General features: G+C 53.3%; 97 protein-coding genes and 18 pseudogenes (1 of these 115 running past the window's edge). 30 read left to right on the top strand and 85 right to left on the bottom strand.

What is annotated here, in order from left to right:
• Window positions 1–477: 477 nt before the first annotated feature.
• From ACVBEG_RS14150 to ACVBEG_RS14160, 3 genes are all read left to right on the top strand, one after another.
• Window positions 478–738, top strand: coding sequence for a helix-turn-helix domain-containing protein (locus ACVBEG_RS14150; RefSeq protein WP_323568299.1), 261 nt, complete (start codon window positions 478–480; stop codon window positions 736–738).
• Between the two features lie 122 nt (window positions 739–860).
• Window positions 861–983 carry a hypothetical protein gene (locus ACVBEG_RS14155; protein WP_322178780.1) on the top strand — a complete coding sequence of 41 codons (123 nt, stop codon included), beginning with the start codon at window positions 861–863 and terminating at the stop codon, window positions 981–983.
• Between the two features lie 246 nt (window positions 984–1,229).
• On the top strand, window positions 1,230–1,391 hold the full coding sequence (locus tag ACVBEG_RS14160; protein WP_322178779.1) for a hypothetical protein: 162 nt from the start codon (window positions 1,230–1,232) through the stop codon (window positions 1,389–1,391).
• Window positions 1,392–1,526: 135 nt separating this feature from the next.
• Here the strand turns inward: ACVBEG_RS14160 and ACVBEG_RS14165 are convergent.
• From ACVBEG_RS14165 to ACVBEG_RS14195, 7 genes and pseudogenes are all read right to left on the bottom strand, one after another.
• Window positions 1,527–3,087, bottom strand: a pseudogene (locus tag ACVBEG_RS14165) (IS3 family transposase).
• A gap of 446 nt (window positions 3,088–3,533) precedes the next feature.
• Entirely contained in the window at window positions 3,534–3,902 is a 369-nt protein-coding gene (locus ACVBEG_RS14170; RefSeq protein WP_322178778.1) for a histone-like nucleoid-structuring protein, MvaT/MvaU family, read from the bottom strand.
• Between the two features lie 1,446 nt (window positions 3,903–5,348).
• Window positions 5,349–5,885, bottom strand: a complete 537-nt coding sequence (gene rfaH, locus ACVBEG_RS14175) for a transcription/translation regulatory transformer protein RfaH (protein ID WP_322178777.1) — start codon at window positions 5,883–5,885, stop codon at window positions 5,349–5,351.
• 2 nt (window positions 5,886–5,887) lie between these two features.
• The gene (locus ACVBEG_RS14180; RefSeq protein WP_322178776.1) at window positions 5,888–6,280 is read right to left on the bottom strand and encodes a hypothetical protein; all 393 of its coding nucleotides are present in this window, start codon (window positions 6,278–6,280) and stop codon (window positions 5,888–5,890) included.
• A 56-nt stretch (window positions 6,281–6,336) separates the two neighbouring features.
• A pseudogene (locus ACVBEG_RS14185) lies at window positions 6,337–6,957 on the bottom strand (sugar phosphate nucleotidyltransferase); the annotation flags it as partial.
• A 133-nt stretch (window positions 6,958–7,090) separates the two neighbouring features.
• Complete coding sequence (locus ACVBEG_RS14190; RefSeq protein WP_322178775.1) at window positions 7,091–8,083, bottom strand: IS5 family transposase; 993 nt, start codon at window positions 8,081–8,083, stop codon at window positions 7,091–7,093.
• Between the two features lie 71 nt (window positions 8,084–8,154).
• Window positions 8,155–8,358: pseudogene (locus ACVBEG_RS14195) on the bottom strand (NTP transferase domain-containing protein); the annotation flags it as partial.
• Window positions 8,359–9,176: 818 nt separating this feature from the next.
• Between ACVBEG_RS14195 and ACVBEG_RS14200 the strand changes: the two are divergent.
• The 3 genes from ACVBEG_RS14200 (at window position 9,177) to ACVBEG_RS14210 (ending at window position 11,632) form a co-directional block, all read left to right on the top strand.
• On the top strand, window positions 9,177–9,803 hold the full coding sequence (locus ACVBEG_RS14200; RefSeq protein WP_322178774.1) for a response regulator transcription factor: 627 nt from the start codon (window positions 9,177–9,179) through the stop codon (window positions 9,801–9,803).
• Between the two features lie 233 nt (window positions 9,804–10,036).
• Complete coding sequence (gene tnpB, locus ACVBEG_RS14205; RefSeq protein WP_322178773.1) at window positions 10,037–10,381, top strand: IS66 family insertion sequence element accessory protein TnpB; 345 nt, start codon at window positions 10,037–10,039, stop codon at window positions 10,379–10,381.
• Between the two features lie 288 nt (window positions 10,382–10,669).
• On the top strand, window positions 10,670–11,632 hold the full coding sequence (locus ACVBEG_RS14210; RefSeq protein WP_322178783.1) for an IS30 family transposase: 963 nt from the start codon (window positions 10,670–10,672) through the stop codon (window positions 11,630–11,632).
• Between the two features lie 326 nt (window positions 11,633–11,958).
• Here ACVBEG_RS14210 and rfbC read toward each other — a convergent pair whose 3' ends face one another.
• From rfbC to ACVBEG_RS14350, 28 genes and pseudogenes are all read right to left on the bottom strand, one after another.
• Window positions 11,959–12,501, bottom strand: a complete 543-nt coding sequence (gene rfbC / locus ACVBEG_RS14215; protein WP_322178771.1) for a dTDP-4-dehydrorhamnose 3,5-epimerase — start codon at window positions 12,499–12,501, stop codon at window positions 11,959–11,961.
• The gene (gene rfbA, locus ACVBEG_RS14220) at window positions 12,501–13,409 is read right to left on the bottom strand and encodes a glucose-1-phosphate thymidylyltransferase RfbA (RefSeq protein WP_323569434.1); all 909 of its coding nucleotides are present in this window, start codon (window positions 13,407–13,409) and stop codon (window positions 12,501–12,503) included. The genes rfbC and rfbA overlap by 1 nt, the downstream gene beginning before the upstream one ends.
• Before the next feature lie 429 nt (window positions 13,410–13,838).
• Window positions 13,839–14,909 (bottom strand): dTDP-glucose 4,6-dehydratase, encoded by a 1,071-nt coding sequence (gene rfbB, locus ACVBEG_RS14225; RefSeq protein WP_322178769.1) that lies wholly within the window; start codon window positions 14,907–14,909, stop codon window positions 13,839–13,841.
• Between the two features lie 41 nt (window positions 14,910–14,950).
• Window positions 14,951–15,970 (bottom strand): acyltransferase family protein, encoded by a 1,020-nt coding sequence (locus ACVBEG_RS14230; RefSeq protein WP_322178768.1) that lies wholly within the window; start codon window positions 15,968–15,970, stop codon window positions 14,951–14,953.
• Window positions 15,971–16,138: 168 nt separating this feature from the next.
• Window positions 16,139–17,053, bottom strand: a complete 915-nt coding sequence (locus ACVBEG_RS14235) for a glycosyltransferase (RefSeq protein WP_323569433.1) — start codon at window positions 17,051–17,053, stop codon at window positions 16,139–16,141.
• A 17-nt stretch (window positions 17,054–17,070) separates the two neighbouring features.
• Window positions 17,071–18,549, bottom strand: a complete 1,479-nt coding sequence (locus tag ACVBEG_RS14240) for a lipopolysaccharide biosynthesis protein (protein WP_322178766.1) — start codon at window positions 18,547–18,549, stop codon at window positions 17,071–17,073.
• A 55-nt stretch (window positions 18,550–18,604) separates the two neighbouring features.
• Complete coding sequence (locus ACVBEG_RS14245; protein WP_322178765.1) at window positions 18,605–19,153, bottom strand: acyltransferase; 549 nt, start codon at window positions 19,151–19,153, stop codon at window positions 18,605–18,607.
• A 32-nt stretch (window positions 19,154–19,185) separates the two neighbouring features.
• Window positions 19,186–20,295: a DegT/DnrJ/EryC1/StrS family aminotransferase gene (locus ACVBEG_RS14250; RefSeq protein ID WP_322178764.1), complete on the bottom strand. Its 1,110-nt coding sequence runs from the start codon at window positions 20,293–20,295 to the stop codon at window positions 19,186–19,188.
• Window positions 20,296–20,396: 101 nt separating this feature from the next.
• A complete protein-coding gene (locus tag ACVBEG_RS14255; protein WP_369125022.1) occupies window positions 20,397–20,879 on the bottom strand; it encodes a glycosyltransferase in 483 nt (160 codons plus the stop codon).
• Window positions 20,876–22,192 (bottom strand): glycosyltransferase, encoded by a 1,317-nt coding sequence (locus ACVBEG_RS14260; RefSeq protein ID WP_447107937.1) that lies wholly within the window; start codon window positions 22,190–22,192, stop codon window positions 20,876–20,878. Before ACVBEG_RS14260 ends, ACVBEG_RS14255 begins: the two co-directional genes overlap by 4 nt.
• A complete protein-coding gene (locus tag ACVBEG_RS14265; protein WP_322178762.1) occupies window positions 22,192–23,118 on the bottom strand; it encodes a glycosyltransferase family 2 protein in 927 nt (308 codons plus the stop codon). Before ACVBEG_RS14265 ends, ACVBEG_RS14260 begins: the two co-directional genes overlap by 1 nt.
• Before the next feature lie 70 nt (window positions 23,119–23,188).
• Complete coding sequence (locus ACVBEG_RS14270) at window positions 23,189–24,253, bottom strand: acyltransferase family protein (protein WP_322178761.1); 1,065 nt, start codon at window positions 24,251–24,253, stop codon at window positions 23,189–23,191.
• 311 nt (window positions 24,254–24,564) lie between these two features.
• A complete protein-coding gene (locus tag ACVBEG_RS14275; protein WP_322178760.1) occupies window positions 24,565–25,434 on the bottom strand; it encodes an endonuclease/exonuclease/phosphatase family protein in 870 nt (289 codons plus the stop codon).
• Window positions 25,431–26,654 (bottom strand): O-antigen ligase family protein, encoded by a 1,224-nt coding sequence (locus ACVBEG_RS14280; RefSeq protein ID WP_322178759.1) that lies wholly within the window; start codon window positions 26,652–26,654, stop codon window positions 25,431–25,433. Before ACVBEG_RS14280 ends, ACVBEG_RS14275 begins: the two co-directional genes overlap by 4 nt.
• The gene (locus ACVBEG_RS14285; RefSeq protein WP_322178758.1) at window positions 26,654–27,103 is read right to left on the bottom strand and encodes an acyltransferase; all 450 of its coding nucleotides are present in this window, start codon (window positions 27,101–27,103) and stop codon (window positions 26,654–26,656) included. Before ACVBEG_RS14285 ends, ACVBEG_RS14280 begins: the two co-directional genes overlap by 1 nt.
• Before the next feature lie 97 nt (window positions 27,104–27,200).
• The gene (locus tag ACVBEG_RS14290) at window positions 27,201–28,532 is read right to left on the bottom strand and encodes a UDP-glucose dehydrogenase family protein (protein ID WP_322178757.1); all 1,332 of its coding nucleotides are present in this window, start codon (window positions 28,530–28,532) and stop codon (window positions 27,201–27,203) included.
• 1,002 nt (window positions 28,533–29,534) lie between these two features.
• Window positions 29,535–30,260, bottom strand: a complete 726-nt coding sequence (locus ACVBEG_RS14295) for a tyrosine-protein phosphatase (protein ID WP_322178756.1) — start codon at window positions 30,258–30,260, stop codon at window positions 29,535–29,537.
• Window positions 30,261–30,396: 136 nt separating this feature from the next.
• Window positions 30,397–32,640, bottom strand: coding sequence for a GumC family protein (locus ACVBEG_RS14300; protein ID WP_322178755.1), 2,244 nt, complete (start codon window positions 32,638–32,640; stop codon window positions 30,397–30,399).
• 122 nt (window positions 32,641–32,762) lie between these two features.
• Complete coding sequence (locus tag ACVBEG_RS14305; protein ID WP_322178754.1) at window positions 32,763–33,302, bottom strand: polysaccharide biosynthesis/export family protein; 540 nt, start codon at window positions 33,300–33,302, stop codon at window positions 32,763–32,765.
• Between the two features lie 35 nt (window positions 33,303–33,337).
• Entirely contained in the window at window positions 33,338–34,528 is a 1,191-nt protein-coding gene (locus ACVBEG_RS14310; protein WP_322178753.1) for an outer membrane beta-barrel protein, read from the bottom strand.
• A 1,368-nt stretch (window positions 34,529–35,896) separates the two neighbouring features.
• Window positions 35,897–36,758 (bottom strand): annotated as a pseudogene (locus ACVBEG_RS14315) (IS630 family transposase); the annotation flags it as partial.
• A gap of 40 nt (window positions 36,759–36,798) precedes the next feature.
• A pseudogene (locus tag ACVBEG_RS14320) lies at window positions 36,799–38,357 on the bottom strand (IS3 family transposase).
• A gap of 205 nt (window positions 38,358–38,562) precedes the next feature.
• Window positions 38,563–39,396 (bottom strand): MinD/ParA family protein, encoded by an 834-nt coding sequence (locus tag ACVBEG_RS14325; protein ID WP_322178752.1) that lies wholly within the window; start codon window positions 39,394–39,396, stop codon window positions 38,563–38,565.
• A gap of 74 nt (window positions 39,397–39,470) precedes the next feature.
• A complete protein-coding gene (locus ACVBEG_RS14330) occupies window positions 39,471–40,862 on the bottom strand; it encodes an undecaprenyl-phosphate glucose phosphotransferase (protein ID WP_322178751.1) in 1,392 nt (463 codons plus the stop codon).
• Window positions 40,863–41,342: 480 nt separating this feature from the next.
• On the bottom strand, window positions 41,343–41,498 hold the full coding sequence (locus tag ACVBEG_RS14335; protein ID WP_443698679.1) for a hypothetical protein: 156 nt from the start codon (window positions 41,496–41,498) through the stop codon (window positions 41,343–41,345).
• A gap of 28 nt (window positions 41,499–41,526) precedes the next feature.
• Window positions 41,527–41,949, bottom strand: a pseudogene (locus ACVBEG_RS14340) (IS630 family transposase); the annotation flags it as partial.
• A 236-nt stretch (window positions 41,950–42,185) separates the two neighbouring features.
• Window positions 42,186–42,407 (bottom strand): annotated as a pseudogene (locus ACVBEG_RS14345) (transposase domain-containing protein); the annotation flags it as partial.
• A 104-nt stretch (window positions 42,408–42,511) separates the two neighbouring features.
• Window positions 42,512–43,207 (bottom strand): group II intron maturase-specific domain-containing protein, encoded by a 696-nt coding sequence (locus ACVBEG_RS14350; RefSeq protein WP_447107938.1) that lies wholly within the window; start codon window positions 43,205–43,207, stop codon window positions 42,512–42,514.
• 38 nt (window positions 43,208–43,245) lie between these two features.
• Between ACVBEG_RS14350 and ACVBEG_RS14355 the strand changes: the two genes are divergently transcribed.
• Window positions 43,246–44,408 (top strand): IS3 family transposase gene (locus tag ACVBEG_RS14355; protein WP_447107390.1). Its coding sequence is split into 2 segments (ribosomal slippage): window positions 43,246–43,501 and window positions 43,501–44,408, totalling 1,164 coding nucleotides; the frame shifts between segments, so codons are not numbered across the junction.
• Window positions 44,409–44,412: 4 nt separating this feature from the next.
• On the opposite strand, the pseudogene ACVBEG_RS14360 reads toward ACVBEG_RS14355, so the two are convergent.
• From ACVBEG_RS14360 to ACVBEG_RS14390, 7 genes and pseudogenes are all read right to left on the bottom strand, one after another.
• Window positions 44,413–44,715 (bottom strand): annotated as a pseudogene (locus tag ACVBEG_RS14360) (reverse transcriptase domain-containing protein); the annotation flags it as partial.
• 260 nt (window positions 44,716–44,975) lie between these two features.
• Window positions 44,976–45,479 (bottom strand): GNAT family N-acetyltransferase, encoded by a 504-nt coding sequence (locus ACVBEG_RS14365; protein WP_322178748.1) that lies wholly within the window; start codon window positions 45,477–45,479, stop codon window positions 44,976–44,978.
• A 17-nt stretch (window positions 45,480–45,496) separates the two neighbouring features.
• Window positions 45,497–46,459, bottom strand: coding sequence for an NAD-dependent epimerase/dehydratase family protein (locus ACVBEG_RS14370; protein ID WP_322178747.1), 963 nt, complete (start codon window positions 46,457–46,459; stop codon window positions 45,497–45,499).
• 103 nt (window positions 46,460–46,562) lie between these two features.
• Window positions 46,563–47,927 (bottom strand): DUF1329 domain-containing protein, encoded by a 1,365-nt coding sequence (locus ACVBEG_RS14375; RefSeq protein WP_322178746.1) that lies wholly within the window; start codon window positions 47,925–47,927, stop codon window positions 46,563–46,565.
• Window positions 47,928–47,954: 27 nt separating this feature from the next.
• Complete coding sequence (locus ACVBEG_RS14380; protein ID WP_322178745.1) at window positions 47,955–49,823, bottom strand: DUF1302 domain-containing protein; 1,869 nt, start codon at window positions 49,821–49,823, stop codon at window positions 47,955–47,957.
• Window positions 49,824–49,943: 120 nt separating this feature from the next.
• On the bottom strand, window positions 49,944–50,483 hold the full coding sequence (locus ACVBEG_RS14385) for an NADPH-dependent F420 reductase (protein WP_323569459.1): 540 nt from the start codon (window positions 50,481–50,483) through the stop codon (window positions 49,944–49,946).
• A gap of 47 nt (window positions 50,484–50,530) precedes the next feature.
• Window positions 50,531–51,005 (bottom strand): annotated as a pseudogene (locus ACVBEG_RS14390) (DUF6392 family protein).
• A gap of 341 nt (window positions 51,006–51,346) precedes the next feature.
• Between ACVBEG_RS14390 and ACVBEG_RS14395 the strand changes: the two are divergent.
• Window positions 51,347–52,870, top strand: a complete 1,524-nt coding sequence (locus ACVBEG_RS14395) for an IS3 family transposase (protein WP_323569457.1) — start codon at window positions 51,347–51,349, stop codon at window positions 52,868–52,870.
• Here ACVBEG_RS14395 and ACVBEG_RS14400 read toward each other — a convergent pair.
• The 27 genes from ACVBEG_RS14400 to ACVBEG_RS14530 all read right to left on the bottom strand — a co-directional run bounded on the left by ACVBEG_RS14400 (window position 52,762) and on the right by ACVBEG_RS14530 (window position 74,394).
• Entirely contained in the window at window positions 52,762–53,745 is a 984-nt protein-coding gene (locus tag ACVBEG_RS14400; RefSeq protein WP_416151995.1) for a reverse transcriptase N-terminal domain-containing protein, read from the bottom strand. The two genes, ACVBEG_RS14395 and ACVBEG_RS14400, sit on opposite strands and share 109 nt — an antisense overlap.
• Window positions 53,746–54,342: 597 nt before the next feature.
• Window positions 54,343–54,750: a group II truncated hemoglobin gene (locus ACVBEG_RS14405; protein ID WP_322178741.1), complete on the bottom strand. Its 408-nt coding sequence runs from the start codon at window positions 54,748–54,750 to the stop codon at window positions 54,343–54,345.
• Window positions 54,720–55,070: an iron-sulfur cluster insertion protein ErpA gene (gene erpA, locus ACVBEG_RS14410; RefSeq protein WP_322178740.1), complete on the bottom strand. Its 351-nt coding sequence runs from the start codon at window positions 55,068–55,070 to the stop codon at window positions 54,720–54,722. The genes ACVBEG_RS14405 and erpA overlap by 31 nt, the downstream gene beginning before the upstream one ends.
• Before the next feature lie 57 nt (window positions 55,071–55,127).
• Window positions 55,128–56,132: a lipoyl synthase gene (gene lipA / locus ACVBEG_RS14415; protein WP_322178739.1), complete on the bottom strand. Its 1,005-nt coding sequence runs from the start codon at window positions 56,130–56,132 to the stop codon at window positions 55,128–55,130.
• 28 nt (window positions 56,133–56,160) lie between these two features.
• Window positions 56,161–56,481, bottom strand: a complete 321-nt coding sequence (locus ACVBEG_RS14420; protein WP_322178738.1) for a Rieske (2Fe-2S) protein — start codon at window positions 56,479–56,481, stop codon at window positions 56,161–56,163.
• A gap of 142 nt (window positions 56,482–56,623) precedes the next feature.
• Window positions 56,624–57,652, bottom strand: a complete 1,029-nt coding sequence (gene moaA, locus ACVBEG_RS14425) for a GTP 3',8-cyclase MoaA (protein ID WP_322178737.1) — start codon at window positions 57,650–57,652, stop codon at window positions 56,624–56,626.
• 54 nt (window positions 57,653–57,706) lie between these two features.
• Complete coding sequence (locus tag ACVBEG_RS14430) at window positions 57,707–57,973, bottom strand: hypothetical protein (protein ID WP_322178736.1); 267 nt, start codon at window positions 57,971–57,973, stop codon at window positions 57,707–57,709.
• 11 nt (window positions 57,974–57,984) lie between these two features.
• Window positions 57,985–58,323 carry a tetratricopeptide repeat protein gene (locus ACVBEG_RS14435; RefSeq protein WP_322178735.1) on the bottom strand — a complete coding sequence of 113 codons (339 nt, stop codon included), beginning with the start codon at window positions 58,321–58,323 and terminating at the stop codon, window positions 57,985–57,987.
• Complete coding sequence (locus ACVBEG_RS14440) at window positions 58,320–60,272, bottom strand: aconitate hydratase (protein WP_322178734.1); 1,953 nt, start codon at window positions 60,270–60,272, stop codon at window positions 58,320–58,322. The genes ACVBEG_RS14435 and ACVBEG_RS14440 overlap by 4 nt, the downstream gene beginning before the upstream one ends.
• A gap of 125 nt (window positions 60,273–60,397) precedes the next feature.
• Complete coding sequence (locus ACVBEG_RS14445; RefSeq protein ID WP_323568260.1) at window positions 60,398–60,622, bottom strand: CDGSH iron-sulfur domain-containing protein; 225 nt, start codon at window positions 60,620–60,622, stop codon at window positions 60,398–60,400.
• A gap of 81 nt (window positions 60,623–60,703) precedes the next feature.
• Window positions 60,704–60,964 (bottom strand): BolA family protein, encoded by a 261-nt coding sequence (locus ACVBEG_RS14450; protein WP_322178733.1) that lies wholly within the window; start codon window positions 60,962–60,964, stop codon window positions 60,704–60,706.
• A gap of 71 nt (window positions 60,965–61,035) precedes the next feature.
• Window positions 61,036–61,371 (bottom strand): Grx4 family monothiol glutaredoxin, encoded by a 336-nt coding sequence (gene grxD / locus ACVBEG_RS14455; RefSeq protein ID WP_322178732.1) that lies wholly within the window; start codon window positions 61,369–61,371, stop codon window positions 61,036–61,038.
• 61 nt (window positions 61,372–61,432) lie between these two features.
• Complete coding sequence (locus ACVBEG_RS14460; RefSeq protein ID WP_447107939.1) at window positions 61,433–63,184, bottom strand: SagB/ThcOx family dehydrogenase; 1,752 nt, start codon at window positions 63,182–63,184, stop codon at window positions 61,433–61,435.
• Complete coding sequence (locus ACVBEG_RS14465; protein ID WP_322178730.1) at window positions 63,181–63,315, bottom strand: hypothetical protein; 135 nt, start codon at window positions 63,313–63,315, stop codon at window positions 63,181–63,183. Before ACVBEG_RS14465 ends, ACVBEG_RS14460 begins: the two co-directional genes overlap by 4 nt.
• Window positions 63,312–65,051, bottom strand: coding sequence for a protein adenylyltransferase SelO (locus tag ACVBEG_RS14470; RefSeq protein WP_447107940.1), 1,740 nt, complete (start codon window positions 65,049–65,051; stop codon window positions 63,312–63,314). The genes ACVBEG_RS14465 and ACVBEG_RS14470 overlap by 4 nt, the downstream gene beginning before the upstream one ends.
• A gap of 4 nt (window positions 65,052–65,055) precedes the next feature.
• The gene (locus ACVBEG_RS14475) at window positions 65,056–65,712 is read right to left on the bottom strand and encodes a NifU family protein (RefSeq protein ID WP_322178728.1); all 657 of its coding nucleotides are present in this window, start codon (window positions 65,710–65,712) and stop codon (window positions 65,056–65,058) included.
• Window positions 65,705–66,958: a P-loop NTPase gene (locus tag ACVBEG_RS14480; protein ID WP_322178727.1), complete on the bottom strand. Its 1,254-nt coding sequence runs from the start codon at window positions 66,956–66,958 to the stop codon at window positions 65,705–65,707. Before ACVBEG_RS14480 ends, ACVBEG_RS14475 begins: the two co-directional genes overlap by 8 nt.
• 98 nt (window positions 66,959–67,056) lie before the next feature.
• A complete protein-coding gene (locus ACVBEG_RS14485; protein WP_322178726.1) occupies window positions 67,057–67,386 on the bottom strand; it encodes a rhodanese-like domain-containing protein in 330 nt (109 codons plus the stop codon).
• Between the two features lie 13 nt (window positions 67,387–67,399).
• Window positions 67,400–67,960, bottom strand: coding sequence for a NifU family protein (locus ACVBEG_RS14490; RefSeq protein WP_322178725.1), 561 nt, complete (start codon window positions 67,958–67,960; stop codon window positions 67,400–67,402).
• Between the two features lie 16 nt (window positions 67,961–67,976).
• Window positions 67,977–68,294, bottom strand: a complete 318-nt coding sequence (grxD, locus tag ACVBEG_RS14495) for a Grx4 family monothiol glutaredoxin (RefSeq protein WP_322183104.1) — start codon at window positions 68,292–68,294, stop codon at window positions 67,977–67,979.
• A gap of 22 nt (window positions 68,295–68,316) precedes the next feature.
• Window positions 68,317–68,562 (bottom strand): BolA family protein, encoded by a 246-nt coding sequence (locus tag ACVBEG_RS14500; protein WP_322178724.1) that lies wholly within the window; start codon window positions 68,560–68,562, stop codon window positions 68,317–68,319.
• A gap of 102 nt (window positions 68,563–68,664) precedes the next feature.
• Window positions 68,665–69,150 (bottom strand): Fe-S cluster assembly sulfur transfer protein SufU, encoded by a 486-nt coding sequence (gene sufU, locus ACVBEG_RS14505; RefSeq protein WP_322178723.1) that lies wholly within the window; start codon window positions 69,148–69,150, stop codon window positions 68,665–68,667.
• Window positions 69,150–70,415 carry a cysteine desulfurase gene (locus ACVBEG_RS14510; RefSeq protein WP_322178722.1) on the bottom strand — a complete coding sequence of 422 codons (1,266 nt, stop codon included), beginning with the start codon at window positions 70,413–70,415 and terminating at the stop codon, window positions 69,150–69,152. The genes sufU and ACVBEG_RS14510 overlap by 1 nt, the downstream gene beginning before the upstream one ends.
• Complete coding sequence (sufD, locus tag ACVBEG_RS14515) at window positions 70,412–71,749, bottom strand: Fe-S cluster assembly protein SufD (RefSeq protein ID WP_323569515.1); 1,338 nt, start codon at window positions 71,747–71,749, stop codon at window positions 70,412–70,414. The genes ACVBEG_RS14510 and sufD overlap by 4 nt, the downstream gene beginning before the upstream one ends.
• Window positions 71,746–72,516: a Fe-S cluster assembly ATPase SufC gene (sufC, locus tag ACVBEG_RS14520; RefSeq protein WP_322183102.1), complete on the bottom strand. Its 771-nt coding sequence runs from the start codon at window positions 72,514–72,516 to the stop codon at window positions 71,746–71,748. Before sufC ends, sufD begins: the two co-directional genes overlap by 4 nt.
• 20 nt (window positions 72,517–72,536) lie before the next feature.
• A complete protein-coding gene (gene sufB / locus ACVBEG_RS14525; protein WP_322178720.1) occupies window positions 72,537–73,973 on the bottom strand; it encodes a Fe-S cluster assembly protein SufB in 1,437 nt (478 codons plus the stop codon).
• A gap of 88 nt (window positions 73,974–74,061) precedes the next feature.
• The gene (locus tag ACVBEG_RS14530; RefSeq protein ID WP_322178719.1) at window positions 74,062–74,394 is read right to left on the bottom strand and encodes a HesB/IscA family protein; all 333 of its coding nucleotides are present in this window, start codon (window positions 74,392–74,394) and stop codon (window positions 74,062–74,064) included.
• 243 nt (window positions 74,395–74,637) lie between these two features.
• Between ACVBEG_RS14530 and ACVBEG_RS14535 the strand changes: the two genes are divergently transcribed.
• The gene (locus ACVBEG_RS14535; protein WP_322178718.1) at window positions 74,638–75,324 is read left to right on the top strand and encodes a helix-turn-helix transcriptional regulator; all 687 of its coding nucleotides are present in this window, start codon (window positions 74,638–74,640) and stop codon (window positions 75,322–75,324) included.
• A 151-nt stretch (window positions 75,325–75,475) separates the two neighbouring features.
• On the opposite strand, the pseudogene ACVBEG_RS14540 reads toward ACVBEG_RS14535, so the two are convergent.
• Both ACVBEG_RS14540 and ACVBEG_RS14545 read right to left on the bottom strand, forming a co-directional pair.
• A pseudogene (locus tag ACVBEG_RS14540) lies at window positions 75,476–77,027 on the bottom strand (IS3 family transposase).
• A 165-nt stretch (window positions 77,028–77,192) separates the two neighbouring features.
• On the bottom strand, window positions 77,193–77,417 hold the full coding sequence (locus tag ACVBEG_RS14545) for a hypothetical protein (protein ID WP_323569514.1): 225 nt from the start codon (window positions 77,415–77,417) through the stop codon (window positions 77,193–77,195).
• Between the two features lie 156 nt (window positions 77,418–77,573).
• Between ACVBEG_RS14545 and ACVBEG_RS14550 the strand changes: the two genes are divergently transcribed.
• Window positions 77,574–77,810: a transposase gene (locus tag ACVBEG_RS14550; RefSeq protein WP_369125024.1), complete on the top strand. Its 237-nt coding sequence runs from the start codon at window positions 77,574–77,576 to the stop codon at window positions 77,808–77,810.
• Between the two features lie 267 nt (window positions 77,811–78,077).
• Here ACVBEG_RS14550 and ACVBEG_RS14555 read toward each other — a convergent pair whose 3' ends face one another.
• Window positions 78,078–78,809: a DNA-binding protein gene (locus ACVBEG_RS14555; protein WP_322178716.1), complete on the bottom strand. Its 732-nt coding sequence runs from the start codon at window positions 78,807–78,809 to the stop codon at window positions 78,078–78,080.
• A 186-nt stretch (window positions 78,810–78,995) separates the two neighbouring features.
• Here ACVBEG_RS14555 and ACVBEG_RS14560 point away from each other — a divergent pair, with 186 nt between their 5' ends.
• Complete coding sequence (locus tag ACVBEG_RS14560) at window positions 78,996–80,012, top strand: site-specific integrase (protein WP_322178715.1); 1,017 nt, start codon at window positions 78,996–78,998, stop codon at window positions 80,010–80,012.
• Between the two features lie 31 nt (window positions 80,013–80,043).
• Here ACVBEG_RS14560 and ACVBEG_RS14565 read toward each other — a convergent pair.
• Window positions 80,044–81,057, bottom strand: a pseudogene (locus tag ACVBEG_RS14565) (IS630 family transposase).
• A 498-nt stretch (window positions 81,058–81,555) separates the two neighbouring features.
• Window positions 81,556–82,158 carry a TetR/AcrR family transcriptional regulator gene (locus ACVBEG_RS14570; RefSeq protein WP_322178714.1) on the bottom strand — a complete coding sequence of 201 codons (603 nt, stop codon included), beginning with the start codon at window positions 82,156–82,158 and terminating at the stop codon, window positions 81,556–81,558.
• Between the two features lie 343 nt (window positions 82,159–82,501).
• Here ACVBEG_RS14570 and ACVBEG_RS14575 point away from each other — a divergent pair, with 343 nt between their 5' ends.
• From ACVBEG_RS14575 to ACVBEG_RS14595, 5 genes and pseudogenes are all read left to right on the top strand, one after another.
• A complete protein-coding gene (locus ACVBEG_RS14575; RefSeq protein WP_322178713.1) occupies window positions 82,502–82,873 on the top strand; it encodes a DsbA family oxidoreductase in 372 nt (123 codons plus the stop codon).
• A gap of 98 nt (window positions 82,874–82,971) precedes the next feature.
• Window positions 82,972–83,847 carry a glutathione-dependent disulfide-bond oxidoreductase gene (gene yghU, locus ACVBEG_RS14580; RefSeq protein WP_322178712.1) on the top strand — a complete coding sequence of 292 codons (876 nt, stop codon included), beginning with the start codon at window positions 82,972–82,974 and terminating at the stop codon, window positions 83,845–83,847.
• A gap of 26 nt (window positions 83,848–83,873) precedes the next feature.
• A complete protein-coding gene (locus ACVBEG_RS14585) occupies window positions 83,874–84,575 on the top strand; it encodes a glutathione S-transferase family protein (RefSeq protein ID WP_322178711.1) in 702 nt (233 codons plus the stop codon).
• Between the two features lie 192 nt (window positions 84,576–84,767).
• Window positions 84,768–85,481, top strand: a complete 714-nt coding sequence (locus ACVBEG_RS14590; RefSeq protein WP_322178710.1) for a haloacid dehalogenase type II — start codon at window positions 84,768–84,770, stop codon at window positions 85,479–85,481.
• A 47-nt stretch (window positions 85,482–85,528) separates the two neighbouring features.
• Window positions 85,529–85,719 (top strand): annotated as a pseudogene (locus ACVBEG_RS14595) (IS5/IS1182 family transposase); the annotation flags it as partial.
• Between the two features lie 206 nt (window positions 85,720–85,925).
• Here the strand turns inward: ACVBEG_RS14595 and ACVBEG_RS14600 are convergent.
• Entirely contained in the window at window positions 85,926–87,362 is a 1,437-nt protein-coding gene (locus ACVBEG_RS14600) for an IS1182 family transposase (protein WP_322178709.1), read from the bottom strand.
• 291 nt (window positions 87,363–87,653) lie between these two features.
• Window positions 87,654–88,123: pseudogene (locus ACVBEG_RS14605) on the bottom strand (helix-turn-helix domain-containing protein); the annotation flags it as partial.
• Window positions 88,124–88,196: 73 nt separating this feature from the next.
• Here ACVBEG_RS14605 and tnpB (ACVBEG_RS14610) point away from each other — a divergent pair.
• The 6 genes and pseudogenes from tnpB (ACVBEG_RS14610) to ACVBEG_RS14635 all read left to right on the top strand — a co-directional run bounded on the left by tnpB (ACVBEG_RS14610) (window position 88,197) and on the right by ACVBEG_RS14635 (window position 93,624).
• Complete coding sequence (gene tnpB / locus ACVBEG_RS14610; protein WP_322178708.1) at window positions 88,197–88,556, top strand: IS66 family insertion sequence element accessory protein TnpB; 360 nt, start codon at window positions 88,197–88,199, stop codon at window positions 88,554–88,556.
• 759 nt (window positions 88,557–89,315) lie between these two features.
• Window positions 89,316–91,061, top strand: a complete 1,746-nt coding sequence (ltrA, locus tag ACVBEG_RS14615; protein WP_322178707.1) for a group II intron reverse transcriptase/maturase — start codon at window positions 89,316–89,318, stop codon at window positions 91,059–91,061.
• A 113-nt stretch (window positions 91,062–91,174) separates the two neighbouring features.
• A pseudogene (locus ACVBEG_RS14620) lies at window positions 91,175–91,348 on the top strand (transposase domain-containing protein); the annotation flags it as partial.
• Window positions 91,349–91,881: 533 nt separating this feature from the next.
• Window positions 91,882–92,091, top strand: a complete 210-nt coding sequence (locus ACVBEG_RS14625) for a hypothetical protein (RefSeq protein ID WP_322178706.1) — start codon at window positions 91,882–91,884, stop codon at window positions 92,089–92,091.
• A gap of 151 nt (window positions 92,092–92,242) precedes the next feature.
• Window positions 92,243–93,211 (top strand): DUF932 domain-containing protein, encoded by a 969-nt coding sequence (locus ACVBEG_RS14630; RefSeq protein ID WP_447107941.1) that lies wholly within the window; start codon window positions 92,243–92,245, stop codon window positions 93,209–93,211.
• An 83-nt stretch (window positions 93,212–93,294) separates the two neighbouring features.
• Window positions 93,295–93,624, top strand: a complete 330-nt coding sequence (locus ACVBEG_RS14635; protein ID WP_322178704.1) for a hypothetical protein — start codon at window positions 93,295–93,297, stop codon at window positions 93,622–93,624.
• A gap of 16 nt (window positions 93,625–93,640) precedes the next feature.
• On the opposite strand, the gene ACVBEG_RS14640 is transcribed toward ACVBEG_RS14635, so the two are convergent.
• A complete protein-coding gene (locus tag ACVBEG_RS14640; RefSeq protein ID WP_322178703.1) occupies window positions 93,641–93,988 on the bottom strand; it encodes a helix-turn-helix domain-containing protein in 348 nt (115 codons plus the stop codon).
• A gap of 295 nt (window positions 93,989–94,283) precedes the next feature.
• On the opposite strand from ACVBEG_RS14640, the gene ACVBEG_RS14645 reads away from it, so the two are divergent.
• The 4 genes from ACVBEG_RS14645 (at window position 94,284) to ACVBEG_RS14660 (ending at window position 97,525) form a co-directional block, all read left to right on the top strand.
• Window positions 94,284–94,688, top strand: a complete 405-nt coding sequence (locus ACVBEG_RS14645; RefSeq protein WP_322178702.1) for a DUF4339 domain-containing protein — start codon at window positions 94,284–94,286, stop codon at window positions 94,686–94,688.
• 554 nt (window positions 94,689–95,242) lie between these two features.
• Window positions 95,243–96,361, top strand: coding sequence for a GTPase (locus ACVBEG_RS14650; protein WP_322178701.1), 1,119 nt, complete (start codon window positions 95,243–95,245; stop codon window positions 96,359–96,361).
• Window positions 96,362–96,473: 112 nt separating this feature from the next.
• The gene (locus ACVBEG_RS14655) at window positions 96,474–96,935 is read left to right on the top strand and encodes a hypothetical protein (protein ID WP_322178700.1); all 462 of its coding nucleotides are present in this window, start codon (window positions 96,474–96,476) and stop codon (window positions 96,933–96,935) included.
• A gap of 443 nt (window positions 96,936–97,378) precedes the next feature.
• Window positions 97,379–97,525: a hypothetical protein gene (locus ACVBEG_RS14660; protein WP_322218159.1), complete on the top strand. Its 147-nt coding sequence runs from the start codon at window positions 97,379–97,381 to the stop codon at window positions 97,523–97,525.
• A 207-nt stretch (window positions 97,526–97,732) separates the two neighbouring features.
• On the opposite strand, the pseudogene ACVBEG_RS14665 reads toward ACVBEG_RS14660, so the two are convergent.
• The 5 genes and pseudogenes from ACVBEG_RS14665 to ACVBEG_RS14685 all read right to left on the bottom strand — a co-directional run.
• Window positions 97,733–97,867 (bottom strand): annotated as a pseudogene (locus ACVBEG_RS14665) (pYEATS domain-containing protein); the annotation flags it as partial.
• Window positions 97,868–99,255: 1,388 nt separating this feature from the next.
• Window positions 99,256–100,428 carry a sensor histidine kinase gene (locus ACVBEG_RS14670; protein WP_322178698.1) on the bottom strand — a complete coding sequence of 391 codons (1,173 nt, stop codon included), beginning with the start codon at window positions 100,426–100,428 and terminating at the stop codon, window positions 99,256–99,258.
• 127 nt (window positions 100,429–100,555) lie between these two features.
• Window positions 100,556–100,894: a hypothetical protein gene (locus ACVBEG_RS14675; protein WP_322178697.1), complete on the bottom strand. Its 339-nt coding sequence runs from the start codon at window positions 100,892–100,894 to the stop codon at window positions 100,556–100,558.
• Window positions 100,895–100,955: 61 nt separating this feature from the next.
• Window positions 100,956–101,368 (bottom strand): annotated as a pseudogene (locus ACVBEG_RS14680) (lipid-binding SYLF domain-containing protein); the annotation flags it as partial.
• 419 nt (window positions 101,369–101,787) lie between these two features.
• Window positions 101,788–101,958, bottom strand: a pseudogene (locus tag ACVBEG_RS14685) (transposase); the annotation flags it as partial.
• A gap of 156 nt (window positions 101,959–102,114) precedes the next feature.
• On the opposite strand from ACVBEG_RS14685, the gene ACVBEG_RS14690 reads away from it, so the two are divergent.
• Window positions 102,115–110,793: a GH36-type glycosyl hydrolase domain-containing protein gene (locus ACVBEG_RS14690; RefSeq protein ID WP_323569250.1), complete on the top strand. Its 8,679-nt coding sequence runs from the start codon at window positions 102,115–102,117 to the stop codon at window positions 110,791–110,793.
• A 253-nt stretch (window positions 110,794–111,046) separates the two neighbouring features.
• On the opposite strand, the gene ACVBEG_RS14695 is transcribed toward ACVBEG_RS14690, so the two are convergent.
• A complete protein-coding gene (locus ACVBEG_RS14695) occupies window positions 111,047–111,202 on the bottom strand; it encodes a hypothetical protein (protein ID WP_322178695.1) in 156 nt (51 codons plus the stop codon).
• Between the two features lie 73 nt (window positions 111,203–111,275).
• On the opposite strand from ACVBEG_RS14695, the gene ACVBEG_RS14700 reads away from it, so the two are divergent.
• The 3 genes and pseudogenes from ACVBEG_RS14700 to ACVBEG_RS14710 all read left to right on the top strand — a co-directional run.
• Window positions 111,276–112,415 (top strand): glutathione-independent formaldehyde dehydrogenase, encoded by a 1,140-nt coding sequence (locus tag ACVBEG_RS14700; RefSeq protein WP_322178694.1) that lies wholly within the window; start codon window positions 111,276–111,278, stop codon window positions 112,413–112,415.
• Window positions 112,416–112,548: 133 nt separating this feature from the next.
• On the top strand, window positions 112,549–113,646 hold the full coding sequence (locus tag ACVBEG_RS14705; RefSeq protein WP_322178693.1) for an alpha/beta hydrolase: 1,098 nt from the start codon (window positions 112,549–112,551) through the stop codon (window positions 113,644–113,646).
• 140 nt (window positions 113,647–113,786) lie between these two features.
• Window positions 113,787–114,316: pseudogene (locus ACVBEG_RS14710) on the top strand (transposase); the annotation flags it as partial.
• A gap of 400 nt (window positions 114,317–114,716) precedes the next feature.
• On the opposite strand, the gene ACVBEG_RS14715 reads toward ACVBEG_RS14710, so the two are convergent.
• Together ACVBEG_RS14715 and ACVBEG_RS14720 are read right to left on the bottom strand one after the other, a co-directional pair.
• Window positions 114,717–115,145 carry a YagK/YfjJ domain-containing protein gene (locus ACVBEG_RS14715; protein ID WP_369125019.1) on the bottom strand — a complete coding sequence of 143 codons (429 nt, stop codon included), beginning with the start codon at window positions 115,143–115,145 and terminating at the stop codon, window positions 114,717–114,719.
• Between the two features lie 84 nt (window positions 115,146–115,229).
• On the bottom strand, window positions 115,230–115,343 hold the final stretch of the coding sequence (locus ACVBEG_RS14720; RefSeq protein WP_322178692.1) for a YagK/YfjJ domain-containing protein. It continues 852 nt past the right edge of the window; 114 of the gene's 966 nt are visible here — the last part of the coding sequence; its start codon lies beyond the right edge, outside the window; its stop codon occupies window positions 115,230–115,232.

The following is a 115,343-nucleotide window of genomic DNA, read 5'->3' on the forward strand; positions in this document are numbered from 1 at the left end:
AAACATTCAAGTATGGACAACCTTACTATTGAAACACCTAGTGAATCGACCTTAAAACTGAACAGACTTTCATTTAATCACCTGGTGCACGGATGCATATCACAACCCGAAGTGAAATCAAAAAAATGTCATCACTGCCAAAGGCTCTCAACAACAATAGCCCGGTAGTTTGGGTGACAGCACGAGCACTATCCATCCAAATTTAAAGCAACACTGCAATTTACTGGATGGACAAAAAAACCATTATTCCTCTGCATTTCTCACAGAGAGGGTCCTAACTTGAAGATTTCGATTTTGTCCGAGTACGCTAAATCACTCACACAAAACCAGAGGATAACTGCGAGCTCTGTTATCCACGCACCGAGCATTTCATCGCAGAAATATGTCTTTGATTATGTTCACGCACCCCATATAGATCACGTTAAAATCCAGCACCCCGATCATGAGGCATGGTGGTTTAGCTGCGACCAACAAACCTTGGTCCACGACCGAAAAAAAATCCCGCTCACAAACATAGAGTCGTTGCTAATCAAACAGCTACTCCTTAGCGACCGACGAGTATGTAGCAAGGCAGAGCTCATACTTTGCATCCATCGAGACCCCGCTCACTACCGTGGCCTTGAAATGTGCCTGAGTAGGTTGCAAGAGAAATTCAGTACCTTTTCTAATGGAGAGCGCCTGCTACGATCCGTGAGGAATCGCGGTTATTGCCTAATCCAAAGAATCAAAGTGTCGTAATAATAAAGATCATGTCGCGCCAATAACAAAAAAGTCCGCGTCAATACATCACTTTCTTTACTGCCTTTTTTACAATCTCCAAACTGACTTCATTACTATTCCCTAGTCAGCCAAGGACATTATTGTCCAGCACTGATGTGCTGCGTTTCGACTCAGTGCGCAACACGTTACTGGCCCGCCTACCCGATGCATTGGGTGGTGCCGACCGGCTCGGCCTCGCGCCTCGCTCGAAGAACTGTCGCTGAAGTCTGGCGAATTCGCAGCGCAGATGCCCCCGGAAGCTCCGCACTATGTATTGATCTGTGATCTGTTGGCGTCTTCGTTGCCAACGACACCAAGGCCCTGAACCTTAGGGATTCATACCTTCAAGATACGTCCACTCAGCGAAACACCCAGCAGCAACACGGCGACAATCAGAAAGGCCAGACTCAGGCTGCTGGCGTGGGCGATGAAGCTAATGAAACGAGCCAATAATTTTTCAAGGGATCATGATGATCGAATCAGACAAGGAAGCGGAGTCTATTGCGCTAATGTCGCGCGACCCGGAAGCTGCACCGCGTGTTGTCAAGGGTCGCGGCCGCGTGAAAGCCGGCGGCTTACCGATCGACAACAACGTCTCCGAAGTGCGACACGAAGTCGATTACAGAAGTTGATCCCACTTGGAGGGAACCACCCGTGTCACCGGGTGAATCTAGAAGACTGAATCAAGACCGCCTTTGGACAATGTAACGATGCACCGCGAGGTGCAGGCGGCGTTTTGCAAGGTAGTTGTCGCGTCAGCTGTGTTTTTATGCGGCTATTTTCAGTGTCGGTAAGTCCCTTTCCGGATTGAGTGTGACAGCACCGATGGGCTGCCAATTGCGTGTCGCACCCGACCAGCGGTGTGGATGCTGATTGCGGGCTTGCTGATACAGCGCATGACGCTTGGCTAAGATCTCTTGATCCTCGCCTCGATGACGCTGTGCCGGGGTCACGAAGCGGATGCGGCTGTGGCGGTGTTGGTGGTTGTACCAGCGGATAAAGTCGCGCACCCAGCTGCGTGCCGCGTCCAAATCTGCAAATCCACCAGTAGGCCATTGCGGGCAATATTTCAGGGTTCTAAACAGCGATTCTGAGTAGGGATTATCGTTGCTCACCCGTGGTCGCCCTCGTGATGGGGCGATGCCGAGTTCGTAAAGTTTGCTCAGCAGCGTCACCGATTTCATCGGTGCGCCGTTGTCCGAGTGCAGCACTAAGGGCCGCCCGGCGCAGCGTTCGGTGAGCACGGTGCGCTGCATCAGTTCAGCCGCCAGCTCGCCAGCTCGCCACATTCTTGCTCGTAAACCTCCCAGCCCACAGCCTTTCGGCTGTAGATGTCCTCGATCAAATACAGGTAGTAGTACTTCCCACGCACTGGCGATGGCAAGTAGGTGATATCCCAAGACCAGACCTTATTGGCTGTGGTTGCGTGGTGAGTAGTCGGCGTAGCATGCTTGTGCGGTGCATGGCTGCGGCCACGTCGGTGCTGCTGATCAGCTTCCTTCAGGACGCGGTAAAAGGTGGCCTCTGAGGCCAGATAACGGCCTTGATCGGCCAGTATCGGGACGATCTGGCTGGGCGGCAGGCTGACGAATGGCGAGCTGTTGCACACCTCCAAAATAGCGAAACGTTCCTGTTCACTCAGGGCATTGGGCGGTCGCGGGCGTAATGTGGTGGTGCGCACATCGGCCTGCATAACTGGTGTCAGGGCCCAACGTTGCAGGATGCGCAGCGACAGCCCGATCTCCGCGCTGGCAATAGATTTGCGCGCACCAGAAGCAACGGCTTGGTTAAAACGTTCAACGAGTTGTTGCCGTTCTGGCAGCGAGGTCAGACGTCCTCGCTGTCGTTTCCCCAGAAGGCATTCATCTTTTTTCGCAACACCAGAATCGCGGCGGTTTCAGCGAGCGCCTTGTCCTTGCGCCGCAGTTCGCGCTCCAACTCGGCGATGCGTTTTTTGTCGGCGCGCGCCTGTTCTCGCTCGGCCTGGCGCTGTGCCTGGGCTGTCAGCTGGCCACTGATGCAGGCTTGACGCCAAGCGCTAACTTGCTCTGGGTACAAACCCTTGCTGCGACAGTATTCGCTCAGCTCGATCTCGCTCAACGTGGCCGTGTGCAACACAGCTGCGAACTTGGCTTCAGCCGACCAGTTATCGGCACTGCTTTTATCTCCGGGCACCACTGCGTCTCCTGCTTTGAGCTTGGTTCGCCAAGCATACAGGGTGGCTTGAGAGATGCCTTCTTGACGCGACAACGCGGCCACGGACATGTTTTGAGGCGGCAGTAATTTATTGATAAGGGCCGCTTTACGCTCAGGTGAATAGCTCGACATTACAGCTCTCTTTTATGCCCCCGATCTATCGTTTTGATAAATCAGCTCAGGCGACAACTAGCCTGACACCGGGGGCAGGTTATCAATCGCGAGAGCCCCCCCTTCTGGCAGCCATAGCCGAATGAGTACTAAATAGTCGGTACGGTGAACACATGCGAACCCGCATAGAGATAATTACATTGAACGACCGAAAATGGGCTGGATAGAAGTTGAAACATTACTTCACGCGAAGCAAGGATCCCAGCGTAGAACGGCCGGGCTAAAAATATCAACTGAACTTAACCTGACAGTCACTACCGGAAACCCATAACCGCCAGATCAAGTCTGAACTTCTACAACTGAGAGGAGGAAAGGTCTAATTTTCGATTAAGTCGATATTTTTTGCCACTCAAACGGAGACGCCGTTAAAATTAAAATTGTTGCTTACTTCTTCCCTAAGGGCCTACCTATTCCTGAGCCCAGCCCTCTACCGCCTCAGTACCGTACGTCTGCTGCCATTGTTTCAAAATTTTGTGGTTACCACCTTTTGTCTCAATCACTTCTCCCGACTCTGGGTTCTTGTAGCGTTTGAGAACTCTAGCCTTACGTTGCTTTTTCTCACTACCGCCATCTGCGGACGCACGAAGTGACACATTTGGATCAAGAATTACGATAACACTACGAAGATCTTGATTGTACTGCGACATCAATTTTTTCAGTTTGCTTTCAAACTCGATCGATTTCTGAAGGACTGGGTCGTTTTTGAGTATTTCCAGATCTTGAATCTGGCGTGCAAGCTGTTGCTCTAGAGCACGAAATTCTGCGAGACGGGACATGTTTATTTCCTAATTGTAGTTATTCACTATTAAATCAATATAAGGGAACGCCATTATAATTACTCGGACCGTTTTATCAAAACAATCTCATCAAGGTATTGATTCGTAATGCGTAGATACTGGCACCGCGAGGTGCTCTCATAAAGCGCCTCTCCCATTGCGGGATCACTCGGTACAAACCAGCTTTTCAGCTGGTGAGTGCGCAGTGTTGCATCCAGCAAATGAAGCTTGTCGACCGACGCCAACTTTGGAATATTAGAGTTAATACCTAGCGAAAGTAGTCTCCCTAGGCATTACCGCTTCAATGTTGGCAAGAAACCGTTCACAGAGGACTAACTTACACATAATCGAAATCGAAATCGAAAAAGCTCGTCGGACTCATGATAAATTCGGCTAGGTCATCACAATATATTTGAGTACATATGAGCACTTTTTCAAAGCCCCTGAGCAATCATTATATAATGAACCCGCTCATCAATCGTCTGAGATCATATTATCAAGCGTCAACCGACAGCTTTAAATGTATGCGGCACTTCGCTTAATTTCAGATACAAGCGCTGGGTTTTCCGTTCGAAAAATCAAAGCACAACCTAGCTGTAATTTACGAAAAGTCCTACAACTTAACGTGGGCCATGTTATATTTCCACCGGGCACCACTGAATATTATACACAACGACTACATATCTAGTACTCGAAGAAATTCTGAGTCCTATTCAGGACGGGTAAAATTAAAAAAATTAACCAGTCACACTGACTAGGAAGTGCCACATCAACAATGTGAGGCTGTCTCATCTACTATAAGAGCAGGTAATAAAACGACTGACAAGTCTATGATATGAAGAGCCCCACCGTCCCAATTTACTCCAAACGAAGCGGTCGTTCGCCTACCCCAATGATTCACCACAATCAAAACAAACGTCAGCACTAATAACGCAAACGCACGTAAAAAAAACTTCAACATTTGTGACATTGCATTCTCTAATCAAGCTTACTATGGAGTTATATATACAGCAGTTTAAAATCAACCATATTGCTTTTTTGAAGGAGCCACTCTTCAGGTTTACTATAGCGTTAATCTCATACTTTTCGGCCTCAGCCTAAAAACAAGCATGTCGTAGTACCGATACAGCGCTGCAAAGCCTATAGCGCCCCCCAACGACAAAAATACAGGCCAGACACTTATATATTCCCATGCCATGAGACACCAGACGAACACCATCAAAGAGAGCGTTGAAAGTACACTGCATAATAAGAGAGAAAACCCACGGGACGCACAAAGAATATGCGCAAGCGTTACTTTGAGGATTCGCACTTTAAGCTCCTTTAAAACGCCCAGCCTCACGACAGGTATGTCCCGTGGCTACTACGTAATTAGTAACTGAGCACTAACCTATCAATAGAGTCCGGCTCAGGTACGCCTGTCAGCTCCGCTGTTCGGAGGTGTTCTCAACGTCTACTCACAACTGTCAACGGTAGACAGACTCTTTGCTCACGCTGCAGAACGTTCATCAGCAACACCACTCGTTCGTCCCCATCCATTGCCAAAAAGATTGCCTCCAGCTCGGCAAAGGGCCCATCACTAATACGCACCGTCTCACCGTAGGTAAAATCCGCCTGCACTGTGGCTTCGCTGTCGCGCTCATGAAGCCGGGCAATCAGCGCATCACGAACCGCTAGCGGCTTGCCACCAAAGCTGACAATCCGTGATACGCCGCGAGTAGATCGTAGTGGCCCCCAGTTATCATAAGAGCCTAGTTGGATAAACATATAACTCGGAAAGAGAGACTCACGGACATCCTTTCGCAGCCCTCGCGTAACGCGTTCACGACTGTGCTTGGGACGAAAACAGATATACCCTTGGCGGGTCAGATTTATTTCAGCGCGCTCATCCTGGCTCGCCTTGCACTGGATCAAATACCACGCTCTGGAGGTAAGGCTCTCGTCGCCAATCATCTCAACAGCTGTTCCGTTATGTGCCAACATCCTCAGTCCCTTCTCCCGTCTATCTGCTCAAGCAGTTCGGTGGTTTTCTCCTGCATCAACGCGACATCGCCGCGACTTTCCACACACACACAAATTTCGGGTTCGATGGGCGAGAGACGCAGTTTAAAACGCCAATCAGTTAACAGCAGACTTAGCCCTTCCGCCCCATCCATTTCCAACTCCAACGCCAACGCAGCGTGAAGATCCTTGATACGTGCCAACACCACAGACGGATCGTCAACCTTACGGCGTATTTCCCCTGGTGACGGAAACGCCCAAATGCGTTCAACCAACAAAGACCACCGTGCGTGGAAGCAGCCCTGTAAATCATTACCCATGGTGTGGTTGAGTTCGTCTTCGTTTGAAACCGTTGTGCTCATAGCTGCTTCGCTCATACGAATACAAAACCTGATGCCAATTCAACAAACGGCACCTTAGAAAACTGTGCGCATCAGATGCCTTTCGGATATATATGCTCAAAGCAAAAGTGAGTCGCTTCAACAAAACCCTCAGCGCCGCCACAATCAAAGCGTTGACCTTTAAACTTATAAGCCAACACGCAACCATTTTTTGCCTGCTTCATAAGAGCATCAGTGATCTGAATCTCACCGCCCTTCCCTGGTTCTGTATACGCGATCAAATCAAAGATGTCAGGGGTCAAAATATAACGACCAATGATCGCTAGATTGGACGGAGCGTCTTCCGGCTTTGGCTTCTCGACCATGCTGTCAATACGATAAATTCCTTCGCGGATCTCTTCGCCGGCAATAACACCATATTTATGAGTCTGATCGTGCGGTACTTCCTGGATCGCCACGATCGAGCAACGGAAATGCTTGTACAGCTTGAGCATCTGGGCCAAGACACCATCGCCCCCCAAATTCAAACAAAGATCGTCAGCCAACACCACAGCAAAGGGCTCGTCGCCAATCAAAGGACGGCCGCAAAGAATTGCGTGGCCAAGCCCCTTCATCTCCACCTGGCGCGTGTATGAGAAAGTGCAAGTTTCGATCAACTCACGCGTACCAGCCAAGAATTTCTCCTTGTCAGTGCCTCGGATCTGATGCTCTAGGGAAGGTCTGAAATAAGGCCTCCTCTTTCCGGAAAATCGGGCGTCAGGCTCTCAAAAAGAGAGCACTTCGCTGATTTTTTTGAAATATCAATTTTTTTCGATCAATAAGCCTCTTTCAGGCACTTGTTAACCCTTAATTTCCATACTGCGGACGTACCTGTCCTACAGGCTCCATCAAATGTCGGCGCGCCATCCACAGATTCGACAGCGCAAACAGTGTCACCAACTGCGCGGTGTTTTTTACCAGTCCGCGAAACCGCACTTTGGTGTAACCAAACTGGCGTTTGATCACTCGAAACGGATGCTCAACCTTGGCTCGCGTCTGCGATTTTGCGTATTCAATCTTGCGCAGCGCGCGACCAATGACGCTTTGCTCCCCATGCTTGCGACGGCTGCTGGGCCGAGCAGAGATCGACCAGATCATTTCACGCCCTTCATGTTCAGGGCGCTTTTGCACCCCGGTGTAGCCCGCATCGCCACAGATATGGGTCTCTTCTCCATGCAGCAATTGATCGACTAGGGTCACGTCCGCGACATTGGCTGCCGTGCCCACCACGCTGTGCGTCAGGCCCGTATCAGCGTCGACTCCGATGTGCGCTTTCATCCCAAAAAAGTACTGATTGCCTTTTTTGGTCTGGTGCATTTCGGGGTCTCGTTTACCCTCTTTATTCTTGGTCGAGGTCGGTGCGTGAATGATCGTGGCGTCAACAATAGTGCCTTGACGAAGCATCAGCCCTCGGTCACCCAGATAGCCATTGATGACCTCAAGAATGCCCCCGGCGAGATGGTTTTTCTCCAGCAAGCGGCGGAAGTTGAGAGTCGTGGTTTCGTCGGGAATGCGTTCCAGGTTCAACCCCGCGAACTGGCGCAGAATCGTTGTTTCATACAGCGACTCTTCCATGGCCGGGTCGCTGTAACCGAACCAGTTCTGCATCAGATGTACCCGCAACATGGCCATCAACGGATACGCCGGCCGGCCCCCTTCGCCTTTTGGATAATGCGGCTCGATCAAGGCGATCAACCCCTTCCAGGGGACGACCTTGTCCATCTCGCTCAGGAAAATCTCACGGCGGGTTCGCTTACGTTTACCTGCGTACTCAGCATCGGCGAAAGAAATCTGCTTCATGGGGCTTAACCGTTCAGCTCATGTGATGGAGGACATTTCACCAGATTTGGAAACCTTTTTCAGAGTTTCCCTAGCTCGTAGCTGATATCAAAATGATCCTCAAGGGCCCGCTTGCCACGACCGGTCACAATCGCCATGTGCTGCAAACACGCATCACGAGCTTCCTCGACTGCGTACTGGATAAGCGGCTTGTTAACGATTGGCAACATCGCCTTAGTAGCAGGCAAAAAACGCGTGCCGTAACCGGCAGCAGGAAAAAGACATTTACGAATCATGGATCGTCCTTTTTAACGCCAAGAGCATTTGATAACAACATCAGGAAAATTTACTTGCCGCAATAAGCCTTCTACTTACTGGCCCACAGGTGCAGCTTTTCAAACATATTCTTATACACATAACGACATAGAAAGCATCTAAAATGTTATTTTTTGTCCAATTAAATAATAATGTTATCTATTGTCGCGTTCTGCGATTGGATAAAACCAACGAATTATGGCATTAAGTAGTGGCTGCCATTGTGCGGAAAAACTATTCAATTGCATGGTAGAACACGTAAAGGCTACCCTGCGAAATGAATGATGATGATGAAAATGTTACGCAAGGACTCCACTCTGGGTTCACGAGATATCAATAGGCTCCCTGCATCTAAAACAGTTTAAAATATTATCAAATATCGACTTTAGCCGAGTAATAATATGACCCACACAAGAAACGAGATGGGTAAAACCACATCAAATATCGCTGCAGATGAAGGTATCTTAGACCTGGGCCGGTCTCGTTCTGTATTTCTTTCGAAACATATAGCCACGCATTCCAATTGTATTTATTCTCAACCCCAAGACTCGCTCCTTAAACACTATGATCGACTCAACAACACTGCTCAAATTCTGAAAAGCAGAGCAAAACCGATGATAATAAAAGCGAGACTTCACCTTACCCATTACCAACCCAAGAAAAACGTATAATAGAATGACTATAAAACATGCCAAACCTCCACACACCATATCATGTGCAGTTTTTACAAACGGCATAACTACCAAGCCCTTTAATAGCGCTCAGTGTTTTCAGCAACTGACACTCTTGGAGTAATCACATGAAAACGGCATTGATCGTTGACGATTATCCCTTAATACGCATGGCGGTCAGCATTCTGTTGGAGCGTGAGGGCTTCCAGAACATCATTGAAGTTGACAATGGTGTGGATGCGATTCAGCAGGTCCGCGAACAGTTACCTGATCTTGTAATTCTCGACATTAGCATTCCAAAATTTGATGGTTTGGAAGTCATCATGAGGCTAAGCGCCTTGAGTCTTCGATTAAAGATAGTAGTACTCAGTTCCCAGCCAGCAAGCCTCTATTCTACACGCTGCATGCAGGCAGGCGCAGCAGGTTATGTATGCAAGACCGGTGATTTGGGCGAGTTAGTCAATGCAATAAGAGCAGTGATGTCAGGCTACCACTATTTCCCTAATCTGGCATTCAACTCTGTGAGACGCAGCGATGCTCAGGCAAGCGAGTTAGACTTACTGAACAGGCTGTCTGATCGAGAAATGTCGGTACTCAGGCAACTGGCCTTGGGCAAGTCTAATAAAGAGGTGGGTGTCGATATGGCGCTAAGCAACAAGACCATCAGCACCTACAAAATACGAGTAATGAACAAACTCAATATTGGCACCCTAGTGGAGTTAGCCGACATCGCCAAGCGCAACGCACTTGCCTGACGTTCTATACCCACCTCCCAATAGTGGGTACACACTGAGACATCGCCAGTGCAGGAGAGGCTACAAATGGCTTGACACCTTATCTGACGTGTACATCCAAGGGATTGAGCAACATGCCATTCGAGGAACGACGTAACTAATCCATCATCCGCACATTGAAAGTCGCGAGTTGATCCGCGATGCTGTGCTCCAGTACTTTTTTCAGAAGCCAGCTTCCCATGATAGGACCCGATGTGAAGGTACAAAAAATGTACCTCTACGCCAAACCGGTCGACTTCAGAAAATCCATCGATGGCTTGGCCGTCCTGGTCGAGATGGATATCACAGTAGCGGTATTGGACTCTGTGCTTTTCGTTTTTCTGAATCGTCACCGGAACCGAGTGAAAATCTTTTACTGGGAGTGCAACGGTTTTTGTCTTTGCCTCAAGCGCATGGAGTCTGAACGTTTCAAAACCGCGCCCGACTTCACCGACGAGCCCATCGCGCTGACTGTCCAGGAACTGAACTGGCTGTTGGGCAGTTTTAACCTGTGGCGCAACCACCCGCATAACGTTTTAATCCCTCAATGTGTCGCGTGATCGCGATATAATCCTGGCCTCAACTTAATGACAGGCGGCCACCCTGATAATTCTGTTTAACTTAAGTAAATGTTGCTTTAGATGTTAGGCCAACGCCCGTTCGGCAATGTAAAGGCATACGCCCATGAGCTGGCTAACAACACGGCTCAACTAACTATTCTGATCGCGCTGCCGAACCTATAGATAACACCCCCTGAATTCATAGAATAACTGCAACGCTTGAAACGAGAGGCAGAGAGCCAGCCACCGGTAGAATCCAGGCTCTCACACCAAAGGATTCAAGCGCAGATGACCACGCCTTACCGGCAGCTGACTCATGGCCAACGTTACCAGATTGAAGCGGGTCTGAGGGCTAAAGAGAGCCAAGCAAACATTGCTAAACAGGTGGGCGTGCACCCTTCGACGATTAGTCGTGAGGTTCGCCGCAACCGTTCTGAAAATGTTTACGAGGCGGTTTCGGCGACCCATGAAAGTGATGTCCGGCGCGCTGGGGCTCGGAAGTTTTGCAAACCGGTTACCTGGTTGAGTCATCACCTTGCGATATGGCTCAACCATGGAATGAGCCCAGAGCAGATTTGTCATCGGCTCAAGCAAGAGCGACCAGATCAGGCGGTCAGTCATGAGTGGATTTATCGGTTTATTGCCACCGACAAACAGGGCGGCGGCGAGCTTTATACGCATCTGCGGCACCGTCGAAAGCGTTACCGTAAACGCTATGGAAGCCACGACCGGCGGGGACAGTTGCGAAATCGGGTGTCGATCACTGAACGTCCTGCTGAGGTCGAAACTCGAGAACGGCTGGGCGACTGGGAAGGTGACACAGTGCATGGGGTGGGCGGTAATTTGGTCACTCTGGTTGAGCGTAAAAGCGGCTATCTGAGCGCTTACCCGGTCAAGCGCTCAGATAGCCGCCAAGTCACTCGGGCGATCAATTTACAGTTCAATGGGCATGTGGTGCATACGTTGACGCTGGACAACGGCAAGGAGTTTGCCGGCCATGAGCGCATCGCGAACAAGAGCCGTTGCCAGGTCTATTTTGCCGACCCGTATTCGTCGTGCCAGCGCGGCACGAATGAAAATACCAACGGTTTGCTCCGCCAGTATTTTCCCAAAGGCAGTGACTTCAGCAAGCTGACGGTTGCTGCTGTAAACCGTGTGGTCGCGCAGATAAATTTACGCCCTCGCAAACGCCTGGGCTGGAAGACACCGTATGAAGTCTATGCGGGGGTGAGCGTTGCACTTATGTGTTGAATTCAGGCACGAAAATGTTTAACGGGTATGGGCTAAGTGCGTCTGATAAATATGAAGCAAGGCTGAAAGCCTGCTCACTCGTCACTTGGCATAAAATATACGAAAGAGAACGCAATAGCCCGAGCTTTAAATGACTAATTCCATGGCAGGCCGAAGTTACTTGGAGTTTCCGTAGAGAGCAGATCCCACAAGCTCAGTAGTGTCCGCCGAATCCAGTTCTGAACGGCGCTTTTGTCTATTCGGTGATCCCAAGCTATCGAGGACACTGCGTGATCCTCCATTTCCTAAGCCGCACCATGCCGGCAAATCCCCAAGTACTACCCGTTTTACCCAACTCCCATCAACAAGTCACGCAAGCGGGGGTAGTGCTGGTCCTTGGCTGACAATTGCAGCTCGCCCACCGGCCATGGAATCTTCAGGTCGGGATCGCACCATAGAAGCCCACCCTCATCATCAGGAAAATACAGATCAGTGCATTTGTACTGAAAATCTGCCACCTCGCTGAGCACACAGAAGCCATGGGCATAGCCCGGGGGAATCCACATCTGCCTATGATTCTCATCATTCAATTCAACGCCAACAAACTGTCCGCAGGTTGGAGAACCCGGCTGGATGTCCACCACCACGTCATACACCGCGCCGCGGCTAACACCCACCAGCTTACCCTGAGGCCGCGAACGCTGGAAATGTAAACCACGCAAAACACCTCGCGGCGAGCGTGAGTAATTGTCCTGCACGAACGGCAACTCGATACCAATCTCGCGATATCGCTCAGTCTGAAAAGTCTCGATGAAAAAACCACGATGATCGCCAAATACTCTGGGCTCAATGATCAAAACACCCGGTAACACCGTTTCGATCACTTTCATTACACAACGTCCTCAATGAGCAAGCGTTGCAGATACTGTCCATAGCCTGTCTTGCTCAAGGCTTGAGCCTGGATAGCTAGTTGTTCTGCGCTGAGCCAGCCTTGGTTAAAAGCGATCTCCTCCAAACAGGCCACCTTCAACCCCTGACGGGCCTCGATGGTATGCACGAACTGACTGGCCTCCATAAGCGAATCATGGGTCCCTGTATCCAGCCAAGCAAAACCGCGTCCCAGCAGACTCACCTGCAATTGACCGCGCAGCAGATAGGCATTATTCAAATCGGTAATTTCCAGTTCTCCACGTGCAGATGGTTTCACTTGTCGGGCCAGCTCCACCACGGCATTATCGTAAAAATACAACCCTGTAACCGCGTAGCTTGACTTAGGCTGAAGTGGTTTTTCCTCAATGGAAAGCGCCTTACCCTCAGCATCAAACTCGACCACGCCAAAACGCTCTGGATCGCTGACATGATAGCCGAACACTGTCGCGCCGCATTGACTATTAGCAGCTTTTAGCAGCATGGCGCTGAACCCGTAACCATAGAATATGTTATCGCCTAGAATCAAACACACATCACTATTACCTATAAAAGCCTCACCGATGAGAAAGGCTTGGGCCAAGCCATCCGGCGAGGGCTGCTCGGCATAGCTAAGCTCAATACCAAATTCGGAGCCATCACCCAGTAACTTTCGAAAGTTGGGTAAATCTTCCGGCGTAGAAATAATCAGCACTTCGCGAATACCCGCCAACATCAGCACCGACAAGGGATAATAGATCATGGGTTTATCATATACAGGCAGTAGTTGCTTGGAGACACCGCGAGTAATTGGATGAAGTCGGCTGCCCGAACCGCCTGCGAGGATGATACCCTTGCGAGGCGTGACAACACTGGAAATAAGGCAGGTCATAGCATGCTCCAATAATTATAAAAAAACCGACGTCAGCAGGGTGAGAGGAATACGAACCAGGCCTCTACTACTATAGAACTTAATACTATATCTTAGTAGAAACTCAAAAGACGTCCGACACAGAAACAAACTTATAAATTAAACTACCGAACATGAAAACCATTTAGACATCGAACCACTTGATCCTCATAGCCTCATTAGGCCACTACAAATACTGATCACGTTTAAAAACAAGACATGCACGGTAGACAAATATGATTTATCTATAATCGCAAAGCGATAACGGCCCAAATCCTAGTCATCGCGAACCATAGACAGCGCACAGCACGGCAGCGAGATATCGACAACAGTATCGGTGAGTAGCAATCAGCCTCCCGCAGCCAAGGAAATAATTAAACTCTTTTCAAAGTTCCCATGACTGCATGCACATTAATCGCCAATTCGGCCCAACTGGTATTCACCGTTGAGTACGCGATGCCACCACTGAGGGTTTTCCAGATACCACCGCACTGTCTTCCGAATACCGCTCTCAAAAGTTTCCAGCGGCATCCAACCCAGTTCGTGCTGGATTTTCGACGCATCTATCGCATAGCGCCTATCATGGCCGGGCCTATCCTTGACGAAACTTATCAGCTCTTTATAAGTGCGTGACGTGCCGCCATCGGCACTCAGAGGCACAAACTCATCCAGTAACGCGCAGATTGTCTCTACCACCTGAAGATTGGGCTTCTCGTTATGTCCACCTATATTGTAGGTCTCACCTACTCCTCCCTTGCTCAACACCAAAGCTAATGCCCGGGCATGGTCATCCACATACAACCAGTCGCGAATCTGCGAGCCATCACCGTAAACCGGTAGTGGCTTGCCCGCCAAAGCGTTGAGAATAATGTGGGGGATTAGCTTCTCTGGGAAGTGGTAGGGCCCATAGTTATTCGAGCAATTACTGATTAATACTGGCAAGCCATAGGTTCGATACCAGGCACGCACCAAATGATCGGAGCTGGCCTTGGACGCAGAATAAGGTGAACTGGGCGCGTATGGTGTGCTTTCCGTAAACAGATCATCAGCCCCCTGTAGGTCACCGAAAACCTCATCTGTGGAAATATGCTGAAAGCGAAAGGTGGGCTGCTCAGCTAACGGCAATGCGTTCCAGTAACGTCTGGTCGCTTCCAAAAGGCTATAGGTACCTACAATATTAGTCTGGATAAACGCCGCAGGACCATCGATAGAACGGTCGACATGACTCTCGGCAGCCAAGTGCATAACCGCATCGGGTTTAAAACTGGAAAATATCCAGTCAAGTGCCGCCTCATTGCAAATATCAACCTGATAAAAGAGGTAACGCGGGGAACCGGTCACCGCAGCCAAAGACTCAAGGTTTCCTGCGTAGGTCAGATTGTCAATATTAACAACTTGCCAATCAGTGGTCTGCAGAATATGCCGTATTAGGGCCGAGCCAATAAAGCCTGCTCCGCCAGTAATTAGGATTTTTTTGCTCATTTATTATCTACCGGTTGACTAAACTTTAGTATCGCTACTGTTTAGTTTTTAATAAGAGACCTAAAAAACCTATTAGCAGGTTTTTCAAAAAAAACATGCACAGATACAGAAACCAGCACCAACACCACCAAATAACATAAAAAACTCAACGTATCATTACCTATAAAAGGCAGCACTGTTCTCTTTAAAACCCCATGCACTGGAACTTGAAACAGGTACAATGCATAGCTCGCCTCGCCCAACAAGATCATCTTCCTGTTTTTAAGAAAACCCAATTCATCATTGTTAATTGCGACCACCAGTATCAACAATAGAAAAACAGGTGAAAGCAAACCATTTGCTGTATTTACATATGCATTGATAACCTGACAGTATTCCAACACAACAGCACAAAAAAGCAAGCATGCGACTACAAATCCAAGCCCCCTAAACCGTTTCAAAAAGGCCGGCTGTTCTATAAATAACTTACCCCCTACGATACCTAGAATAAATCCTGGCAAATGCATCGGCGGAAAATAACTTAAGAAATTATCACCGCGCCAGTCCCCATCCAGAATGACTGCGCCGATCACTTGAGTAGCCAACCAAACAGCGAAACTTTGTAGACACAATACAGAGACGGACCGCCCATTACTATTCACAAAATGGAATATAAAATGAAACGAGACATAAAAAAACATTTCCACCGAAAGCGACCAGCCCGGTGAATTTAATACAAGAGCGTAACCGGGCACCCATGATTGCAGAAAAAAAATACTCAGCAAAAAATCAGAAGTATAAAGTTTACCCTGTATATAGCTCGAAAAAACAACTAAAGACAAAGCCATAAAATAAGCAGGGGCAATACGAGTAATGCGGCTGAACATAAACTCTGTAGACGAAAAAATCCGACCCTTATAAGCGATAGACAATACGAACCCTGAGAGCACAAAAAAGAAGGTTACCATCTCCGGACCACGAATAAGAAAACCCGGTAAATAGTTCAATTCTCTACCAAAGTGAAAAATGACGACTATAATCGCTGCTGTAAATCGAAAGTGAGTCAACGCTAATATTTTCATGAGAGCCTAATAATCTAACGGGGGCAAATACATTTGTCATTGAAACTCTATGACAACCGGATCTAAATACCGCTCTAATGGAGCGTCGTATTTTATTTCAGAATATTTGCATGCCGTTCAATTCCAACACCATTATCAGAAGAAAATACATACCTTACCCATCGAAAATTAACCTTTAAATATGAGTCTCATTTTACTTCGCAACCAATAAATGGCTTCCCCTCCTGGGAGGTATCTAATCCACTCTCGAGTACAAACATCCAACAGTTTTTTCCTAAAAAAGCTCGCCAACTCACTATTCCCAACGCGCTTATAGTATGACATTAAAGCCGCATAAGTAGAGATTGACATATCTACCCTTGCGCTCCGACTCGATTTAGAATGTAAACCCGCACTGTGTACTCTATATCGACTAGGCCGCTCAGTAGGCAAGTATTTACCCTTGCCGTGATGACCTAAAAGAGACCATATAAATAAATCTCCGTACTTAGCCATCGCGGCCTCTGGAGGCACAGTGATTATATTTCTAAAGCAACTTGTCAATGTATAAATAGACGGTGATTCTTTCATCTGATCAGCAGACAAGTCTCTACGGACGCCCCGATAATCAAACGCTACATCCCCAAACTCATCAAACGGCTGACAGTCTGAATAAACAACGGAGTACGTTAGGTTATTCTCTAAAAAATCGACTTGTTCCTGGAGTTTGGTGGAATCAACCCAATAGTCATCGCCCTCACAAAAAGCAATATACTTACCATCGCAAGACGTCATGCCATGTGAAAGAACATTGCCCGCGCACGAGTAAATGTTAACGTCCTGAAATACCAGCTTTATTATTCGTGGGTATTTTTTCTTGTAACCTAAAATCAATTCCTGCGTCTTATCAGTAGACGCATCGTCATGAAAAACTATTTGAAAAGGATATTTAGTTGATTGTTTTAAAAAACCGCAAATTGCGTCTTCAATAAAGGAAGCGTGATTATATGTAAGACAAAGAACACTGACCAATGGCTTATTATTATCCCACCCATCCATTATCTTGCTTTCAGATCGTAGCACCTTGTTTTTTCCAGAATTCATTGAAGCACCATGTATTTTTAGTGATTATTAAATGCAGAGAATTTCCCATTCTTAAAAGCAATAACTGCAATCGGTATGGCTATGGAAAACGAAATAAGACCCAAAACCGAAAAATTTATAAAGCTGCTCATACGATCATTGCTATATGGCAGTATATAAGAGCCCAACCATAGCCCTATAGAAACCGGAACCAAAATAATTAGCACATCAAACGTAAGCCAGTTTTTGTGCAAGCCCGGTGCAAGTCTATGATGTACGTAGGCAGTCCAGATAAACAGATAAGCACAATTGAAACCAATCCAGACCCAACCTGCACCTATGGCACCATAATGTGATGCCACATAAAAAATTACTGGCACCAGCAGCAAGGCCATTCCTGCATTGCCTATCAAATGCAACCGCAAATTACCAATCGCATATTGCAGATAATAAGGGAATGCACCCACTACTAACAACCCATAGCCCAGCGCGTATAGCTTTAAAATAGGCGCTGATTTATTGGCCGTGACTATATCGCCACTCCAGGCATATAGTAACGATTCTGCGCCAAATGTCAGAGTCAGCGATGTCACACCGGCGGTCAAACAAACCATTTTCGTCGCTGCACAATATAGCTCTAGTAACTCTTTTCTCCGATTCTGTGCATGTAATCTTGCCATGCGCGGCATTATGATATTGCTGATCGGGCCGCTTACAAGTAGTATCCCGCCAGCAACCACCACAGCAAGAGAAAAATAACCATACTCATTCAAAGGTAGCACGCCGGATAAAACCATTTTGTCTGCTTGAGTAACCAATAACCAGACGAACGAGGTAAATGCTACACTTAAAGAAAACTTTAGGACCGGCATGATTGGTTTGAATGACCAACCAATTGATTCCGTTTTTTTTATTTTAGGCAATAACGTATAACACTTCCAAGTCAGAACAGAAAACTCTAACAACACGGCAATAAGTTGATGTAAGAAAAATACAACAGGAGTAAACCCAAAAAAATACATACTTATAAAAACAGTTACTGATCTCAGGGTTGCAAAAAAAGCATAGCATCCCCCAAGCCATACAAGCTGCTCAGCACCTGTTATAGCACCTTTATATAAACCACCCGCCCAGCGTAACGCAACGCTGAAGATCATGACTTGAATGGCTAATATTACTTCACTGATTGGAATGTCAGTCACATGGAGCCAGCGTGTTGCCAACAATTCAGAAAAAAACCATAGGCACCCGCCTCCCAATACTGCCACGCTCAAAAAAACGCTGCTCAGTGCACGGAAGAGCTTACGATAACTAAGTGCCGTAATAGCGCCGCCATAATATCGCGCTGTTTCACGGCTGATCGTTGGAGTCAACCCTAAATCGAGCAAAATAAACCAGGTTTGCAACATGGTGAAAAATGCTACCAAACCATAAGCTTCCGCTCCCATATGCTTAATATATAAAGGAAGAACCAGAATACCTACTAGTGCAACATAGATCTGGCTAGTGTAATTCACCATAATATTCAATTTTAGTGACAATGTAATAGCCGCTCGCTTTAGACAAATACTATTACTGACTAAGCTTCTCATTCACGTTGAAGAGAAACTGTCGCTCTAACTCCAGTACATCTCTTTTTCGCTCCTTGATGCGTTTAGCCGGCACGCCTGAGTACACCCCAAAAGCTTTGCAGCTTTTAGATACTAAACTCAATGCCCCGACGGCCACGCCTTCATCAAGGACTACACCAGGGAGAAGGACACTACTCGCACCAATAATCACATGTCGGCCAACGACAACATCCGCATCATGAACATTAGTGAACTCATTAGGAATCATCGGATTCGTCATGCTTAAACCACTGTAGTCATCACAACTGCTATAAATTGAAACTCTCGATGAAAGACCGCTAAAGTCATGCAAGCTGATTTTCCCGGCACCGATTAAAAAACTATATACGGCAATATGAATATGGCTACCGATCACTATTCCACCAGCGCCCGCCGAAAGCACACAAAAGTCATCAATCCGTACATTGTCACCTATGATAATATTGGCGCAGTTGTAATAAGATGCTTTGTCGGAAAGCTGTGGACTCGCACCAACACTTGCAAATCCCATGCTCTCTATTTCCTGTCTATTCAAGAGTCCCATTATGTTCTCTCTATTACATTAATAATCCGTGCGAGATCATCGTTGGTCATGGCGGGATATATTGGCAAACATAAAACCTTTCCGGAAATCTCGTTAGCAACAGGCAGATTGTTACGCTTTGCAGATGGCATGCCACGATACATAGGAAACTCGCTAATTAGCGGAAAAAAATAGCGACGTGTGAATATGTTCTTAACCTTCATTAGCTCATACAATTCGTCACGACTGAGCGGGTAGTCTGGCTCGACTAGAATCGGGAAATAGGAGTAATTAGCAGTTTTTTGTCCAATCGTTTCTACAACCCTAATACCTTTGATATTTTTCAAATGCTCTCGGTAAATCTGGTCAATTTCATGGCGCCGAACCATAATTCGATCAATATGCTGCAATTGCAGGAGACCAAAAGCCGCATTTATTTCACTCATCTTTCCGTTGATGCCAGGCGCTACCACTGTGACTTCATCAACGATGCCAAAGTTTTTTAAATTATTGATTCTTTGCTTAGTTTTTGCATCCGGGCAAACTATTGCCCCCCCTTCAAATGTGTTGAACACTTTAGTGGCATGAAAACTCAACGTACAGAGATCGCCATGGCGCAGAATACTTCCACCCTGATCACGCACTCCAAAAGCGTGAGCACCATCATAGATAACCCGCAAATTGTAGTTGTCCGCGATTTTTTGGATAGCCTCTACAGAGCAGGAGTTACCGTAACAATGTACCGGCATAATGGCCGTAGTCTGCGGAGTAATAGCAGCCTCAATTTTTGCCGGATCAAGATTGAGGGTGAGCGGATCGATATCCACGAACACGGGCTTAATACCGTTCCACAATAGAGAGTGGGCAGTAGCCACAAAAGAATATGGAGTAGTAATAACTTCCCCTGTGATCCTCAAGGCCTGCAGCGCCGTAAGCAGCGCAATAGTGCCATTATTGAACAGAGCAATATGTTCAACACCAAGATAGTCACATAACGCTTCTTCGAGCTGCTGATGCATTGGTCCGCAATTTGTTAGAATTTTATTATCCCATATCTGTTCAAGATAAGGAATGAATTCGGCAATCGGCGGCATGTAGGGCTGGGTTACATAAACTGGAGTTTCACTCATGTATAAATATCCATGTTTGACGGACAACTGGACACCCGTTAGCAACTGATATTTCAGACGGAGTTAATATTTCCGATAACTTTTTTTTATTCGGACAGTCTTTAAATCAGTAATTTCCGGATGTAATTAATTAGTGAGTCATCTGCTTGGGAGGCAAAAGACGTAGGCGAAGTCTTATAGGACGCGTGCCTGGCTGCTCCGATAACATCGGACAGTGAGGTATCACTGTCCGCAACATACAGGCCTGGTATATGCCTAAGCTTCGTCGCTGTGGCTATTTGGTGATCATTGCGATGTTCGCCGAAGCGAAACTCCCTAGGCATAATTACAATGGGCTTGCCCAGTGAAAGGCAGGAAATGATGCTGCCAATACCAGCATGCGCTACCACAAGCTCAGCGCGGTCAATAAGGCAATGCAATTCCTTGGGTGGAATAAATTCAGTAGCACGCCCTATCAAAGGGCGGTAACCGTTTAGGCCTACCTGAAATACAATATCACTGTGGCAAGTGCTTATGGCCCAACTCTCGACTCTCTTGATCAGCCGATCGAAGGGTAATTGTGTACCTACTGTTACCAGAATCAAAATACCCGACCCTCGAAATACGGGCCTTCAGGCCGCGCAAGTTCAGGCCACTGTGTCAGCCAGATATCAGCCCATTTGCCGACTTTTTTGCCTGCCAGGGAAAGTTCTTCGGCATTAGCAATGCTGTCGACCCAAACAGTTTTAGCGCCTATAAAATTGCCCCACAGAATTGCGAAGAAGCCTGGCGCCGCGCCCGTTGTAATCACTAGGTCAGGACGTATGCGCATCACTATCCAGAAAACCTGAATCCCCTGAATAATTAGCCGAGATCTGCTATCCATACTGGCGTCGATAACAGTAGAGAATTCATGTCCCGCAACCTGATGATGCAATTGCGGATCATTACAGACAAAAAATACATCCTGGTCCGCCCACACGCTCTGCAGACGCAACAGTTGCAACCAGTGTCCACCTTTGGACGATATGGCAAGTATTTTTTTCTTTTTTTCTTCGCCCTTGATTTTTGCGTTACCTCGGGAAGACTCATCCCTTTGCCATTTATAGGATGCTATTTTTTTGTAGTTTTTACGTGCCAAAATAAAGGCCGTGAAATTCACAGCCATGTATATCAATCGACTAACCAGTGCTATTTTTTTTTGAAATACCGGGCCGGTTGTATTTTTATTCTCAACAGCGTTATTTCTTTCTGATAACTGAATATTTCCTAGCTTACTGCGCGTCTTAACTTTGATTAATTCGCTAAAACTGCTCGGAGCTCGGACATAGGATTTGGCTTCGACCACACGAATTATATGACGGTTATCAATGATCCTCCGCACAAATCCATCGTCAGAAATAACAGCAGGAAACGTATGAAATAATAAGCGAGCGCTCTGATTCAGACCATACACGCCGCTGCCATAGCCATCAACTAGGCAATACTTACTATTCGACCATGCCTTATAATAATGCCTGACACTGAACGATGAGTCTACGGTCCTTGTCACGGCTAATGGCGCAACAAGTGCAGGCGCGGACTCAATAGCAAGGCGTTCTATAAGCGTCAATATAGATGCGTGGCTTATCAAAACATCCGCATCGACATAAATTCGCGGATAGCCGGACGCCTCTTGATCGGCAAGATTTAACGCGTTTATCTTGGAAGGTTCTCGGCTACTCAGACATAACACCCCTGCATACTGCTGAGCAATAGCTAGCGTACGATCAGTGCAGGCGTTACAACTGACAATAATTTGATAATCCTGTTCCCAGTTTGCTGCTGTCAAACCGTCAAGCAAGGTGCCTATATTTGCTTCTTCATTATAGGCAGGAATGATGACTGCCGGCCGACGATTAGCTGTTGATACCTTCATCAAAACTTCCAACCTTTCTGTATTTTTAAAAAATCAACCCAGAGCTGTTTCTTTGAAATGGTTGACGACTTAAATACGGCTAAAGCGGAGAATATAACAATCCGAAAATGAGTTGCCAGACGAACCAAGAGTTTGGCAACTTTGAATTTATGCTTCCCCCAATACTTTTGGGAGTACTTAAGTTTATGGTAATAGAGGTAATTCAATTTATTGATACTGTTCAGCGTCTGACTGCCATGGTGTATAATTTTCGCTGTTGTGGTCGATAATGGCTTGGCGCCCATTTCGCGTGCGCGGCGGCAAAGATCTATTTCTTCACTGTACATAAAAAAACGCGGATCAAATCCATTCAGTTTTTTCAATAGGCCAGTATCAATCAGAAAGAAACAGCCCGATATTGCATCGGCTTGAATATACTTATCTTTGGCTTTCAGTTTGTACCCGTCCGGTATCGACCACCCTAATTTCTTCAAAAGCACATCAATAAATAGAGCCCAGCAGGCAATTCCAAGCAACGTTGGTTCACGCCAGGCGCCTTTGCCATCATCAAGGCCTTGAGCATCAAGTGCTCGGCCCCCCCAGATCAGCGCATAGGAATGATGCACCGAAAATTCCAGTAAGTTTCGGATACTGTCAGGATAGAGGTTTACATCAGGGTTCAATAACAAGGTTTTAGGTGCTGATAGATACTCCATAGCTAGATTACAGCCAGCGCCAAAACCTAGATTATTACCGGACTCAATAATTTTCATGTCGATGCCTTCAATGGCCCTCAACCGTTCAACTGAGTCATCAGCAGAAGCATTATCAACCACAATAAAACGAATTTTATGTAATGGATAAGAACCTTTACGGATATCTTCAATAACCAGCGCGATATCAACACCACAGTTGTAACATACGCTGACAATATCAATTCGTTGCATATCGATCCCCTCACAGCATGGCTACACCTTATAGAGGGAATATCCCCCAGTGCAGTGGCCGAATATTTTCTTAAACTGTTTGAATACTGGGCTTGCGCTTAAGTTGTATGCATTTCTCCTCTATTAATCGCCATGAAACAAAAGCAAGAGGGGCCGTCAACGCCAACGAAACACTGAACATTATGCCCGGTGTAATATTTACGAACTTCAAAATCAATAGCTGCTGTATTGGAAATGAATAGATGTAAATCCCATAAGATATATCATCTTTCATTTTCAACCTGGATACCCAGCTCACCTGACAATATGCGATATAGATAATCAAATAAGGAAGTGATACATAGTACACGATCAAAAATAACGATTGAGAGTAGCACCCTGCGGCAACTAACAATGCGAACAACAACAACGCTACCTTGCTGGAGACCCTAATGAAACTCTTATATATTTGGAGTAACACGCCACAAAAAAATACTGCAGCCAAACGAACGTTATGATTGATTTGCTCACCCTGCGCATTGTAATACATCAGTGTCGCCATGCTCGTAATTACGATGATCCAGACCACCCACTTCAATTGATCAGTACTTTGCCTCTTAAGCAATCCGAGCGTAAACCAAAGCACCGCCAGCAATAAATACATGCGAATTTCAATAGGCAACGACCAAAGGGAGCCATTAACAGCAAATGAATACGGTATATTTTCAAAAACCCCCGGCAATGAATAACTGGCATTGAAAATTAAAATCGCATTTTTTATCAGATACTTCCACGTCCCCCATTCCGAAAAATAATAACGCCCAGGCAACGCACTTACCAGCGGACCAAAAACTAAAACTGTGAGTAACAACATGACCCACAGTCCAGGAAATACACGTAGCGCTCGAGCCCAAAGAAATTCCCGAATTGAGCTACGCCGAAACAAACTACCCGAGATTAGGAAACCACTGGCTATAAAGAAAACATCCACCGCTAGATGTCCAAGACTGATACCCAATACGTAAGTTAGCGGCTCTGACGCTGGGTCACCAGAAACCAATACATAACTATGACTAAAGACTACCGAGCAGGCCGCGAGCATGCGTATAAGATTGAAATTATTGTCGGTACCTGGTGCGATATTAATGCTGCCCATTATAATATCCTGGATATTGTCCGATAACAGGCACATCTCCTGACGTCTGCAAAAAAGCACAGTACGTAGAATTTAGTGTTTATCGGTATGAATTTGTGCCTTCATACAGCGGCTCAATGAATTATTTGGAAACATACAAGCACGGTTTGAACTAGTGCCTACTACGAAAACCGGATCACTTATAGTTATGCCGCGCAGCTCACATGCGGATCATTTTATATTATTGAATATACGGCATATACGGTCTGCATCTACCGGCTACAGACAAGGTCGATGTTCTACTACTCGACAGTCAAAGCCAGCATTACACATCAATCTAGTTTAGTGCGTAACATGGCATGCACGGGGTGATGATCGCTGCCATAGTACTTACCCAGAACGTCACCACTTATCAACTTCATGTTTTTCACATAAATATCATCGATAGACACAAAAGGAAAAAGAAATCCATAGCTCCTGTATTTTGTAGGGAACGTTGCTAGCCAACCACTCCCCGCGTCATGCAGAGCGCTACTAAAGTTGAGGCTAGGTAACTTACCGCGCCAATAGTTATTCTGAGTCGAGTTAAAATCACCAGCTATTACGATTTTCCCTTGTTGATTGTTTTCTATACTTTGAAAAACGCCAGCAAAAAATTTATTGTACAGAGCTAGATTACTTGAGTATTTGGGCGCATGTAGATTATAGACTTGAAGTGTATTATCAGGATCAATCTGCAATGTTACCCGCTGCACATTTTTTAGATGAATACTTTCAACTGCAGGAAATCGACTTAGGACGACTGTCGACTTTCCAGGCTGATAATAACAGAAATAACCCGGGTAATTTTTCAATACATCTAACATTAACTTCTGATCCTGCAATTCCTGCACAGCAACTATGTCGTAACCCCCTTTTAGCATCTCGGCCAACAGCATCCCAACCTGAGGATTACTGCTGCGCACGGAAACAGACACCACACTAATGTCTGTTATTGATCCCGCTTGGACAGGTTTTAATATCGGCGATAAAAATCCGCTCATATTGACTACATAAGCGCTCCCCATCCCTAACAACCAGACTGCTGTTTTTTTATACCTGCCACGGGCCAAACTAATGCCAGCGGCGAAAAAAAATATAATCGCCCATATCTGCTCCATCAGTAAATTTAGAAACGCCATCCATAACGAATTTTCCATCATATGTTCAACTTTCCTGTCTCCGTCGATTTTTTGGAGACAAATGAGTTGAAGAACCCCATGGTCAAGTACAGCATCAACTGTGCACGATCAAAATAATCGACAGTGAACGCACCCAATATGAAAGAACAGATAGCTATAAAAAAACAAAAATACAACCACTCACGTGTAACCTGAAACGCCTGCCAATAGGCTTTGAGTGAAAGTATAAAAAAAACCGACAACGCAATCAATGCCGGAATCCCACTTTTCAACATAACCGTTAACCAATAGCTATCAATACTGGCCGCCATCCAGTATGGCCGAGCCCACTCATTAAACCCTATTCCAAATATTGGGTTTCTTAACACCTCCATTGAGGCAAATTGCCATTGCATATAACGAGCAAATGCAGTGTCTGTGTTGAGCGACGTTAGTTGTATCAGTAATTGGATCGGCCCCTGATTTGAAGCAAAGGATAAAAATATAAAAATGAACCCGCTCAGAATGACTGCCAACTTAAAGACACTTGGAAAATACCGAGTACTCTTCTGCATCAAAAACAGCACCAACAACATCAACAACATCAACAAACCTGCCGAAGTCACGGACGTAATTATGGCAGTCAATATCGCAAAACAAAATAGAACTATCAAAGGCAGATTGTATAACCTGAACAACAGGCCAATGTACATCACGGATATGACAGAGTACAAAATAGGGTGAGCGAACACAGTGCCTGCTCGGTGTAATCCATGCCTGAAGTAAGATTCACCTAAGTACGCATCTACTTTTGTATCTGCTATCGTTGCAAATAATACATGAAGAGAACGATACCCACTCAGCGATTCTACTATCGCGAAAGGCACCAGCAATAAAAACATCGTCATAATCAGCGTAATGCATCCGCGGAGCTTATGGATATTCCCGCCAACTTGCAGCCCTATCCAATAGCTGACAAACACTTCCAATATTAGAATAAGTGCGGATTGCACACCCGCCGCATTATGGACATATATATAACTTATGGCAGACAAACCGCAAAAAATCACCAGCGCCAACTCTTTTCGGTCGTATTTATGATTCATCATTTTCGAAGCTAAAAGAAGCGCAGCTGCTATCAAAAACAACCTATAGGCTTCAATCCTGACCGGTCCTATTAACCAGTTAAGTTCAGCCGGTATAAATATAAGCAATATATAGACTAAACAGATTAGCGGTGCTTTCGCACGTATCCTTTTCATTAAAAAGCTTCTTCAGTTTTTTTTAGGATGCCTAGCTTACCTGTTTTGATATCCGTTTTTATAATCTTAGCCGGATTCCCTGCAACCACCACATTGCTACCCACCGAGCGAGTAACTACTGACCCTGAGCCAATAATGACCGAGTCACCAATTTCAACTCCGGGCATGATAATCGCATTACCACCGACAAAGCAGTTCTTGCCTATGCGTACTGACGCATTTTTGTTGCGGCACATGTCATGGGTCAAAATAACAGCACCAAAAGCAATGTAAGAGCCTGAGCCTATATAAATCCCTTTGGGATTGGTCAGATCAAGCTTTGCCTTTAACGATATGCGAGCATCCGATGCGATATGCATGCCATACAGGGTGTTTAGATATTTAACTCGCAAGCTCAGTATCCAGTGCCTGAATGTCACATGATAAAACCATGCAATTTTTCGCTTCATTTTTTAATCCGCCTATTTTTTCCAGCGAAGCCATAGATAGATATATATATATATCTATGAACAAGACTTCTCAATATCAAAATTTTATATCAGACGGCTATAATTTCTTGCGCCCCACCGAATAATAACCGAGTCCTTTCTCAGCCATTTTATGTGGATCGAATAAGTTTCTTCCATCAAAGATGATGGGCGTCTTGAGCAACGTTTTGATCACATCGAAGTCCGGAGCTTTGAACGCAGACCAGTCGGTAACTATGACTAGCGCATCAGCGCCAAGTAGCGCCGACTCCTTGGTACCACATAGTCTAAGGTCATCGCGGTTGCCATAAATACGCTGAGTTTCTTCCATAGCCTCCGGATCGAAAGCCTGAACCCTCGCGCCGGCGTGCCACAGTGCTTCCATAAGAACTCTGCTTGCTGCCTCGCGCATGTCGTCTGTATTGGGTTTAAAGCTAAGGCCCCAAAGGGCAAAGGTCTTGCCATGTAGGCCACCGGCAAAATGCTTATGGATCTTGCTGAACAACGTGGTCTTCTGCTGATTATTGCGACTCTCTACCGCTTTCAAAAGCGTTGCGTCGAAGTCAATGCTGTCGGCAGTGCGGATCAGTGCCTGGACATCCTTGGGAAAGCAGGATCCACCGTATCCAGCGCCAGCATAGATGAAATGGTAGCCAATGCGCGGATCAGAGCCTATGCCCTGGCGAACCATCTCGATGTCGGCGCCTAGTATTTCTGCCAAGTTGGCCAGCTCGTTCATAAAACTAATCTTGGTGGCGAGCATGCAATTGGCCGCATACTTAGTCAGCTCTGCGCTACGTACATCCATGACGATGATCTTTTCATGGTTGCGATTGAAGGGCGCGTAAAGCTCGCGCATCAACGCTTCGCTTTCCGCACTGGATGTACCTATGACAATACGGTCTGGACGCATGCAGTCGGCCACGGCAGAGCCTTCCTTGAGAAATTCCGGGTTGGAGATCACATCAAAACTCAGATCGTTGCGGCCGCGTTGGTTCAAAGTCTCTTTTACTCGGGTAACGACTTTATCTGCAGTGCCTACAGGTACCGTGGACTTATTGATGATTATCTGCGGTCCTTGCATGTTAAGCCCTATGGTCTCGGCCACCGCTAGTACGTACTTTAGGTCCGCAGAGCCATCCTCATCAGGCGGCGTTCCTACGGCAATAAACTGTACTTCGCCATGGGCTACCCCTGCCGCAGCATCGGTGGTGAAACACAGGCGGCCACTGGCGAGATTTTCTTTGACCAAGGCTTCCACGCCTGGTTCGTATATAGGAATGATTCCACGCTTGAGGCGTTCAACCTTATCACCATCGACATCCACGCACACAACATCATGGCCTACTTCCGCCAGCACAGCACCCTGGACTAGGCCTACATAACCAATGCCGAAAACAGTAACTCTCATGTCAATTTCCTTTGAGCGTGGTGCGCGCAGCAACACATGGGATATCTGAAGCTAGATTTATAAAGAAAGCCGCATGATCAAATGATATGCAATACTCTTGGCTGCACAGTCTATGATCTAGAAGATAAACATATTTGAACGTGTAACACTAAATTTTCACAGTACCGCGAAAGCGGTATTGCTCCCGTCTTACGTGGGACGCCGCCTGCTTGCTTTAGAGATATACGTTGCAACACTGTTTAAGGGGGCTTCTGTTGTACAATGCGCTAGCTGTCCAATCAATTTCGACCGTTTGATAACCTCCTGGATCTATGGCTGCGTACAATGAATAGGGCCCGGCTGATGCAAAGGTTACGTGGCGCTAGGTCTATCTGAGCTAAACCTGGCACCACATCGCTCTCTGCCAACTCGCGCTCAACCTAGATACCCATAAACCTAGAAACATCGTCATGCTTACGGGATGGTCGAACGCCTGAAAACTGCGTTTTCTGTGAGCAAAGCATGCGATTTCGGATCGGTTGGCTCGCACTAGCAGCACGGTACTAAATTCCACTAACCCAGCATTGCGCGTAGGCGCTATCTACAGCCGCCTATAGAAACACGGAATATTTTTTCCAGCTTTGGATGCTGCCTAGAGGGCTATACATATCAGGGTATCAGCGTACGGCCTCTAATGCTGCGCAATGGCCTATCTGCCAAGCCGTGAATAATATGCGCAAATGGTCTGGGCCCGCTAGTGTGCAGTGTCAGAATAAAGTCATTTTTCATCTTGGCTTTTCTTCATAAAAATCAGATGGATATGACCGCCTCACGGGAACGTTTATTTCGAGATAGCACACTAGTTAAGGCAAGCCATTCCTTTAAAGCCGACTAAACCATCATCATGCGTCTGCCAAGCATGCCTCCCAAACACAAGTCAAACATTAATACCACCGACGCTATTTTTTTGATGCAAGGCATCACACGCTACGCTTTTGCGCAACCTACGCAGAAATAAAACTCTTACAAAAAAAGCGACTGAGCGATAGCCCACGGTGTAGCACATACCAAATCATGGGCTTTAGTATCACCAATTATCTGGGCGACTTGGTGCATCCCCTCATACAGCAATGGAGGACGGTGCTGTAAGTTGTGCGCATCGCTTGCCATAATGCTCACCATATCCGCTTTCAGCAGTGTATGGACAAATGTCTGAACAGTGGGGCCAAAGTGACCGGTTACCGCTCCAGCGGTAACCTGTAGCAGGCAGCCCTGCTGTACAAACCCCTTGAGCCTACTAGGAGTTCGCAAAATGCCTTTATTGCGCTCGGGATGAGCCAGCATCGGTGTGATATTTCGTTTTACAAGCCAATCAATCATCCGCTCTGCGCCAAAGGGTATTTCGCCATGTGGAAGTTCCAGTAATAACACACGACGCCCCTCAAAATCACCCAGAAAAGGGACAGCGTTGAGGTTTATACCAATAGTCAATTCTATTCCAAAACGAACTTCTGCTGCTGTCGCTACCCGCAGTTTTATATGCGCCTTCTTGAGGCCATTCACGAATGAACTCTTCGACGCCTCAATACTCTCTAAACTGTTGGAGTAACGACCCGGGTGCATATGTGGCGTGCAAACCATATGGGTTACTCCATCCGATACCGCAATCTGTGCAAGTGCCAGCGCTGTTTCAAGATCAGGCGCCCCGTCGTCGATACCGGGGAGTAGATGGTTATGCAAATCGATCATCGCATACTCAATTCCTAGCACGTTAGCAGGAGAAGTTTAACACCGCCGCTCATGAGTATTTACGGCTGACCATCATAAAATACGTATATTATTTTCCGCATTAATCTGTCAGATCGAAACAACCCAAAGACCGAATTTATGTAATATCGCTACTGTAGTCGTAGTAATGCCCTTCATTTATATATCCATATTTTTCAGATTTTTTGATATCGACCTGACTGAGCACTATCCCGGTAACGGGCGCGTTGTTCTGCAGCAGTTGACCGATGCCTTTCTCTACCAACGAAATCGAAGTTGAAGCGTACTTGACAACATAGATAACGGCATCGACGTAGGTCGATAGGACCATAGCGTCAATTACCGCTTGGGTCGGAGGCGAGTCGATAATAATGCGATCATAGCCACTCATGAGGTCTTCAATCGTCTTATCGAAATGCGAAGAAGACAGCAACTCCAGCGGATTTGGTGGCACTGTACCTGCGCAGAGAACGTCTATACCGTCCACAACCTTGATGCACTCTTCCCTGCTAGCAGTACCAGCAATCAGGTTAGCCAAGCCAGGCGTACCAACGGCGAACTCAAAGTTCTTGGCCACGCTCGGGCGACGCAGATCAGCATCGATCAATAGCACTTTTTCCAAGCTACCAAAGGCGTAGGCTAAATTTATTGCCACCGTGCTCTTACCTTCGTCCGGAATAGCAGAAGTGACAAGCAGCACCTTGCGTCCGTGTTCGCTACCGGCCAGTACAATGCTGGTACGGATTGTTCGGACTGACTCAGAAAAGCCCTTATCTTTGTCACTGTGGAACATCCGAGCCATATCAATGCGAGTGAACGACTTGAGAAGTGGCAAAATCCCCAACACCGGAATATTCAGCTGGCTTTCCACCTGCTCCCTACTTTTGAAAGTATTGTTCAGCAACTCTAGGATTATGACCAAGCCAGCACCAGCACAAAGAGAAAGCAAAGCTGCGATCACGACTATCAGAGATTTTCTTGGTTTGATTGGCTCGGTGGGTACCACGGCCTGATCTACTATTCGAGCATTCGCGCTGTCCAGGTCTGATATAGCGTCGGCCTCCTTAAGACGATTCATAAACGTGTCGTAAAGCGCCCGATTGTCATCCACCTCTCGTTGTAGTTCACGCAATTTGAATTCTTTCCGGGAGATGCCCTGAATAGCAGTACGATTTTCATTGAATGAGCTTTGCAGGGAGTTCTGGTTGGTCAACGCCAGTTGATAGTTGCGCTCGATACCGGCAACCACCTGCTGGACTTGTCCACGCAAACTTGCATTAGCGGCATTTAGGTCTGAACGCGCAGCATCCATAGCTGGGTGGCGGTCGCCATATCGACGCGACAACTCATCTACCTTAGCCTGCGCGCGAGCCTGTTCAGCCTTGAACTGCTGAATCAGCGGATGACCAAGTACAGCAGGCACACTCGCTAAGCGTTCCCAATTATTTCCCATGACTTGCACCTGGCGCCACTGGCTTTCGGCTTCGGCGCGCTGGCTCCTGGCATTAATCATCCGCTCGCCAGTCAAGGAGAGTTCGTTTGCGCTGATAGTGCCTACCCCGCCCATATCAACCAAATTTTCGGATTCTCGATAGTCCTGTAAACGCTGTTCAGAACTCTTCAACTGAATGCGTAACTCACCTAGACGGTTGTTCATCCAACCTGTCGCCGACGTGGACGCCCGGGTATTTGCTTCCAATTGATCTTCGATAAAACCATTGGCTAGGGCATTAGCGGCGCGAGCAGCGATAAGCGGATCGGCCATATCCACTTCAATGGTCACTAACTGACTTCGCCCTTGAGGTGAGACGACAATCCCCTTGCGAAAGGCCTGGGTTACACCATCGAAGATTTGCTCTGGTGTAGCATCCAAGACTGCGGTCTGGCGGGGCGCAACCTGACCGTCTGACGAGCTTAGATGTAATAAAGTACGAAAATCCAGCTTGCCCAGCAAGCCACGGAAATCTAGCAGTGTTTTTTGCTGCTGGCGCGGGTCGAACAATGGATTATGAGTTAGGTCCAACTCACGCACTACCCGCTCGGCGAGAAAACGCGACTTGAGCAGTTCCAGTTGAGTCTCTAAAAAGCCAAGGCCAGCACCGTCCACACCATAGATCTGCTCGATAGATACCACTTTGGTGTTTTTTTGCTGAATCAGCAGGGTGGCGGCTGCATGGTACGTTGGCGTCTGAACTAGTACCACCAAGCTGGTCGCCAAGCTGACAATCAGGCCCAGGCTAAGGATACTCCATTTGCGATGCCATACAGCCATGAGCAGCTTGACCATGTCCATAGGCTTCTCGTCGTCCTCCAGACCTTGGGCAATCTGATTGTGCTCGATAAGCTGGCTTTTACTTTTCATGTATGGAGAAACTCTGAAGTTGTATATGAGAAAACTCTGGTACGCACCTCAAGGGTGGCCAGTTCTGCGCAGGGCTCCGTTGATTTAAAGCACTGCGTAGTTCCCTAATTAGCGACAGCGCCTTAGAAAAACCCTGAATCAATGATGATGCTGTCCCCGGGCATGACAGAAGTGTCAAGACTGGCGCTTTCAGTTTTACGATCCATACCCGTATCACGAATGATACTTATGCGGTTGGTAGATGCCCGTTCTGTTAGCCCGCCCGCCAGAGCCACCGCACGACGGAGCGTCAGACCAGGCTGGAATTGGTAGCCACCCGGGACCTTTACCTCGCCGCTGATAAAAAATTCGCGGTACTTCAATACGCTGACTGTAACCCGCGGATCAACGAGATAGTCACCCTTAAGCTTGTCGATAATCATCTGTTCGATATTGGTGGTGGTTTTTCCTTGGGCCCTGATTTCGCCAATGAAGGGATAGGAAAATGTGCCCGTTCCAGTCAGCCGTACTTCGTCAAAGCTCAAATCCTTTTCGCCAAAAACATGGATGCTAATAACATCTCCAGATGCCAGCTGGTACTGGGGTGTTCCTTCAGCAAACGTAAAACCGCAGTGCAACACCAGCATTCCCAGCAACAGAATGAAAAACCTATGAATGGCCATGTACGTATTTACTCTTGAATAGCACGCTTATTGTCTTAGAGGCTGGCGGTGAAGCTGATTGAGAAAATATTGCGCTCGTAGCTTTTGCCCCAGAGGCTGGAATCATTTTTCAGTAATTGGTAGCCAACCCCTACATCCAGCCAACGACGCATTTCATAAGTCAAACCCAGCCCAAAATTGGACTCTTGGTCGCTGCGACTGACATCTTGGTATTGCTTTTCAATGTAGCTGTAGCTCACCTCGGATGTCAGCCTATCAAGCCACTGATTTTTCCACTCCAGTCTTGTGCGTTTAGTCTCAATAGACGATGCAGCGACAGTGACGTTGCTATCATCGTTCTCTTGTATGGCTCTGAGAGTCGACAGGTTGAACGTGGAGTAAATGCCCGGATGCCAGCTGACTAACGCTTCCCAAAGAGAACCGCTTCTAGGACTAAGACTGGAATCGTCGAAGCGTTTGCGCTCCGCACCGAACTTGAAAGTACCAGATATTTTTGCTGAGACATCCCAAACCAAGCCGCCAAGCAGTCCAATATCATTGCTATTTAGAGCGGTATTTGAAATATAATCGTAATTGGTATCTCTGGCTTCAAACAGTACGCGTGTTTTGGGCCCCACGCGATAATAGAAAATACTACCAAGCGACGTTGTATTGCGTTCTAGGCTAGAGCTCAGATCACCACTGTTATGATAGCGAAGCTGCTCGTAGTTACCGAAAAAATCGACCTGCATAAGAGAACTCTGCGGGACCCCATAGCTATAAAGTCCTCCGACATTGGCAGTGCTGAATTTATCATTCTCGAGGCTGTATTTATTCACATTTTGCGACGCTGTATCTTCAACCCTATGGTAGCCAGCACCTAGCTGTAGGCGATTATGTGCATCGAACTCATAGTTTGCATCAGCCATTAAATGATGGTCTGTATGATCGGCCGAAGGGCTGGAATGAAAAATGTTACTTTCCGCTGAATAACTCAGAATGTAGTCGCTCTTAGCATTTTCGGCATCCAGCACGAAGGTTGGCGTTATCCCAGTAATCCACGACGACTGCTTACCATTTTGAACAGCCCTGAAGTTATCATCATACCTCTCAGCAACTTTAAGACTCGGGGTAAACATTACCCCTTCAAATAATTTTATACTTTGCGGATCAAGTGCCCAGGCACTGTTGCACAGCGCAGCTGAAACCCCCGCCACAAATAGACATTTAGCAGACTTAATGTGCATAAATAACTCCATCGTACTACTTCGTGATTTCGATAATAGACCCGGAAACTATGTATCAACCTGAAGCACCGACATCGATATTTATTCAACCCACGGCTAATGTCTGGCATTCTGGAGAGAGTCGCTTTCGACATCAATCGCTTATCCGTGTAGCAATTGCAAGCCCCTCAAATTGCTACACTACCCACATACCGCAAAGACGTTAACCCTAATTATGACTTTTGCAGCGACACCAGTAACGCAGCAGTTTGATCCAGAGAAACAGTTCTGTCGCAACTATGCTTTCGAAATCTATGCTCAACGCTCTGGCAATAATAGCTGCAACATCCTCGACGTTTGCCGACTAACCTGACGATCACTTTATCCAATATGTGACTATTTACGGAGGTAATGGAATTCACTTCGGTTGCATTCGTTTGCACACCTGCGCGCTGTAAACCACTCATTTTATTAAGTTCTGACCTGCAAAAACTGAACGATTCTCAAATGCAGCCCCAAACAAAAGGTGGTCCGAGTTTTGAGCACAACCAGCGCCTTTATTACATCGTGCACTAAAACCTATATCTTACCTTCTTATCCACAAAAGAATTATAGTTTTATCTGGCTGCAGCTAATCATGTGGGTGTCGGAAAATTAATGGGTTCGCCATCGGAAATGCTACCGCCCCAGGATTCCTATTAGGCCCTGATGCTATTTGCTGAAAATTGGCAATCCCATAAAAAAATGCGCAGTAAACTGCCAACTAAAGCAGTTCAAGAAAATTGCTTACGAATTCTTTCTACTTGGATTATCACTGACTGAATCGTTCAAAAAACGAAGAAATTTCTCTATCCATTGTAGGAATTTTCTTTAATTGCTCCCTCCCTGGCCTAGCCATGGCTGGCGCATTGCGGTGCTCATATGCAAATTTGGATTTTGGAAGGCTGGCTAGTGTACAGAGCCGATTTTGCCCACTAACCAAATGGCACCCCGCGCTTTGGGGAGCATGCCAACACGACGCCAGAACATGACCAACCCGACGGCCAATAAACGGCCAGCACTATCTTAAGAGTCCTTAGCTCGTGGTTTGTTGGCCTCTGGATGCTGCCTGCACGATCCATACTTTGGGCTCCAGCGGAGCACGCCAAGACGGGACTCGGTGACCTGCTCGAGTAATCGACGGGCCGTGTTTATAGGAAGGGCGGATTTGAGTCCGCGGCCGGGCTTGTCGAGCAGGCCTTCTAGACGTAGCGTCTGAAAACGTTGGCACCAACAGGTAATCGTAGGGGTGTTACATCAGTTGGCCATCGGTTTCCACACTCAAACAACCCTGGGCTGCCAGCAGGATACTTGCGCGCGACGACCTCCGCGCTGACTGATGTTGGGCAAGCTTAGACGGCGGCTCAGTTCGCGAACCGAACTGAAACTGCCGTCACGCAGGGACACCGTGATATCGCGAAAGAAGCGTTCAACCCTGTTCATCCACGAACTGGAGGTCGGAGTGAAGTGCATGTTGAAGCATTTGTGCTTCTCAAGCCACGCCTTTACTTTTGGATGCTTGTGCGTGGCATAGTTGTCGGCGATCAAATGCAGCTGAAGATGCTTGAGCGTTTCGCGATTGATCTTCTTGAGAAACTCCAGCCATTCCTGATGCCGGTCTTGGCGCTCAATGGAACTGATCAAGCGTCCCTGAAGATAATCCAGCACAGTGAACAAGGTTGCGTTGCCATGGCGGACATAGTCGTGCAATTACGTGCGCAATTGCACGACTCCCAAAAGCAGTCCGGGCTGGGTGCGCTCCAAGGCCTGGACCTGGTTTTTCATCGCAACGGAGCACCAATGCCTTATCCGGCGGATCCAGATACAGCCCAATGACGTCCCAACATTTTTCTTCGAAGTTTGGATCGTTGGACAGCTTGAAGGTGCGTGTCAGGTGCGGTTTTATGTCGTTGGCGACCCATATCCGCTGGACGCTGGCCGGTGAAATGCCAGCGACTCGAGCCATGCTTCGACAGCTCCAGCGGGGCTGACCGATACGCGGCTGAGTAACTTGCTCAAGGGTTCGTTTCACTTCGGCCGGCAGGGATGGCTTCCGACCTCGTCCGGGCAGGCCCACCAGGACTTGCAGACGCAGCTCTTGAAAGCGCTTGCACCAGCGGGTGACTGAAACAACGGAGAGAGCGGTCAACTGGGCAATCTCGTTACGAGAATAACATTGAGCGACTAGCAAAATCACCTGCACGCGACGACCGTACGGCGTTTTGCAAGGTAGTTGTCGCGTCAGCTGTGTTTTATGCGGCTATTTTCAGTGTCGGTAACTCTCTTTCCGGATTGAGTGTGACCGCGCAGATGGGCTGCCAATTGCGTGTCGCACCTGACCAGCGATGTGGATGTTGATTACGAGCTTGCTGATAAAGGGCATGACGCTTGGCCAAGATCTCTTGATCATCGCCTCGATGACGCTGCGCCGGGGTCACGAAGCGGATGCGGATGCGGCTGTGGCGGTGTTGGTGGTTGTACCAACTGATAAAATCGCGCACCCAGCTGCGTGCCGCGTCCAAATCTGCAAAACCACCAGTAGGCCATTGCGGGCAATATTTCAGGGTTCTAAACAGCGATTCTGAGTAGGGATTATCTTTACTCACCCGTGGTCGCCCTCGTGACGGGGTGATGCCGAGTTCGTACAGTTTGCTCAGCAGCGTCACCGATTTCATCGGTGCGCCGTTGTCCGAGTGCAGCACCAAGGGCCGTCCGGCGCAGCGTTCGGTGAGCACGGTGCGCTGCATCAGTTCGGCCGCCAGCTCGCCACTTTCTTGCTCGTAAACCTCCCAGCCCACGGCCTTTCGGCTGTAGATGTCCTCGATCAAATACAGATAGTAGTACTTCCCACGCACTGGCGATGGAAGGTAGGTAATGTACCAAGACCAGACCTTATTGGCTGTGGCTGCGCTGTAAGTCGTCGGCGCAGCATGTTTGTGCGGCGCATGGCTGCGGCCACGTCGGTGCTACTGATCAGCCTTCTTGAGGACGCGGTAAAAGGTCGCTTCTGAGGCCAGGTAACGGCCTTGGTCGGCCAGTATCGGCACGATCTGGCTCGGCGGCAGGCTGACGAATGGCGGGCTGTTACAGACATCCAAAATAGCGCAACGCTCCTGCTCGCTCAGGGCATTGAGTGGTCGCGGGCGTAACGTGGTGGTGCGCACATCGGCCTGCATCACAGGCGTCAGCGCCCAGCGTTGCAGGCTGCGCAGCGACAGCCCGATTTCTTCGCTGGCAATCGTTTTGCGCGCACCAGAAGCCACAGCATGGTTATAACGTTCAACGAGTTGTTGCCGTTCTGGCAGCGAGGTTAGACGTCCTCGTTGTCGTTTCCCCAGAAGGCATTCATCTTTTTTCGCAGTACCAGGATCACGGCGGTTTCTGCCAGCGCCTTATCTTTACGCCGCAGCTCGCGCTCCAACTCGGCGATACGTTTTTTGTCGGCACGTGCCTGCTCTCGCTCGGCCTGGCGTTGTGCCTGAGCTGACAGCTGGCCACTGATGCAGGCCTGTCGCCAAGCGCTGATTTGCTCCGGGTACAAACCCTTGCTGCGACAGTATTCGCTGAGTTCGATCTCGCTCAACGTGGCCGTGTGCAACACAGCTGCGAACTTGGCTTCAGCCGACCAGTTATCGGCACTGCTTTTATCTCCGGGCACCACTGCGCCTCCTGCTTTGAGCTTGGTTCGCCAAGCATACAGGGTGGCTTGAGAGATGCCTTCTTGACGCGACAACTCGGCCACGGACATGTTTTGAGGGGGCAGCAATTTGTTGATAAGGGCCGCTTTACGCTCAGGTGAATAGCTCGACATTACAGCTCTCTTTGACGCCCCCGATCTATCGTTGAAAGGCCCTTTCCAGGCGTCTTGCCAACATGAAAGCTACATCACGTCAAAGCTCTCAGCAGCCTTACATAGCCAGATACGCAGTAAAGTCAGAATAGGAAATCAAATACATAAATTTAAGCTGTTCTATCAAAGATTTCCAACTGAAAGCTAGTATTTGCTATGGAACCGTTTACGTCAAAGCTCGTACGCCACTCTGATCAACTAACCGTTCAATAAAGAACTCGACCCCTCCACTCGGTGAGCTCTCTAAAGGCCAGCGATTAACTTTTTGTGCGAGTGCATTGAATCCCAAGGCTGCTTTGGAACGCGGGGAAATTTCACTTAGCGCACGCTGACGCCTAAGTGCATTAACAACGCATTCATCATAGATCACAGCGCCAGCATAATGCAATGCCGCGTCAAGATAGGCATCTGTCATTTTGGTTAATGTATTGAATAGATTGATGCCTTCTTGCTGACTCCGCACCATATTAGCCAATATCCGAAACCGAACAATACTATAGTCCCTATTTAGTATTCTTATAAATGCGTAGGCGTTCGTGATAGAGGCTGGCTCGTTGCACACAACGACCAGAACCTCCCGTGCTGCCCGGACGAAGTTAACGACTAGATCACCTATTCCAGATGCGGTGTCAATCACTAACACATCAATATCGTCATCAAGGTCGCTGAAGGCTTGGATCAGCCCACCGTGCTGCGTGGTCGTTAGATTCATCATACTCTGATTGCCTGAGGCAGCAGGTATGATACGAATTCCACTAGGCCCTCGAAGCAATATGTCACGCAGTTCACAGCGACCTTCGACTACGTCGACAAGAGTGACTTCGGGGTTAAGACCAAGCGAACAGTCAATATTTGACAGTCCAAAATCAGCATCCAGTAAGACTACGCGCTTGCCGAGCTTGGACAGCGCCAGTGACAAATTTATAGAAACAGTAGTCTTGCCAACACCGCCTTTACCACTGGTGACGGCGATAACCTGTACAGGGCGCATATTATTCATCGTGCTCTCGTTCTATTCAATTTAGTAACTGCAAGCTCTACTGAAATCAATTGACATAAGAAACCCTGACGGCACTAATAAATATTCTTCGACAATAAGGTGAGGGGGGTCTTCATCAGAATTTTTATATCAAGCCATAATGACCAGTTGTTGATGTAATACAGGTCGATCTCGACACGCTTTTGCATTTTATCGATTGTTTCAGTTTCCCCCCTGCAACCGCTGATCTGGGCCAGACCGGTAATACCGGGCTTGATACGGTGGCGTGTCATGTAGGCGCGAATTTTTCCAGTATAGTAGTCATTGTGGGCGATGGCATGTGGACGTGGCCCAACTAGCGCCATATGGCCTTGCAGAACATTGAAAAACTGAGGCAATTCATCGAGAGATGTACGCCGTATAAATTGGCCCACCGCTGTAATGCGTGAATCATTACGGCTGGCCTGTCGGACATGCTGGTCGTCATGTAGCCGCATTGAACGAAATTTCCAAACATTGATAATCTTTCCGTTCCAGCCATGGCGCTCTTGCTTGAAAATAACCGGCCCCTCAGAGGACAGTTTAACGGCAATGGCAATCAGTAACAGGAGTGGACTCAGGACGATAAGGGCAGCAAGTGCTAAACCATGATCCAACAAAGCCTTACTCAAGGCCGCCGTCGGGTAGCTGGTCAGGGGGCTTTCATTGAGGTGAATGGCAGGCAAGCCATCCAGTTCGCTTACCGAATGATTAAGGAGCGTCATGCTGTTCAGATCTGGAACCCAGACGACGTCAACATTTAAATCAAGAAGATCAATATACAAGGCCTCGATGCGCTGCACTTCGCTTAACGAAAGGGCAATATACAAGCACCGAACACCATGACTATTTATTAGTGCGCGCAACTCATCTAGCTGGCTTACTACGAAGGTGGGTATCGAACCACTTAGCTCTGTAGGTACCAAACTAACAAGACCAACCAAGGTAAGGTGCTCATGCTTAGACAGCGTGCCGGCCAACTTTAATGCAAGCGCGTTATTCCCTATGATCAACGTTTTATGCTGGCGATTTAATTGCCGATGGTAATATCCGGATAGGTAGTGAATTGGAACATATAGCAATATCTGCACGCACAAACCCAGCAGCGACCATACTATTATGATTTCCAGTGAAAACAAGTCACTCGTATTACTCAGCAAACCGATGCTTGCCAAACCGAGTAACGTAACCAGCCAACCCAGCGAAAGCCTGCATAACCCATTTAAGTGATGATGTTTTTTATGATACACATGGAGCAGAGAATAGCACGGCACAGACCCCAGCAGCGTCAGGGCTGCAAGTACGCGGTATTGAGAATTTACGGCCCCCGTTTGATAATAAGCAAGGATAAACAACAGTGCAATGACAACGGACATCGCAGTGGTCCACTGCCCCCAGAATGTGAACCCCTTAGCTACCAATTTTCGGTTTATACGAGTGTGTACCAAAGCGCAAGTCCTATTGTGTTGTTACCTGCTCATCTATGCATGACAACCAACCTGTATTGATGGCTGACGCAACCCACTCACCTTATATGCATAATAAAAATAAGGCTGTAACCGACTATATAATGCGCTGATCTATCTATTTTTCGAGCGATAATGGCAGACTATTTATAACGATAGGCCTTGGATTTTCAGTCATTGTTAGTATGAAAATACTGTCAGTATCAAACCGGAAATTTTCGATATGCAAATGCTACGAAAATTTGTGTTGAGGGCTCCCGAAGCTCAGGGGGGGGGGTAGTCATGCTGACGTATCGATAGGAGCATTGTGCAGGCCGACAAGTCTACTAGCCCTGATGGAGTCCGCTGACGAGGCCCTCATCTGAAAATTGAGTTGATGATTTGCCCATAGCTCAAACTCCCGGCCAGGTTTACCTCGTCACGGCCTGACCTATTTCGCCATCACGTAGCTACGCCTTCTATTTATAAGTTTTTTTCAATACCCTTCGGGGCATGCCGTAAAGAGTTCGGGCCGATATTGGGAGCCTTTACCAGTAATGCCCAAACGATTTTTGCGAGTTTATTGACCACCACCACCACCACCACCACCACCACGTTATAAGGTCGCCTGGCAATCATCGAACGGGCACCATAGTGGCCTGAGCGGTTAGTCCATTAATTTATTTTTTATCACGCTCAGCTTCGCCTTGTGTACCGAGCTAATGATGGCCTCAGCCGTTTTATTCCACTTGAACGGCTTGGCTGAATGCTCATTGTGAGCCTCGATAAATTGTCGGATAGCCGCCCTCAGGTCGGCGACGCTGGTGAAGGCGGCCCGGTACAACGCTCGTCTTTCCAGTTGCGCAAACCAACCTTCCACGGCGTTCAGCCAAGACGCGCTGGTCGGTGTGAAGTGCAATTTGAAACGCGGGTGCTTTTCCAGCCACTGCTTGATTGCAGCAGTTTTATGGGTCGAACTGTTATCCAGAATCACATGCAGATCCAGTCCGGCTGGCGTGCTGCGGTCAATCTGTTGCAGAAAAGCCAGAAACTCCTCGGCTCGATGGCGCTGGGTAATCCGTCCGATGATGGCCTGGTGGAGTGAGCATATCCAGAAGGCGGCCACCGCCAGCCTGTTAGCATATGCGATCAATCAAACCAAGGACCGCAACGTCGTGCCGATACGCTAAAGGTCTCCCGGATAGCTCCGGCACTGGGATGCCACCCAGCGTGATCAGCGGCAGGCTCATCCATTGCTTCAGAATCGAGTAGGAGGCGAATTTACACCCGCCGTCCGTATGCGTCCGGGCATCCCGTCTTGCGCAATTAAAGCGGACGCCATTTATGCGGTAGCAGCTCTTCAATCTCACTCGCCCGTTGCGTCGGCAGGCGCGTAAGGACGCCCTTCAAATAAGCATACGGATCATGCCCATTGAGCCGCGCCGATTGGATCAAACTCATGATCGCCGCTGCCCGTTTGCCGCTGCGCAGCGAGCCCGCAAACAGCCAATTCTTGCGACCTAGCGCCCACGGCCGAATCTGGTTGTCGGGTAGTCAGACGCGGTTACCCGCGTCCAACCCCCTAAGAACCGTGCATGCGAGTTTCCCAGCACACGGCTCAAGCCTCTACAAAGGCACTGTTAAGTACCCGGCTATACCTCTTGAACATTGGCGTACTGCTGATCTCTGGGGCAACGCAGGTGATAGATCTCAAGATTGACTGCGGCGTCCGTTCCCCCGTCGGCCAACTTTACGATGTGGCGACTATGCCACGGCGTATCTTTGGTAACGGGCTTATGACAAACAGAACATAGACCGCCTTGCTGTCGCCAGACGCGATAAAGCTTCGCTCGTCCCTTCGTTGATTTGAGCATTTTCTTGCCCCATCGGAACTCGAAATACTCATCCCAATGGGGGTCATGCGAGTTGGCAGCAGACTTGATCTTGATGTGCCGCACTATCGGCGTATCCGATTCTTTCAGTAAGGTGTATTCCCTTACCTTACCGTCTGCGGATTTTTCAACGGTGGTGAACACCCAGCGGCGCGATCCTCGGACTTTAAAATACCTGTCCTTGACCCACCGTGTTCCTTTGCGCGGATGTCGTCTCACCGCCCAGCGCCAGAGCATTATCCAGACTTCGCTATCCACCTGATTGAAGACTTTCTTGGCGACCACGTGGCTGTGATAGTTCGCCCATCCCCGTAAAATCGGATTGAGCAGCCCGATCAAATTGACCTGTTTGATCGCCTTGTTGGTCTTGATCACTTCCCGGAGCTTGGCTAGGTGAGCGCTGATATTTGCTTTCGATGGCTTGATCAGGTGTAGTGGTCTAATGAAACCGGACACCCATTTAGGCGAGAATGCTCGCCAGATCGAGGTGTCAAATGACCAAACAACGCCGTACCTTTTCTGCTGAATTCAAACGCGAGGCTGCCGACCTCGTGCTCAAACAAGACTACAGCTACATCGAAGCCAGCCGTTCACTCGGCGTCGGCGAGTCGGCACTACGCCGCTGGGTCACGCAGGTTCAGCAGGAGCGCCAAGGCGTTACCCCGCAGAGCAAAGCGCTGACACCGGAACAGCAAAAAATCCAGGAGCTTGAAGCCCGGATCGCCCGCCTTGAACGGGAAAAATCGATATTAAAAAAGGCTACCGCGCTCTTGATGTCGGAAGATCACGAGCGTACGCGCTGATCACTCAGCTGAGCGTCCATGAGCCGGTTGATTGGCTGTGTAAAGTGTTTGAAATCAACCGCTCAAGCTACTACGCCCACCGTCTCAAGCGCCGAACGCCTGATGTCGAACGGCTTCGATTGCGCAGCCGAGTGAGCGAGTTGTTTTCACAAAGTCGCAGTGCTGCGGGCAGCCGTAGCATCCTCACCTTGATGCGTGACGATGGTGAGCAACTCGGCCGGTTCAAAGTGCGCAGCTTGATGCGTGAGCTTGACCTCGTGAGCAAACAGCCAGGTTCACATGCCTACAAACGAGCGACGGTTGAACGGTTAGATATTCCGAACATCTTGAATCGGGAGTTCGATGTCCCGGCACCCAACCAGGTGTGGTGCGGCGACATCACCTACATTTGGGCCCAGGGGAAATGGCACTATCTGGCTGTCGTGCTGGATCTTTGCGCACGCCGAGTGGTGGGCTGGGCGTTGTCAGAAAAGCCGGACGCCGATCTGGTTATCAAGGCGCTGGATATGGCTTACGAGCAACGAGGAAGGCCTCAGGGCCTGCTGTTTCACTCGGATCAAGGGTCGCAGTATGCGAGTCGTTTATTTCGCCAGCGTCTGTGGCGTTATCGAATACGCCAGAGCATGAGTCGCCGGGGAAATTGCTGGGACAACGCGCCAATGGAGCGCGTGTTCCGCAGCTTGAAAACTGAATGGATACCGACTCTGGGTTACAGAACCGCCCAAGAAGCCCAGCGTGATATCAGCCTTTTCTTGATGCATCGGTACAACTGGATTCGACCCCATCAATTCAACGGTGGGATGGCGCCAGCTCGGGCCGAAGAAAAACTTAACGTCGTGTCCGGGATTAGTTGACCACTACAAGGAGCTTTCCGTTGTACTTGCGCAAGTTCCATCCGAGGAAGTCGAACCCGTCCTCTATGTGCGTTATTTTGGTTTTTTCCGCAGAGAGGACAAGTCCACGCTCTGCCAGAAACTCAACCAAAGCGGGCCTGACTTCATTCTCCAGCCATTCTTTCGAACAGCCAGTGATGATGAAATCATCTGCATAACGCACCACGCGCATCTTTCGGCCTGTCCACTTTGCATTGGGAAGTTTCTTCGCCAGCATCGCTTCCAAACCATCCAAGGTCATGTTGGCCAACACCGGAGAAATAACGCCGGCAACAACAGAGCAAACTCTCGGATAAAATGGGGGCTGCGCATTGCCAGGGACAGTTTCGCCCCAAGGCATGCAGGATGCCCCCACGTCGAAATTGTTCTCGTCATTGAGGGCATTACCCCCACTGATGGGAGACTTCAGTCATGAGCCGAAAGTCGCGTATCTGGCATATTCGTCTGGCTTTTGAGCCAAATCGGTTCTCTTGTGAGCAGCTCGAGAGGGCCTACGAGCAGCTTAAGCCGACAGAATCGCGGGCTTCCTCAGAATTGTCGCCATCCCAGCCCTCTGTGACAAAGCCTCGTGCTGCCAAGCGAGGTGAGCAATGAGCGAGACTGTGATGGTGGCGCTCTACGCCCGCGTGTCCTCTGACCAACACGCTCCATCACCACAAAATCCCTGCCGTTTTCGCTGAATACTTGCCCATTACTGGTCATACCCAAACATTGGTAATGACGTACCCTCTCTTTCCTCGCGTTGCACCATATCGTGGTGATTTTTTTGCGCTGCAACTCGGTCATGACATAAGCCAACAATCTCTCGGTCAAGCCCTGGCCTTGATGGCTTGGAAGGGTGGCGAGCTTTCTGAACTGTACTCTGTCGGACTGGATGAACACCGACATCACACTGATCAGCACACCCCCCTCGAATAAACCGTAGTGTGTGCCCGCGCCTTCAGCGTGGGCCACAACACCCGCAATACCTTGGTCATACCAAGTCACCGCGTTGATCACCGTCAGGGTTTGCTCGGCGCTTATCTCTCGCATTGAGATATTCATTGCTATCAAGAAAGCGCAGACAGACCGTTTTCTTGACGCGTTAGGGCTATCAACTCTCGATAACCGTCCTCCAGCGTTCGGTGCTGGATATCCAGCTCGCGCTCCATGCGGCTGCTGTCGATGGCGGGAACCGGCATTGCAGGCGCGCGTTCATTGAAGCTGATCTGCATCCCGGGCATCAGCGATCGGCCGATATCCGCAAGCTCCCCGAACGAAACATAACGCCCACCAATCTGGTAAACCTCATGCGGCAACGTCGGCGCCAATAACGCCTTGGCAAACACTTCAGCAATGTCATCGACATGGGCCAGTACGATGTGTTGCTCAGATGAATAGGGGAAGTTAACTGGTAACCCCATGCCGCCCTGCGTACCTATCAGATTCACCCCGCGCGCGCCCACTTTGACACCCGGTCCATACACACCGGGAATACGAAAACTGACGATGTCTGTCTTCAATAGACGGTTGTATTCGTGGGCCAGGTGCTCACACAAGTGCTTGCCGATCCCATAAGTCGTAGAAGGCAATGCCGGTGATTCTTCGGTGATGGGGCCAGGAATCGTCCACGGTTTTTCCAGCCCATGGTATTGCACTGAACTGGGGAACACGACGCGTTTGACACCCGCCAGCCTGGCCGCCTCAAACAGATGAAAGGTGCCGGTATTCATGATCATTTGCTGCTTATATAACTGATCGGCTTGCTCTGGCCGTTCACTGACACCGCGCTCTTGGGCCGAGAAAAACACCATGTGCGCGATACGATCAATCTTGTACTCACTGAGCGTGGCAGCAATCGAGTCGTAGTCCGTTATATCACCGACGACCATACCGATTTTGCTAGCGAGATCACCCAGCCTGCCGGGTGAATCCTTTAGCTCAAGACACACCACCTCCTCGCCCCGTTCCACCAGATTCTTGATGACGCTGGCGCCAATAAAGCCCTTACCACCTGTTACCAAAATAGCCATGCTATCTCTCCTTCTTTCTATAAGTAGCTTAAATACGCGCGGGTGATCACTCGCTAACACGGGCGCCACAGACAGGGCGCCCCGTCAAAGCATCAAACAGTTGTCAACGAACGCCATCGCTGCGCAGCGCGTTGGGCGAAAAATCGTTGGCCGAGGTTTTTAAGCCATACTGAACCGAGTTTTTTTCCTCGTTGTTCATGCCAATGGCGATATAGCGGCCGGCGACCAAGTCACACAACGCCTCAAGCGCGTAAATCGGCACTTGCTTGTCGTACTGGGTGTACGACTGAGCCTCGCCGACACGCCACAACTGTCCACGCCCGTCGTAAAGATCCGATTCGGCGATTTGCCACGTGTCCTCATCCAGGTAAAAGCGACGCTTACCATAGATGTTGCGATCACTCGGTTTCAGGGTCGCCTCCACTTCCCATATCCGGTGCAGTTCGTAACGAGTCAGGTCCTGGTTGATATGCCCTGCCTTGAGAATGTCGGCGTACTTCACCTTGGGCGAAGCCAGGCGAAAATTGTTGTAGGGGATGTAAACCTCTCGCTTGCCGATCAGTTTCCAGTCGTATCGATCAGGTGCGCCGTTGAACATATCGAGGTTGTCTGAAGTTCGCAGGCCATCGGCGGCAGTGCCTGGACTGTCATAACCAATTTGTGGCGCCCGACGAACCCGACGCTGGCCAGCGTTGTAGACCCAGGCCATACGCGGCACCTTCACCTGGTCGATGGTTTCGTGGACCAGCGAAACGCCTCCGGCCAGACGCGCCGGGGACGTTATTTTTTGCTTATAGAGATAGAGGATGTTTTTCGCCATTTCCGGATCAAGATCAGGAAGGCTTTCAGGCATTGCCACTTCATCTTCAAAAGTGACCAATTGGTAATCGCCGCCGGCTTGCGGCGTTGCCTGCACAATGCTGCGTTTGAGGGACCCACCGCGATAACGGGTGATGTGATTCCAGATCACTTCAAGTCCGTTTTGCGGAATCGGGAACGCGTAATAGCGACTGTCCGTGAAGTTACTGAGGCCACTGCCACCTTCGAGAAGCCCTGTTTTGGCGGCACTGATTTTGGCGGCATCATAGATTTTCTGGGGTAGAGCAGCCGTTCGATGGGTCACGAATATCGGCAGGTGATAAGTCTGCGGATAGCGTTGAAACATCGCCAACTGGCCGGCGGTAAGCTTGTCTTTGTATTGCAGGGCGTTTTGCGCCGTGATGGTGAACAGCGGTTTTTCATTGGGAAACGGATCGCCCACAAAACCGTCGGTGACCGGCGCCGCGTTGAGCGGCAAGCCACCGGTCCAGGCGGGAATGCTGCCATCGGAATTGCCGGCTTTTTCCGCGCCGATGGGTGTCAGTGTGGTGCCCAGCTTTGCGACTTCACTGGCAGGAACGGCAGCCATTGCGCTACTGGCGACCAGCGTCAGTGCGCTGAGCATTTTTATTGTTGTGTGCAGGTGCATATGCGTCCTCATTGACTGAAGTGCGTCTTAGAAATTCACGCCGAAACTGAGAGATAGAAAGTCGCGATCGATGAGCGAGTTGTATTCACCCCCGGAGAAATCGGTGTAAGACAGGTTGGCCGTATAGGTGTTCTTGTAATCGGCATCGACACCAAAACTGAGGGCCTTGGCGCCCTGATTGAACAGGCCGTTCGGCCCATAGCCATGCACATCTTGGGACCAGGACACATTGGGTTTGAGGTTGATCCCCGCAAACACGTTGTTGTAATCCCAGATCCCGCGCATCCGGTATCCCCACGAACTGGCGGTCACAAAACCGCTGGTGCCGTACTCGGCCAATTGCGTCGGATCATCCGGGCTGCCGTAGGCAGGGTCACGGCCGTAGCGCATTTTGTCGGTACTCTCCAGACCACCGACGTAGGTAAACGCAGCCTCACCTACCAACGTGAAGCGCTCCGCGCCCATGACTTGATCGAAGAAGTGGGTGAACGTGGTCTGGGCCTGATAGATCTGCTTGCGGTTATAACCCCGGTTGTAAGCGCCTTCGGTCGAGGCGACAGGTGACGCCGTGCCTCCGGTCAAGGGGTTCAGGGTGGCGCGAGTCATGTCAGTGGGGTTGATTTGCAGGGGTGCGTTGGGCCGATAGCTGAACTCACCCGACCACGCCGTGCCCTCGGGCAATGTGGTGGCGAAACTCAGGCCGTACAGGTGAATATCTTCAGGGTATTCGAGGAAGTAACTGTCATTGCCCAACGTCGCGCTTTGCAGCAATGAGCTGGTAGCACTGGCGAGCTGAGCACGCGCCGCCGCCGGAATGCCAGGATTGGTCAGGCAGTTAGCCGGCAGCAGTTGGCTGGCACAGACCCCGCTGGCCAATGCGCCCGCCTTGGCCAGTACACCCGACGCGGTGCGCGTGGAGATAAACGGCGTTCGGCTGTGGTAGTTCATGTAGTACGCGTCGTACTCGGTGTTGTCGCCCTGCCAGCGCAAGACCAAACCGAACTGCCCGGCGTTGCGCGGGTCGTTGTCGCTGCCCCGTGGGATCTCCACGCCTTCACTGTTGACGTTGAAACCCAGTCCAACCGCATTGGCGATCGGCTCAAGGGGCGCGATGGCTGGGCTGCCAACACGGTTGTTGGCGTTACAACCCCGTGCCGCGACATCGGTGGATGAGAAGAATGTACCGCAGTTGTCCAGGACTGTTTTTTCCCAATTCAGCTGATAAAAACCTTCGACGCTGAGCTTGTCAGTCACCCCTTGAGACAGGTACAGCATGTTGACCGGAATCAGGCCTTCCTTGATCTCCGCACCCGGCCGCCGAAACGCCGAGACGTCGATCGGGTTGATACTGTTGATCGAGTTGCCAATGAAGGTACTTTCGCCCCAACTGACCACCTGCTTACCGGCGCGCACGCTGCCGGGTAAATCGGTGATGCTGTAGTTGTGATAAACAAAAGCATCGAGAATTTCCCCACCGGAAGACTTGGCACCTTCATCACGGTGATCATTGCTGATGGATTTGAAATCGCGGTCGCCGTCCTCCAGCTCAAAGTCGTACCAGTACTTGCCCCGAACAAAGACGCCGGTATCGCCATACTTGAGTTCAAGGTCGTGGATGCCTTTGAATATTTTCGAAAAAGCGTCGCCGCGCTTGAAGTTCAGACGGCCATCGTCGCCAGTTGCTGAGAATGCTTTGCCGCCGTTATTGATACCGACCAAACTCTTGTTGATCGCCGAGGTGCCCCGACTGGCGCCCAACGACAGTGATGAGTCAAATTGGCCCTGAATGTCTCCCATGTCGAAACTGACCGCGTAAGCCGGTGCGGTCATGCCTACCGCTATCGCGATGGCCAGCGTGCGCGTAGGAAACGTGTCAGGCCGTATTGTCGTTGTCATTCGGCACTCCTGATTATCGATATTATTTTTGTTATAAACGGCCACGTTTGGTGGCCGGATCAGTTGTCTGTTTTGCGTCTATGGCTAAGTGTTTACAGGGTTCAGAAAGGCTTTTGAGAATCAGCTTTTTTCACGCCACGAGCCTTCGGCTACACGGGTGCCCGCATTGATCAGCGCCTCCTTGAGCTCATCCAGCGTCAACGACACACAATATGCCGGGCGAGCGCGTTCGAAACGCCAACCCTCGGCCAGAGGGCCTGCGTCCAGAACATCAAAACCGAGTTGGTCAATGAGGTCGGCGACGACCTGTTTTGCCTCTTTATCGTCCCCCGCAATCGGCAGCGCACGGCGTCCTGGCGTGCCCGCCTCCTGTGCACCGGATTCGATATCGCGCTCAAGGATGGCGTTGAAAGCCTTCACGATCCGGGCTCCTTCCAAGTGTTTTGCAACCAGCTCACTGGTGGTAGTGGACTGGGTGTCGAGTGCGTCGACGTTGCCGTCGCGCTGGGGGTAATAGTTGTTGGCGTCGAGCACGACTTTGCCTACCAGCGGCGTGGGATCGATGTCTTGATAGGCAGAAAACGGAATGGCAACCAGCACGATATCGCCGAACCGGGATGCGTCCGCGGCACTACCAATTTTGCATCCCACCGAAATCATGGTGCTGGTCAGCGGCACCCCTCGGACAAAAAGGTCGCATCCAGGTGCTAGGCGTGTGATTTTTCGCTCAGTCGGAACACCACCATTTCCACGTCCATTTCGGCGTTGTATTTAAAAACCGCCTGAGTCCCTTTGGGTATGCTCGGAAAACGATAGGTATCAGACCCTCCTGTCATGCCGCGAATGGGCAGCTTGAAAGGTGCTCTTGATTCAAAAGGCTCTCCGTACTGGGATCGTATTCCCCCCCTGATTCATTCGGTTTTTAAGTTCGTAGGGCAGCTTGCCTTTGTAAGTTGGCTCTCCTTCGAAGCTTTCCTGCAAGCTAATAAATAGAGTTTCAAACCGTTGATTGCTGGCCCAGAATCCCAGCTCGATACCCGGCTCAGGCGACCTTGATAAGGTGTCGCTGTCCTCAAAAATACCTTTTGGCGGGCCGCCTGGAAGATACATTCCGGATGCGATCAGTTCGGGGTAAGCGCGTCCGAGACTTTTCACCAGGTCATCAATCATTGCTGCGTTCATATCAATACCAGCCTTGTTCCTGATGGAGGTTGTGCAGGTCGGTGCGTGCCGTTTCGATCTGCTCGTCGGTAAAGCCTTCTTCCAGTAGGTAAGGCTTGGTATCACCTTACATTCCTTACATTGACACTGCCAAACCGCCCGGCATCCCTGGCTATAACAGCTATATCGGCAACCATAAGTTGACTGTCAAACTCGACACTAAGTATTGACACATACTGATGCCGGTCAGGAGCTGGTTTGACACACATAGCGGAGCGAGTTAGCTCTAGGACTGTTGTTGCTGATGCAAATTTGACCCACAGGGGATGCGGCGGAAATCTTGGACTACCTGGAGGTAGTTCATGTATTCATACGAAGACCGTATCCGAGCGGTCAAGCTCTACATCAAACTGGGCAAGCGAACCGGGGCAACTATTCGTCAGTTGGGCTACCCGACGAAGAACTCTTTGAAGAGCTGGCACGCAGAGTACGAGCGATGCCTCGACCTGCCGCGTGGCTGCGAGAACTCGAAGTCGAAGTACTCACTGGCCCAAAGGGAAAAGGCTGTCGGGCACTATCTCGAATACGGTCGCAACATCGCCGCTACCATCAAGGCGTTGGGCTACCCCGCGCGGGATTCGTTGCGTGCCTGGATTTACGAAATGCACCCCGAGTTGCATACGCGTGTTGTCGGTCGATCAGACGGGTTAGCCCGGCCGCCAGCGGTCATCGCGCTGTGCACGCGAAAAGAAAGTGCGAAAGCCCTGGCTCAAAAGCTGGGCGTGTGCAGGCCGACCTTGTACAACTGGAAAAAACAGCTACTCGGCCCAGAGGTATCCCCATCCATGAAGTGTCGACTTGAACCCTCATCGTCACCGGAACGAGAGGAGTTGCAGCGGCAACTCGAATCTCTCCAGCTCGATGTTCGCCGTTTGCAGCTTGAACATGACCTGTTGATGAGGGCGAATGAACTCATAAAAAAAGAGACGGGCATCAACCGGCAAGTCCTGACCAATCGGGAGAAGACATTGCTGGCTGATGCCCTTAGGCAGAGGTACTCCTTGCTAGAGCTGCTTGACGCGTTGGGCTTGGCCCGAAGTTCCTATTTCTATCATCGAGCCCGAATGCAGGTCGCGGAAAAGTACACCGAAGTGCGTCGTGCCATGGCGGACATATTCGAGCGCAATCATCGTTGCTATGGCTACCGTCGGATGCGAGCTTCGTTGAGCAGGCAGCGTGTGCGCCTTTCAGAGAAGGTGGTGCAGCGCTTGATGAAGCAGGAGAGCCTAGTCGTCGCCAAGCCGAAACGGCGTCGATACAGTTCCTACCTCGGGGAGATCAGTCCGGCGCCGGAAAACCTCCTCAACCGCGACTTCACGGCCCTAGCTCCGAATGAGAAATGGCTGACCGACATCTCGGAGTTCCAGATCCCGGCCGGCAAGGTGTACCTGTCCCCCATGATCGACTACTTCGATGGGAAGGTAATCAGTTGGTCGATCGGCACGCGTCCCGACGCCGAGCTTGTGAACACGATGCTGGATGCCGCTATCGAAACGGTGGCCAGCAACGATAAACGGCCTGTTGTTCACTCCGATCGTGGCGCTCACTACCGCTGGCCCGGCTGGTTATCGCGCATCGCTGATGCGAAGCTGATTCGTTCGATGTCGCGCAAAGGCTGCTCACCAGACAACGCGGCTTGTGAAGGTTTCTTCGGCCGACTGAAAACGGAGCTGTTCTATCCTCGCAACTGGCAGTCAACGAGCATCGAGCAGTTCATTCAGGCCTTGGATTCATACATTCGCCGGTACAACGAAAAACGTATAAAGATTTCCCTCGGCGCGCTCAGTCCCATTGAGTATCGTGAAAGCCTAGGCTTCGCGGCATAACCAGTCCAAGTTTTTGTCCGCATCCCCGCATATCTGACGACGTTTATCTTGGACTTTTCACGCGCGCGTTTCGTCGGTCCCACGCTGGCATGCACTGCCGCTTCCAGTCCGTCTAACGCCATGTTTGCGATCACCGGTGAAATGATTCCCCCCTGCGGGGTACCGGCCTGCGTCGCAAACAGAGTTCCTTCATCGATAAACCCAGCCTGAAGCCATCGCCGCAGGATCGTCTTATCCATCGGTATATTCTTGAGCATCCATTCGTGGCTAAAGTTATCGAAGCAGCCACGGATATCACCCTCAAGTACCCACACTGGCGACTTACGTTTGGCCAGCGTGATGAAACAATATTCGATGGCGTCGGCGGTCGAACGGCTGGGTCGAAACCCATAAGAGTTTGGATCCGCTAAGCTTTCTGAAACAGGTTCCAGAGCCAGCTTCCACAGTGCCTGCATCGATCTGCAGAGCATGCGGGGAATTCCCAGCGGACGCTTCTGGCCATTGCTCTTGGGGATGTAAATACGTCGAAGCGGCAACGCCCGGTAGCTGCGATGTCGCATTGACTCCATCCCGTTCCACTTGGCCGCCGGGGTCGCCCAGATTTTGCCATCGACACCCGGCGTTCTCTTGCCACGATTTTCTGTCACTCGTTTGACGGCTAACATCTTGCCGCTGTGCGAGTGGGTCAACAGGTGTTGCAAGGCTTTCACCTTGCCCCACCGGCCTTCCATTGTTGCCTTAGCGATACGCCCTTGGAGTCGTTTCACGTCTTCTTTGATGAGGCCCCAGTTTGCCTGAAGCCACATCCTTTCAGCGTGCGAAGGCGCACCAGTACCGATCGCCGCTGCTTTCACAGTGCTACCAATAGCCGTCATCTGCTTTCCTTCGAGTTACGATTAATCAAGTTCTCTCGCCATGAATGACCCTACGGAAGTCTGCCCACTTTCGCGTCGAGCAATATTTCAGCCCGTATCCCGCCCATTACAGGCAGGCCTTCGCTTTTTCCGTATTCCTCTACCCGCAGCACCCACAGCGTTCCTTGCGGTCCACCTGCCGTTTCCGGCGGCACTACGGGCTTACCCTGTTCCGTCTGAATTTCTGAGCGGGGCGGCCCCCTCCTATTCGCCGGCGGCCTGCTGTCCATGATGACCCAGGAATCAAGGGGTTCATACCTGGCCGCGTACCGTTTTGGTTCAAGCCTGTCAGCACATTTGGCTTGTTGAGCATGACGACGTTTAACAGAGGTTCACATATGTTGGTCGTAGCCGCTCGTTCCTAGCCCCTCACCACCTTTGTGCTGGTAGATTCCGCTTCCCCTCGCGGGTAGGCGTACCGAAAATCGGCGGGTACATTGTCCCCAGAGCTTCACACCGAGCTGTTACCGGCCCCGCATGTCCAGGTAGGAAACGGTTGATGGAACAACCGGTTTTATCAGGAGAAAACTCTCCAGTAAAACAGAAATTCAGACGACCTCAGGTCGCACGGTTCCGTTGCTCCCCAAACCCCTCCGATAACTCTTGGCACAGAATGGTGTTTTCCACCTCCTCATGGAGTGCGCTGTCCATGCAAAGTAGCCATTGGTCGCGTTCGGACTCACTGATGGAAAAAGGCAGGTGGCGCCGGCGCAGCATGGGATCGCCATATTCCTGCACATAAAGCGCTGGTTCGCCCATCCAGCCACACAGATATTTGAACAGTTTTTCCTGTGAGCCTTGCAAGTTTTCAGGGTGCAGATGACGAATGCCATAGGACTCCGGCAGTTCGTCCATGATCTGGTTGAAGCGCGTGACCAGCGCGCGTACCTTTTCAGCACCCCCGATTCGGTTGTAGTGCGTCGTCACTTTTAAAATCAGACTGAAAAAGAAGATCCGCAGCCGCAAGTTGACGTCGCGCCCGGATTTTTGATGACGAATTGTGCCCCTTCCAGGTCATTCTTGTAGTCGATTTCTGCGCCGACCAGGTACTGGTAACTCATAGAATCGATGAGTAATTGAACGCCATTTTTAACCATCGTCGTATCATCTTCATTGACTACTTCGTCAAAAGAGAATCCGTACTGAAACCCTGAGCAACCACCTCCTTGCACAAATACGCGCAGCTTCAAGTCCGCATTTCCTTCTTCCTCAATTAATTGGGCGACTTTCGTTGCTGCATTATCACTAAAAATGACCGGTGCTGGCATTTCAACAATTGCATTCATTTGTTGCTCCAAGTAAATATTAAAATTAAACCGCTAATGCTGAGCTTGTATCGATCATCAGACTACTCCTGCTCTGGCTGCCTGCTCATCGGCATGGTATGAACTGCGCACCATCGGGCCGCACGCAGCGTTCACAAATCCCATATTGTAAGCTTCTTGCTCATACATCTTAAAAGTGTCCGGGGCCACGTAGCGGCGCACCGGCAGGTGGCCGCCGGACGGCCGCAGGTATTGGCCAATGGTCAACATAGTGACGCCGTGCGCGCGCAGGTCGCGCATCACTTGCAAGAGTTCGGCATCCGTCTCGCCCAGCCCAACCATGATTCCGGACTTGGTCGGTATGCCTGCATGCCTATCCTTGAAATGTTGCAACAGGTTGAGTGAATTTTGAAAATCGGCGCCGGGACGCGCTTCCTTGTATAGGCGCGGCACGGTTTCGATGTTGTGGTTCAAGACGTCGGGCGGAGCGCTGCTGAGGATTTCCAGCGCCAGGTCGAGCCGACCACCGAAGTCGGGCGTCAGGATTTCGATGCGCGTGTTGGGTGACTGCGCGCGGATCTGACGGATACATTCGACAAAATGGCTGGCGCCGCCGTCGCGCAAATCATCGCGATCAACCGAGGTAATGACCACGTAATTGAGTTTCATTAACGCAATGGTCTTGGCGAGCCGTTCCGGTTCGTTGGCGTCGAGTGAGTCGGGGCGGCCAGTGCTCACGTTGCAAAACCGACAGCGCCGCGTGCATTTGTCGCCCATAATCATGAAGGTCGCGGTGCCTTTGCTCCAACATTCGCCAATATTGGGGCAGGATGCCTCTGAGCATACGGTCACCAGTGCGTTGGTGCGTACGATGTCCTTGATGTCGCTGTAGCGGCCCGACGATGAGGGGGCCTTGGCGCGGATCCAGCTTGGCTTTGGCAATCTTTCGCCTAGAAGGACTTCGTTCCGCTTGGTCTTCTGCGAGCCTCTTTGCTGGTCCGGCCGATTATGGAGATGATTGGTCTCGGATGGATGCGGCAGTACAGATACAATATTTCTAAAGGTGATGGTTTCGGTGGTCATGTTACTGGTGCCCTCACTAATTTAGTTATCAATCCCAGCGATCGTCGCGCACCTGAATCTCGCTGTTTTCGATGCGTACCGGGAAGGTGCGGGTCGGGTCGTAAGCTGGCGCAGACAATGCCGCGCCGGTGCGGATGCAAAAACGTGCACCGTGCCGCGGGCAAACGATCTGGTCGCCTTCGACGGTGCCGCCCGTGAGCTGTCCACCATCATGGGTGCAGACGTCTTCGATGGCGTAATACTGGCCGGCGAGGTTAAATACAATGATCTGCGTGTCATCCACATCTATAACCCGCCGCTCGCCTGGCCCGACCTCTTCGGTCCGTGCTACCGTGATCCATTCATTCATTCATTGCATTCCTTCATTCATACACCGACCCCGCCACATTGCGTGTTCGGTACGACCTTGTGTCATAAGAGATCCGCTCCCTCGTAACGCCGAATCGGATCGGGCGGCGTGGGCGAACTCAGGTTTGGTGCGCATTAAATTTTCAGCCGCCGATATAAGACATCTCGATTTTCTTCGTCCGCGCAGTCTCTTCTGTGCGAATTTCTGAATACCTGTCTTCGCGCTGATTCCAGATCAAGCCTATGGCAGCGGCAATCTGCTCGTCGCTCTTGCCCGAACGCATGAGCGCGCGCAAATCATGGCCGGACTGCGCGAACAGGCAGGTGTACAGCTTGCCATCGGTCGAGAGCCGGGCGCGGGTGCAGGTGGCACAAAAGGCTTGCGTCACGCTGGAGATGACGCCGATTTCGCCGCTGCCATCCGCATAGGCCCAGCGCTCGGCGACTTCACCGATGTAGTGGGGTTCGGCTTCGATGAGCGGCATCTCGGCGCTGATCATGCGCACAATCTCGGCCGAGGGCACGACATCGTTCATGCGCCAGCCGTTGGAGGCGCCCACATCCATGAATTCGATGAAGCGCACGATGTGGCCGCTACCCTTGAAACGCCGCGCCATCGCAACCACATCCTGATCGTTGACACCTTTCTTCACCACCATGTTGATCTTGATGGAGGCAAAACCTGCGGCGTGCGCAGCGTCTATGCCCTTCAATACATCGCTCACCGGAAAATCGACGTCATTCATAGCGCGAAACACCGCTTCATCGAGCGAATCGAGCGAGACGCTGATGCGCTGCAGGCCTGCTGCCTTGAGCGCGCGGGCTTGTTTGGATAGCAGCGAGGCGTTGGTGGTGAGGGTCAGATCCAATAGTTTTCCGTCATGCGTCTTGATGGCGGCCAGCATCTCGATCAAAACCTCGATGTTTTTGCGCAGCAGGGGTTCGCCGCCGGTGAGGCGGAGTTTCTCGACGCCGTGCGCAGCGAACAGGTGCGCCATGCGCGAGATTTCCTGGAAGCTCAACAGCTCGGTTTTAGGCAAGAATTTGTATTCTTTGCCGAACACTGCCTTGGGCATGCAGTAGGTGCAGCGAAAATTGCAACGATCTGTAACCGAAATCCGCAGGTCGCGCAACAGCCGGCCGCGTGTGTCCGCAAGCGTGCCGCCGGGCACGAGTTGAGGTCGACTTTGCTCCGCAGACTGTCTCGAATGAGAGGTCATACGTCTTTACCCTCTCACTCGGGAGTCGCTCGGCGGCGCCCACAAGGCGAGCGCTGGGTTGATCTCGACTGCATGAAACACCCTGGCTTGCGGCCCCACTGCATTACCGGCGAAGCGTCCGAGCCGCGTTGCGCAGCCGAAGAAGCCCGGCGCTGGCAAGCCGCCGCACGCCTTGCTGATGACCCTTGCGACCATGAACTGCTCCAGCGCCTCGGTGACCTGATGAATGGTGTTCAGCGATGCGAGTTCTTCCCATCCGAGTTCATTAGTCATTTTTATGGCTCCTATTTTCGATCATCGTGAACTGAGTTTTCGATACGGCGGGCGTATACGGTCATTTCCTTCGCGGCTTGTTTGTCGCCCTTCGCTTCAGCCACGGCGATGCCTTCGCGGTAGGCGAGCAAGGCCTCGGCGGGCTGGCCCGATTCGACTAGCGCGCGAGCCAGCAGCTTCCATGCGGCGGAGTATGTTGGATCCAGTATCACTGCCTGCTTCAGGTGGTTTGCGGCACTGGCCGGGTCACCGGCCTTAAGGTATTCGTTGCCCAGGGAGAAACGCAGCAACGTACTGTCCTTGCCGGCGGCCAGCATTTTCTCGAAGCTCTGAATGATGGATGTGGTCATGGGTATTCCAGGTTGTGGCTTTTTTGTCGAACCAGATTGATCAGACTGCCCGCCAGAACCATTTCAACCTGGCGCGGCGTCATCGGATGTTCGGTCTCATAGGTCTCGTTCTGGGTCAGATTGATCACCTGCACCCGATTTCCGTTGCGGATGGCATTTCGCACATCCGCGATGGCAAGCACATCACCTTGGGCGATTTTTTCCCAATCCTGCGGATCGACAAAGGTCAGGGGCAGGATGCCGAAGTTGCTCAAATTCTGCTGATGTATCCGCGCAAAACTTTTCGCAAGAACCGCCTTTAGGCCCAAATAGCGGGGTCCCAGGGCTGCGTGCTCGCGGCTCGAACCCTGCCCGTAATTGGCGCCGCCCACGACGAACGAGCCCTGCTGCCGACAGGCCATGGCCCTTGCATAGTAGGTCTCGTCGATCTGACTGAAAGCAAACTTGCTGAGCTCCGGGATATTGCTGCGCCAAGGCAGCGCCTTGGCCCCGGCCGGCATGATGCTGTCCGTGGAAATATCGTCCGCCATTTTCAATAGAACCGGCCCTTCGAGCTGATCGGGCAGCGGCTCCAGAGTCGGCAGCGGTTTGATATTGGGACCCTTCTCCAGCTCATACGACGCACCTTGCGGCGCGGGAGCAACCAGCATCTCGGTATTGAGTCGGTTGTTCTGCGGCTCCTTGAAGCGGGGGTAGGCCATGCCCAGCGTGCGCGGATCGGTGATCACGCCGGTCAGGGCCGAGGCGGCGGCGGTTTCCGGGCTGCACAGATACACCTGATCTTCCTTGCTGCCCGAACGGCCAGGGAAATTTCGCGGAACGGTGCGCAGGCTAATACGCCCGCTGGCTGGCGCCTGTCCCATGCCGATGCAACCGCCGCAACCCGCCTGATGCAAGCGCGCACCGGCGCGGATGAGTTTGCCGAGAACACCCAATTCGATCATGTTCTGCAAAATCTGCCGGGACGTGGGGTTGACGTCGAATGAAACACGATCATGTACCTGTTTGCCCTCCACGATCAGGGCGGCAATGGCAAAATCGCGCAGCCCAGGATTGGCCGATGAGCCGATGTAGGACTGATAAATTTCCCTGCCCGCCACCTCGCGCACCGGCACCACATTGCCCGGACTGCTGGGCAGCGCGATCAGCGGCTCAAGCTCCGACAGATTGATTTCGCTGTACTCGTCGTACTCTGCATTTTTGTCGGCGACGATTTTCCGCCAGGCATCCACGCGCCCCTGACGCTTGAGGAACACTTTGACCACTTCGTCCGATGGGAACACCGTCGCGGTGGCGCCCAATTCGGCGCCCATATTGGCGATCACGTGCCGGTCCATGGCGCTCAGAGTCCTCAAACCGGGACCGTAATACTCGATGATCTTGCCGATTGCGCCGTCCACATCGTGGCGCCGCAGCATTTCCAGGATCACATCCTTGGCGCTCACCCAGTCGGGAAGCTCACCGACCAGCTTGACGCCCCATATTTTCGGCATCTTGACGTAAAAGGGCTCTCCCGCCATCGCCATCGCCACCTCGAGGCCACCCGCCCCTATGGCCAGCATCCCCAACGAGCCGGCTGCACAGGTGTGGCTGTCCGAACCCAACAAGGTTTTCCCCGGCACACCGAAGCGCTCCATATGCACGGGATGGCTCACGCCGTTACCGGGCCGGCTGTACCAAAGACCGAACTTCTGGCAGGCGCTGCGCAGAAACAGATGGTCGTCTGGATTCTTGAAGTCTTCCTGGAACAGGTTATGGTCCACATACTGAGCGGAAAGCTCGGTGCGCACGCGCGAAATTCCCAAGGCTTCAAATTCCAGCATGACCAGCGTGCCGGTCGCATCCTGGGTCAGTGTTTGATCGATTTTCAAACCGATTTCTTCGCCGGGCGTCATGTTGCCTTCGACCAAGTGGCTTTCAATCAGCTTCTGCGTTACGTTTTTGCTCATGGCTGGCGCTCCTGTCGGTTGCATCCATAAACGGCTGTAGATTTCTGCGAATCCAAGCTGGACAGCACGAGGCTTCGATGTTCGCCGGCGCAAACCAGGGTTGGCCCCGCGGCGGCGACGACCGTTTAGAACGTGCGAATATCCAGAAATTCTCCGCTATGTTCGTGACGCTTTCCTGCGTCGTCGTACCAACAAAGACGATTGCCGTCCTCGTCCTTGGCGAGCTTATGCGCTCCGTCGCAGAACGGCTGATTCAGGGATAAGCCGCATTGGCATAGATATTTTTCTTCGCCGCCAATAACTAGCTTGTAAGGGCTACTGTGAGTGCGTTTTACCATGCGTGGCATCATGATCTCCGGTGGTATGTCTGCGTGTTGCTTTGTTGCTCATCGTATTGCTTGCGATATGGGCGCTTCTATAAAGCCCCGCTATCAAGTGGGTGTCCGAGTCTTCAGACGGTCGACGGCATGCACCGGGCCCTTGTCACCGTTTATCAGATCGGCGATGGCGCCATACACCAATCGCTGGCTCTGGAGCATGTTCTTGCCGGCGAACACTGCCGAGATCACCTCGATGTTGTAGTGACCGCTGCCGCCGCTCACTTCGGCCTGTGAATCGGGGATCTGGCGCTCGATGGCTTCGCGTAGCGCGTTGATGACGCTACCTTGGAACTCAGTGGGATGGGATGACATGCGGGTCTCCTTTATATAGATGATCTGTTCACGATCGAGCATTGACGCAAGTTTGGCTGCGCGCAGTTGTTTCACCCTTGGTCCTTGACCTGCACACCGATGAGCTGTTGGAGTTCTCCGGATGCATGCATCGCGTGGACGATGTCGCAGCCGCCGACGAACTGCCCATCGATGTAGAGTTGTGGAATTGTCGGCCACTCGGAGAACCGCTTGATTCCATCGCGGATCTCGGCAGAACTCAGTACATCTACCGTTTCGTAGCTTGGCTGCAGCTCGTCGAGGATCTTCACGACCTGGGCGGAGAATCCGCACTGCGGCATGTGGCGAGTTCCCTTCATGAACAGGACGACTCGGTTTTGCGCCACGAGGTGGGTGATCTTCTGGCGCAGAGGTTCGTTTAGGGACATGGTTGCTCCTTACTGGTTGGTTGTGGTTCTGTCCGGATTGTCGGAACAGTGCGTGGAATGATCATCGTTCTTCCTGGAAGTTGTAGGCAGGCAATGTGCTGAGTCGGCTGTCTTCAACCGGAGCGCCCACGGTGAAGTGGTAGAAACTCTGCCACTCGCATGAACCGATCCCGAAGGCCGCGTGGACCGGATCGTCGAAGTAGCAGCCGATCCCGGTGGCGCGAATGCCCGCCTCTTCGGCCTCCAGGTAAAGCAGCTGGCCCACCATGCCGGCCTCCCAGAACAGGTTGCGGTAGAAGGCTGCGCCGTACGTGGCCAGGCTGTCCCTGTAGTCGGCAATCATGGCCAGGCTGAAGGCACCATCGCCGGCGATATCCTGGCCGCGGGAGACGGTGCTCGACAGCGCTCGACAGTCCCCCTCCTGGAGGAGGTACAAGGGGAGCCCGGGCGGGCAGTCGGGTACGCGCTGCCAAGAAAATTCTGAACCCATCACTGCCTTGAGAATATCGACCTTGTCCGGGTCCCGGGCGAGCGCGTAGAGGCCAGGCACCAAGCCGTCGACGCTGTGGACGAAGAGCCCGAGGTGGATGCGTGGTCGCCAGGGGATCGCGTCCCAAGGCATCGATCGCCGCTCATGTGTCGGAATCAATCGAGCGAGCATGCGGAAGAAGGCTGCCAGAGAAATCGCCGTCGAGCCATCCATCGCTACCGCGCTGCGGCGGCCAAGAATGGCCTGCTCTGCGCTGAGTAGGCCCTGACGGACAGGTGTCCTGAAAAGTGCATCCTCCGAAGGGAAGCCGGAGAAGTCTTCCTGGATAGGCGCGCTTTCACAGTGGCGCGTCGCCCGCGCAACCTCGTCGATCACGGGCCACTCGGCGCTGTGTTCGGGGCTCAGCGTGTTGGCCAAGCCCTGCCAATGCACGTCACCCCCGTGCGCTGTCAGCGGCTTCGAGTCGGTCGCAAGCGGCGTCGAAACATCCGGTGTAATCAACACCAGCAGCTCAGCTTCCTCCCGCTCCGCCGCCGCAAAATCCGCATCTCGGTCAAGCCCCAGCAGGCTGGCGAGGGTGCTGTTGCTCACGCCATCCAGAAGCACCAATTTCCAGCCGAGCGCCGCTGCCGCGATACTCAGGCAGGCCAGCGCGTGCCCAACATCGTGCTGGCAGTAGCGGAACGCGCGCTCGCCGTACTTCCAGGCTTCGCGCCAATGCACCGAAGACAGACCCACGAGAAAGGAGCCATCAGGGAAAGGCGCAACCAGCTCGGCCCAGCGCTTCGCGGGTAGCACCGCGCGCCGTTCAAGCGCGTGTTCCCTCGGTGCATAGTGGTACACGGCGGCCGTCTCGCCGAGCCGATCAAGCGCAGGCAGTACCGCATAGCCCTCGGTCGGATGCAGATTGCCGCTCGACGGATTTGCGCGCAACGGCCACTGGGTCTCGCCGACTTGCTTCCATGCGGTCAGCGAAAGTGCGTAGCGAAAAAACAGTGACACCGATTCCAGCGACAGTGACGCCGGCGGCACGGTCGGGCTCGCATAGAGCTGCCAATAAGGCAGTGGGCGGCCCGCTTTGGGCAGTGGGAGGCGAACCAGGTGCGCCCCCCCGTAGCGCCGAAACGGATCTGGCTGCGTCGCCCAGTCCATATAGCCCTGCGCCGCAGCGTGGCGGTGGAAATGGTGCTTGGTGCGCTCGTGGTAGGCGACGACCCCCTCTTCGGGAGAGGCCGCTCCCGCAAGAAGGCTCGCTCGCTCCAGCGCAGCTGGCTCCCCCGATAAGGGTGAAAGACGATGCGGCGTGAGGGTAATTTTCGTCATACGGTGAAGTACTCAAACAGTGCCTTTGCGCTCGTCACCGGCAGGTCACAGCTGCGGATTCGGTACACGTAGGCAGCGGGCTGGCCGCCGACCGGGTACCGGCCCTGACCGATCAGTTTTCGAAAAATCATGACGAGCAGCTCATATACGACAACCCCGCGACCTCAAAGAACTCAGACGGCTTGGGCCTATAGTATTTCTCCTCCACCTCCTTCGACTGCTCGGCGTAGGGCTGCGTCATGACTTCCAGCAGCTCTCGAACTAGAGAGTAGTTCCCCGCAGTCGCTTGGCTGTACGCAGGCACAACGAACCACTCTCGCAAACTGTATTTTGGGTTGACGAGTTTCATCTGCCTAGAGAGCTCCTCACGGGAAGGGGGCTGCGCAGCATTCGCATCGGTCGTGCTGGCGCTGACTATGAGAGATTTCCATTTTGCGAGCCACTCTGACCAGCGCTTGTCCATCCCTTCGGAGTCTTCGTAGAAGCTTTTTTTGAGTGGGCCAATTTCGTCGGGTACCATCGAGAGCTCGCGGAAGAAGAGGGTGTAATCGACAGGAGTTTGCACCATGAGCGTTTCGAGTTCACTGAACAACGCCGCGTGAAAAGTGCCGAGTCCAAGTTTGGCAGCCCACATCTTCTCCATTTGCGCTTGCATCACTGTCGCAAAGCCACTTCGAATCTCGTCGAGCTGTCGCAGATAGTCCTGATGCGACGTCAGTGATGTCAGCAAGGGCCGCAACGCCGTACAAAACATGTGGAAGTTGCGTTCCGCTGCCACGGTTTGGTTCAGGAACGCGAAGTGATGTCCGCCACCCGTCCATGGCTGGTAGTGCGGGTTGAACACATCGCAGAATCCGAATGGACCGTAGTCGAGTGTGAAGCCACCGGCCGCGCAGTTGTCGCTGTTGAAGTTGCCCTGGCAGTAGCCGACGCGGATCCAGTTCGCCACAAGCGACGTCAGGCGGCTGCGGAACTCGCGCGCGAGCAACACCCCTTTTTCGGCAGTGCTTAGTTTCTTGTCGATGACGTCAGCGTACTCACGATCGATCAAGTGCAACACAATCTGCTCGAGCTCCTCCATCGCTTTCGGGTGTTCCTTCTTGCGCGCACGGCGACCGAAGAGCTCGAGTTGACCGACCCGAATGAACGACGGTGCGACGCGCGTCGAAATGGCGACTGCCTCCGATATAAGCATGTCGGGATCCTGCGAGCTCGAGCCCTGCGAATACCACGGCCGCTTGACCTTCTCCGTTTTTGAAACATACAAACTCAGAGACCGTGACGTTGGCACACCGAGCGCATGCATGTGCTCTTGCGCTAAGAACTCCCGGACACTTGAGCGCAGGACGGCGCGACCGTCCGCGCCGCGGCAGTATGGCGTCCGGCCGCCACCTTTTAGCTGCATTTCCCAGCGGCGACTGTTGATGACGGCCTCAAGCACGGAAACTGCGCGACCGTCGCCGTATCCGTTGCCGGTTTGGAACGGGCACTGTTGGGTGTATTCGATACCGAAGATGGACAATGCGTACCCACACGCCCAACCCACCTTGCGCATCGGCTTCGGAACGTGCGAGATGTCGCCGGAGAACATGCGGACGAAGTCGGCCGACTGAGCCATGCTGTCGGCGAAGCCAAGTTCGCGGAAAAAGTTTTTGCTGTGAGCGACGTACTCGGGGTCTTTGATTGGCGTGGGATTGATGGGGACATAGTGGCCCGTAAAAACTTGTCGCGGCGCGTGGTCGGCTCCGTCTGCTTTCGCGTCAGGATCGCAGTTGAGCGTGTCCATAAGCGAGTAATTTGCCAACTTTGCAAGATCGTCGAGCGTCGCGATGGTTGGGGAGGTTTCTTGGGACAGTCGATTTGTCATAGGTCTACTCATGGCTCGGGTAGAAAGGCTGCTTACCTGCGGCGTGATCCGTGACATCGACGATTTCCACGATTTCTGGAGCGACTCTTTTCACCATCACTTCCAAGCCCTGCCGCAGGGTGACTTGAGAAGACCCGCAGCCCTGGCAGCCGCCGCTCATGCTGATGAAAAGCTTGCCTTGGCGGACGTCCACGAGTGAAATCTTCCCACCGTGGTTCGCGATGGAACGATTGACTTGCCTGTCCAGCAGTTGCTGAACGACCACGCCAAGCTCGACGTCGGACCTTCCTTGAGTGCTGGCATAGGCAGCCATCTCCAGGATCACCGGCACGCCGCTGAGCAGCTGCGTCCGGATCGCCGTGCCGATGGCCGCTTTCAGTCCAGACCAAGAGGCGTTAGGTTCCTTGCCGATGGTCACCACGTTTCCGGCAATGAGCACGTTGGCCACACCCGAAAGCCCGAACAGTCGTTCGCCGAGCGGCGACCCGGCAGCCCGCTCCCTGTTGCCGAAGAAGAAGGGGCCGCCGGGATGCAAGCTGCGGCTCACGGTGAACTTGCAGCTGTCGGGGTCGGCGAGCGAAGTCTCCGCGCGGATGCTGACCGGCTGTTCCGCCAGCGTCGGATTTGCAGACGCCCTATCCACAGTCAGGGCTTCAGACATTTTCGACGTTCCTCGCCGCAGCGCGCTCGCCCGAGGCGCGCAGGTCGTTAAACGAATGGATGCCGCTGTTGTGGCCATCGCTCCAATGGAAGCCGAGCGCGTAGTTGCCCACGCTCACGATCTGGAGCGGGCTCACATCAGCGCGCACCGTCTTGGGAACGAGCAGCTTGCGTCCGCTCATCTCCTCGACGCAGAGGGCGCAATGACACGCTAGGCGCAGGTCGCGCACGTCGAAGTCGTCGCGATGACCGTCCTCCCAGAGGATCGACAAGGTACGCGGATCGCGGCGCAGGAGGCCGATGGGCGTGTTGCGCGCTCCCGCAGGCCGCACCGCGTCTTCCAGCCAGGCCGGCGCCCCCTCGTTGCTGTCCCACTTCCAGACAAAGGGCTTGAGCGTCGCGACCGCCGCCTGGAGCTTCTCAACCAGCGCTGCGGCGATGGCGGCGTACACCAAAGAGCTGACCGACTTCGGTTGGTCCGCCACGATGGGTCTGCCCTCATCACCGCAGGTGACGACATCGGCATCCAGCGGTAAGGCGCCCAGGAACGGGACGCCAAGCTCCTGGCTCATCTGCTCGCCGCCGCCCTGACGGAAGATATCCGTGTTCTCACCGCAGTGGGAGCAGGTGAAGGTGCGCATGTTCTCGACGATCCCGAGAATCGGCACCTGTACTTTCTCAAACATGCGCAAGCCGCGTCGGGCGATCTTGAGACTCACGGCCTGGGGTGTGGTCACGATCACCACGCCCGACAGCGGCATGCTCTGCGCCAGCGTCAACTGGGTATCGCCGGTGCCGGGTGGGAGGTCGAGGATCAGATAGTCCAACGGCCCCCATTGCACGCCGCCGACGAACATATTCAGGTATTTGCCCACCATCGGCCCGCGCAGGACGGCCGGGTTATCGTCGCCGGTGAGCATGCCCATCGACACCACCTTCAGGCCGTGCCGCTGCGCCGGGATCATCCTGTTGTCCGGGGTCATCGCTGGAGGCTCACCCGTCGCAATGCCCAGCATCCCGGGGATGCTGGGGCCAAGGATGTCGGCGTCTACTATTCCGACGCGCAACCCTAGCTGCTGCAGCGCGAGCGCCAGATTGACGCTCACCGTGGATTTCCCGACGCCACCCTTGCCGCTGCCGACAGCGATGATATGACGGATTCCGGGCAACTTCTCGGGCCCGACGGCCGCGTGGGATGAGGCGCCTGGCGCGGGCTGTTGGCTGTAGGATTGTTCAGTGCTCTGCATGGCGAAGCCCCTTGTATTAAATTGCGCTGAATCCGTCGTCCCGCCGCTTAGGACTCGTTAGGGATTGCGCATGCAATCCCTCTAAAATTGGTCGTGATTCAATAGATCGGTATCGCGCTGTCAACTTGCTGCGACCACGCATGGACGCCACCTGTCAGGTTTCTAATATCTGTAAAACCATTCCGTTCTAAAAATAACGCAACCTGCATGCTGCGAACGCCATGGTGGCAGATGCAGACTATCGGCTGCTGCGTGTCCAGTTCGGACAGCCTGGCGGGAATGGTATTCATTGGCATCGCCAATGATCCGTCAATATGACCGGCTTGAAATTCCCACTCCTCACGTACGTCGAGTAACACGGGCTTCAAACGCAGGTCAGTCGTAAGCCAATCGGCCAGTTCAACGGGTGTCAAATTTTTCATCTTCATCTTCATCTCATCTCTAAACAGGCAAGACTTCGATCTCCGGTTCAATCGTTCGAAGCAGATTTTCGATGCCTTTGAGCGTGCCGGATATCGAGCTTGGACAGGTGCCGCAAGCGCCCTGGTAGTGCACGCTGAGTTGGTTGCCGGCCAAGCCAACCACATGCAGATCGCCACCATCGCTTTTCAGATAGGGGCGTATCTGGGAATCCAGCAGCACGTTGATATGCTCAAGGCGCTGCTGATCTTCGGCGCAGAGATCAAGGGTTGCCGTGCGCGCCGCGAAAACTGTGGCGGCCGATTGCGCCGCCGCTGCCGGTGCGGCGCGCAGTGGCACGGCAATCAGGCGCACCAGCTCCGGCCAGTCGGCAGCGCCATCCTGCGTGACCGTGAGCCAGCGATCCACGTAAAACACATTGCTTACGTGCTCAATGTCGAACAGCGTGGAGGCGAGCACATCGTCCCTGGCTTGCTCTGCGTTCTCGTAAGAATGCGAAATGCCCCAGGTCAGCGGCTCATGGAGCGTGAACTTCACCGCATTCGGGTTGGGCGTATCTTCGATTTCAGCAATTTTTGGCATGGTAATTTTCTCAAACTTATTCCACTGCTGCTTGCAGCAATTTTTGCAGTTCACCCTGCTCGAACATCTCGCGCATGATGTCCGAACCACCGACAAATTCGCCCTTGATATAAAGCTGCGGAATGGTCGGCCAGTTCGCGTAGGATTTTATGCCATTGCGGATTTCCGGGTCGGCCAGCACGTCCACAGTGAAGAGATCCGGCCCGCCACAAGCCTTGAGCATCTTGATCGCCGCACCAGAAAAGCCGCACTGTGGGAACTGCGGCGTGCCCTTCATGTACAGCACAACCGGGTTCGTCGTTACTTGTTGGTTAATTCTTTTCTGAACATCCATCATGATTATTCTCCAAAGTGATTTAGTTGCCGTCTTTGACCCAGGCTTCAGGCGTGAAGGTTCGTATCGATAGCGCGTGAATCTCTGAACGCATGCGCTCGCCCAGTGCCCGATACACCAGTTGATGCTGCTGCACCATGTTCTTGCCGGTGAATTGCGGGCTGACGATCACCGCTTCAAAGTGCTGTCCGTCATCACCGCGCACTTCGATGTGATCGCTTGGCAGGCCATCCAGGATGTAGCCTCGTAAGTCAGTTGCTGTCAGCATCGCTTTCTCTCAATACAAAGTTGGATTGGCCCAGATAAGGAATGCAGGAACGGAGCAAACCTGAAACATCTCTGCGTTCTTTGAAGAAAAATATTTTCATCTTCAGGCATCACCGATAGTCATGTGCATCGGATCATGCTCGGCCTCGGTCGATATGTTATCAACGGCGCTGAATGCGGCGCGCAGTGTGTGCCACGGCAAAATTGCGCATTTGAAGCGCACCGGCAGGTCGCGTATGCCGGCAAAAACCATCAGCCGTCCGAGGTGGTGATCGCCGTTCAGATCGAGCTTGCCGGTCGCCATATCGATAAATTCCTGAATCAGCAGTTCCGCCTCAACCCGGGTCTTACCTTTGATGGCCACCGTCATCATCGACGCCGACGCCTTGCAGATGGCGCATGCCTCACCCTGAAATGCGATGTCGTCGACGCACTCGCCACCGAGTTGCAGCGCCAAGTCGATATGGTCGCCACACAGCGGGTTGTGGCCCGCGGCGTGGTGGTTCGCGTGCGCGAGCGCGCCGTAATTGCGCGGCTTCTTGTTGTGGTCGAGGATGACCTCTTGATACAAAGTTCTGGGATCGGCCATTATGAAAACACCTTCTGTACGGTGCGGATGCCAGCGATCAGCGCATCAACTTCTGCCAGGGTGTTGTAAAACGCAAACGAAGCGCGTGACGTTGCAGGCACCTTGAAGCGCTGCATCACCGGCTGCGCGCAATGATGTCCGGTACGCACTGCGACGCCCTCCTGGTTGAGCAGGGTCCCCAGGTCATGCGGGTGCACATCGTCGACGATGAACGATATGACCGAGGCCTTGTCGCGGGCGGTGCCGATAATGCGCACGCCTGGCAGTCGAACCATCTGCTCGCTGGCGTAGTCGAGCAAGGTCATCTCGTGCTCGCGTATGGCGCCCATGCCGATGGCAGACAGATAATCAATGGCGGCACCCAGTCCGATCGCAGCCGCAATCGGCGGTGTACCGGCCTCGAATTTATGCGGAATCGTGTTGTAGGTGGTCTTTTCAAAGGTGACCGACAAAATCATGTCGCCGCCGCCCTTGAAGGGCTGCATCCGCTCTAATAACGCAGCCTTGCCGTAGAGAACGCCGATGCCGGTCGGGCCGCACAGCTTGTGACCCGAAAACGCGTAAAAGTCGCAGTCCAGATCCTGCACATCAACCTGCATGTGCGGTGCGGCCTGCGCCCCATCGACCAGCACCGGCACCGGCACGCCGCGAGCATGGGCCAAGGCGATCATCTGCTTGATCGGGTTGATCGTGCCCAGTGCGTTCGAGACGTGCATCACGCCAACAAATTTGGTGCGCTCGTTAAATAGCTTTTCGTATTCGTCTATGAGTAGCTCGCCAGCGTCGTTAATCGGTACCACACGAATCGTCGCGCCTTTTTCCTCCGCCAGCATCTGCCACGGGACAATGTTTGAATGGTGCTCGAGCGTGGTCAGGATAATTTCGTCGCCGGGCCCAATGAACTTGCGGCCGTAGCCGTGCATCACCAGATTGATGGCTTCGGTGGTGCCGCTGGTGAAGATCACTTCGCGTTCTTCACGCGCATGGATGAAATGCTGCAACTTGCGCCGTGCTTCCTCGTATTCGTTGGTCGCGATCTCTGACAGGGTATGCACTGCACGATTGATATTGGCGTGCTGCGTGGTCTGATAACGCACCATGCGATCAATCACCTGCTGCGGCATCTGGCTCGACGCCGCGTTGTCGAGGTAGACCAGCGGCTTGCCGTTGACCTGCAGCTTGAGGATCGGAAAATCGGCACGAATCCGCTCGACGTCGAGGCATGGCGCCGTTGGTACTTTGCGTGCAGTCTGAAGGGCGTTCATGGCATGCTTCCAGTTTGTTCGAGCACCGCCTGCTCGAGTTGCCGCTTGAGTGATGCGATAGGGATGCGGTCGATGATCTCGGCGCCAAACGCATAGGTCAGCAGGTTACGGGCAGCGACCTCGGTCAGCCCGCGGCTTTGCAGATAAAACACCTCCTCGCTGTCGAGCTGGCCAACGGTCGCACCATGCGTGCACTTGACGTCAGAAGCAAAAATCTCCAGCTGCGGCTTGGTATCGATGTGCGCCTTCGCGGTCAACAGTAGATTGCGATTTGACTGCTGGGCGTCGGTACGCTGCGCGCCTTCGCGCACCATAACCTTGCCGTTGAAGACCGCATGGGCACTGCCGCCGATGATGCATTTGTGCAGTTGGCGGCTGCTGCCGTGGGCATGGGCATGGTCCATGCAACTATGGGTGTCGGCCAGTTGCCTGCCGGAGATCAGCGTCAATCCGTCAAGCGCACAGGTGGCGCCCTCTGCCGTTTGCAGCACGTTCAGGTTGTAGCGTGAAATGCGCGCGCCCAGCGCGACGCTCACCGACTGGTAATTGCTGGCGCGCCCGAGCGACACCGAACAGTTTGCAATATGAAACGCTTGACTGCCTTCGCGCTGAACCCGGATGTGCGTCACATGCGCATTGTCTTTCAGTACGACTTCGGTGACAGCATTGGTGAAGTGGGCATCTTCTTGCCAACGCGGCTGGTACAACACAACGTAATCCTCGATCACTGTTACGGCGCTGCCCGCCTCGGCAAGCACCAGGCAACGCGGCGTGCTCACAACATCTTTTTGGGTCGCAATAAACAGCAAATGGACTGGGGCTGCCACCGATACGTCACGCGGGACGATGACCACTGCGGCATCGTGCAGAAATGCGGTATTTTGCGCGGCGAATGCATCCTTGCTAAATGGTGCATGCTGGCCGAGATGCGGCTTGATTACCGCCGCGTGCGTTGCCATCGCTGCCGTCAGGTTGGACACCACCACGCTGCTGTCGGTACTCGCACTGGACAACTGCGGCGCATAGATACCATCAACAAACACCAGTCGGGTGTTCGCTTCTTCAATAAAAAAGTGAGCAACATCTGCCGCCTCCAGACAAGTGGCACTGAGCGCTGACGCAAACGAGGTCTTGCTGAGTAGAGAAATATCGGTAAAGCGCCACTCCTCGTCTCGCGTGGTTGGAAGTTTCAACACGCCCACGCGCTCGACCGCCTCCGCACGCAGCGCCTTGAGCCACGCCGAGGGACTCGCCGCCTGCTGCGGCTGTCCTGCCAAAAGGCTTTCCAGATAAGGCCCGGCAATCGCCGGAGTCGGTGTGGTGGCTGCACTCATGCGGGCACACTCGCTTCAGCCTTGTGCTCGGCGCTAACCCACTCGTAGCCGCGCGTCTCAAGCTCCAGTGCCAGCGCCTTGCCGCCGGTCTTGATGATGCGTCCGCCTTCCATCACGTGCACGTAGTCGGGCACGATATAGTTCAGCAGACGCTGATAGTGCGTCACCATCACAATCGCATTGTCCTTGGTGGAAAGCTGGTTGACGCCTTGGGCGACAATTCTGAGAGCGTCGATGTCCAGGCCGGAATCGGTCTCATCTAGGACCGCCACGCGCGGCTCTAACAACGCCATCTGCAGTATTTCGTTGCGCTTCTTTTCGCCACCGGAGAAACCTGCGTTGACGCTGCGGTCAAGGAAATCGGGACTCATTTCCAGCAGCTTCATCTTTTCGCGCACGAAGTCGTCAAACTCAAGCGGGTCGAGCTCGTCCTTGCCGCGCTGTTTGTGGATTGTGTTGTAAGTCAGGCGCAGAAACTGGCCGTTACCGACGCCGGGCACCTCGATCGGGTACTGAAAGGCCAGAAAAAATCCGGCTTGCGCGCGCTCTTCGGGTTTCAGCTCAAACAGGTTCTTGCCTTCGAACAGCACGGTGCCGCCCGTCACTTCATAGGCAGGGTGGCCCGCGAGTACCTTGGCGAAGGTGCTCTTGCCGGAACCGTTTTGGCCCATGATGGCGTGGATCTCGCCGCTCTTCACCGTGAAGTCAAGATCCTTCAGAATTTCGATGCCATTCACGGTTGCGCATAGTCCACGCACTTCGAGCAAAATCTTGCTGTCTGGGTAAATCATCCGACACTTCCTTCAAGTTTGAAACTGAGGAGATTGGTCGCCTCGACCGCAAACTCCAGTGGTAATTGTTGAAATACGTCTTTACAGAAGCCATTGATGATCATCGAGACCGCTCCCTCGGCATCGACACCGCGCTGGGCAAAGTAAAACATCTGGTCTTCACCGATCTTCGAGGTTGACGCCTCGTGCTCAACCTGGGCGCTGTTGTTAAGCACCTGGATATAGGGGAAGGTGTTGGCGCCGCATTCCTCGCCAATCAGCATCGAGTCGCATTGCGAATAATTGCGTGCACCGGTCGCACTGGCCGCAACCTTGACCAGCCCACGGTAGCTGTTGTTCGACTTGCCTGCGGAAATGCCTTTGCTGACAATCGTGCTGCGCGTATTTTTGCCAATGTGGATCATCTTGGTGCCGGTGTCGGCTTGCTGATAGTTATTGGTCACCGCGACCGAATAGAACTCACCAATCGAGTTGTCGCCCAGCAAAACCACCGAGGGATACTTCCAGGTAATCGCCGCACCGGTCTCGACCTGGGTCCACGAAATACGCGAGTTGACACCTTTCGCAAGGCCTCGTTTGGTCACGAAGTTGTAAATGCCACCGACGCCGTTTTCGTCACCCGCATACCAGTTCTGCACCGTTGAATACTTGATGTCGGCGTCGTCGAGGGCGACCAGTTCGACCACCGCCGCATGGAGCTGATTGGTGCTGAACGCTGGGGCAGTACAACCCTCCAGGTAGGACACGGATGCCCCCTCCTCGGCAATGATCAGCGTGCGCTCGAATTGCCCTGACTCCTCGGTGTTGATGCGGAAGTAGGTCGACAAATCCATAGGGCACTTGACGCCCTTGGGAATAAAACAAAACGAGCCATCGGTGAATACCGCCGAGTTGAGCGCGGCGTAAAAGTTATCGCCGCTGGGAACCACGCTACCGAGATACTTCTTGACCAGCTCGGGATGCTCCAGCACCGCTTCCGACATCGAGCAAAAAATGACGCCGACCTCGGCCAGCTTGTGTTTGTAGGTGGTGGCTACCGAGACACTGTCAAAAATCACATCGACCGCAACGCCCGCCAGCGCCATGCGCTCATGCAGGGGCACGCCAAGCTTCTCGAAGGTACGCAGCAACTCGGGATCGACCTCGTCCAAACTGTTTAACTTCGCTTTGATCTTGGGCGCGGCGTAATAGCTAATCGCCTGGTAATCGATCTTCGGATAGTGACAATTTTGCCACTCAGGCTCAGTCATCTTGAGCCATGCCTGGTACGACTTGAGGCGAAATTCGAGCAGCCACTCGGGCTCATTTTTCTTGCTCGAAATCAGGCGAATCATGTTTTCATTCAGGCCCTTCGGCGCGACATCCGACTCGATTTCGGTGACGAAACCATGCTTGTAGGGTTGATTGACCAGGTTTTGCAATACCGCACTCATGTTTACCTCGATAGTATTAACTCTCACCCATGCGGCATTCCTGCCCGCCCCCAGCGGTCACTTTGCGACTACTGGGGCGAAGTGTTGGTTAAATACCTTTCAGATTGAAGCTCTCACCACAGCCGCACTCACTCGCGGCGTTGGGATTATTGAACTTGAAACTCTCATTGAATCCTTCCTTGACGAAATCAACGTCTGAGCCGTCAAGAAATGGCAGGCTGACAGCATCCACCACCAGCATCGCGTCATGCGACTCGAACACATGGTCTCCAGCCCGAACTTCGTCGGCGTAGTCGAATGTGTATGCAAGGCCGGAACAGCCGACTTTTTTCACACCCAAGCGCAGACCCAAGCCCTTGCCGTTCTTCGCCAGTTGCGCCTGGATTTGTTTCGCTGCTTTTTCCGTCAAAGTGATTGCCATTGGTTCCTCCTACTTATTGCGGCGCGGCGGAGCGTGCGACACCACCGCGCGCGGATCCTAGCGGGTGATGGCGTCATCAACGCACTCGCCGATTGCCCAGCGGGGCTATAAGATACTTTGCAAAGTAGATTGTATCTTAAGTCTTTTCGAAAGTAATTACTTTACAATCTAAAATAATCCCTAGACCAAAGCCCATAAATTGTCAATAATGTGTTTTCAAAATGAGTGAAAAGAGAAGCGACTATGCAAGCTGCCAGCGTGAGCGCGTCAGAGCCCGGTTCCGGTCGCGATCGCATCCTATTCCTGCTCAAGAGGGACGGGGCTCAGTCGACCGCTGCACTAGCGCAACAGTTGGCCGTCACGGCTATGGCCGTGCGCCAGCACCTTTCCGTCCTGAACGCAGAGGGTTTGGTCGAGTTCAGCGACGAGCAGCGCAAACTGGGACGACCTGCACGTATTTGGCAGCTGACAGCCGAGGCCCATGGGCGATTCCCGGATCGCCACGCCCAGCTCGCGGTTGGCATGCTGCAGGTGGTTCAGAGCGTCTTCGGCGAAGAAGGCCTGGAACAACTCACCGACGAATGGACGCGCCAACAGGTGGTCGCCTATCGCGCACAGATGCCCAGCCCGGATCTGCCACTAGCCCAGCGCGTCGCCGCACTGGTCAGGATCCGCCGTGAGGAAGGCTTTATGGCCGAGTGCAGCCCGGCCCGGAATGGGGCGATCGAACTCGTCGAGAATCACTGTGCGATCGCCAAAGCAGCGCACCTTTGCGCCAAGCTCTGCGGCGGCGAACTGACGCTGTTCCGTGCGGTTCTCGGCGTAGGTGTCACGGTTGAGCGCGTCGAGCACTTCCTCGCTGGCGATCGCCGCTGCACTTACCGCATCCTGGCGGAGTCTGGCGTGCCCTTGCCGAGCTCCGGCCAGTAGTTGTAGTGACTCGCGTTTGAAAACCCACTGACTTGCAATCGCCAGCCTCTTGGGGTTGACGGGTCAATACATATCAGCTGCCAATGGATTCGCGATAATAGCGGCCAATTGGCGGCCTTTTGCAAGGTATTTGTCGCCTCAGCCGTGTTTTTTATGCCGCCATTTTCAGTGCCGGTTGCTCCCTCTCTGGGTTGAGCGTGACGGCCCCGATGGGCTGCCAATTTCGCGTGGCGCCCGACCAGCGATGCGGGTGTTGATTGCGGGCTTGCTGGTACAGCGCATGACGCTTGGCCAGTACCTCTTGATCCTCACCGCGATGACGCTGCGCAGGGGTTACGAAGCGGATCCGGCTGTGGCGGTGTTCGTGATTGTACCAGCGGATAAAATCGCGCACCCAGCAGCGAGCAGCGTCCAAATCTGCAAAGCCGTCCTTGGGCCATTGCGGGCAGTATTTCAGGGTTCTAAACAGCGATTCTGAATACGGATTGTCGTTGCTTACCCGTGGCCGTCCGCGCGACGGGGTGATGCCTAAATCGTACAATTTGCTCAACAACGTCGACGATTTCATCGGCGCGCCGTTGTCCGAGTGAAGCACCAAAGGCTTCCCGACGCAGCGTTCGTTCAGCACGGTGCGCTCCATCAGGGCGGACGCGTGCGCGCCACTTTCTTCTTCGTAAACCTCCCAGCCCACGCCCTTGCGGCTGTAAATATCCTCGACCAAATACAGGTAGTAGTACTTGCCGCACACCGGCGATGGTAGGTAGGTGATGTCCCACGACCAGACCTGATTGGCCGTCGTTGCGCGGTGCGTGGTCGGTGCGGCGTGCTTCTGTGACGCATGGCTGCGGCCGCGTTTGTGCTGCTGACCGGCCGCTTTCAGGACGCGGTAAAAGGTCGCCTCCGAGGCCAGGTAACGGCCCTGATCGGCCAGCCTAGGCACGATCTGGCTGGGTGGCAAGCTGGCGAATGGCGCGCTGTTGCAGACCGCCAAGATCGCGCCGCGCCTTGCTCACTCAGGGCGTTCGGCGGCTGTGTCCGTAGCGTGGTGGTGCGCACATCGGCCTGCATAACAGGTGTCAGCGCCCAGCGTTGCAGGCTGCGCAGCGACAGCCCGATCTCTTCGCTGGCAATCGCCTTGTGCGCACCAGAAGCGACGGCATGGTTAAAGCGTTCAACGAGTTGTTGCCGTTCTGGCAGCGAGGTCAAACGTCCTCGCTGTCGCTTCCCCAGAAGGTATTCATCTTTTTTCGCAGCACCAAGATCGCGGCGGTTTCTGCCAGTGCCTTATCTTTACGACGCAGTTCGCGCTCCAGCTCGGCGATGCGTTTCTTGTCGGCACGCGCCTGATCACGCTCAGCCTTGAGCTGTGCTTTGGCGGACATCTGGCCGGTGATGCAGGCTTGGCGCCAGGCGCTGATTTACTCGGGGTACAAACCCTTGCTGCGACAGTATTCGCTGAGCTCAATCTCGCTCAACGTAGCGGCATGCAATACCGCCGCAAACTTGGCTTCGGCTGGCCAGTCATCGGCGTTGTTTTTATCTCCGGGCACCACTGCGCTTCCAGCTTTGAGTTTGGCGCGCCAAGCATATAGGGTGGCTGGCGCGATGCCTTCTTGACGAGACAACTCGGCCACAGACATGTTTTGCGGCGGCAGTAATTTGTTGATAAGGGCAGCTTTACGCTCAGGTGAATAACTCGACATTGCAGCTCTCTTTGACGCCCCCGATCTATCGTTTTGATAAATCAGCTCAGGCGACAACTAGCCTGACACCGGGGGTTGGCAGCAACTTCGACGAAGTTCTGTTCAAAGAAGCCTGATTGCAAGACGCTACAGCGACGGCCATGAAGCGAGTCATTGCCTGGCAGATCAAGCAGGAAATGAAAGTGCAAAGCTTTCCAATACAGCAATGGCTGTCACGGAGGCCGCATGAAAAGCCATGCCTCTGTTGACGGACTGAACGACGCCGAGCGAACGATGTTGGTTGATGGCCTGCGAGCGCGCCGCAAGAAACGCAAAGCATGGAACGAGGCCTGCGATGCCGCCGACACAGCCAGAAGGCGTCGGCCAGCGCTGCGCCAGTTCGGCATTCACGACATCATCCGGCTCGCCCTGCGGCTTGGCAGTAGTGTCGCACACAGGCTCGACGACCAGGCGCCAGAGGCTTAACCCAGCTTTCCGTTCCACTGCACCTCAAACCTCAGTTTCAAAAGGGGCTGTTTTGCCCGAACTGAGGCAGCGCAATACGGGATGCAGGCACAATGCGAGGCGCAGTTGATCCAGGCGCGTTGGCCACAGGGTTTCCGCTGTCCAAAATGCGCCCACGATAAATCTTCGCAATTCCAACGTGCGGAGCTGCGTTACTGGCAGTGCAGTCCCTGTAGTCATCAAACCAGCCTGCGCGCAGGGACACTGATGGAGCACAGTCGCTTATGCAACCCATCAAGTTGCCTGAGGCGTTCGGTACTCAGCGAGCTGACTGGATAACACCGCCTTGTCTTGCAAGAGAAGCTGCTTTTCTGTGGTCAGTTCGGTTAGTTGGGTTTCAGTGTGGGTTAAGCGCTCCGCCAGCAGGCTTCGCTCTCGCTTAGTCACGGCCAAGTTCGTCTGTACCTCAACCAAGTGCTGCTCGCCATGGACATAGTGCTGTTCCAGCGCCTGATGCATTTGTTTCAACTCGGTGAATTGACGTATGACGTGCTCATGCTCAATCTGGCTCTGCGCGAGCGTCGCTTGCGTCGTTAGCAGGGTTCTCTATAGGTGATCGTGGTCCTGCGCCAAGCGTTGTTCCTGCGCCTGTAGTTCGCCCAGTCGGGTTTGCTGAGCGAGCAGACGCTGCCGAAGCTCTGTCAGCTCCTGTTCCTGTCGACTATGGCGTTGTTCCGCGGCCCGGCGTTCGTCGGCGCGCTGTTGCGCGACTGATGCTTGGAAATGCTCAAACTGTACCCGCACTTGTTGAAGTTGTTGAGTCAGTGCGGCGACCTCGGAAACGCGGTCGACCAGGCGCTGTTCGAGCCCAACCTTTTCACTGCCCAGGCTGGCCAGGGCGATCTCCTGACGCTGCACAGTTTCCTCCAATCCCTGGGTCCGCTCGTTGGCTGCTGTGAGCGATCCGATCAGCTTTTCTTGGGTACTGGCTAAGGCGTTCCGCTCCGCAAAACTCAGCTGCAACTGCTCCTGCAAGGCAGTGGTGGCTATCTGATGCAGCTGCACAGTCTGCTCGACTTGCAGAGCTGCATCCGCCTGCACTTTTTCGTAGACACCTTTCAACCCCAGCACCAGTTCGGCCGGAAGGCCGAGCTCGGCCTGGGCCAGCGTGCTGGGGTGCACGGCTTTCCGGCGTTTTAACAAGGGGGCAATCGTGCTTTTGCTACCGGTCCCGCCCAAAGCCGCGCGGATACCGTCGATCGTCGGATTGTGGCCGTCGGCCACCAGCCGGGCCGCTGCGTTTGCGACATGCACATAGAGGACACTGGAACGGGCCATCACCACCTCGGATTTTTTCGTACCGTATTATGGACAACGTAATACATCAATTTAAGTACAGAATAGTTAAGTCCGTTGAGACTGCCCGCTAACCCACGATAAGGTCAGTTATCGTGAGTTAGGCGCTCACGATCGGCATTCGCTTCTATAATCTGCGGTACACAGGGCCTAAACAGGCGTTTCGTGATGACAGCCCGCAATAACCACGAAAGCTTCCCTTCGGTACTGCCCGAAGAAGCGGCGGTGCCGGCGCGTACCGCCGGTACGCTCGCCACGCCTGAGCAATGGGCGGAGCAACACCAACGTTTTCTCGCGGCCGCTACCTCCGACAACACCCGTCGCACCTACCGCTCGGCCATCCGCCACTTTCAGGCCTGTGGCGGCGTCCTGCCGTGCGATGAAGCTGCGCTGATTCGCTACCTGCTGTCCTTCGCGCAAGTGCTGAACCCGCGGACCCTGGCGCTGCGCCTGACCGCGCTGGCGCAATGGCACCGCTATCAGGGCTTTCCCGACCCGGCCGCCAGCGCCACCGTGCGCAAGACCTTGCGCGGGATCGAGCGGGTGCATGGGCGCCCTCGACACAGAGCCAAGGCCCTGCTTCTGGGAGATCTCGAACTCATCGTGGCGCACCTGAACACGCTCGAAGGGCTGGCGGCGCTGCGCGACAGCGCGCTGTTACAGGTGGGGTACTTCGGCGCGTTCCGCCGCAGTGAGCTGGTCACGCTGGGGATTCAATACTTGCAGTGGGAACGGGAAGACCTACGGATCACGCTGCCGCGTTCCAAAACTGATCAAGAGGGTGAGGGGCTGGAGCGAGCGATCCCGTATGGCGACAGCCTCTGCTGCCCAACGAAAGCATTAAGACACTGGTTGGATGCGGCTCAAATTGAGCAAGGCCCGTTGTTTCGGCGCATTAGCCGTTGGGGCGTCGTCGGCAATGTTGCGCTGCACGAGGGGAGCGTCAATACCATCCTGGCAGCGCGTGCCGAAGCAGCGGGACTGTTGTATGTGCCAGAGATGAGCAGCCACAGCCTGCGCCGAGGGTTGGCCACCAGTGCTTACCGTGCCGGGGCGGACTTTCTGGAGATCAAGCGCCAGGGTGGCTGGCGGCACGATGGCACCGTACACGGCTATATCGAGGAGGCTAAAGCCTTCGAGGAAAATGCCGCCGGCTCGCTCTTACAACGTAAACCATTAGTCTAGATCTTCGATCTTGAGGGTACCGGTTAAGTACCTAAACAAAATTGATCCTATATCTCTCCCCATAGCCTGACAGCACGTTGAGCACATGATCGGTGAGTGACTGGAAGCTCTGATAGGCCGTGACAGGCAACCACTCATACTTGATTTTCTTCCAGAGCATTTCGATCAGGTTGAGCTCGGGTGAGTACGGGGGCAGGAAGATTACATAAAGCCGTTGTGCCCGCCATTCCAGCTCCTTGCTCTTAAACAAGGCAGAGCGATGAATGCTGGCATTATCGAGCACGACGATGGCAAAGGTCTGCGGCGATTTCTGCCCCAGCAAACGATCAAAGGCTTCAATGACCACCGGCGTGGTCACCGTGTCGGTGGTGGTGTGATACACCAGTTTTCCCCGGCGACTGAGAAAACCTAGCACGTTGAGGCGTCGGCTGTGCGAGAAGGCTGGCAGCTCCAGCGGCTGACCCACGGGGCTCCAGGCATAAGGCAGGGAGGAGACTTGCGAAAAGCCGGACTCATCGAAGTAATACAGCTCGGCTTCTTCGTGGTCTTCCCATTTCCAGAGCTCTTGCAGCAGGTTCTGGGTGTTGCGAAAGTCGGTTTCATCACGCCGCTCTTTCAAGGAGCGGCGAGCCCGCTTGAAGCTATACCCCAGCTTTTTTTAAAGCCCGCTTGATGGTCATCGTGCAGGAGGTTTTACCCGTTTCTTGTTGCAAGCGTGCCTGAACAGCCTTGATCTGATGAGGCTCCTCTGACACCAGGGCCTTGAGTCTATCCCGGTCCTGTTCGTCGTAGATCATGGGGCGACCGGTGCGTGGTTTGTCATCGAGGCCTTGCAAACCCTCGGTTTCCAAGCATCAAGCCAAATCGATACCGTTGGGCGAGTGACATCGAGAATGCCGCTGATCTGGCTGAGGGTATAGCCCTTGTGACTGAGCAAAATGGCATGAGCCCGACGGCGCAAAATGGGCTTCTCGCTTTGCCTGTAAGCCGTGTTCAAGGCTTGGAGGTCGGTATCGCAAAGAGGTGGTATAGATTTCATGAACAGAATTCTAAAGAACTCTGAAGCGGGGTGTCCATCGCGAGCGGAAAATTTTTGTTCTGGCACTTAAGACGTTCGGTTAGGCAGTCGAATATTGGCTTTCTAAGGCACTAATTCCAAGGTGACATGACGCGAAACGCGGTTTACACATACCGGCAAAACCTTGGACATGAACCCATGTTAACTGTGGTGTTGGTAAACCAGCTGCAAGCCTATGCAGGCTACGTCGGGGAGTACCATCCGGAAAATCTTATGCATTAGCGATGGACCTCAAAAAGGGCCTATAACCATTGCAGAAAGAACCGAATTTTGTGTTTTTTTGTGTGAAATGACGATCCTGCGTAATTGCATGGACTTGACCACCCATTTGCATGGCCACTGACCAGTCAATTGCATTCGTGCTGACCAACCGTTTGCATTCGACTTGACCAGCACACGCGGTAGTGACGACCGCCAGAGAACGGCTAGAAGGGACTATCACTGGGTCTAGACATCAGGACCAGCTCAGCCAGCTCGGTAGGCATCGAGCATGTCGGCCATGTCGTCAGCAAGCGCTGCTATCTGATCAGTGGGCACATTGCGCTCGGCAAACGCCCGCAATCCGATGATCTGCGTTTGGAGCAAGCGGGCCAGCCGCGGGCACTCAACATCAGCACGCAACTCCCCCATTGCCTTGGCCTGCTCGAGCACCTCACAAAGTCCCTGTTCGATGGTTGCAAGCATTGCCTCGACCTGAGTCCGTAATGCGGCGTCCTCGGCATTAACCTCAAGCAAGGTCTTAATCAGCATGCAAGCCTGCGCAGGCGCTTGCGCGTCGCCGCTACAGGGCCGGGCGAATGAGCGCAGATAGCGCTTTAACCCGCTTACAACGTCCGGAGATCCTTCGATTATCTGACGAAAGTCATCACCGGCACGGGCGGCGTAAGCCTCAAGCGCTTCGGCAAATAGACCACTTTTGCTACCAAAGGTGGCATAGAGGCTGCCGGGGCGCATGTCCAAAGCCGCCTCAATATGCTTCAGCGAAGAAGCGTAATAACCTCTTGACCAGAACAGTTCAACCGCTCTATCTAGGGCGACTTGGCGATCAAAGCGAGCAGTGCGGGACATCGTTGTCTCTCGGATAAAAGGCCTCAGTGTAACCGGCTGGACTGAATCTGAGTGATCGCTCAATATTAGTTTGACTGCACCCCAGGCTGCAATTAGGATTGATCTCATATTTGAACGATCACTCAAAAAAGATGCCTCTCAATGAGCACTTTTACTCTGCACGACCAGAACAGCGCACCTGACGCAGCCAAGTTCCCTGTTGGAGAAGTCTCAGAAAGGCTTTGGCATGATTCCAGGCTTGCATGCAGTGATGGTCGAAGCCCCCGGTTTGCTTGAGGGCACACCAAGTGCTGCATGCCCAGTTTCTTAACAGCAGCTTTAACGCCGATGAAAAAACCGTGGTGTGGCAAATGATCAACGTTGCAACACGTTCGACCTGCATCAGCTTCTGCATTGGGCCGATCAGCAAGGGCGCATGCACGACTTGAAACAGGCCCTCTTTGCGGCTGACTTCACCAGTTGCCGGAACCTGTCTGACCACAGTGTGCTGGCGGATGTGGCCGCAGAAGTCGGATTGGAACGGGCCGAGGCCCTAGCCGTTCTTGAAGATCAGCGCTTTGCCACAGACGTGCGTACTGCCGAAAGCGCCTGGATTAACCAGGGCATTCGGGGTGTGCCAGCGATGATCTTCAACCGTCGCCACCTCGTAACTGGTGCGCAAGGGGTCGAGAATTACACGCGTATCTTGCAACAGTTGGCCGAGACGAATAACTGAGCGGAAAGCTGATAACCCGCCACACCCAGTGTTTGTCCGAAATCCAGCAGCGCCCGAGCATGGGCCTGCCCCTAACATGAAAGAAAGAGGTCTGGATCATGTCTGGCATGAACAATTACGAACCACCCAAAGTCTGGACCTGGAACGCCGAAAATGGCGGGGAATGGGCCAAGACTAACCGCCCCATTGCCGGGCCCACACACGAGGCCACTCTGCCGAGTGGAGAGCATCCTCTACAGCTTTATTCGCTGGGCACGCCCAATGGCCAGAAGGTCACCATCCTGCTTGAGGAACTCTTGGCGCTGGGCGAAGCAGGTGCGGAATATGACGCACACCTGATCCAGATTGGCGAAGGAAACCAGTTCTCGTCGGGCTTCGTCGAAGTTAATCCAAACTCGAAAATCCCGGCGCTTTTCGATACCGAAACCGGCAGTCGTGTTTTTGAAAGCGGCGCGATTCTTCTCTATCTGGCGGAGAAGTTCGGACACTACCTTCCTAAGGAAGCCGCGGCGCGCACTGAGGTCATCAACTGGCTCTTTTGGCTGCAAGGCTCGGCCCCCTATCTGGGCGGCGGGTTCGGGCACTTCTACGCCTACGCGCCGGAGAAATTCGAATACCCAATCAACCGCTTCACGATGGAAGTGAAGCGCCAGATGGACGTGCTCGACCGCGAGTTGGCCGAGCACCGCTATCTGGGCGGAAACGAATACTCCATCGCCGACATCGCCACCTGGCCCTGGTTCGGCAACCTGGTGCTGGGCAAGGCCTATGGCGCGGGCGAGTTTCTGCAGGTCGAAAGCTACAAGAACCTGCGGCGCTGGGCCGAAGAGATTCTTGAGCGGCCCGCCGTTCAGCGTGGCCGCAAGGTAAACCGCACCTGGGGCGAGCCGTCAGAGCAACTGCACGAACGACATGACGCCTCGGATTTCGATCTGAAAACTCAAGACCAACTGGCCCCTGAAGGCGCCGCTTGAGAAGCTTATCCAAAAAGGAAGACATCATGCTGAAGTTCTACTACCACCCGACCCCGAACCCGATGAAGGTTGCCCTATTCCTCGCAGAAGCCGAGCTGCCGTTTGAGCTGGTGCCCGTGGACACTGCCAAGGGCGAGCAGCACGAGCTGGCGTTCCGAGCCTTGAACCCCAACGGTAAGGTTCCGGCTATCAACGATGACGGCACCGTTGTATTCGACAGTAATGCCATCCTGCTCTACCTCGCTGAAAAGACTGAGAAGTTCCTCGGGAACACTGAGGATCGCGGCGAATTGCTGTCATGGCTGATGTTCGTCGCTTCGGGCCTGGGGCCTTTCTCCGGCCAATCGGTGCATTTCCAACGTGCGGCTCCGGAAAAGATTCCCTATGCGCAAAACCGCTATCTGCGAGAGGCCGAGCGCCATTACGACGTGCTCAATACGCGCCTCAAGGGGCGTGAGTTCATCGTGAGCGACAGTTTCACTATTGTAGACATCGCCACATGGGCCTGGGTCGACCGCGCAGACCTTGTCCTAGGCATGGGACGGATAAGAGAGTTCTCGGAAGTGGATCGTTGGTTCCAGGCGGTGAACGCCCGTCCAGCGGTTGCCCACGCACGCATGATTGGCAAGGATGTCGAATTCAAGGCACAAGGCGACGAGGCCTCGCGCCGCGCGCTATACCCGAGCAACTACGCCGCGACGACATCGCTGCTGGCCTCTAAGCTCTAGGCTATGACAGCGACACAGTGAGGCCAGCGGCGTGCTGATGTATGCGGGTCTCACCGAGAACTATCGTATGCGCCCTGAGCCGGAAGACTTTTTGCGGGTATTTGCCCAGGCCGGTATCTAGCACGTTAGGGCGCCTCCAACGAAAACAGCGTGTGCGCAGAAGCGTGCAGCATCACGAAAAAGAGGTTCTTCATGGCAGAGCACAGGTTCGCCCCGATCATCGTTTTCGACGTGAATGAAACCCTGCTCGATATCACCACGCTCGGACCGCTGTTCGAGCGTGTATTTGGTGATCGAGCCGTTTTGCGCGAGTGGTTCGCGCAGCTGATTCTCTACTCGCAAACCATGACCCTGTGCGGGCGCTACAGCCCATTTGGCGAGCTGGCCGTAGGCACCCTGCGCATGCTCGCATCTATCCATGACACCACGCTCGACGCTAGCGACATGGATGAACTGCAGGCACGGATGAGCACTATGCCCGCGCACCCGGATGTACTGCCGGCGCTCAACAGCTTGCGTAATGCAGGCTTTCGGCTGGTGACTCTGAGCAACTCGGCGAGCGGTTCATCACCTTCGGCACTTGAGCGTGCCGGGTTGTCTGAGTTCTTTGAGCGCAGCTTCAGTGTCGAGGCTGTGGGCAAATTCAAGCCCGCCCCGGAAACCTATCAACTGGTTGCCCGGGAGTTGAATGTCGAGATGGCGGACTTGCTCCTGGTCGCTTGTCATCTTTGGGATACGGCTGGGGCGCAAGCTGCGGGTTGCCATGGCGCACTACTGACCCGACCGCACAACGCACTGCTACCGGCATTCGAGATGCCCGTGCCAGATCTGGTCGCCGCAGAGTTAGGCGACCTGACCAAGCAGATCATTCGGCGCTGGGGGCACCTTGAACGCGTGTCCTGCTGAGTAATGTCCGCAACCCTCATATCGGGGCTTTGTGTACACTCTTGATGGCCAAGGCGAAGCTAAAGGCCAAGACCGAGCACCCGCTGCGGGTGATCAATTGTCAGTTTGCTTACAGCGCGGTCCTCTTCTGGGGCCTGGCGAAGAACACCTCGCTACTACTCAGCCTGTTCGCGCTGTCGTACCTGTGGGTAGCGCGCGCAGACATTCGCTGAGCAATGCGGGAGAGGTGCGCCAGTGATACCTGCCTGTTGCCATAGGCTGCTTCGGGTCCAGGCTGTGTGAAAACGCACTGAATACGTCGAGAGCTGAGAATTTTGTGCGTTACCTACGAAACCAGCAGGCGAAAGCGTGAATTGCCCTAGTCAGCTACATAGGCGTTCGTAATGCTGTTTGGGCCGCGTCAGCGGCACAAACAGCCACTCACGGACGATCAAGCAGTTGGTTTCACGCCCTGATCGCTTCAAGCAGTCCTGCGATGCCGAAGATGTTCATCATTCGTTTGAGGTTGTAGGCGAGCACATGAAGGCTCATCTCAGTGCTCACCCTGGGCAGGGTTTTGGTCAGGAAGTGGGTACTTCCCATCCAGTACTTGAGCGTTCCAAAAGGATGTTCAACGGTCTGTCGACGAACCCTCATCATCGCTGGATCATGTTCTAGCCGAACCTGCATCGCGTCGACTACAGCCTCATGTTCCCAGCGCTTCACTCGGCGCTCCTTACCCGTAGGACATTGCTTTTGCATTGAGCAGGACTGGCAGCCCGAGAAGTAGTAACAATGCAATAACATGCCGTCTTCCATCGACGAATGCCGCTTGGTTAGTAACTGCCCCGCAGGGCATTGATACTCGTCCGACGCAATAAGATATATGAAATCCTGTTTGCCGAATCTGCCTTCGGCTTTGCTGCCTGATGTGAGGGGTTTCGGTACGAAGGCAGTGATGCCGGCTTGCTCGCAAGCAAGGATTTCCAGACCTTTGTAATAGCCTCGGTCGGCCACCACCGTTAGCGATTCGGCCTCGATTTCTTCACGCGCCTGGTTCGCCATGTTGCTCAGTTGCCCACGATCATTACCAACGTTGGTCACCTCATGGGCAACGATCAGATGGTGTTTGTCGTCGACAGCTGTTTGTACGTTGTAGCCAACCGTTCCGGTGCCTCGGCCGCTCGTGGCCATTGAGCGTGCATCTGGGTCTGTGAGGGAGATCTGCTGGTCTAGACTTTCATGGAGTTGCGCCTCGATTTCCTTGAGTTTCTGCATCTGCTTTTTCAGTGTTTCTATTTTTTCTTTAAGCCGCTCTGCTTTGGCCTCGGCCACTTCGGGCGTTGCCCGATCCGCCGAATCCATCGCCGCTAGATATCGATCAATGCTCTGCTCGATCTGCTGCATACGTGCCTTCACCTTGCCCTGAGTGAAGTTGCGGTCGCGATTATTGACGGCTTTGAATTTGCTACCGTCGATGGCGATGATCGACTGAGAGAAGAGATTGAGGTTGCGGCAAAGAACTACGAACTGGCGGCATACGCTGCGAATGGCTTTGCCGTTGTCTTTGCGAAAGTCGGCAATGGTTTTAAAGTCCGGAGCCAAACGCCCCGTTAGCCACATCAACTCAACGTTGCGCTCGGCCTCACGCTCAAGCCGGCGGCTGGACTGAATCCGATTGAGGTAGCCGTAGATATAGAACTTAAGCAACACCGCTGGGTGGTAGGCCGGACGACCCGTTGCAACAGGAGCGACACCCTCAAAACCAAGTGCGCCCAGGTCGAGTTCATCGACGAAAACATCGACCACGCGCACTGGATTTTCTTCGGCTACGTAATCGTCCAGACACTCCGGCAGCAGCGTCACCTGCGTCCGAGTCTCACCCTCAATGAATCGCTTCATGATCGCCCCCGATACGATCTAGATGACCAGAAGGTTAGACAATCACTGGCGTTTTCACACAGCCTGGGTCGGTTGCAGTCCTTCAGTGCTTGGCTGACGTACTCACCCTGAGTGGCACCCGCTGACACCCATCAACTGCAAACAGCTGGTCAGCGCGAATGCAAATGACTGGTCAGTGGCGATGCAATTAGGTGGTCAAGTGAGATGCAATTACGCAGATCCATAAAAAGCTAATTAAATCATGCTGCTATAGGTCTAATGTCCTAATTTTCCCTTATCTCGGCATGACCCCAGATACAGCCCAATGACGTCCCAGAATTTCTCTTGGAAGTTTGGATCTTTGGATCTTTGGACAGTTTGAAGGTGCGTGTCAGGTGCGGCTTTATGTCGTTGGCGGCCCATATGCGCTGGACGCTGGCCGGTGAAATACCGGCGACTCGCGCCATGCTTCGACAGCTCCAGCGAGGTTGACCGATACGCGGTTGAACCACTTGCTCAATGACTCGCTTAAACGCTTCGGCCGGCAAGGATGGCTTGCGACCTCGTCCGGGCAGATCCACCAGACCTTGCAGACGCAGCTCTTGAAAACGCTTGCACCAGCGTGTAACTGAAACAACCGAGAGACCGGTCAACTGGGCAATCTCGTTACGAGAACAACCTTGAGCGGCCAGCAAAATCACTCGCGCCCGACGACCGTCGCGCTGACTGATCGTGGCTGATCTTATGCGCCGACTCAGTTCAATTTGTTGTAACCGCGCCATAAACCCCACATTCAAAGCCACACTCTGATCGCTGACGCTGTGCTCCCGATCTCTCTCTGGAGCCAGCACCGTCATGATGCGACCCGACGCCAAAGTTGAAAAAGTGTACCTCTACCCAAAGCCGGTGGACTTTCGAAAGTCAATCGACGGCCTGGCCGCTCTGGTCGAACTGGATATCAAAGTCGCCGTGTTCGACCCTGTACTCTTCGTCTTTCTGAATCGCCCCCGTAATCGAGTGAAAATACTCTACTGGGAGCGCAACGGTTTTTGCCTTTGGCTCAAGCGCCTGGAGTCCGAAAGTTTCAAAACATCACCCGACATCACTGACGAGGCCATCGTGTTTAGCGTCCAGGAATTGAACTGGTTACTCGACGGTTTTGATCTGTGGCGTAACCGCCCCCATCAGGTTTTGACTCCAAGATTTGTCGCCTAAAGGTTATAATCCGCGGCATGGTGCGACACGAGATCGCGTGTTCAACTGTTTAACTTCAATAGGTTAGCAGTCAAACACGAGTCGTAAGCTCTGGATCTCATTGCTCAACTCCGCTTTCTGGAGTAACGAGCCTGACGTGTATCCGTCAGTTCACTAGATCGGCATGCGTCAGGAGCCAATCTTGGGGTGTGAAGCCCGATCAACAATGTCCCTCCCGCAAGAGAGTGCAACCCGGTAACGGGATGCGCAGCACAACCGAATTGCACGGTAGTACGGGGACTAGTGACCCAACCCGCATGGCTAACATATGTGAATCGTCGACAGAACCCTCGTAAGGATTGACGGGCCTACGGCAATTATCGGCCCCAGCCAAAATGGCATTGCAGCCAGCCATTCCTGTCATGTAATGGGATGCGGTACTAGAAGCGCTGCCGGGGGATAGACGAAGCCTAAACGGGGAATTGATGCGATTCAGGGAACGTGGCAATCCCGACCACTTGCCTTACCAGCCACATCGGCAAGGCAGACTTTCCGCAAGGGACGTTGATGAGTGTGGGGAATAGGAGGATGCAAAAAGCAAAGGGCCGTCTGTAACGGATGGCATACCGGTTTCAACATTACCGGCAGGGGCAACCCTGGCTGACGTGCATCTGGTTTACGAGCGCAAATACAACTGTTGATTCCGTCGAACTATGAAGTTGGCACGGGTACACGCTAAGAGATCCTGTGCAAACAGTTTCTAATTTCGAGCAGGACTGTATGAATACGCAACCACCGACTTCGGTTACGTCTGCGTCCTCGGATGGGGCTATGAATTGGTACGGTCTCGATTGGGCCAGAATTCAAACCTCTGTTCGGAAAACACAGTTGAAAATTGCGCAGGCAACAAGGAAGGCCGACTGGCGAAAGGTGAAGCGCCTGCAACGCATGCTGACTCACTCGTTTCATGGGCGATGCTTAGCTGTGCGGCGAGTCACGGAGAACCGGGGTCGCAGGACGCCGGGGGTCGATGGCGAAACGTGGGAGACGCCCCAAGCCAAACTTCGAGGGGTGATGTGTCTATCGATCAAGCGGGGTTACTGTTCTAAACCGTTGAGGCGGGTATGGATACCGAAACCTGGTAAACAGGAGAAACGCCCACTCGGAATTCCCACGATGTTGGATCGGGCCATGCAAGCGCTTCATCTGCTGGCAATTGAACCTGTTGTAGAGAGCCAGAGCGACCCCCGAAGCTACGGCTTCCGACCGGATCGCTCGACGGCCGACGCAATGGTAGAGCTGTTTCATTTGCTGGCCGCCCAAGTAGCCCCTGTCTGGATTCTGGAAGGGGACATCAAAGGTTTTTTCGATAACATCAGCCATGATTGGCTTTGTCAAAATATCCCAATGGATAAGACGATACTGCGCAAATGGCTGAAAACCGGGGTTGTTGACCGGGGGCAATTTGTTGCTACGGAGGCAGGCACGCCACAGGGCGGTATCATCTCTCCCTGTCTGGCAAACGCCACCTTGAATGGTTTGGAGCTTTTGCTGAAAGATCACTTGAAAAAACGCTTTGGCACCATAGAAGCGAAGAAAACCAAGGTTCAGGTTGTGCGCTATGCAGATGACTTTGTGGTTTTGGCAAACTCGAAAGAGTTGCTTGAAAACGAAATCAAGCCTTGGATAGAGCAATTTCTGTCTGTACGAGGGGTTGCATTATCGCAAGAAAAAACGCGCATCGCACACATCCATCAAGGCTTTGATTTTCTTGGGTGGAATTTTAGGAAGTACGTCCCGAAGTCGCCGCACAGAAAGACAAAGCTGTTTATCAAGCCTGCTAAGAAGAATGTTTCAACGTTCTATCGGAAAGTGCGAGATATTATAAAAAACAGCGGAACCCTTACTCAGGGCGCACTGATGGGGCGACTGAACCCAGTGCTGCGAGGGTGGGCGCAATATCACTCCCCGGTTGTGGCGAAAGCCACCTTTAACAAGCTGGACAACCTTATCTTCTGGCGGATCTTGAGGTGGGCAAAGCGTCGGCATCCGAGGAAGTCTGTTGGTTGGCTTAAACGACGATATTACTGTTCCGGAATTCACCGGGCATTTGTATACCCAGTAAAGGGGATCGACGGGACAGTGAAGTTTCGCCAGCTATACATGCTGGCGGATACCGTAATCGTTCGTCACAAGCGCTTGCCGGGTGCGTATCAGCCGTACGATGCAGAACAGGAGTTCAAGTGGGAAGCATTAAGGGTTCAACGGATGCTACATAAGCTCCGGTATCGGCGGCAGGTACTGAGTCTTTTCAGGCGGCAACAGGGTAAATGTGCTTTATGCGGGCATGCCATCAGCAAGGATACCGGCTGGCACGATCACCACGTTGTCAGGCGGGTGGATGGCGGCCCGGATAAACTAAATAACCGTGTACTGCTCCATCCCGACTGCCACTTACAGTGCCACAAGCAGGGATTCAAGGAGCCACTTAAGCATAGCGGTTTGCAAAAACCACCTTCCGCGTGACCGGCCAGTAATAGACTGGCTTTCGTAAGCTTGAGCCGTATGCGGGGAAACTCGCACGTACGGTTCTAAGGGGGCCCCGGATCAGTAATGATCTGGGGCTACCCGACAATTTGATGCCTGATAGCCTTCCTGATGATCCGGTTCTGCTCAAGCAAATGCTTGTGCAAATGCTCGGTGAGCGTCAAGTAGACAAGGGCCAGATCGTCGATCTGAAAGAACAGATCAAGTTGTTGCGCGACCGATTGTTCGGTCGAAAGTCCGAGCAAACAGTCGATCCGCAGGCGCCTGACACCGGGGGAGGTACTCCCGTCGATCTCAAACTGCTAACCGTCAGGCATTCGGACCTAAAGCGGTGGATGTGTCACTACTATTCTATCGTCGACTCTATAACGGCGCATTACGGTGAAGTTCCGGGACTGAAGATAACAAAATGAAACGAATCTATCAGCGGCACAGCTATGCCACCGAGATGGCCACCGCTTGGAATCTACTTGGCGAGTACCTGGAAACACTCACAAACTTTGAAGTTAGTAACCCTCACGCGCCAATTTCGATCTCCGCTGAGACGAACAATTAATGCAACCGTCCTAATCGAAGCGCCTGTTCCCACCCCTTATCACGCTATGAAATTCGGCGTCAACTAATCGCACTCAAAAAAAACTCCGTCATACATTACGAACCTGTACCTATCCGCATTAATCATCACAATCCCAGACTCAGTAGCTCACCACTCAGGTAGGTCGCATACGCGACCTGCTTGATGGGCTCTATGCCCGTGCAATGACTTCACATCCCAACTCTCTCGGCAGGAAACCTGTACATGACCACTCAATGCCCACGCTGTCACTCCACCGCTGTCATCACCAAGGATTTAGCCAGGAAAGTCGGCGCCCTCATCGGCGGATTAGCCGGTGCGGCGACCGGCTGCATCGCGGGCGCCAAACTCGGCGAAGTCATCGATGAGCGGGTTTTGGACAATTACACTTGTCTCGACTGCGGACTGTCGTTTAGCGACCGTCATTCCGCTTGAACTGCTCATCTCCCGCTTGACGCTGCCACTGCCACTGCCACTGCCCATCTGATCCATCGCTAACCCCCTCACTGTCAACACCCCGCACGCCGACTGATCCCTGCTGAGCACTCAGCGGCTTCGCCGTGCGCAAATGAAAAGGAAGCTCTCCATGGCACACCTCGTTGAACAAATGGCTTACGTCGGTACAACGCCCTGGCATGGCCTGGGCAATCAGCTCTCGCCCAAACAACCACTGGAAGTCTGGCAACAAGAAGCCGGCATGAACTGGCAGATCCAGGAGTCACCTGTGCGCTTCATGGCTGATTCCGTCGACCATCTCTGCACCATCCATTCGTTTCCCGAACAGAAGGTGCTCTACCGTTCGGATAATAAGGAAGCCCTGTCAGTCGTCTCGCAACGCTACCAGGTGGTCCAGCCGCGTGAGGTCCTAGAGTTTTACCGGGACCTGACCGAGCGTTCGGGTTATGAGCTGGAAACCGCCGGCGTGCTGAAGGGCGGGCGCAAACTCTGGGCGCTGGCGCGGACCGGACAGTCGACCGCCCTCAAAGGCAATGACGTGGTGAATGGCTATTTGCTGCTGGCAACTTCCTGTGACGGTACGTTGGCTACCACGGCAACACCGACCACCATTCGCGTGATCTGCAACAACACCCTGACGATTGCGGTCAATGGCGCCAGCCAGGCGATCAAGGTCCCGCACAGCACCCGTTTCAACCCACAAGCCGTTAAACAGCAGTTGGGCATCACCGTTTCCCAGTGGGACGACTTCATGTACCGCATGCGCACACTCGCCGCACGTCCAGTGAAAGCCCATGAAGCAAAGGACTATCTACTGAGCGTGCTGTGTGAGACCCAAACGGGTAACCCAGAGCGGACCGGCACCTCGAATGAACGAGCCTTAACCAAGGTGCTGAGTATGTATGACGGTCATGGTCGAGGGGCGGAACTGGAAGCGGCCAATGGTACGGCTTGGGGCTTGCTCAACGCGGTCACCGAGTATGTCGACCACGAGCGCCGCGCCCGCAGCAACGAATACCGCATGGACACCGCCTGGTTCGGCCAAGGTGCCGCTATCAAACAACGAGCGCTCAACTCCGCCCTGCAACTGGTGGCCTGAAGAGTTCACAGCATAAAGGGAGGCTCACGCCTCCCTCGTGCAATGCGTTATCTCAGTGGTTAACCCTTTCACGGAGCTCCACCATGCCCCTATGCTGCCTGATCTGCGAGTCCAAGGCTGTACTGTCCAAGGAGGCCGCCAACGCGGCCGTCCTGCTCATCGGAACCATAGATAGCTTTCTGCTCGGCGTTCGCCAGGCACACATCCAGGACTCTGGAGTCGACTCGGAAATCAAACATGAAAGCCTGCTCATGCAGTTGCTTGACCTGATCGGCGAGAGCGTTTCCAGCGCGACATCTGGCTACACCGCCATGACGGCCTTTGCCAGGGACGTGCAGAAATATCAGTTCAGCCACTATGACTATCTCTGCTTACGCTGTGGGGCCAAGTTCGATCAGAACGCCAATACCTGAAAGCACCACAGCCCAATCATGCCTTTCCTAGGCGTTCGGCCAGGCGCTCAACCAGATCGAGGATCAGCTGTCGATCATCATGATTCAGAGGGATTAATAACCGACTGATCCGGTTGGCCTGGTCGTCCGGACGCGAACTCGCCTCGGTCAACAGTTCTGCCGCTTCGCAGTCAAAAATTCCTGCGAACTCCAGCAAGCGCCCAATGTTGGGAATCACGATACCGCGCTCAATGCGGGAAACGGCTTCGTTGCCGATTCCCAGACGCTCGGCCACTTCCTCCTGCGTCAAGCCACTGCGAATGCGTTGCTTGGCAATCGCACGGCCCACCACACCCGCCAAATACTTCTGATCAGTCTCTTTCACAACGCCCCCCATCTCGACCTAGATGGTTGGGCATCGCCTCATTGACATGAAGAACTCAAAAGGTTGAAAATCACCCTTAAAGGTTGCTTGTCATTCATTTATACCCGCAGTAAAAAAAAGGAATTTTTCATGCTGGAAATGAAAGGCAGTTACCAATGGTTTTACGAAGAAAAAGGCGAACGTAAAAGAGGGATGGATACGCAGCAGATCATCTGCGCTCATTCAGAACGGCAAGCTGATCTATGGCGGCTTGGTCTGGAGGAACGGAATGCCAGGCTGGGTACGGATCGAAAAGATGGAACTAGGACACCACCTGGCAGTGCTCTCACCACCGCCACTAACAGGAGCTGGTGTCAGCAACACCCTCGCCTGGCTGCTGGCTTTCGCACCTATCATCGGTTATCTGCTGGAGGCGTTTGTCGCCAGCTTGATGGGTAACAGTGGGGCGCAATTGAATCACGCCTTGGCAGACAACCGTTACTGGTACGTCAGCCTGATCCTGAACATCTCATTGTCTCTATTCGATGAAATGCGCCTGAAGCAAACTGGGCACGACACCAGCCGCTTCAAGAGCTGGGCATTTATCGTACCGGTCTATCTGTACCAACGCGCCAAGATGCTGAATCAAAAACTTGGCGTACTTTATCGTGTGGATAGCCGGTTGGGCACTTACGTTGTTTGTCTGACGCCAGCAAACTAAATGTAGTTTTCGATACAGCCATCTAAACTATTATTATCTCCCTTAAGGATCTCGAATGAAACTTCTAACCAACGCCTCATTGCTCGCCGCGTTCGCGCTGATTTCTGCGTGTGGCCGGAGCGAAACCTCACCCATTGAAGTATCTCTTGGCCAGAGCATGGGCCTCCCTGACGTTTACTTACAAGCCATTACTGACAAAGTAACAATTAAAGGCCTTAAGATAAATCGAGGAAGTTGCATGGGTATGGGCCCAAGCCTGCCAGCAGACTTAGTGTTTGGTGAGCGGCGAACAATATCGGTATATGGATGTACTGTGAAAGAAGTTTCAGTTGAAACTGACCATGGAAACTTCACGTATTCTTTCTAGTTTTTTAATATACAGTAAAGAATTCAACCAATGTGCCGACATCCAAGGCAATAGATCAAAAGTTATAACCTAGCGACTTTACTCGCTTAAAAATCAGGTGCTGCCGGAAAGTTCAGGGACTTTACTGGGCATAAGAGAGCACCTTCGCCACAGTTCATCGATATCTAATCGAAAAGGCTTGCAAACCATGCGCAGCGATACTGCAACAATAACGGACGCTCTCGAGGAAGCGATTCTTAACGTCATAGAGGGCGTAGGAAACATCAACATCATCGTTGCAGGAAAAACCGGCGTTGGAAAAAGCACGCTGATCAACTGCGTATTCCGTGGCGAGCTTGCAAAAACTGGCTCTGGTAAACCGGTGACGCAACAAATTGAAGAAATCACGAAGGAAGGCCATCCGCTAACCATCATCGATAGCAAAGGCATGGAGCTTAAGGACTACCAAAAAATCTCCGCCGACCTTGAGTTTTTCATCAAAAAACGCTCCATCAGCGGTGACGAAAACAAGCATATTCATGCGGCATGGCTGTGTATTCAGGAAAGTAGCAATCGAGTCGAAGATGCTGAAATAGAGTTGTGCAATATGCTCAAAAAACTGTCGATACCGGTCATTGTGGTGATTACCCAGAGCATGTTTGGCAAGGAAAATGATTTTATCACCAAGGTCAAGAAAGACCTGAACGCTGCGACTGCTTTCGTACAGGTAAGAGCACTCGCTGGGGAGTTTGAGGATGACGACGGTGAACTTTATAAATTTAAAGAAAAAAACATCAACGCTTTGATTACCGAGACAGCGGGGCTAATACCTGAAGCAAAAAAGCGCGCATTTGCTAACGCCCTTAACTCGCGGCATCAATCGTCGATGAAAATCAAGATTGAACAGGCCGGAAAAGAAGTTTTGGCCGCTAGCACGCTTGCAGCAGTAGCCGCTGCCTCGCCGATTCCGTTCTCCGATGCCATTTTGCTGGTTCCGATTCAGGTAGGAATGCTGGCAAAAGTTGGCGTCACGTTCGGTATGGATGTCAGCACCAGCGCTTTGACAACGTTGGTAATGTCCGCTGTTGGTTCAGGTGCAGTAACCGTGGTGGGGAGAGTGCTAGTAACCGGACTCCTGAAAATGATTCCGGGAGTAGGAACTGTCGTTGGCGGTGTTATTGCAGCAACGACTGCGGCCGCATTGACAAAAGCATTGGGTGCTAGATATATCGCTGTACTGACTGACTTCTGCGAAAAAAACCCAGGCAAAGATCTCGATATAGCTTTGATCGGTGCAGAACTGAAGAGGAAGATGAGTTTCTCTTGACCGTAAGGGATCCCCGTCCATGACCGCTGGAAAATCAGCTCAATAGGTTGATTTTCCAGCCCTCCTTTCCAACCACCACAACTCCACCTACTAGCCAGAAGGAAACGTCTGCATGAACAAGAAATTTTTATTGGCCTTAGTCCTTGGCGGGATGACAATCAATACCGCATGGGCTGGAACTTACGAATGGACATCGGGCTGGGCTCAAGGTAATACAGAGAGCTCGGTCGATGACGGCAATGGCAATACGCTGAACATCACCTGTCCTGGTGAAGATGAGGACGAAGGCGACGTCAGAGCTTACGCGAGCATTGCAGGCCAAGAGTACTCATCCAAAGATACTTCAGGCGCAGACTTCGACGTGATCGTTGACGGCATCCACTACAGCAACCCCTTTGAAACCAACTGCGACGCCTGCTCCTCCATCTTTCCAGCGTTCTGGAAAGCGCTGCGTAATGCCAACAATCTGCAAATCAGCGCCGCAGGCAGAACCGTTAAATTGCCCACCAAAAATATGAAAAAGGTACTGCTTCCCCTCGATAATAAGGAAAATACTTGCCGTTCCACATGGTAACAGTCGCCCATGAACTTCATCGCACGCCGTAAGGTAGATAACTTCGCCGTACGCTTGCCTATGCCGGTGTCGAGCGCCGCAGTTTGCTCAGAGTTCAGTTGCAGTCCCATACAGCTCGATCCATTCCTTTGCACATAAAGAGGGAGGCAGTCGTAGGAGCTGCGGAGCACCACGAAAGCATCTAAACCTTGCACCTAACCGAGCTTCTAGCAGACCAAACTCCACTCACGTCCTAGTAGAACCCCGCAACTGCGCCCCGGCATCCTTCTTCAGCAACTCATACACCACCGTCAGGAAAAATCCCGCGTCGCCTCGTCGCCATCAAAACGATCGAGCAACAGGATATCATCCGGGCCGGCTTAATCGAACAGCGGACGGCCAAAGCCAATCAGATCCGTGGGCTTGTCGCCGAGTGCGGTCTCGTTGCACCGAAGGAATTGCTGATGCTGCGTCGCGCAATACCATACTGGCTAGAAGATGCGGATAACGGTTTGACGGCACGCTTTCGTCGTCTACTGGATGGTTTGTGGGACTACCTTCGTACGCTGGATGGGCGCATATGCAAGCTTGACGGCGAGATCACTGCGTGACGGTGCAACGCCCTTTGAAAATCACCGTACAGAGAATCAGATGCGGCCATTGATGTGAATTAACAAGAATTGGCTCTTTGCAGATCCACTGCACAGCGTAAAACTGACGGAAAAATAAGAGTTAGGTCCAGCACGGCTCAAAAAGCACGGTCCGTATGCCGATCTGAAGGACGTCCTCTCGCACAGCATGTCGTTTTTCAATTCAGTTCAACGCGTTTTTATAATCTCAGGCGCAGACTCGATCACTGCGAGGTTGCATTCTAATTCGACCCCGGTCTTAGGCAACCAAACGCCCACCGTGAATCCACCCCATGCTTGTAGACGCAGCTGAGCACGATTTCCTCGAAACGTGACTTAGATTGCCGACGGCGAGAATGTTGGATGAAGTAGGAACCACGCAAAATCGCCGATCCCGATCATCGCCGACCGTTCGGCTTCCAACGTAAGTATGATCGTGACCCAATCACGGGGTTCCGTCGGTTCAAATGTCGCAGTCAGATGAAATCCGTCGAGACTTGACTGCCCGCCAAACCTACCCAGGTTCGGATCATCGTCAGGACCCAAAATTCGGCCGAGCGATGGCATCTGCGATAGTTGATACTCAGGTTCTACGACAGAGGAAAGAAAAGTGTCGTCATCCGATAATGGTTGAAAGGAGTTAGGACCTCCTCCGATTATCTCGATATTGCCGGCACTCACCTGCCCTTCAAATATTATCGCGGTGTGACTCTGCCGCAGTCTTCCGGACACATCCCGTTTCGGAACAAGGAGCTTGTCACTTTTTAAGACATCAAGATCGCGTGCTAACCAAGTGAATGTCAACCCCGCCCCACGCTGAAGTGGAAGCTCTCAATGCCAGCGGCTATAAAGGCGGTCGAATTTGTTCACAGTAGCCGGCTGGAACCGCGCCTTACTCTCTCTGAAATATTCAGCGATGCCTACTACCACCTCTGCGAATAACTGGTTGGTGTAACTGTAGTAGGGCGAGCCAGCAACTTGCGCTTTGGAAAGATAAGCTACCGCGGCTGCGACGGCTTCGTCCTGTAATTTCTGCGCATCCCGGGTCTCAACAGCAGATATTTTGGCTGCAGTAATTACATAGTAAGCCCGAACTACAAATGCGTCGAAAGTCCAGCCAGCCCGCTCTACAAGTTTTTCTACCCCCCCCCGGTGTCAGAATAGTTGGCACATCTGCGAATTTTCCTGAAAAGTCATATCGGGGGCGGAAAGAGATTGGCCGTGGCCATGTCGGGCGCGTAATGGGAAGATCAGAACATGCTTCTTCTCAGAAGCATCGTAACGTCATTGCCATTCAAGCTTCGGCATCGACGACGACCAACGTCGCCGCTGGGGATCTTCCTCTTTTGGCCGCTCTCAGCCCGTCATCATCGACGAGGCTGGGTCGAGGCTTTGTGAAAACGTTTAAAACAGGTTTGACGGTCAGACCTGGAACGAAAATCGCGTTCCTATGCAAATTGCAGATCTAGCTGATTAACCAAACGCTTGCAGATTTTACGTAGCAACGCAGACTTCAAAACGATGGCTGCGTTTCCACAGAGCCTGGCCCCAAAAGAGACCGTTGTGCCAGTGTGTACGACGTGCGCTGGCCTCGGTAGCTATATGGAATGGGTCCGCTATAGGTGCGTGAGAAAGTCACACAAAGGTCACGCACGCTTAATCCCCCTCCTCAGCGCTCTGCCGACCGAAACAATCCACGTTTCTGTATCAAGCTAATTGGCGGATCGAGGAAACGTGGCAGTGAGCGTCGTTCCGCTTCCGATCGAAGACGTCACTGTCACATCACCGTGATGCGCTCTTGCGATCTCTCGAACAATGAATAGACCAAGCCCGAGACTGTGCAGCTCAGCATTGTCATGACTGCCGCGAATCATCGGCTCGAACAGGTTGTCGAGCAGCGCCGGGCGTATTGGCGTGCCAACGTTGTGCACGACAATACTTACTGCGTGGTCCTCACAGAGCGACGAGACGGTTACCCCACCATCCGCAGAGCCGTAGGAGATTGCATTGGCAACGAGGTTGCCTATAAGCTGATAAAGTCGGTCACTGTCCGCGGTGAACTCGCAGTGTCCAACACGCAAGTGGGACAGCTCATGTCCGGGGAAGGTCCGTCTTAACTCGTCCAAGCATCCCGCCACAAGTTCGTGCAGGTCGACCGGCTTGGGGGAAACCGCGATACCTCGTCCAACTTGAGTCAAAGTGAAGTCAAGAAGGTCTGCGACCAAACGCTGTGCCCTCTGCGCCGAGTGAGTGATATGACCGAGTACTTGCCTCTGTTTGGCATCAAGCTCCCCGCGGCCCAGCATATCCGTTGCCATTATTATCGCCGACAGCGGGTTTCGCAGATCGTGGCTGACGATACCAATCATCTGTTCGGCGAAAAGGGCCCTGTCTTCTGCCGCAGCGTAGGTAACACGCAATTTGTCCTGGGCAGCATTCTGAGCGCGTTGAGCCTTGAGGTGTTTTGCCAGATGCCTTTCGGCGACCATCCGCGCATTGAGTAGGTCACGTTCGTATCGATGTCGCTCTTCGGCCCTGAACAATGACAACTCGTGAAAAATACCGGTGGAGTGCTCACACCTGATTGCGCTGAAAATCATCGGGGTTGCACAGCCATTATGATGAACGAGGTCGAATTTCACATCAGCGACCTCCTCCTGAATTTGCATTAGGGATACCCAGTTCTGATAGAAGCTTCTCCCCGTGAGCCTCATAAGGCTCTGAATCTGACGACCGAGTAGTTCCTCTCGGCTGTAACCGATCCAGTGACAGAAGGTGAGGTTAACCCGTTTAATCTGACCGTCTTCTGCGGTGAGCAGCAATCCACGATCCGCATCATCGAAGAGCATTTCGGAATCTGGCAGCGATTCGTTATCTGCTTGCATTTTTTCCTGCTCACAAAGAAGGGGCTGAATTACTGGAAGTAACTATAGTCACCACACTAGGAATTGACCATTCCCTGAGCACTTTTCCGTGTACGGGCGGTGTCCGTGCGCCTGGACTGAGTGGCGGCTAACTTAACTGAGCAATCAAAACCACATTGGTGTAGATCAAGCTGCCATCACTGGTCCGATGCCCGACCAAATGGAACTGGCCGCGTTGGTCGTCGCTCAAATAGACGCGTAATTGGCAATCGGATAGGGGGCCGTATCCCTCAGGCATGATCAAGTCCATTGACTTCATATCGACATCGACCATGACTTCTGACTCATGGCCATTCTGCAGGCGTTCTTCGGCCTGCTCCAGACGCAAATGGACAGGGCCTTCGATGTTAAAATGGACGTCCCCCACCGGGGTGGACTTTTGGTCGTCGCTAATTTTGCACCAGCCTTCGATCGTCAGGGTACTCATGGCAAAACCTCTGATGTAGATTGTTAGACTCTGTAACCCTAGCTTGTTTTTAATTTCATATCTAAACGTTCAATTCAAGGCACGCAACCCAAACGGCCGGTTTTCCGTGTTTTATCAGGGAAATCTTCGTTCCTTCGATGCTGACCCCGGCCATTAATCCTTGTTGGACGAATGTGAACGCGCAGGTATCGTCCTTCAGCGTCGAGCGGGACAGATTCTTAGCGCCCCTTCGTCAACCACAACAACGGTTGGTCCTATACCGATTTCCCAGCCCTTGGTTTCGCGTAAACAATTCACGGCTTTTTCGATCATCAGGAAAGTTGCATAGTCATACGACCGGACACCTGCCTGCAGCTCCCATGACCCGGTTCTGGCGTTGTAATAACCCTTTACTTTCGAGCCCTTAAATAATTCGCCTTGGCGATAGCTGCCACCAAACGCAAAGCCCGCCTTGATGATTTTCGCGATGACGATCGATAGGAAGAACTCCACTGACTGAGTCATTTTGTACTCCGATGCGGCAGACCGGATGTTACCAACGGTCAGTGTCTGCACCAGACAGGATCCGTATCTACTGGAAGTTCTCCGGCTCACCCTAAAATGTGGGAGTTACAGGCTCCGATGGACCAGAAACACCATGAACACTACGACCCGCAGAATGTGAGTGAGTCCACCCATTAAGTATAGCCGTGGCCAGTGCCAGCGGATATTCGGATGCGCCAATGAAACCAACGGTGATCCCATGATTGTCATTCCACATATCTAGACATAAAGCTCATCACGGAATCGTCGTCAGAGGCTGCTTTTGGCCGTTGGTTGCCTGTCGTGAGCGGCCGGTTCGGGTCACCACCTGCCTTCCGTGACAGGCAGGAGTCGGTCAATAGCGAGCGATTCTTGTAGACTGAGTTCCAGTCTCCAAAGGTTCTTAGCAAGGCTCGCGAGGGACAGCCCACGCGCATTCGGTAGAGCATCCCCTCAACCGTCACTCGCAGATCAGGCTTATGGTAAATGGCTTGTTGAAGCAGAATTTTTTCCAGCGTCGACCAAAGCTCGTTACTGAGCATCACATCAATCGGGACATTGCAAACTCGCAGGGTTGTCGGCGTAGGAACCTTAATTCTGCGGTTTTGCTCTTCTTTCTCAGCCTCCCTAGCGCGAAACGTCAACAGCCCCTAGGCTGAATGATCTCTTTGACGGCTCAGCCTGAGGTCAGGGGATCAATGAATACTCAGCGGATTCTCTCCTTTTTTCGGTTGCGTCGACTTGAAACAGGGTTTCGTCTGTGGCGAGACTCGACTCGCAAGTTCGAGTACGAGCCTGCCTTGCGCGCCGAGTTGTTCAGCACCGAGCAGATGGCAAACCATGGCACTCAACTGGCTCGCGAACACATCTTGAGTCCGCGCTCGGCGGCGGACCCGCTACTGGCGCGACTGAGCGATAACGAAGCCCTGCTGGTCAGCAGCTGTGAAACCCTGACCACAGCGACGTTGTCCAGTCGACGCGTCATGCCCGCCGCAGAATGGTTGCTCGACAACTTCTATCTGATCGAGGAACAAATTCGAATCGCGCAAAGGCACCTACCCAAGGGCTACAGCCGTGAATTGCCGCGGCTGGCGAATGGCCCATCGACCGGGCTGCCGAGGATCTACGACACCGCGCTGGAGATTATTTCACACGGCGATGGCCGGGTTGACAGCGAGATCCTGGACCGTTTTGTTGCGGCCTATCAGGCAGTAACGCCGCTCACACTCGGCGAATTGTGGGCGATCCCCATCATGCTGCGGCTGGCGTTGATCGAGAATCTGCGCCGCGTTGCTTCGCGGGTCATGGCGAAATGGAATGATCGTTGTCTGGCCGACGACTGGGCCGACCGGATGACCGAAACTGTCGAGTGCGACCCGAAGAATGTCGTGCTCAGTGTGGCCGATATGGCACGCTCGAAGCCGCCGATGACCAGTTCATTCGTCGCCGAGCTGGTGCGGCGACTACAGGGACAGAGTTCGGCACTGGCACTGCCGTTGACCTGGGTCGAGCAAAACCTGGCTGAGGCAGGACAAACCATCGAGCACATGGTGCAAATGGATGCGCAGCAACAGGCGGCCGACCAGGTTTCCATCGGCAATAGCATCGGTAGCCTGCGCCTGCTGTCGACGACAGACTGGCGCGAATTCGTCGAGAGCTTGAGTATCGTCGAGCAAGTGCTGCGCGAAGATCCATCGGGGGTCTATGTCAGCATGGACTTCGCGACGCGTGACAATTACCGCCATGTCGTTGAGCGCCTTGCGAGAAATAGTACGCACTCCGAGAAAAACGTGGCGCGGGCAGCGATCAAGTTGGCACAGGCCAACGCCGGGGCTGATCACGTCGGAGCTGTTACCAGTCACGTGGGTTTCTACTTGATCGGCAAGGGACTGCCTGCGTTGGAGCAACACCTCGGCGCACACTGCACCTTGGGTGAACGATACCAACGGCTGCTGGGCCGCTCGCCGCTATCCTTTTACCTCGGTTTGAACACGGTGCTGATGTTCCTGTTCGCTGTACCGTTCTTCGCCGCGGCGCAGGCCAACGGCTGGCATGGGCTACTGTTGGTATTGCTCACAATTCCCGCGCTGCTGACTACCAGCCGCTTGGCGCTGGCTCTGGTGAACTGGCTGGTGACCCTCTCTGTGCCGCCGAGCATGCTGCCGCGCCTGGACTTTAGCGCGGGCATCCCCGCCAAGGCGCGCACGCTGGTGGTAGTTCCGACGCTCATAGCCCGTGCGAAGGACATCGAGGAGCTGACCGAGGGGCTGGAGGTGCGCTTCCTGGCCAACCGCGACGAGCACTTGCATTTCGCGCTGCTTACCGACTTCATGGATGCCTCGACCGAAGTTCTGGAGCAGGACGCAGCCTTGTTGGCGCTGGCTCGTGAGCGCATCGATGCGTTGAACCGAAAATATCCCGACAGCAATCACTTTTTCCTGTTCCATCGCGCGCGATACTGGAATTCGGCTGAGCAGGTGTGGATGGGCCACGAGCGCAAGCGGGGCAAGCTTGCCGAACTCAATGCACTGCTGCGCGGCACCGGGCAGGAGCGCTTTGCGCTGATTGTCGGCAACCTCGCAGGGCTGCAGCAGGTGCGTTACGTCATCACCCTCGACACCGATACCCAGCTGCCGCGGGATACGGCACGACAGTTCATTGGCGCCATGGAGCATCCACTCAACTGTGCCGTCTACGATCCGCAGCAGCGTCGCATCAGCGCCGGCTACGCGATCCTGCAACCACGGGTCGGCATCAGCCTGCCCAGCACGGCACGATCCGCCTATACCTGCCTGTTCGGTAGCGAGGCAGGGATCGATCCCTATACGCGCGCCGTCTCGGACGTCTATCAGGATCTGTTCCAGCAAGGCTCGTTTATCGGCAAGGGCATCTATGCGGTGGATGCGTTCGAGCAGGCCGTCGCCGGTTGCTTCCCCGACAACCGCATTCTCAGCCATGACCTGATCGAAGGCTGCTACGCCCGCACGAGCCTGCTCAGCGATGTGCAGTTGTTCGAGGAGTACCCCTCGAGCTACAGCGCTGACAGCCAGCGCCGACATCGCTGGATTCGCGGCGACTGGCAGCTATTGCCCTGGATTCTGCCGCAGGTGCCAACCCAGTGCGCCGGCTTCGAAGCCAATCGCCTGTGCGCGCTAGCGCGCTGGAAGATATTCGACAACCTGCGCCGCAGCCTGGAGCCCGCGGCACTGCTGGCGATGCTGCTGGCAGGCTGGTTCGGCCTGGCGCAGCCGGCAGGCTGGACCCTGACGATCCTCGCCCTGCTACTGATCCCATCGCTGCTTCCGCCGATACAGGCGATGTTCCAGAAGCCCCACGACGTGCCACTCGACCAGCACCTGGCGGTGGTGCTGCGCGCCGCCGGCCAGGATGTCCTGCGCACGGCACTGACTCTTGCCTGGCTGCCGTGCGAGGCGCTGAGCAGCCTGGATGCAATCGCCAGCACGCTGTGGCGGATACTGGTCAGCCATCGCCGATTGCTGCAGTGGAACCCCTCTTGCGAAGTAGAGCGCACCAGTGCCCACGACCTGCCGGAACTCTACCGGCTGATGTGGGCAAGTCCGCTGCTGAGTGGGCTAGTGATCCTGGCGTTGCTCCCTAGCCCCGGCGCATTAGCGCTCGCCGCTCCGCTGGTGTTGCTTTGGATGGCATCGCCGGCCATCGCTTGGTGGCTGAGTAAGCCGGCCACCCGCGCGGCATTCACCCCGACGAACGTCGAACTGCGCTTTCTGCGGAACTTGTCGCGTCGGACCTGGGCTTTCTTCGACAGCCACGTCAGCCAGCAAGGCAACTGGCTTCCTCCGGATAATATCCAAGAAGAGTCCACCGCCGTCATCGCCCACCGAACCTCGCCAACCAACATGGGCATGTCCCTGCTGGCGCATCTGGCCGCTTATGACTTCGGCTATCTGAGTGCCGGGCGACTACTGGAGCGCCTAGACCAGTCGTTCGCGGTCATGAGCCGACTGGAACGGCATCGCAACCATTTCTACAACTGGTACGACACCCTGTCGTTGCAACCCCTGCACCCGCGCTATGTCTCGACGGTGGACAGCGGCAATCTAGCCGGGTTGCTTCTGACCCTGCGCCCTGGCCTGCTTGCATTGGCCGACGATCCGCTATTCGACGCGCGCCAGTTGACAGGCCTGAGCGATACCCTTCATGTACTGCGCGACACACTCCCGGCCGCTGCGCTCGACAGCCGCGAGATGCACGCGTTGCAGGCCGATCTGCGCGCGGCGCTGGCCACTGTGCCGCAATCGCTGCCAGACGCAGCGGACTGCATGCACGGGTTACTCGATCGTGCCGTGGCGCTGGCCGCCGTGCTCAATGCCACACCGGAGAGCGACGTCGCCTTCTGGCTGGCGGCGCTGATCACCCAATGCGGCGACCAGCAGGCCGAGCTGTATCGTTTCATGCTCCCATCGACCATGAATGGCGCGGGAGGTGATGCTGTTACGCCGCTGCCGACCTGGCGCCACTTGGCGCAGCTCAATGCCGATCTGTGGCCCCAGGCCCTGCGTGGGCAGGTCGCCGAAGTGCAGCGTGATGCCAGCCAGCGCATCGCCACCGCCACACGGCTGGCGAAGCTGGCCGAGGACCTGGCGACGATGGATTTCAGCTTTCTGTACGACACACGCTGTAACCTGTTCGCGATCGGCTTCAACGTCGACGAGCATCTGCGGGATGCGGGTTACTACGACCTGCTGGCCTCGGAGGCGCGCCTCACCAACTTCGTGACCATCGCCCTGGGCCAGTCGCCACAGCAAAGCTGGTTCACACTCGGCCGACTACTCACCAGCAACGGCGGCGTGCCGGTATTGCTGTCCTGGTCTGGGTCGATGTTCGAGTACCTGATGCCGCTGCTGGTGATGCCGAGCCCCGAGGGTACCCTACTAGACCAGACCTGCCGCGCGGCGGTGGCCCGGCAGATCGAATACGGCCGCCAGCTGGGGCTGCCGTGGGGCGTATCCGAATCGGCCTACAACACGCGGGACATCAACTTCAATTACCAGTACCGCGCCTTCGGGGTACCGGGACTCGGGCTCCAGCGAGGGCTAGGCGAGGACATGGTGGTGGCGCCATATGCCTCGGCGCTAGCGTTGATGGTGGCTCCGCAGGCTGCCTGCCGGAATCTACAGCGGCTCGCCACCCAAGGCTTGGCTGGACGCTACGGCCTGCACGAGGCCATCGACTACACCGCGGCACGCTTGCCGCGCGGACATGACTCGGTGGTGGTCCGCTCTTTCATGGCGCATCACCAGGGCATGAGCCTGCTGGCACTTGCCAGCGTACTGCTGGACCGGCCGATGCAGCGACGTTTCGAGTCCGAACCGCAGTTCCGGGCCAACGCCTTGCTGTTGCAGGAGCGGATACCGAAAACGGCAGCCGAGTACCTGCATGCTTCCGGCCTTACCACCCCCGATGTGGGGGCACAGCCGGCGACAGCCCAGCTGCGCATCTTCACTGACCCCGACCGTCGCCGGCCCGCTGTGAAACTGCTGTCCAACGGCCGCTATCATGTGATGGTGAGCAGTGCCGGTGGTGGCTACAGTCGTTGCCGTGAACTGGCGGTGACCCGTTGGCACGAGGACATCACCTGCGACAACTGGGGCATGTTCTGCTATCTGCGTGATGTCGCCAGTGGCACCTTCTGGTCCAGTGCCCATCAGCCAACACTGAGGCGCCTGGAAAGTTACGAGGCGATCTTCTCAGAGGCGCGCGCTGAGTTCCGCATACGCGAACGTGACTTCGATACTCATACCGAGATCGTGGTATCGCCGGAGGACGACATCGAGCTGCGGCGCATCCATGTTACTAACCGTGCACGGGTGCGACGCACAATCGAGCTCACCAGCTACGCCGAGGTGGTGCTGGCTCCCGCGATCAGCGATGCGATACATCCGGCCTTCAGCAATTTGTTCGTGCAGACCGAGCTGCTGCAGCCGCTGCAGGCGATCCTTTGCACGCGCCGGTCGCGCTCCAGCGAGGAAGTAGCGCCCTGGATGTGTCATCTGCTGGCGGTGCACCAGGTCGATATCGACTCGATCTCTTACGAAACGGACCGCCGGCGCTTCATCGGTCGCGGCCGCAGTATCGTCCAGCCAGCGGCGATGGACGCCACGCCCGACGATCAGGGTCTGCTCTCCAACAGCGCCGGGGCGGTGCTCGATCCGATCGTGGCGATCCGCTGCCGTATCACCCTCGATCCCGACCAGTCGGCGACGATCGATCTGGTGACCGGCGTCAGCGACAGTCGCGAAGGCTGCCTGCAACTGATCGACAAATATCGCGACCGCCATCTGGCCGACCGCGTGTTCGACCTGGCGTGGACCCATAGTCAGGTGTTACGCCGCCAGTTCAATATCTCGCAGGTCGATGCGCAGCTGTATGAACACCTGGCCACCTCGGTCATCTACGCGAATGCCGCCTATCGGGCAGAGGCCGGCGTGCTGGCCGCCAATCAGCGGAACCAGTCCGGCTTGTGGGGGCATGGTGTCTCCGGTGACCTACCGATCGTGCTGCTGCAGATCCATGCGGCAGAGAATATCGAGCTGGTCCGCCAATCGGTGCAAGCGCATACCTACTGGCGGATGAAGGGCTTGGCGGTGGATCTGGTGATATGGAACGAGGATCGTGCCGGCTACCGGCAACACCTGCATGATCTGATCATGGGCCTGATTGCCTCGGGTATTGATGCCAGCCTGATCGACCGGCCGGGCAGAGTCTTCGTGCGCTTGGCTCAGCAGCTCTCGAACGAGGATCGGACTCTGATGCAGTCGGTCGCCCGCATCATCCTCAGCGACGACCATGGCAGCCTGGCCGAGCAGGTGCACCGGCGTCGCGTGGATCCGCCGCTGCCGCAGTTCGAACAGAACCTCCCGCGCCTGTTCGAAACGACCCCACCGCAGCCCGCCCCCAAGCAGGGAGAGCTGATCTTGTGTAATCCGTACGGCGGCTTTACGGCAGACGGCCGCGAATATTCGATAACTCTCATGCCGGGAGAGGCGACACCGGCGCCCTGGGTCAACGTGCTGGCCAACCCAGGGTTCGGCACGGTCATTTCCGAGAGCGGCAGCGCCTATACGTGGAGCGAGAACGCCCATGAGTTCCGGCTGACGCCCTGGCAGAACGATCCTGTCGGCGATGCCTGCGGCGAGGCGTTGTACCTGCGCGACGAGGTGACCGGGCACTACTGGTCGCCTACGCTGCTACCGCGGCGCGGCCATGGCGCGTACATGACCCGCCACGGCTTTGGTTACAGTGTTTTCGAGCACAACGAAGACAGCATCCACACCGAGCTGTGGGTCTACGTGGCGCTGGATGCGCCGATCAAGTTTTACCGGCTTAGGATACGCAATGACTCAGGGCGCCTGCGCCGCCTGTCCGCAACGGGTTATGTCGAATGGGTGCTGGGCGATTTGCGCGAGAAGTCGGCGATGCACGTGGTCACCGAGTTCGACCCGCTCAGCGGCGCCCTACTGGCGCACAACACCTATTCGATCGAGTTTCCAGGCCGGGTGGCATTCTTCGATGTCGACTCGCCAAGTCTAAGTGTCACCGCCGATCGCAGCGAGTTTCTCGGCCGCAACGGCAACCTCGGGGCACCAGCAGCGATGACACAGGCGCGACTGTCTGGCCGCACCGGAGGTGGTCTTGACCCGTGCGGAGCGATCCAGGTCGGCCTCGAACTGGGCGCTGGTGGCAGCCACGAACTGGTGTTCCGTCTGGGCGCAGAGCGCGATGCCTCGACGGCGAGCGCCTTGCGCCTGCGCTACCGTGGCAGCATGGGGGCGGTCGAGGCACTCGACGCCGTGCAGGCCCACTGGCGTGAGACGCTGGGCCGGGTGCAGGTGGAAACGCCCGATCCGTCGATCGATGTACTGGTCAACGGCTGGTTGATGTATCAGGTCATTGTCTGCCGCTTCTGGGCTCGCAGCGGTTATTACCAGTCAGGCGGGGCGTTCGGCTTCCGTGATCAGTTGCAGGACGTCATGGCCATGCTCCACGCCGCCCCGCACGCCGCACGCCAGCATCTGCTGCTCTGCGCCTCACGCCAGTTCCCCGAAGGCGATGTGCAGCACTGGTGGCATCCGCCGCTGGGGCGAGGCGTGCGTACACTGTGCTCTGACGATTACCTGTGGCTGGCCCTGGCAACCAGCCACTATGTGCGGGTCACTGCGGATCACAGCGTGCTCGACGAACCGGTGGGCTATATCGAAGGCCGCCCGCTGGACGCAGGCGAAGAGTCCTACTATGACCTGCCTACGTGCGCGCCGCTGGACGAAACGCTGTATCGGCACTGCGTGCGGGCCATCGAGCACAGCATGGGGCGCGGCGTCCATGGCCTGCCACTGATCGGTGCCGGCGACTGGAACGATGGCATGAACAGGGTCGGCGAGCAGGGGCGTGGCGAAAGCGTGTGGTTGGGCTTCTTCCTGTACGAGGTATTGCAGCACTTTGCCAAGACCGCACGCGGCTATGGTGACGAGCCGTTCGCCCGGCGCTGCGAGGAGCAGGCGGGCACGCTGCAGGACAGCTTAGAAGTGCATGGTTGGGATGGCGCATGGTACCGCCGGGCGTATTTCGACGACGGCACACCGCTAGGTTCGGCAAGCAACGACGAATGTCGGATCGACTCAATCTCACAGAGCTGGGCGGTACTCTCCGGCGCCGCACCAGACGGACGAAGGCGCCAGGCTATGGACGAGCTTGATCGCCATCTGGTGCGCCGCGATGTCGGGTTGATCCAGTTGCTCGATCCACCCTTCGACCGCTCGGCGCTCGACCCCGGCTACATCAAGGGCTACGTGCCCGGCGTGCGAGAGAACGGTGGCCAGTACACCCATGCAGCCGTGTGGGCAACCATGGCCTTCGCCGCACTGGGCGACAGTGCACGAACGTGGGAGCTGCTGCGCATGATTAATCCGGTTAACCATGGCTGCAGCGCTGAGGCGATAGAGGTTTACAAAGTCGAGCCGTATGTGGTGGCCGCTGATGTGTACGGGGTGTTTCCGCATGCCGGACGCGGCGGCTGGAGCTGGTATACCGGCTCAGCAGGCTGGATGTACCGGCTGATGGTGGAGTCCCTGCTGGGCCTGCAGCGTGAAGGCGAGCGACTCCGCATACGGCCGGTGCTCCCGGCGCACTGGCCTAGCTTCACGTTGCATTACCGGTTTGGTGAAACCATTTACCATATCAGGGTGCGACAAACCGCCGTCGGCGAGGGCCTGTCGCAATTCAGTCTAGACGGCACGCTGCACAGCGGCGAGGACATTCCGCTGATCGACGATGGCCGCGATCATCAGGTAGAGATCAGGCATCCATCGGAAGTTTCCGAAACCTCAGTAACCAAATGAGCTGGTGCTGAATCATCTTCAGATCAGGCTAGTTGACTACTACAACCTGCGCTCAAAAACGGGGTTATGCCGAGATAAGGGAGAAGTTGGATCGAATCCAACTACGTCAGCTCAAAAAGCTAGAGTTGCTCATGACCCCCTTGGATGGCGCGATTCAAATTCTCAGCCAAGAACCAATTGATCAGGAAGCCGGCAGCTAAATCTTCGAGTATCTGTCTCCCCAAGGTTGCCGAGGTAGCGCAGATGCATGCAGTCATCCCTTAGCCATTGGCATTGCCATCAAGGACGACTGCTGATCCATCATCTTCATCATCCCTCCCATGCCCGCGGAGGCCAAAAACTCATCCTTTTCGACGCTAAGCATTTCAATTAACCGCTCGTCAGCCATTCGGCTCAACTGACTGAACATATGTTGCTTTTCCCTGACAGATAAGTGGTGAGCAGACGAAATATTCCTTTCGTTTTGCTAATGGGAGAACAACATGAAAGCAATCGTTTACAACGGCCCGCGTGACGTGAGCGTGCAAAATGTCCCGGATGCCAAAATCGAAAAACCTACTGATGCCTTGGTTCGAGTCACTGCCACCAACATCTGTGGTTCAGATCTGCACATGTACGAGGGTCGGACTTCGTTTGAGACTGGGCGCGTATTTGGACACGAGAATCTCGGTGAGGTGATTGAGGTCGGGGCCGGTGTTGATCGGGTAAAGGTGGGGGATCGCGTTTGTCTGCCGTTCAATATTGGCTGCGGGTTCTGCGAAAACTGCGAGAAGGGCCTGACGGGGTTTTGTCTGACCGCCAATCCTGGTAATGCGGGCGCTGCTTATGGATTCGCAGAAATGGGGCCATATCAAGGAGGGCAGGCTGAATTGCTTCGCGTACCCTACGCCGACTTCAACTGCCTGGTGCTGCCCGAAGACGCGCAAGAGCGTGAAGATGACTACGTGATGCTGTCTGACATCTTTCCTACCGGTTGGCATGCGACTGAATTAGCCGGCCTATTACCCGGTGAGAGCATCGCGATTTACGGTGCCGGCCCGGTCGGATTGATGGCTGCCCACTCCGCCATGATCAAAGGTGCCTCCCAAGTATTCGTGGTCGACAATCATCCAGATCGTCTGAAGCTGGCGGCTCAAATGGGTGCCACACCGATAAACTCCCTGGAGAAAGAAGCGGTGGATCAGATACTCAATCTGACTCATGGCAAAGGCACTGATCGTGGTTGCGAATGTGTGGGTTATCAGTGCTGCGACCGCCATGGGCATGAAGCCAATCACCTGACGATGAACAACCTCGTTGCCTCGACAAAGGCTACCGGTGGAATAGGAGTCGTCGGCGTATTCATACCGAAAGACCCTGGTGCAAAAAACGAACTCGCAAAGGAAGGCAAGATGGCCTTCGACTTCGGTGCATTCTGGTTCAAGGGGCAGCAAATTCGCACGGGCCAGGCCAACGTCAAAGTCTACAACCGCAGGTTGGCACAACTCATTCACCACGGGCGAGCTAACCCCGCGCAGATCATTTCTCACCGCTTGAAGCTCGCTGAAGGGCCAGACGCCTATAAGCACTTCGATGCGCGTGACAATGGCTGGACAAAGGTTGTGCTCAAACCGGCTGATTGAGTGGATGAACCTGATGCCTTCGCTTGCTCCGAAAATACCGAGTAGGTCATAAACCGTGATAGCTAAGCACCGAAAAGGCCCGCCCGTGGCGCAGTGCGCGATTAAGGCGGGCTGTCGGTGTGAGGAAAAAATAATGATTACAAAACATCGCAAACTGGTCATCGTACTTTCAGCAATCGGAGTCGTTACCTTCTTGAGCGGATGTGTTCGAGACCCTGACAAACCTTCAGTTTCTCAGCTTGCTGTCAGCGGTACCAAAAGCATGCTGCGCACTGATTCGGACATGCACAAAGTGCTGAATAAATTTGCCAGCTTCGATGGCAAAGCAGTTGAGAAGATCACACCAGCCGAAGCTCGCCAGCAACCGACCATGGCCGACGCCGTTAAAGGGGTACTGGCTGACCAGAAACGCGACAGCACGCCCACGACACTTGTGCCAGGCGTCACCACTCGCGAGATCCAAGTGCCGGGCGCTGCAGGCTCGATGCCCGCGACTGTGTATACACCAGACGGCACAGGGCCGTTTCCGGTAGTGTTGTACTTCCACGGAGGCGGGTGGGTTTTCGCCGACCGCAAAGTTTATGACGGCGGCGCACGAGGTCTAGCGAAGCAGGCTAACGCTGTCGTTGTTTCCGTGGACTATCGACTCGCCCCGGAGAACAAATTCCCCGCCGCACATGAAGATGCCCTAGCTGCTTACCGTTGGCTGACAACCAAAGCGTCTTCGGTGAATGGTGATCCGAAGCGTCTTGCGCTTGCTGGCGAGAGCGCAGGTGGGAACCTTGCCGTTGCGACGGCGGTAGCGGCTCATAAGGCGGGGTTGACTGCTCCGAAGCATGTGCTGTCGGTTTATCCAGTAGCCCAGTCAAATACCGACACTGAGTCGTATTTGAAATACGCCGATGCGATTCCCCTCAACCGTCCAATGATGCTGTGGTTCATTTCGCAAGTCATTACCAGCCAAGCTGATGCCAAAGATCCGCGCATCGATCTTGTGCATGCCAATCTACAAGGTCTGCCTCCGGTCACATTGATCAACGCCGAGATTGACCCGTTACGTGACGACGGTGCTCAGCTGGAACAGGCGCTGCGAAGCGCAGGAGTGAGCGTTGAACGCAGGCTCTATCCAGGAGTAACCCACGAGTTCTTTGGTACTGCAGCTGTGGTGCAAAAAGCCCAGGAAGCTCAGATCTATGCCGGCGAGCGTTTGAAGGTTGACTTGGAGAAGTAGTGCGTTAAAAAACTTCATTGATCGGCGCAAAGTCCACCTGACATAGGCAGCTTTGCGTTCGAGCAATTCAAATTAGAAAAGTGCTTTCGCCTCTGCGGATTTTCCTGAAAAGTCATATCGGGGGCGGAAAGAGATTCACCGTGGCGTACTATTCATCCGAACGAAGAGCCGCATTGCTCAAGATGTTGCCACCTCCGCTTAACCTGTCGATAGCCAAGGTTTCCCGGCGCGAAGGGGTGAGCGAAATGTCTTTGTACAACTGGCGCAAGCAGGTCAGTTCAGAAGGAAACGTAGTGCCCGAAAACAAGCAATTGGCCCAGAACTGGTCAGCCGAAAAGAAGTTTGCTGTTGTCCTTGAGGCCGCCGGTTTGTCCGAGATCGACCTGGGAGAGTATTGCCGACGCCAAGGCCTTTACCCGGAGCAAATCCTCGTCTGGCGGCAAGCGTTTATCAGCGGCCAGAAGTCTGAACAGGACCAGCAAAAAGACGACCGCGAACAAGCACGTAAAGACAAGAAATGCATCCAGGAACTTGAGCGTGAACTGCGCAGCAAAGACAAGGCGCTGGCCGAAGCCGCCGCGCTGTTGGTGCTGCGAAAAAAGCTCAATGCCTACTGGGGGTTCGACAACGAGGACAACTGACGCCCTTGCCAGACCGGCACTTGCTTGTGCACACACATGACAGGTAGCCCACTGAACGTGTGGCCGTAATGTATGCGCGAGAGTGCGGAAGGAGGGGTGGCGCTGGAGTCAGTGAATTGTTTCATAACGGATCAACCTGCTGGATTGGGTCATATCTATCTCAATAGGCTTTTTTTAACTGATCTACCTGGGGCTGGCACTGATCAGGGTCATAGCCTTGATTGTCAGCAAGGCTATGTGACTGCCCCATATAGACTTTTCGGTCTATATGGGAGCGTACTGATAGCGTCGATCAAATGCCCTCTGGCTTCATTTGAGGGCCAACGAGCACGCTCAAATCCGACTGACGCCACAGCCATGACTGCCATCCCCAAAGACTTTAGTAGCTGCTTTGCAGAGATAGCTGCTGCAGGTTAGCCGGGAGGGGGGCTATCCCCTACTGCAACCAAACACATGGCATCGATTGCCGTACACCTTGGTCGCGGCCTTGCAGAGGTAGCTCACGCGAAGGAAGTACCGATCCATCTCCTCTGGATCATCCTGAGAGAGGTGGTGCCCAGCGTTATCGGGGATATGCACCAAGCCATAGGCATCGTCGACAGGAATTCTCAACGCACTGGCCCAGGCAGCATTTAGGCGGCTGTATGTATTCTGCTGTGCCGAGTGAAAGCGTCCCACGGTGTGGTACGCATCCCAGTTGAGCAGTAAGACGAAGTGATAATGCAGTCGACCCTCTTGCCCAATCTCCCTGACCCAGCACCAGCGCACCTCTGTCTGATGAGCAGTATCGTTCAGGCGCACGGAGCGCCCCCGTGCTGATTGAATTCTGTGGGTCAAGGAGTCGACGTATTTGGAGATGACTGATTACGCTGCCTTATTCAGATAGCAGATAACCGCTTGGGCAAATCAGAGCCAGCACGATGGTGCTGATCCGTAGACTTTTCAAACCGTTGCTCTGTGAATACGACCAGTGCGGTAGGCTCTCGCCCCAACAGGCTTCATGCGCAGATATTGGTTGTCCTTGGTCAGGTAACTCACGGCATTGATGACCTTTCG

The organism is Pseudomonas sp. GG8 (assembly GCF_052976945.1).

Coding starts and splice junctions, on each gene's coding strand:
- ACVBEG_RS14160 (WP_322178779.1), top strand. CDS start 1,230: ATGATCGAATCAGACAAGGAAGCGGAGTCTATTGCGCTAATGTCGCGC.
- ACVBEG_RS14170 (WP_322178778.1), bottom strand. CDS start 3,902: ATGTCCCGTCTCGCAGAATTTCGTGCTCTAGAGCAACAGCTTGCACGC.
- rfaH (WP_322178777.1), bottom strand. CDS start 5,885: ATGTTGGCACATAACGGAACAGCTGTTGAGATGATTGGCGACGAGAGC.
- ACVBEG_RS14180 (WP_322178776.1), bottom strand. CDS start 6,280: ATGAGCGAAGCAGCTATGAGCACAACGGTTTCAAACGAAGACGAACTC.
- ACVBEG_RS14190 (WP_322178775.1), bottom strand. CDS start 8,083: ATGAAGCAGATTTCTTTCGCCGATGCTGAGTACGCAGGTAAACGTAAG.
- ACVBEG_RS14200 (WP_322178774.1), top strand. CDS start 9,177: ATGAAAACGGCATTGATCGTTGACGATTATCCCTTAATACGCATGGCG.
- ACVBEG_RS14210 (WP_322178783.1), top strand. CDS start 10,670: ATGACCACGCCTTACCGGCAGCTGACTCATGGCCAACGTTACCAGATT.
- rfbC (WP_322178771.1), bottom strand. CDS start 12,501: ATGAAAGTGATCGAAACGGTGTTACCGGGTGTTTTGATCATTGAGCCC.
- rfbA (WP_323569434.1), bottom strand. CDS start 13,409: ATGACCTGCCTTATTTCCAGTGTTGTCACGCCTCGCAAGGGTATCATC.
- rfbB (WP_322178769.1), bottom strand. CDS start 14,909: ATGAGCAAAAAAATCCTAATTACTGGCGGAGCAGGCTTTATTGGCTCG.
- ACVBEG_RS14230 (WP_322178768.1), bottom strand. CDS start 15,970: ATGAAAATATTAGCGTTGACTCACTTTCGATTTACAGCAGCGATTATA.
- ACVBEG_RS14235 (WP_323569433.1), bottom strand. CDS start 17,053: ATGAATTCTGGAAAAAACAAGGTGCTACGATCTGAAAGCAAGATAATG.
- ACVBEG_RS14245 (WP_322178765.1), bottom strand. CDS start 19,153: ATGGGATTTGCAAGTGTTGGTGCGAGTCCACAGCTTTCCGACAAAGCA.
- ACVBEG_RS14250 (WP_322178764.1), bottom strand. CDS start 20,295: ATGAGTGAAACTCCAGTTTATGTAACCCAGCCCTACATGCCGCCGATT.
- ACVBEG_RS14260 (WP_447107937.1), bottom strand. CDS start 22,192: ATGAAGGTATCAACAGCTAATCGTCGGCCGGCAGTCATCATTCCTGCC.
- ACVBEG_RS14265 (WP_322178762.1), bottom strand. CDS start 23,118: ATGCAACGAATTGATATTGTCAGCGTATGTTACAACTGTGGTGTTGAT.
- ACVBEG_RS14270 (WP_322178761.1), bottom strand. CDS start 24,253: ATGGGCAGCATTAATATCGCACCAGGTACCGACAATAATTTCAATCTT.
- ACVBEG_RS14275 (WP_322178760.1), bottom strand. CDS start 25,434: ATGATGGAAAATTCGTTATGGATGGCGTTTCTAAATTTACTGATGGAG.
- ACVBEG_RS14280 (WP_322178759.1), bottom strand. CDS start 26,654: ATGAAAAGGATACGTGCGAAAGCACCGCTAATCTGTTTAGTCTATATA.
- ACVBEG_RS14285 (WP_322178758.1), bottom strand. CDS start 27,103: ATGAAGCGAAAAATTGCATGGTTTTATCATGTGACATTCAGGCACTGG.
- ACVBEG_RS14290 (WP_322178757.1), bottom strand. CDS start 28,532: ATGAGAGTTACTGTTTTCGGCATTGGTTATGTAGGCCTAGTCCAGGGT.
- ACVBEG_RS14295 (WP_322178756.1), bottom strand. CDS start 30,260: ATGATCGATTTGCATAACCATCTACTCCCCGGTATCGACGACGGGGCG.
- ACVBEG_RS14300 (WP_322178755.1), bottom strand. CDS start 32,640: ATGAAAAGTAAAAGCCAGCTTATCGAGCACAATCAGATTGCCCAAGGT.
- ACVBEG_RS14305 (WP_322178754.1), bottom strand. CDS start 33,302: ATGGCCATTCATAGGTTTTTCATTCTGTTGCTGGGAATGCTGGTGTTG.
- ACVBEG_RS14310 (WP_322178753.1), bottom strand. CDS start 34,528: ATGCACATTAAGTCTGCTAAATGTCTATTTGTGGCGGGGGTTTCAGCT.
- ACVBEG_RS14325 (WP_322178752.1), bottom strand. CDS start 39,396: ATGAATAATATGCGCCCTGTACAGGTTATCGCCGTCACCAGTGGTAAA.
- ACVBEG_RS14335 (WP_443698679.1), bottom strand. CDS start 41,498: ATGATTGCCAGGCGACCTTATAACGTGGTGGTGGTGGTGGTGGTGGTG.
- ACVBEG_RS14365 (WP_322178748.1), bottom strand. CDS start 45,479: ATGCGAGAGATAAGCGCCGAGCAAACCCTGACGGTGATCAACGCGGTG.
- ACVBEG_RS14370 (WP_322178747.1), bottom strand. CDS start 46,459: ATGGCTATTTTGGTAACAGGTGGTAAGGGCTTTATTGGCGCCAGCGTC.
- ACVBEG_RS14375 (WP_322178746.1), bottom strand. CDS start 47,927: ATGCACCTGCACACAACAATAAAAATGCTCAGCGCACTGACGCTGGTC.
- ACVBEG_RS14380 (WP_322178745.1), bottom strand. CDS start 49,823: ATGACAACGACAATACGGCCTGACACGTTTCCTACGCGCACGCTGGCC.
- ACVBEG_RS14385 (WP_323569459.1), bottom strand. CDS start 50,483: ATGATTTCGGTGGGATGCAAAATTGGTAGTGCCGCGGACGCATCCCGG.
- ACVBEG_RS14395 (WP_323569457.1), top strand. CDS start 51,347: ATGTATTCATACGAAGACCGTATCCGAGCGGTCAAGCTCTACATCAAA.
- ACVBEG_RS14400 (WP_416151995.1), bottom strand. CDS start 53,745: ATGACGGCTATTGGTAGCACTGTGAAAGCAGCGGCGATCGGTACTGGT.
- erpA (WP_322178740.1), bottom strand. CDS start 55,070: ATGAATGCAATTGTTGAAATGCCAGCACCGGTCATTTTTAGTGATAAT.
- lipA (WP_322178739.1), bottom strand. CDS start 56,132: ATGACCACCGAAACCATCACCTTTAGAAATATTGTATCTGTACTGCCG.
- ACVBEG_RS14420 (WP_322178738.1), bottom strand. CDS start 56,481: ATGAATGAATGGATCACGGTAGCACGGACCGAAGAGGTCGGGCCAGGC.
- ACVBEG_RS14430 (WP_322178736.1), bottom strand. CDS start 57,973: ATGACTAATGAACTCGGATGGGAAGAACTCGCATCGCTGAACACCATT.
- ACVBEG_RS14435 (WP_322178735.1), bottom strand. CDS start 58,323: ATGACCACATCCATCATTCAGAGCTTCGAGAAAATGCTGGCCGCCGGC.
- ACVBEG_RS14440 (WP_322178734.1), bottom strand. CDS start 60,272: ATGAGCAAAAACGTAACGCAGAAGCTGATTGAAAGCCACTTGGTCGAA.
- ACVBEG_RS14445 (WP_323568260.1), bottom strand. CDS start 60,622: ATGATGCCACGCATGGTAAAACGCACTCACAGTAGCCCTTACAAGCTA.
- ACVBEG_RS14450 (WP_322178733.1), bottom strand. CDS start 60,964: ATGTCATCCCATCCCACTGAGTTCCAAGGTAGCGTCATCAACGCGCTA.
- grxD (WP_322178732.1), bottom strand. CDS start 61,371: ATGTCCCTAAACGAACCTCTGCGCCAGAAGATCACCCACCTCGTGGCG.
- ACVBEG_RS14460 (WP_447107939.1), bottom strand. CDS start 63,184: ATGACGAAAATTACCCTCACGCCGCATCGTCTTTCACCCTTATCGGGG.
- ACVBEG_RS14465 (WP_322178730.1), bottom strand. CDS start 63,315: ATGATTTTTCGAAAACTGATCGGTCAGGGCCGGTACCCGGTCGGCGGC.
- ACVBEG_RS14470 (WP_447107940.1), bottom strand. CDS start 65,051: ATGACAAATCGACTGTCCCAAGAAACCTCCCCAACCATCGCGACGCTC.
- ACVBEG_RS14475 (WP_322178728.1), bottom strand. CDS start 65,712: ATGTCTGAAGCCCTGACTGTGGATAGGGCGTCTGCAAATCCGACGCTG.
- ACVBEG_RS14480 (WP_322178727.1), bottom strand. CDS start 66,958: ATGCAGAGCACTGAACAATCCTACAGCCAACAGCCCGCGCCAGGCGCC.
- ACVBEG_RS14485 (WP_322178726.1), bottom strand. CDS start 67,386: ATGAAGATGAAAAATTTGACACCCGTTGAACTGGCCGATTGGCTTACG.
- ACVBEG_RS14490 (WP_322178725.1), bottom strand. CDS start 67,960: ATGCCAAAAATTGCTGAAATCGAAGATACGCCCAACCCGAATGCGGTG.
- grxD (WP_322183104.1), bottom strand. CDS start 68,294: ATGGATGTTCAGAAAAGAATTAACCAACAAGTAACGACGAACCCGGTT.
- ACVBEG_RS14500 (WP_322178724.1), bottom strand. CDS start 68,562: ATGCTGACAGCAACTGACTTACGAGGCTACATCCTGGATGGCCTGCCA.
- sufU (WP_322178723.1), bottom strand. CDS start 69,150: ATGGCCGATCCCAGAACTTTGTATCAAGAGGTCATCCTCGACCACAAC.
- ACVBEG_RS14510 (WP_322178722.1), bottom strand. CDS start 70,415: ATGAACGCCCTTCAGACTGCACGCAAAGTACCAACGGCGCCATGCCTC.
- sufD (WP_323569515.1), bottom strand. CDS start 71,749: ATGAGTGCAGCCACCACACCGACTCCGGCGATTGCCGGGCCTTATCTG.
- sufB (WP_322178720.1), bottom strand. CDS start 73,973: ATGAGTGCGGTATTGCAAAACCTGGTCAATCAACCCTACAAGCATGGT.
- ACVBEG_RS14530 (WP_322178719.1), bottom strand. CDS start 74,394: ATGGCAATCACTTTGACGGAAAAAGCAGCGAAACAAATCCAGGCGCAA.
- ACVBEG_RS14535 (WP_322178718.1), top strand. CDS start 74,638: ATGCAAGCTGCCAGCGTGAGCGCGTCAGAGCCCGGTTCCGGTCGCGAT.
- ACVBEG_RS14550 (WP_369125024.1), top strand. CDS start 77,574: ATGCAGGCACAATGCGAGGCGCAGTTGATCCAGGCGCGTTGGCCACAG.
- ACVBEG_RS14555 (WP_322178716.1), bottom strand. CDS start 78,809: ATGGCCCGTTCCAGTGTCCTCTATGTGCATGTCGCAAACGCAGCGGCC.
- ACVBEG_RS14560 (WP_322178715.1), top strand. CDS start 78,996: ATGACAGCCCGCAATAACCACGAAAGCTTCCCTTCGGTACTGCCCGAA.
- ACVBEG_RS14570 (WP_322178714.1), bottom strand. CDS start 82,158: ATGTCCCGCACTGCTCGCTTTGATCGCCAAGTCGCCCTAGATAGAGCG.
- yghU (WP_322178712.1), top strand. CDS start 82,972: ATGTCTGGCATGAACAATTACGAACCACCCAAAGTCTGGACCTGGAAC.
- ACVBEG_RS14585 (WP_322178711.1), top strand. CDS start 83,874: ATGCTGAAGTTCTACTACCACCCGACCCCGAACCCGATGAAGGTTGCC.
- ACVBEG_RS14590 (WP_322178710.1), top strand. CDS start 84,768: ATGGCAGAGCACAGGTTCGCCCCGATCATCGTTTTCGACGTGAATGAA.
- ACVBEG_RS14600 (WP_322178709.1), bottom strand. CDS start 87,362: ATGAAGCGATTCATTGAGGGTGAGACTCGGACGCAGGTGACGCTGCTG.
- tnpB (WP_322178708.1), top strand. CDS start 88,197: ATGATGCGACCCGACGCCAAAGTTGAAAAAGTGTACCTCTACCCAAAG.
- ltrA (WP_322178707.1), top strand. CDS start 89,316: ATGAATACGCAACCACCGACTTCGGTTACGTCTGCGTCCTCGGATGGG.
- ACVBEG_RS14625 (WP_322178706.1), top strand. CDS start 91,882: ATGACCACTCAATGCCCACGCTGTCACTCCACCGCTGTCATCACCAAG.
- ACVBEG_RS14630 (WP_447107941.1), top strand. CDS start 92,243: ATGGCACACCTCGTTGAACAAATGGCTTACGTCGGTACAACGCCCTGG.
- ACVBEG_RS14635 (WP_322178704.1), top strand. CDS start 93,295: ATGCCCCTATGCTGCCTGATCTGCGAGTCCAAGGCTGTACTGTCCAAG.
- ACVBEG_RS14645 (WP_322178702.1), top strand. CDS start 94,284: ATGGAACTAGGACACCACCTGGCAGTGCTCTCACCACCGCCACTAACA.
- ACVBEG_RS14650 (WP_322178701.1), top strand. CDS start 95,243: ATGCGCAGCGATACTGCAACAATAACGGACGCTCTCGAGGAAGCGATT.
- ACVBEG_RS14655 (WP_322178700.1), top strand. CDS start 96,474: ATGAACAAGAAATTTTTATTGGCCTTAGTCCTTGGCGGGATGACAATC.
- ACVBEG_RS14660 (WP_322218159.1), top strand. CDS start 97,379: ATGCTGCGTCGCGCAATACCATACTGGCTAGAAGATGCGGATAACGGT.
- ACVBEG_RS14670 (WP_322178698.1), bottom strand. CDS start 100,428: ATGCAAGCAGATAACGAATCGCTGCCAGATTCCGAAATGCTCTTCGAT.
- ACVBEG_RS14675 (WP_322178697.1), bottom strand. CDS start 100,894: ATGAGTACCCTGACGATCGAAGGCTGGTGCAAAATTAGCGACGACCAA.
- ACVBEG_RS14690 (WP_323569250.1), top strand. CDS start 102,115: ATGAATACTCAGCGGATTCTCTCCTTTTTTCGGTTGCGTCGACTTGAA.
- ACVBEG_RS14695 (WP_322178695.1), bottom strand. CDS start 111,202: ATGTTCAGTCAGTTGAGCCGAATGGCTGACGAGCGGTTAATTGAAATG.
- ACVBEG_RS14700 (WP_322178694.1), top strand. CDS start 111,276: ATGAAAGCAATCGTTTACAACGGCCCGCGTGACGTGAGCGTGCAAAAT.
- ACVBEG_RS14705 (WP_322178693.1), top strand. CDS start 112,549: ATGATTACAAAACATCGCAAACTGGTCATCGTACTTTCAGCAATCGGA.